Source organism: Amycolatopsis sp. lyj-112, assembly GCF_046549055.1.
In the GTDB taxonomy this organism is placed as follows: Bacteria; Actinomycetota; Actinomycetes; order Mycobacteriales; family Pseudonocardiaceae; genus Amycolatopsis.
The window spans coordinates 224,788-337,529 of the sequence record NZ_JAJPWS010000002.1 but is presented as its reverse complement, the minus strand read 5'-3'; the positions used below and the strand labels follow the sequence as shown (position 1 = coordinate 337,529).

The following is a 112,742-nucleotide window of genomic DNA, read 5'->3' as shown; positions in this document are numbered from 1 at the left end:
GCGGAGATGAACGACCCGGTGCCCGCGCGGGCAGGCGTGACCGTGGTCGAGTTCCCCTGAACCAGAGCTGGGCCGTGAAGGACTCCTTGAGGGACTCAGAGTCCCTCAAGGAGTCCTTCACGGACGTTGAGCGCCACGCGAAACGCGATCGCGGCGGTGATTCCCCGTGACCGGTCGTACGCGCTGCGGTCAACCGGCCGATCGGAGTAGGCCGGAAGATGGCTTATCGTCGCTCTTTGTGGCAGCGTCGCCGGTGTGACACTCAAGGACGCCCCGTCTCAAGAGCGTCGGGGCGGACGGCTCCGCCGCCTGTTGGCGTGGTTCGTCGCGTCCGATGTCATGGTGCGGGGCCACCGGATCATCGGCGCCCGCCCCCGCCGGTGACGTCTGGCAGACTCGGCTCGTGGATGCGCTGATCCTGCGGCCGCGGACCGAAATCGCGCCCGGTGCGGTGCACGTTCCCGACTGGCTCGATTTCGACGCGCAGCGGCGCCTGGTCGAGACCTGCCGCGGCTGGCGTGGTTACCGGCAGACCCGGCTGCCGAACGGCGGCGTGATGTCCGTGCGCACCGTGTGTCTCGGCTGGCATTGGCTTCCGTACCGGTATTCCCGCACGACCGACGACGGCTCCCCGGTGCTGGACTTCCCGTCCTGGCTCGGCGATCTCGGACGGCGCGGCGTCGCGGACGCGTACGGGACCCAGACGGATTACGAGCCCGACATCGCGCTGGTGAACTTCTACGACGCGGCCGCGAAAATGGGGATGCACCAGGACAAGGACGAGGCGAGCCTCGACCCCGTCGTGTCGCTGAGCCTCGGCGACGCCTGTGTCTTCCGGTTCGGCAACACGGAGAACCGCGGGCGGCCCTATACCGACGTCGATCTGCGGTCGGGAGACCTGTTCGTGTTCGGCGGGGAGTCCAGGCTGGCTTTCCACGGGGTTCCGCGCACGCTGCCGGGCACCGCTGATCCGGAGCTGGGATTGACCGGGCGGCTGAACATCACCTTGCGGGTTTCAGGCCTCGAATGAGAGTGGAAGAAGGCGTGACCACTCCTTCCATTATCAACTTATAGCGCACCCCGGGGCTTGCGGCAAGCCCCCTGTCATGCCGCAGAATCACCGGCCGAAGCCGGAACCTGCGGAAATAGGAGTTTCTGAGTGCGTGTGCTGTTGTCGACGTATGGGTCGCGTGGGGACGTCGAACCGATCATGGGGCTCGCGGTGCGATTGAGGGAGCTCGGGGCCGAGGTGCGGGTGTGCGCGCCGCCCGACTTCGCGGAACTGCTGGCCGGGATCGGGGTGCCGATGGTGCCGGTCGGGCCGTCGGCGAGCGCGCTGACGACCGCGGCTCGGCCGGCGGCTTCCCTGTCCGAGCGCGCGGCCGCCCTGATCGCCGACCAGTTCGAGGCGGTCACCAAGGCCGCCGAGGGCTGCGACGCGATGGTGGTGACCGGCATGATCCCCGCCGCGGCGGGTGCGCTGTCGGTGGCCGAAAAGCTGGGCATCAAGGCGGTGTCGGTGACCTTCCAGCAGATCACGCTGCCGTCGCCGCACCACGCGCCGCTGGCGTATCACGGCAAGCCGTTCCCGCCGGAGGTGACCGGCAACCGGGCGCTGTGGGATCTGGACGCGCAGAGCATCGAGGAGCTGTTCGGGGCGGCGCTCAACACGAGCCGGGTGGCGAACGGCCTTTCACCGGTGGAAGGCGTCCGCGATTACGTCATCGGCGGCCTGCCGTGGCTGGCGACGGATCCGGTCCTGGACCCGTGGCTGGAGCCGTCGTACTTCGACGTCGTCCAGACCGGCGCGTGGACCATGCCGGACGAACGACCGCTGCCCGCCGGCCTGACGGCGTTCCTGGACGACGGCCCGCCGCCGGTCTACGTGGGCTTCGGCAGCATGCCGATGCGCGCCGCGTCCGACGTCGCCCAGGTGGCCATCGAGGTGGTCCGCGCGCGGGGCCGCCGCATCGTCCTGGGCCGGGGCTGGGCCGACCTCGCCCTGATCGACGACAAGGACGATTGCTTCGTCGTCGGCGAGGTCAACCAGTTCGCGCTGTTCTCGCGGACGGCCGCCGTGGTGCATCACGGCGGCGCGGGCACGACGCTGACGGCCACCCGATCAGGTGCGCCGCAGGTGGTCGTCCCGCAGGCGACGGACCAGCCGTACTGGGCGGGCCGGGTGGCCGAGCTGGGGATCGGCGTGGCGCACGACGGTCCGGTGCCGACCACCGAATCCCTGTCCGCCGCGCTCGGGACGGCGCTGGCCGCCGAGACCGGCGAGCGGGCGCGTGCCGTGGCGGGCACGATCCGAACCGATGGCGCGACAGTGGCCGCCAAGCTGCTGCTCGACTTGTGAGGGGGCCTGTGTCCGAACAGGAGCAGTACGAAGAAGAACTGCGGTCCGAGCGGAGCTACGTGGCCGGGCTCTACACGCAGCTCGATGCCGAGCGCGCACGGGTGAAGGGGGAGTACGAGGCGGCCGTGAGGGGAACCGGCGGGACGCCCATGGAGCGCGACGTCCAGGTGCGCGCGTCGGCCAAGGAGGCCAAGCGGCTGTCCGTCGCCGACGACGGCTTGTGCTTCGGGCGGCTGGATTCGTTGTCGGGCGAGCAGTCCTACATCGGCCGGATCGGCCTCTTCGACGAGGAGAACGACTACGAACCGAGGCTGCTCGACTGGCGGGCACCGGCCGCGCGCCCGTTCTACGTCGCGACCGGCGCGAACCCGGAGAAGATGCGCCGTCGTCGCCAGTTCCACACGCACGGGCGTGAGGTGGCCGGCTTCACCGACGAGGTCCTGGGCCGACCGGACGATGAGGCGCAGGGCGACGCTGCTCTGCTCGCGGCGGTCAACGCTCCGCGCGGGACCGGGATGCGCGACATCGTGGCGACGATCCAGGCCGAGCAGGACGCGATCATCCGGCTCGATCACCAGGGCGTCGTGGTGATCGAAGGTGGTCCGGGCACCGGGAAGACCGTCGTGGCACTGCACCGCGTCGCGTATCTGCTCTACACCCAGCGGGAGCGGATGGAACGTCACGGCGTGCTCGTCGTCGGGCCCAACCCGGCGTTCCTGAACCACATCGGCCGTGTCCTGCCGTCGCTGGGCGAGACCGACGTGGTGTTCATGACCACCGGCGATCTCGTGCCCGGTAAGAAGGTCACCGCCGAGGACGAGCCGGAAGCCGCGCGGCTCAAGGGATCGCTGAAGATGCTCGACGTCCTCGCGGCGGCGATCGCCGATCGGCAACGGCTTCCCGAGCAGCCGTTGCCGATCGAACTGCGCGACGTCACGGTGCGGATCGACGCCGAGACCGCGGAATGGGCCAGGCAGGAGGCCCGCGACAGCGGACTGCCGCATAACGAGGCCCGCGCGGTGTTCACCGACATCGTCACGTACGTGCTCACCGAACGGGCGATCGCCCGGATCGGCAAGGGCTGGCTGAGCCGGTCGGACCGCGAAGAATGGGAGCAGCTGCGCAAAGATCTGCTCAAGGAACTCGCGGGTGAGACGAAGTTCGTCGCCGCACTCGACGAACTCTGGCCGATCCTGACGCCGGAAACCCTGCTGGCACCGCTGTTCTCGTCGGCCGGACGGCTGCGCGCGGCAGGTGGCGACTCGGCGTTGTCCCGGGCTGTCGGCGAAGCCTGGACGGTGTCGGACATCCCGCTGCTCGACGAACTGGTCGACCTGCTGGGCCGCGACAAAGCGGCGGACAAGGCCGCGGAGCAGGCGGCCGAGCGGGAACGGAAGGCCGAAGCCGAGTACGCCGAGGGCGTGATGGCGGGGATGAAGCTGGACCGCGAGGAAATGGACGAAGACGTCCTGCTGTCCGCCGACAACCTGCTCTTCGGCGGCGAACTGGCCGATCGTTTCGTCGAGCACGACACGCGCAGCCTCGTCGAACGGGCCGCCGCGGACCGGGACTGGACCTACCGGCACGTCGTGGTCGACGAGGCGCAGGAACTGTCCGAAATGGACTGGCGGGTGCTGATGCGGCGTTGTCCTGGCCGATCCTTCACGGTCGTGGGAGATCTCGCCCAGCGCCGGTCGGAGGCCGGGGCGAGGGCGTGGGGCGACATGCTGGAGCCGTACGTCCCCGGCCGCTGGCTCTACCGGTCGATGACGGTGAACTACCGGACCCCGGCGGAGATCATGGCCGTCGCCGCGGACGTGCTCGCCGATTTCGCACCCCAGGTCGAGCCGCCGGAATCGGTGCGTTCGTGCGGTGTCCAGCCGTGGTCCAAGCGCGTCACCGAGGACGAATTGTCCGCCGTCGTCGAGGAATTCGTGCGGGACGAAGCCGGGCGAGAGGGCACCAGCGTCGTGATCGGGCCGCCGGACGTGCCGGGTGCGGTGCCGGCGTCGGAGACGAAGGGCCTGGAGTTCGACGCCGTCCTGGTGGTGGACCCGGAACGGATCCTCGCCGACGGCCCGCGTGGCGCGGCCGAACTCTACGTCGCGCTCACCCGGGCGACCCAGCGCCTCGGCGTCCTGCACCGCGGCGAGTTGCCGCCGGTGCTGTCCGGGCTCACCGAAGTCAAGCCGGAGTAAGGGAACGCCGGAACCGCACCCGCTGGCCTGGGCGCACTTGCGCCGCCAGATCCAGATCGTCCTCGTCGACCACCGCGAGCACCGGATACCCGCCGGTGACCGGGTGGTCGGCGAGGAACAGGATCGGCTGCCCCGACGGCGGGATCTGCAACGCGCCGGGCACCGCGGCCTCCGGGGGAAGTTCGCCGGTGCGCGCCCGGGAAAGCACGGGGCCGCCGAGCCGCACGCCGACGCGGTCGACGTCGGCGGTGGCGGTGTATTCGCCGGTGACCAAAGTGGACAGTGCGTCGCCGGTGAACCAGTCCAGCCGCGGTCCGGGTGTCACGCGCAACACCGGCTCGTCCGGCAGATCCGGCCGGGGAGCGAGATCGACACCGGGATGCTCCAGAACCCGTTGTCCCACCGGCAAGGTCATCCCGGCCGACAGCGCGGGCGGACCCAGTTTGCCGAGGGTGTCGGTGGCGCGGGCGCCGAGGACGGGTGCGACGTCTACGCCGCCACGAACGGCGACGTAGCAGCGCAGGCCTTTGGTGGCCATCCCGAGGACGAGTTCCTCGCCGGGTCCTAAAAGGATCGGTGCATGGGGGCCGGCGGCCCGGCCCCCCGCGGTGATCGCGCAGGGCGCGCCGGTGACGGCGACCGTGGTGTGGGTGGAGAAGCGCAGCACGAGCCCGCCCAACGTCGCCTCGATGGCCGCGTTGTGTTCGGGGTTGCCCACCAGCCGGTTGGCCAGCCGCAGCGCGCCGCGGTCGGCGGCGCCGGACCGGCCGACCCCGATCGCTGCCAGCCCGGGGCGGCCGAGATCCTGGACGGTGGCGAAGATCCCGGGCCGGACGACTTCGATCTTCGCGGTCATCGGCCCGTTCCGGTGAACCGGATCCGGGTGCCCGGGGTGAGCAGGTTCGGCGGGTCCCGTTCGACGTCCCATACCGGCACGGTGGTCCGCCCGATCAGCTGCCAGCCGCCGGGCGAGGCGTGCGGGTACACCGCCGTGTACTCGCCGGCGATGGCGACCGAACCGGCCGGGACCCGCGTGCGCGGGCTCGACCGCCGGGGCAGGTGCAGTGCGGTGTCGAGTCCGGTCAGATAGGCGAAACCCGGTGCGAATCCACAGAAAGCCGAGACGTAGGTGCCGTCCTCGTGCCGCCGGACGACGGCCTCGGCCGACATCCCGGCGGCGGCCGCTACGTCGGCCAGATCCGGGCCGTCGTAGCGGACCGGGACGACGATCTCGGCGGTCTCCCGTGGCGCTAGGTCCACAGTGGACCGTCCGATGACGTCACCGGCGAGCCGGTCGTGGTGCGTCCGGCCCGGGTCGAACCGGATGAGCAGGGTCCGCGCTGCCGGCACGAGTTCGACGACGCCGTCCGGCGGATCCTGCTCCAGTGACGCGTGCAGCCCGAGCACCTCCGACGGCTCGTCGAAGTCGACCATGGCCGCACGCGCCCCGTAGGGCAGCACTCGCATCACGAAGCCTCGAGGAACGATCCGATGTGGACACCCGAATCACTGAGCCCCGCGCGGATCCGCTTCGCCAGCTCGACGGCGCCAGGGGTATCACCGTGCACGCACAGCGAATCCGGCTTGAGCGCCAGTTCGGTCCCGTCCTCGGCGACGACCTTGCCGGTGGTCGCCATCACGACCGCCCGGTCGGCCACCTCGTCGGCGTCGTGCAGGACCGCGCCGGGCAGTTTCCTCGACACCAGAAGGCCTTCCGGTGTGTACGCCCGGTCCGCGAACGCCTCGGCGTACGCGGGGAAACCGGCCTTTTCCGCTTGCTTGGCCATTTCCGAGCCGGGCGGGCACAGCAGCGCGAGCGCGGGATAGAACCGGCGGATCCCTTCGACCACCGCGCCCGCCTGCTCCGGATCCACGGAAGCGGTGTTGTACAAGGCCCCGTGCGGTTTGACGTACCGAACCCGCGTGCCGGCCGCCCGCGCGAACGCGTCGAGAGCACCGATCTGGTAGAGCACGTCGTCGGTCAGGTCGGCGGGGGCGACGTCCATCGCCCGCCGCCCGAACCCGGCCAGATCGCGGTAGGCCACGTGGGCGCCGACGACGACGCCCCGTTCCGCGGCGCGTTCGCAGACGCGCCGCATCACCGACGGGTCCCCGGCGTGGAACCCGCACGCGACGTTCGCGCTGGTGACGATGTCGAGCATGGCGTCGTCGTCGCCCATCTTCCAGGCGCCGAACCCCTCGCCCAGGTCACTGTTGAGATCCATCAGGCCACCCGGAATTCACTGTCGAGCTTGTCGGTCACGAACATGTAGCCCGGCGCGTGCGTGATCGCGAACGGCGGCCGCGAGGCCATCAGCGCCGCCTGCGGGGTCACCCCGCACGCCCAGAACACCGGCACGTCACCGGGTTCCGCGTCGACCGGATCCCCGAAATCGGGTTTGCCCAGATCGGTGATGCCGAGCGCGGCGGGGTCCCCGATATGCACGGGAGCACCGTGCACGGCGGGCATCCCGCGAGTGATGCGCACGGCTTCGTCGACGCGGTCTTCGGGGATCTGCCGCATCGAGACGACCATCGGCCCGTGGAGCCGTCCGGCGGGGACGCACTCCCGGTTCGTCAGGTACATCGCCACATTGCGGCCCTGATCGACGTGCCGCAGCGGGATCCCCGCCCCGGCCAGCGCCGATTCGAAGGTGAAACTGCAGCCGATCGAGAACGCGACCATGTCGCTGCGCCACAGCCCGCTCGCGTCCTTCAGTTCGCTGGACAGCGCGCCGTTGTGCCAGACGCGGTAGCGCGGCAGGTCGGTGCGCAGATCCGCGCCGGCCGCCAACCGGGTCGACGGGTCGCCCGGATCGCTGACGTCGAGCACCGGACAGGGCTGAGGGTTTCGCTGGCAGAACAGCAGGACGTCGTACGCCCAGTCCTCGGGGACGGCGATCAGATTGGTCTGGGTGAAACCGTTCGCCCAGCCGGTGGTCGGCCGCGCCGTGCCCGAGCGGAACAGGGCGCGGGCCTCTCCCGGGGTCATCGTCGCCGGTTCGTCGAAAGTGGTCATCGCGGTGCCTCCCGTTCCGATGGTCGTCACAGCAGTTCGCGGCCGCGAGTCTCGGGCAGGCCGAGCAGGGCCAGGATGGCGATGCCGTACCCGACCGCGCCGAACACCATCGCGCCGCCCGCGCCGAGGAAACCGACCACGGCGGGGAAGGTCGCGCCGATGGCCCGGCCGAGGTTGTAGGTGAAACCCTGCCCGGTGCCGCGCAGCGCCGAGGGGTACAGCTCGGCGAGGAAGGCGCCGAACCCGCTGAAGATCGCGGACATCGAGAACCCGAGCGGGAAGCCGAGGAACAACACGAGCGTGTTCGCGCCCGACGGGATCTGGGTGTACGCGATGATCAGGCCCGCCGACAGCACCGAGAAGAGCAAGAAGGTTTTCTTGCGCCCCAAGATATCCGTGAGATAGCCGCCGCACACGTACCCGATGAAGGCGCCGGAGATCAGGAAGGCGAGATAGCCGCCGGTGCCGATGACGGTGAGGCCGCGGGTGGTCTTCAGGTAGCTCGGCAGCCAGGTCGCGAGGGTGTAGTAACCGCCCTGGACACCGGTGGCGAGCAGTGCGGCGAAGAACGTGGTGCGCAGCAGGTCGGGCTTGAAGATGCCCTTGAACGAACCGCGGTTCTTCTTGGTGGCCCGCGCCGTCTCGGCGATGGGTGCGTCCTTGACGTTGCGTCGGACCCACAGCACGAACAGTGCCGGGATGACGCCGGTCCAGAACATGACGCGCCAGGCGACGTCCGGGCTGAACATGCTGAACACGACGGTGTAGACGACGACCGAAAGTGCCCAGCCGACCGCCCACGCGCTCTGCACGAAGGCGACCGTGCGGCCGCGGTAGCGAGACTGCGAGTACTCGGCCACCAGCGCGGCGCCGGCGGCCCACTCGCCGCCGAAGCCCAGACCCTGCAGGGCGCGGAAGACCAGGAGCATTTCGAAGTTCTGCGCGAACCCGCAGAGCACGGTGAAGATCGTGTACATCGCGATGGTGATCTGCAGGGTGCGCACGCGGCCGATGCGGTCGGCCAGGATGCCGGCGCCGATACCGCCGATCGCCGAGACCACCAGCGTCGTCGTGCCGAGCAGGCCCGCCTCGCCCCCGGACAGGCCGTAGTAGGCGGTGATCGCGGCCAGGCCCAGCGGCAGGGTCTGGTAGTCGAACGAATCGAGCCCATATCCGCCGAACGCGCCTACGAAAGCACGTTGACCGCGCTTACCGAGCGTGCGGAACCAAGCGAAGGGGCGTGTGTCTTCGGTGGTCGTGGTGGCTGACGCGTTCATCGGCACCTCCAGGGGTGTACCACATCGTGGCACGGGTCACATGGAAAGCCACTGTAGGTATTGTTCAACAATTCCACAAGAGGATCCTTGGCTTGACCTCATGTCGGTAGGTAGGATCGGTCACGTGACGTTCACGGAGGGTGGTCCTGCCTCGGTTCAGGGACTCGAAGCGGATCGCGGCATGATCAGCCGCACCAGCACCGCCGAGCGGGTCGCGGGCGTCCTGCGCACGCGGATCGCGGAAGGTTTCTTCCTGCCGGGGGTACGGCTCTCGGAACAGGACATCGGCTCGGCGCTCGGCGTCTCACGCAACACGCTGCGCGAGGCGTTCCGGCTGCTCACGCACGAGCGGCTGCTGGCGCACGAGCTCAATCGCGGTGTCTTCGTGCGGGTGCTCAGCGTCGAGGACGTCGTCGACCTCTACAAGGTGCGCAAGGTCGTCGAGTGCTCCGCCGTCCGTGCGGTGACGGAGAAGCCGGCGACGTTCGCGAAGCTCGCGCGGATGGTCGAGGACGGCAAGCTCGCCGAGCGCGGCGAGCGCTGGCAGGATCTCGGCACCGCGAATATCCGGTTCCACTCGGCGATCGCGGAACTCGGTGGCAGCGAACGGATCGACGAGCTGATGCGCGGCATCTTCGCCGAGCTGCGGCTGGTGTTCCACATGATGGCCGACCCGCGGCGCTTCCACGAGCCGTACCTCAAGCGCAACGCCGAGATCCTGGAGCGCATCGAGGCCGGTGACGGCGTCGGCGCCGAAGCGCTTCTCGCCCAGTACTTCGTCGACGCGGAGGCTCAGCTCGTCGAGGCCTACGCCGAACGCGCCCAAGCCCGCGATTAGTCCTCTAGTCGCTGTAGTTCGTGGTGCGAACCAGCGCAACTAGAGGACGAAACGCGGGAATGGGGAGGGGTCAGGGAGTGGTCCACTTTTGGTTGGCGGCGCCGGTGCAGGCCCAGATCTGCAGGCGAGTGCCGTTGGCCGAGGTGTTCCCGGTGGCGTCCAGGCACTTGCCCGAACCCGGGTTCACCAGGTCCCGTGCGGCGTTCGCCGCCCATCTCTGGTTCGCCCCGCCCGCGCAGTCCCAGAGCTGCAGCTGTGCGCCGTCCGCCGTGGACATCCCGGTGACGTCGAGGCATTTGCCCAGCGCCCGCGCCGTGCCGTCGGCCTCGAACGACCACTGCTGAGCGCTCGAACCGTTGCAGTCGTACAGCTGCACCGGAGTCCCGTTCGCGCTGCTCGATCCCGCGACGTCGACGCATTTGCCGCCGAGCCCGGTGATCGCCCCGGTGCGGGCGCCGCCGCCCGACTGCGTGCCGGACCAGGTGAAGGTCGCCGACGTCGACGCGGGCAGGGTGTAGCTGAACGACTGCCCACCCCAGTTGACCCGCACGTTCTGGCCGGTGCCGCTGGTGTTGTGCGCGATCAGCGCCTTCGAGCCGTCCGCGTTCTTCCACGCGACGTTCCGCACCGCGGAGTTGTCGTTGGAGGAGATCCGGTACGCCCCCGGCTTCACGAACTTCGTCAGGTGGCCCATCGTGTAGTACTCGACGGTGTAGTCGACCTGCCCGTGCCGTGAATCTCCATTGTGGACGGTGATCAGGCCGGTGCAGGTACCGCAGCCGCCGTTGTGCGGACCCATGTTCTGGTCCACCGCGAGGCTCCACTTGATGAAGCTCTTGCTCCAGTTCCGGGTGTAGTCGACGATGTTCGCCATATCCTCACCCTGCTGGTGACTCACCCACGTCCCGCCCGAATGCTCGGTGCTGTAGGCGTTCACGTTCGGGTACTGGTTGTGCACCGTCGTCTGCTGGGTGACGTCGCCGCCATAACCGTGCCACGCCATCCCGCCGAAGTTCGGGTCGTTGCGGATCGACGCGTCGTCCATCGTGGGCGCGGCGTATTCGGCGTACTTGTCCCAGTTCCAGTCGAGTGCGAGGACCTTTGTGGACAGTCCGGCGCCCTTCAGGGACGGCAGCAGGTTGGTCTTCGTGAAGTACTGGAGACCGCCGCCGTTCCAGTTCATCGACGGGTAGCTCGCGCAGCACGTCGGCTCGTTCTGCACGGACACGTAATGGATCGGGACGCCCTGCGCCTGATACGCCTGGATGTACTTCACGAAATACTGGGCGTACGCCGGGTAGTACTCGGACTTCAGCCAGCCGAGCTTGAAGTCGCCGTTGTCCTTCATCCACGGCGGCGCGCTCCACGGCGACGCCATCACCTTCGTGGCCGGGTTGATCTGCCGCGCCTGTTTGGTCAGCGGCAGGATGTCGTCGAGATCGTGCGCGATGGAGAACTTCGTCAGGTTCGGATCGGTCTGCCCGGCGGGAAGATCGTCGAACGAGTAACTGAACCGCGCGAGGTCCGAAGAACCCAGCGGGTTGCGGATGAAGTTCACGCCGATCCCCGAGACGGGGTCGAACAGCTTGCGCATGGTCTCGTCGCGAGTCGCCTGCGACAGCGCGCCACTGCCCTTCATCAGCCACGCCGCGGTGTCGGTGAACGACGCCCCGGCGCCCTCGAACTGTTGGTACGTGGTGTTTTCGTCGATCGTGATGGTCTGCTGACCCGTTCCCGCGCCGGCGGCGAAGTTGACGGGCGACTGCTGCTGCAGCCCTCGCGTGACTTTCACGCCGCGGGAGTCGTCGGTCGTGGTGAGCCAGATGTTGACGGCTTCACCGGCGGCCTGCGCCGGAGTGGCGACGAGGGTGGCCGCCGCGATCACCGCGGCGCCGAGAAGCGGCAGCTTTCTCACGGGGTCGTCCACTTCTGGTTGGCGCCACCGCCGCAGGTCCAGAGCTGGAGCCTGGTCCCGTTCGCGGAGGTGTTCCCGGTGGCGTCGAGACACTTGTTCGCCTGCGGGTTGACGATGTCCCGTGCGCCGCTCACCGTCCATCGCTGCGCGCCGGAACCGTTGCAGTCGTACAACTGGATGGCCGCGCCGTCCGCGGTGGACCCACCGGCGACGTCCAGGCACTTGCCCAGTGCGCGGATCGTGCCGTCACCGCCCATGGTCCAGTTCTGCGCGGCGTTGCCGTTGCAGTCGGTGATCTGGATCGGGGTGCCGTTGGAACTGTTCGCGGCGGCGACGTCGACGCATTTCCCGCCGATACCGGTGATCCGGCCGGTGTTCCCGGCCGTGTTGCTGGAGTTGACGTGCACGTAGTCGACGACGAGACGCTGCGGGAAGACGGTGCTGGAGTTCGGGTCACCCGGCCAGTACCCGCCGACGGCGAGGTTCAGGATCAGGTAGAAGGGGTGGTCGAAGACCCAGCGGTTTCCGTTGAGGTCGGCCGGGGTGCGCGTCTGGTACAGGTTCCCGTCGACGTACCACTTGATCTGGTTCGGGGCCCAGTCGACGGCGTAGGTGTGGAAGTCGTCGGAGAAATTCGGCCCGTTGTAGCCCGCGCCGATCCCGCCCGCGCCGGAGTAACCGGGGCCGTGCAGGGTGCCGTGCACGGTGTTCGGTTCGAAGCCGACGTTCTCCATGATGTCGATCTCGCCGCTGTTGGGCCAGCCGACGTTGCCGATGTCGGCGCCGAGCATCCAGAACGCGGGCCACATCCCTTGTCCGCGCGGCAGTTTCATGCGCGCTTCGAACCGGCCGTAGGTCTGGGTGAACTGCCCCTGGGTGGACAGCCGGGCCGACGTGTACTCGCAGCGGCCGTACCAGCAGTTGTAGTTGCCGGGGTTCTCTTTCTTCGCGGTGATGACCAGGTTGCCCTGGCCGTCGAGCGCCGCGTTGCTGGTTCCCGACGTGTACCACTGCCGTTCGTGGTTGTTGACGTTGTCGCCGGTTTCGAAGTGCCACTTGGACCCGTCGATACCGGCGCCCGCGGCGCCGTTGAAGTCGTCGGTGAAGGTGGCCGCCATGACCGCCGCGTCGGAAACCGGGGCGGCGGAGGCCGGAGCCTGGGCGGTGGCGGGGAGCGAGCCGAGCAGCACGCCGGCGGCGAGGAGAGCCGCGGTCCTTTGTATGACGCGGCGGAAGCGGGAGGAGATGGACATCGTTGTCGCCTCTCTGAGTTTCTGGGGTGAACCCGCGTCCGCGATCGACGTCGGCAGGGCGCAGCCTGGTCATTCACGTCACGGTGGTGGACAAGGCGCCCTGCCACCGCGATAGCGGGGCCTTCGGCCGGGGCGGGTTCACGCGTGCGGTCACCTGCCCGGGTACAACTCAGCTCCGCCAAAAGGTGCTTACCGTTGGGGACCCCGCGCGGGAGAACGGAAAGCGCGGGCCGTGCCAAGGCGGCAAGGGCCGGCGGAGAGCGCCGAGCGCTTCGTGTCCACTCCGTGCCCGTTTCCGGGGCGGAGGGACCGCAGGCGGGCGGCGAAAGTACTTTGTTGTGCCTGGCAACAAAGTATGCATGGTCCGTACCATCGCGGCAAGGCTCGAGGCCAGTATTTTTTAACCTCGAATTAAGGCTGTGCAGAAGTAACGGCGCCGCTCAGGCGGCGGTGCCCCGCTTCGTCCCGGCCGTCCTGGGGTCCGCGCCCTGGTCGAGCAGGTCGGCGACCGGCAGCGTGGCGGCTCCTATGGCGACGGCGTCCGGCCCGAGCTGTCCGAGCTCGATTTCGGTCTGGTCGAACACGTGCTTCAGCGCGTGTTCGCTCGCCGAGCGCCGGATCTCGGGCAGATACGCCTCGCCCAGCGCGAGCCCGGCCCAGCCGCCCAGCACGATCCGCTCCGGGTTGAACAGGTTGACCAGGTTGCCGATCCCGGCGCCGAGGTAGCCCGCAGTCTCTTCCAGTACCTTCGCCGCGGCTTTGGACTTGCCCGCAGACTCCAGCAGGGCGGCGAACTGCGTCTGCTCGTCCTCGCCCGCGGTGGGCTTTCCGCCACGCGCCTTGCGATAGCGCGCGAGGACGCCTTCCGCGCCGACGTACGACTCCAGGCAGCCGCGCGATCCGCAGCGGCATTCCTGTCCGCCGTAGACGATCGTCGTATGGCCCCATTCGCCGGCGCTGCTGGTGGAACCGCGGTAGGTGGTGCCGTCGGCGACCACGGCCGCGCCGACCCCGGAACCGATCAGGACGATCACCGCGTGCCGGGCCCCGCGGCCGGCGCCGAACCACATTTCGCCCTGGCCCTGCGTTTTCGCGCCGTTGTCGATGAACAGGGGCAGCCCGACACCCTCCGCGCGCAGCAGATCGGTCAGCGGGACCTCTTGCCAGCCGATGGTGGGCGCGTGCACCCGCAGCGCCTCGCCCTGCTCGACGGTGCCGGGAACGCCGACGCCGACGCCGAGCACGGTCGCTTCGTCGATGCCCGATTCCGCGATCACCTCACGGATTCCCGACGCCACCTGGGTGACGGCCGCCGCTGCGTCCGGGCGCGGGGACGCGAGCGGGTGTTCGACGGTGGCGAGCCGGTTCATCGTGAGGTCGAACAGTTCGACCTTGACCCCGGTTTCGCCGATGTCGACCCCGGCGACGTGGCCGTAAGCCGGGTCTACGCGGAGCAGGACGCGCGGCCTGCCGCCGTCGGATTCGACCAGCCCGGCCTCGGTGATGAGGTTTTCCTCGCTGAGCTCGGCGGTCACGTTGCTGACGGTCGCGGCGCTCAATCCGGTCAGACCGCTCAATTCGTGGCGGCTGAGCGGGCCGTCGAAGTAGAGTTTCGACAGCAGCAGGGAACGGTTGTGCCGCCGCAGGTCACGGACGGTGGTGCGCTTGGCAGGCATGCGGATACCCATCTTATGGCGGCGGACCTGTTCAGGATGCCCCACGACCTTAGCCTCCGCCATGTATTAACTGGTGAAATAAGGCTGACCGGCCATCGGGAAGCCGGTTTTCACCCTTGTGCAGCAGGCGTTAGCCTCGCTGGAGGAGGCGCCATGAACCCGGAGGACGAGCTCGTCGGCACGCTGCCGTCCGATTTCCGGTGGGGTGTCGGTACCTCGGCTTACCAGATCGAGGGCGCGGTCGCCGAAGATGGACGAACACCGTCCATTTGGGACACCTATGGTCAGTCGCCCTGGGCGATCGACAACGGTGACACCGGCGAGGTCGCCTGCGACCACTACCACCGGATGCCCGCCGACGTCGGCTTGGTGAAGGAACTCGGCGTCGACACCTACCGGTTCTCCGTGTCCTGGCCGAGGGTGCAGCCACGCGGGCGTGGCGCCGTCAACCCCGCCGGAATCGCCTTCTACGACCGGCTTGTCGACGAACTGCTCAACAACGGCATCGACCCGTGGCTGACGCTCTACCACTGGGATCTGCCGCAGGATCTCGAAGACGCGGGCGGCTGGCCCGCGCGGGACACCGCTGTCCGTTTTGCCGACTACGCGATGCTCGTGTTCGACAAGCTGAGTGACCGTGTGCGGTACTGGACCACGCTGAGCGAGCCGTGGTGCACGGCCATGCACGGCTACGTCCACGGGGTCATGGCGCCCGGCCGCCGCGATCCTCGGGCCGGGATGGCCGCGGCGCATCACCTGCTGCTCGGCCACGGCCTTGCCGTCCGGCGCATGCGGGAACTCGCGCCCCCGGACACGCATTTCGGCATCACGCTCAACTTGAGCACCGCCGATCCGGAGACACCCAGCGACGCCGACCGTGCGGCCGCCCGGTTCGAGGACGGGCTCGGGACCCGGTTCTACCTCGACGCCCTCGTGCGCGGGAGGTATCCGGAAGACGTCGTCGAAGACCTGGCGCGGCAGGGCATCCGGCTGCCGGTCGAGCCGTGGGATCCGTCGATCATCGCGGCACCGCTGGACTTCCTGGGCGTCGACTACTACTTCGGCTCGCGTTACTCGGGGGTGGAGGTGAACGGGAGCGCGGTGGAGCATTTCGGGATGCCCGCCTTCCGCAAGGTCCCGTTCGGCGCGCCGTCGACGGTGCTCGGCTGGGAGATCCTGCCGGGCAAACTCACCGAACTGCTCGTCCGGATCACCCGGGACTATCCCGGTCTGCCCCTTTACGTCACCGAAAACGGTGCCGCGTTCGCCGACGTCCCGGACGGCACCGGCTTCGTCCGCGACGACGACCGCGCCGCGTATCTGTCCGCGCACATCGCCGCCACCGCGGCCGCGCGGCAGGCGGGCGCGGACGTCCGCGGCTACTTCGCTTGGTCCCTTTTGGACAGTTTCGAATGGGCATACGGCTACGCCAAACGACTCGGTCTCGTACGGGTCGACCGCGAGACCCAGGAGCGGACCATCAAGCAGAGCGGGCTTTTCTACCGGGACCTCGTCCAGCGGGTCAGGAAGAAGTCAGCGACCGCGCGATGATCGTCCGCTGGACCTCCGACGCGCCTTCGTAGATCCGCGGCGCCCGGACCTCGCGGTAGAGGTGTTCGAGCAGATGCCCTCGCCGCAAGGCCCGCGCGCCGTGGATCTGCACGGCGGAGTCGACGACGTACTGCGCCGTCTCGGTGGCGAACAGCTTCGCCATCGCGGCGCGGCCGGCCAGATTCCGCTCACCCGCGTCGTAGGCGGCCGCGGCGGCATAGACGAGCAGGCGGGAGGCCTCGGTCCTGGTCGCCATTTCGGCGAGGGTGTGCGCCACGGTCTGCTGGCGCAGCAACGGTCCGCCGAACGCGACCCGGGTCTGGGCATGGGCGACGGCGGCGTCGAGAGCGGCCTGGGCCATCCCGACGGCGAACGCGCCGACACTCGGCCGGAACAGGTCCAGCGTCCGCATCGCGACGCCGAAACCGCGGTCCTGTTCGCCGAGCAGTTCCTCCCGCTCCACGCGGACGCCGTCGAAAACGAGGGTGCCGATGGGGTGCGGGCTCACGAGATCCAAGTGTTCGCCGGAAAGCCCCGTGCGGTCGGCCGGGACGACGAACGCGGAGACGCCGCGCGAGCCGGCTTCCGGGGTGGTGCGGGCGAAAACGCTGTAGAAGTCCGCTTCCGGGGCGTTGGAGATCCACATCTTCTCGCCGGTGAGCCGCCAGCCGTCGCCGTCCGGTTCGGCGGACAGTTCCAGCGCGGCGGCGTCCGAGCCCGCGTTCGGTTCGGTGAGTGCGAAAGCGGCGACGGCGTCGCCCGCGGCGACCGCGGGAACCCACTTCGAGACCTGCGACTCCTGCCCGGACTGCAGCACGGGGTACGTGCCCAGCCCCTGCAGGGCCAGCGCGGTCTCGGCCTCGGTGCTCTGGCTGGCGAGGGATTCCCGCAGGATGCAGAGATCCGTGGCGGCGGCCTCCCGGCTCGGGCTGCCGCCCTCGACGCCGGGGAACAGCCGGGAAAGCAGGCCGAGCGCGCCCATTTCCTTGAGCAGCGGCCGGTTCACCGCGCCTTCGGTACCGGATTCGGCCAGGGGGCGGAGTTTCTCGGCGCCGAGCCGGCGGACCTCGTCGGCGAAGGCGCGTTGCTCCGGGCTCAGTGCGAAGGCGGTCATCGGTCGCTCCCTGGTCGCCAGCGGGCGTGTGCCGTGCCGCGTTCCCCGGAGCGCAGCAGTTCCAGCCGTGGTTTCGGGCCGTCCGTGCGGCCGCCCTGCGGTTTCCGGCGCCCGGCCGCGTACTGCTTCGGCCAGGGCATCGGATAGTCCTGCTCCGCCGCGGCGTGCAGTGTCCACTGTGGATCGTAGAGGTGGGTCCGCCCGAGTGCGCACAGATCCGCGCGCCCGGCCAGGATGAGCGAGTTGACGTCGTCGTAGGAGGAGATCGCGCCGACGGCGATCACCGCGATCCCGTGCTCTCGCCCGATTTCGTTGCGGATCCGGTCGGCGTACGGGGTCTGGTAGCTCCGGCCGTACTGGGGCTTCTCCTCGCTGACCACCTGACCGGTCGAGACGTCGATCCCGTCCGCGCCGTGCTCGGCGAAGGCGCGGGCGATCTCGACGGCGTCGTCGACGTCGATCCCGCCCTCGTGCCAGTCGGTCGCGGAGATGCGGACCGTCATCGGCTTGCCGTCGGGCCACACCTCGCGGACGGCGTCGAAGACTTCCAGCGGGAACCGCAGCCGGTTCTCCAGCGAGCCGCCGTATTCGTCGGTGCGCCGGTTCGTCAGCGGGGAGAGGAACGACGACAGCAGATAGCCGTGCGCGCAGTGCAGTTCGAGGAGGTCGAATCCGGCGCGGGCCGCGGCGCGGGCGGAGTGCGCGAACTGTTCGCGGATCTCTTGCAGCTCAGGCACGGTGAGTTCGCGCGGGGTCTGGTTCGCCGCGCTGTACGGGATCGCGGACGGGCCGCAGGTCTCCCAGTTGCCTTCCGGCAGCGGCTGGTCGATCCCGTCCCACATCAGTTTCGTCGAACCCTTGCGCCCGGAATGGCCCAGCTGGACGCCGATCCGCGCGGGAGTGTTCTCGTGGACGAAACCGGTGACCCGGGCCCAGGCCCGCTCTTGTTCCTCGGTGTACAGCCCGCCACAGCCCGGGGTGATGCGGCCGATTTCGGAGACGCAGACCATCTCGGTCATCACCAGCCCGGCGCCGCCGAGTGCCTTGCTTCCCAGGTGTACCAAGTGAAAATCGGTCGAGACGCCGTCGTCGGCGGAGTACATGTCCATCGGCGAGACGACGACGCGGTTCGGCAGTTCGAGGTCCCCGATCCGGAACGGCTGGAACATCGGCGGCCGGACGTCACTGTCCAGAGTGGAGGCGAACCAGGAGTCCAGTTCGCCCGCGAACTCGGGATCGCGCAGGCGGAGGTTGTCGTAGGTGACGCGGCGGCTGCGCGTGAGGATGTTGAACGCGAACTGCGGCGGATCCTGGTGCGTGTACTGGCCCATGTTCTCGAACCACTCCAGGCTCGCCTGCGCGGCGCGCTGGGTCGAGGTGACCACGGGGCGGCGCTCGGCCTCGTAGGCCTTCAGTCCACTGTCCATATCGGACTGTTCGTGCAGGCAGGCGGCGAGCGCGAGCGCGTCCTCCATGGCGAGTTTCGTGCCGGAACCGATGGAGAAATGCGCCGTGTGCGCGGCGTCGCCGAGCAGGACGACGTTCTCGTGCCGCCAGCTCGCGCAGCGCACGGTGGCGAACGCGGTCCATTTCGAGTTGTTGGCGAAGACCTGGTGATCGCCGAGGACCTCCGCGCACAGTTCGCGGATGACCTCGACCGACTTCTCGTCGCTCTCGCCCGGAGCGAGCGAGGTCGCGGCGATGTCACCGAACGCGCGCTGCCAGACGTCCTCGTGCAGTTCGAGGATGAACGTGCTCGCGGTGTCGCTGTAGGGATAGCCGTGGATCTGCATGATCCCGCGCGGGGTTTCGAGCACGTGGAACTTGAAGGCGTCGAAGACGAGGTCCGTGCCGAGCCAGATGTAGCGGCAGCGGCGGGTCTGGATCTCGGGGCGGAAGCTCTCGGCCAGCGCCGTGCGGGTCGGCGAGTTGACGCCGTCCGCCGCGACGACGAGGTCGTACTCCGCGCTCGCCTCGGCCACGCTCGGCGCCATCGTGCGGAAACGCACGTCCACGCCGAGTTCGGCGCAGCGTTCCTGCAGGATGCCGAGCAGCCGTTTACGGCTCATCGCGGCGAATCCGTGCCCGCCGGAAGTGGTGACCGTGCCGCGGAAATGGACGTCGATGTCGTCCCAGCGCGCGAACTCCCGCCGCATCGCCGCGTGGATCACCGGATCGGCGTGCTCGATCCCGCCGAGCGTCTCGTCGGAGAACACCACCCCGAACCCGAAGGTGTCGTCGGGCGCGTTGCGCTCCCAGACGGTGATCTCATGATCGGGATGGAGCTGTTTCGCCAGCGCGGCGAAGTAGAGCCCCGCCGGGCCTGCGCCTAACACCGCGATACGCACGTCGCCCAGGGTATGTCGCGGTATGTACGACCGTCAACGATACGGGATATGCTGACCCGCATGGAGCGCATCAACCCGCCCGAACTCGGCCGCCCTTCCGGCTTCTCGCACGCTGTCGCGGCGAGTGGCAGGTTCGTCTTCCTCGCCGGTCAGACGGCCTTGGACGCGGAGAACCGGATCGCCGGTGACGGCGTGGTCGAGCAGTTCGAGCGCGCCTTGTCCAATCTGCTCACCGCGTTGCGCGCGGCCGGCGGGACTCCGGCGGACCTGTGCAGCGTGACGATCTACATCGTCGACATGGACGACTACCGCGCCCACGCGCGCGAGATCGGCGCGGTCTGGAAGCGGCTGGCCGGGAGCGAGTACCCCGCGATGGCGGGGATCGGCGTCAACCGGCTTTGGGACGTCGAGGCTTTGGTCGAGGTTCAGGGCTTCGCGGTGGTCGCGGAGTAGGTCCCGGTTGTGTCATGAAAGGGTCTTTCAGGACGAAAAATGTCCTGAAAGACCCTTTCATGACACGTCGGTGATGGTCCGCGACACGTGGGCGGCGGCGGCCTCGCCCAGTCGCGAGTGCAGCGTGAAGAACAGATCCGCGGCCCGGATCCCGGCCCACCCCGTCGGCAGCAGCTCCGCGGGCAGACCCGGGTCGAGGTAGGGCAGCCGCCGCCAGTCGGTCAGCACCCGGACGTAGTCGGCGAACGCGTCGGCCTCGTGCGCGGTCTTGCGCCGCTGCCAGCGCCGGAGCGCGGGCGTGTGCTCGTCGAGGAACGCGGTGTAGAGCGCTTCGAGCTGGTCGAGATCCCACCAGTCGCGGATCTTTTCGCGCACGTCACCGAAGGCGAGATGCTCCGCGTGGAACAGGTCCGCGTAGCCCTCGAGATCCAGCCGTCGCAGCATGTCGGCGGTCGCGTCGCGCAGGTGCGCGGGCGCGATCCAGACGCCGGACGACGCGGTCCCGAAGCCGAGCCGGGCCAGCTGCGTGCGAAGTATGTGCCGTTTGTGCCGTTCGGCTTCCGGGACCGAGAACACCGCGAGCAGCCAGCCGTCGCCGGGAGTGGCGCGCTCGCGGCGGAAGATCCGCTCGTCGCCCTCGCGCAGGATCGCCAGGGCGGTCTCGGAAAGCTCGTAGCCGGCCGCCCCGTTCCGGCGCACGGCGGAAAGGATCCCTCGCCGCTTCAGCCGGGAGATGGAAGACCGGACGGCGGGTTCTTCGATGTCCACGCCGGCCAGCAGGTCGATCAGGGAACGGACGGACAGCCAGCCGCCTTCGCCGCGCGAATAGAGGCCGTACACGGTCACGATCACCTGACGCGGTTGCGCCGTTCGCCCCGCGCCGTCGACTTCGGTTGTCTCCGACACGGCCGTCACCCGGTCACCATAACAACTGGTCACCCGCTCCGGCGCCCTGACGTTTCGGCCGTGACCGAAGCGTTCCGCACTTAGCGTTCCGGTATGGAGAACCCGCTGATCGAAGCCCCCGTCCCGCCGGTGCCCCAGGACGTCGAACCAGGTGGCGTCCGGTGGCTGCGCGCGACCGTCGCCCGGTTCAGTGGTCCTGGGGACCACCCGCGACGGCGTGCGCTCGTGCTCGCCGAACTGGCACCGATGGAGTCCTTGCGCGACAAGGCTTTCGCGCTCACGCGTGAACTGGACGGTGAGCCGGTGGAGCGGATCGCGTGGACGGTCCCGGTCGCGGTGCTGGCCCGCGAACTCGGCCTGCCGGACGTTTCGCGGGACATCGCGGCGGTTTCCGCCTGCTATCACCCGCACACCGAATCCGGTGCCGAGGCTGAGGACGCCATGCGGCGGCTGATCGAGACCCACGGTGGCGACGTCGACGAGCGGACGGCCGCGCGGATCGGGCTCCTGGTGCAGGCCTGCGACGCCACGGCCAAGCTGATCGGCAAGGCCGTGACTGCCCGCCTGTCCGGTGAGGACGCCGAGAGCCTGCTCGCCCGGGTCTTGCGCGAGGATCCGCCGGTCCGGATCACCCGGCGGTGGGTCGACGGCCGGATCGTGGAGGTCGACCTCTCGGAACATCCGTTCGGCGCGGGTCCGAAGGAGTGTCCCGGACGGGCACAGGCGCTCGAAGTGGCCGCGGGAATTCTCGACGCCCGCCGGTGCTATTAAGTAGCCTCGGCGCGGAGATCATTTCTGGAGGAAGGCGCCCGGATGTCCGACACGCTCGACTGGAACAAGAACATCATCAAGGAATTCCGCGAGAACGACGGGAAGGTGGGCGGCCCGTTCGAGAACGGTTCGCTCCTGCTGCTCACCACCACCGGCGCCAAGAGCGGTGAGCCGCGGACTTCGCCGCTCGTGTACGCGGAGGACGACGGCCAGTACGTCATCGCCGCTTCGTATGCCGGAAGCGACAAGAACCCGGCTTGGTACCACAACATCTCGGCGAACTCGAAGGTCACCGTCGAGGTCGGCACCGAGAAGTTCGAGGCCGTCGCGACCGTGGTCCTCGAAGACCGCGCCGAGCGCGACAGGCTCTACGCGAAGATGGTCAGCCTCATGCCCGGCTTCGCCGACTACGAGAAGAAGACCGAACGCGTGATCCCGATCGTCAAGCTCACCCGCTGACGCAATTAGTCCTCTACTTGCGGTAGTTGCACATGCAAGGACCGCAAGTAGAGGACTAACCGCGCGGGATCGGCGTGCGGGATCAGCGTGCGGCGCTGGGAGCCTCGACCGCGCTGGGTTCCTTCTTCAGCTCGGCCTCGGCCGCACGCAGGGCCTTGCGCTCCTGGCGGCGCGCGATCAGCTTCTTACCGGTGACGATCATCGGCTGCTCCACCCAGCGGTGGATCAAATCCGCGATCGCGAGCCCGATGGCGAACACGGTCAGCGCGCTGATCATCCGGTGCTCGCCCAGCGGCGGGATCGCCTCGACCATGGCGAAGTGCACCGGCCCCTGCAGCAGGTAGAGCGAGTAGGACCGCTCACCCACGAAGCGCATCGGCGCGCTCGCCAGCAGCCAGCGCAGCGGCCCGGGGGCGATCAGCACCACCAGCAACATCGCCGACAGCAGCCCGTAGGCCACCAGGAGGCCCAGGTTGCTGCCGGTCGACCACCACAGGCTCTCCATGTTGACGTGCAGCAGCGCGAAAGCGCCGAACACCGGGATCGCCGCGAGCGGGTGGGTCAGCGGTTTGATCACCGCGTAGGACCGGCGGTAGTGCATCGCGACCGCGAGCACACAGCCGATCAGCAGGATCGCGTAGTGGACCGTCGACCGGTAGATCGGCACCTGCGGCCCGTTGAGCACCCAGCCGCTGGTGACCTGCACCAGGCCGATCATCAGCGCGAACGCGGCGAACGCCAGCGCGAGCTTGCGCCACGCCGCGGCCAGCCCGACGGCGCCCGCGACCACCAGCAGGAACGGCCAGACCAGGTAGAACTTCTCCTCGATGCCCAGCGTCCACGAGCCGCTGAAGAAGTTGTCCGGACCGGTCGGGGAGCTGGCGGGGAAGAACTCGTTGAAGAACGTCAGGTAGTACTTCAGCGCGTGCGGGAACTCGCGTTCGAAGAACTCGCCGCGCAGCCAGACGAACACCACGATCCCGGCGAGGATCACCAGGTAGGGCGGCAGAATCCGGAACACCCGGCGCAGATAGAACGCCGAAAGCGAGATCCGTCCCGTCCGGTCCTGCTCACGCAGCAGCAGCGTGGTGATCAGGAAGCCCGACAGCACGAAGAAGATGTAGACACCGACCCAGCCGGACAGCCATTCCCACTTCGGACCCGCGAAGTGGAAGAGGATCACGATGGTGGCCGCGATCGCGCGCAGCCCGTCGAGCGCGGGGAATCGACGCATGGCGAGGAACTCGTCATGGTCCAAAGTGCGCACAGTGCCCCCTATCGGCGTATCGGCCCGGAAGTATACGGGGGCCCCGCGCACCCCCTTCGCCCCGGATCAAGGCCGTCTACCAGCTACTTTCGGGGGCGTCACTCAGTGTCACGGCCGGGCTGGACGTTGTGCGTCAACCGGAACCGGTTCCGCGGGTCGAAGGCGGCCTTGACCTCGCGAAGCCGTCGCAGATCCGCCGCGGAATACACCTTGGCCGCTTCCTCGTCCGGGCTGCTCTCGCCGTAGACGAAGGTCAGCAGCTTGCCGGTCGACCACGGGCTCAGCGCGTCGAACAGCTTCCCGTGCGCGGCGCGGATCTCGGTGAGCGCCGCGTCGTCCACCACGGACAGTGCTCGCACGGTGAAGCGCGCTTCGCGGTCCCAGCCGACACCAGGGTTGTCCGGAATGTCGGACAGCGCACCGCCGAGCAGGTCCAGCAGGATGACGGTCGGCACCGGTGCGCCCGGGCCGGCGTGTTCGAGGACCGCGTCGAGCATGGTGTCGTTCAATTCGGTCACCGTGACGTTGTCCGCGCGGTAGCCGTGCGGAAACGGGGGCTCGTTCGCGATCGACCCGGATTCGGTGAACGGGATCTCGGCGAGCGTGTCACCCAAGACGGGCGCGGCGGCGCGCAGCGGGGCGACGAGCCGCTCGCCCTCGGCCGCGTCACCCAGGTAGGCGATCCGGATCTGGGCGACGTGCTTGCCACGCAGGGGTTCGGGCACCATCGGGAGATCCGGCATCGGGACCATGGTCAGCGACGACGTCATCTCGCGCGGCATCTCCGCCGTCCAGTCGCGCCAAGCGCGCAGGACGGTGGGCAGCGACTCGGTGCCGAACTGCAGGCTGCCGCCATACAGGCGGGTGACCGGGACGAGCCGGAATTCGAGCGCGGTGACGATCCCGAAGTTGTCGCGGCCGCCTCGCAGCGCCCAGAACAGGTCCGGTTCGGTGACGGCGGTGACGTGCCGGAGTTCGCCGTCGGCGGTGACGACGTCGATCGCGGTCACCTGGTCGGCGGCGAGCCCGTACTTGCGGCCGAGCAGGCTGAACCCGCCGCCGAGGGTGTAGCCGACGACGCCGACGCCGGGGAACGAGCCGCTCAGCGGTGCGAGCCCGTGGACCGCGGCCGCTTCGATGACCGCTCCCCAGCGCACCCCCGCGTCGACGCGCGCGGTCGCGCTTTCCGCGTCGATCCGGATCCCGGTCATGCGCTGGGTGGTGACGAGAACGCCGCCTTCGAAGGGGACGGTCAGCCCGTGCCCGGTCGAGTGGACGGCGACCGGCAGGTCGTGCTCGCCGGCGTACCGGACCGCCCCGACGACGTCGGCGGCCGAGGTCGCGGCCACGATCACGTCGGGACGGCGGCGGACGGCGGTCTGGAAACCGGCGAGTTCGTCGTCGTAGCCGGAGTCGCCGGGGCGGAGCATGGTGGAGGTCATGTGTCCAGCCTGGTCTCGATCCGATCAGAAGTCCAAGATCTAGTTTGTCTGTCAACTAGAATCGATGCTTATGGAACTTCGCCAGCTCGAGTACTTCGTCGCCGTGGCCGAAGAGGCGAACTTCACCCGGGCCGCCGAGCGGCTGCACGTCGCGCAGCCCGGGGTCAGTGCCCAGATCCGGCGGCTCGAACGCGAGCTGGGCCAGCCGTTGCTCGATCGGTCAGCGCGGGCGGTCCGGCTCACCAACGTCGGCGAGGCCGCCTTGCCGCACGCGCGGGCCGCGCTCGCCGCCGTCGCCGGGGTCCGCCAGGCGGTCGACGAACTCACCGGTCTCGTCCGCGGCCAGGTCGCGATGGGCATGGTGTCCTCCCGCGGCCCGGTCAACCTGCCGGATCTGCTCGCGCGGTTCCACGAACGCCATCCCGCGGTGGACATCACGCTCGCCGAGGCGACCTCCGACGTCCTGCTCACGGGCGTCGCCGAAGGGCGTTTCGACATCGCCCTGATCGGGGTCTCCGGCGAACCGCCGCCGGGGATCGGCATGGAGGTCGTCCTCGACGAGCCCCTGGTCGCCATCTCCGCGCCGGACGACCCGCTCGCCGATCGCGCGACGATCACGTTGTCGGAACTGGAAAGCCGCTCGCTGGTGAGCCTGCCGAAGGGCACCGGCATGCGCGCGATCGTCGATGCCGCTTTCCTCGCCGACAGCGCGAAGCCGCGGGTGACGCTCGAAGCGGGCGACCCGAACGTCGTCGCCGAACTGGTCGGACGCGGGCTCGGCGTCGCCGTGGTGCCGATGTCGCTCGCGACGTACTACACGAAACTGCACGCCATGGAGATCACGCGGCCGGCCGGGCTGCGGGCGAAACTGGCGCTGGCCTGGCGGACGGAGGGGCCGGTGAGCCCCGCCGCCCGCGCGTTCATCAGTCAGGCACGGGCGCTGCTCGGCCTTTGAGCAGTTCTCAAACGCCACAACGACGTCACTTCGGCGGCTCTCGCGGCGTGCAGCGGGTCACTCGGGTCGGTGGCCCGGCGGTGCACCGGCCGCGTCTCCTCCCGGCCGACTACCTGGAGCCCGGACCGGGCGAACGCGGAGAGCAGGTGTTCGCGCGTGCGCAGCCCCAGCAGCTCGGCGAGGTCGGAGAGGATCAGCCACGCCTCCCCACCGGGTTCGAGGTGACGCGGCAGCCGGTCCAGGAACGCGTGCAGCATCCGGCTCCCCGGGTCGTAGACGGCCCGTTCGAGCGGGGTGCGCGCGCGGGCGGGCAGCCAGGGCGGATTGCAGACGACCAGAGGTGCCCGGCCGGGCGGGAACACGTCCGTCTCAACGGTTTCGATTCCTCGGAAGCCGAGCCGCTCGAAGTTCTCCCGTGCGCAGGCGAGCGCGCGAGGCTCGTTGTCCGTCGCCACCACCCGCTTGACGCCACGCCGGGCGAGCACCGCGGCGAGGACGCCGGTCCCCGTGCCGATGTCGAACGCCAGCTCCGTCGAGGGCAAAGGAGTTCGCGCCACCAGATCGACGTACTCGCCGCGGACGGGGGAGAAGACCCCGTGGTGCGGATGGATCTTCGAGCCGAGCGCCGGGATTTCGACGCCCTTGACCCGCCATTCGTGCGCGCCGACGACACCGAGCAGCTCACGCAACGACACCAGCGACGCGTCCTGCGAGGGGCCGTAAGCCTCGGTGCAGGCGACTCGGACGTCCGGCCCGCGGCGTAGCGGCAGGACGTGCCCGGCGTCCAGCGGAACCAGGAGCCTGCCGAGGATCCTCGCTCGGCGCGCCTGGTGTTTCCGCTGGTCCTGGAACGGTTTCCCGGCCGCCGAGCCGCTTTTCGAGTCATAGCGGCGCGACATCGCGCCGAGGAGGTTCCGGGCGTTCGGGAAGTCACCGTGCCAGGCGAGCGCGGTGCCGATCGTGGCGAGCCGGAACGCCTCGTCGGCGGTGATGCCGTCGTCGACGCTGAGCACGGTGCTCGGCGGATTCGTGCCGACGGTGGTCAGCCAGCGCCGACCACCGTCCTTTATGGACAGGGGGTTCATGGTTTCCGTTCCTGTTTCGCTCGCGGCGAAGAGACCCCGCGGGCGTTGGTCCTCGGGGGAGAAAGATCAGGAACGGCGGCTAACGGACCGCCGCGGCATGAACCGGTGTCGACACGAAGCCGAGTCTACTGGAAGTCGGCCGCGTGGTCGGCCGCCCAGACCTCGAAGTCCAGCGCCGGCCTGCCGGTGACGTCCTGGACGGTCGTGGTGACCTCGCTCGGTTCCTCCGTCAGGCCGCGCATCCCGGCGAGCATGGTGTCGACGATGAAGTCCGGCATCTTCGCGAGCAACGCCTCCCGCGCGGCTTCCAGCGGGATCTCCTCCCAGCGCGCCGGGCGGCCGGCGGCCTCGCCGATGATCCGCACCTGCTCGATCTGGGTGAGCGGCCGCGTGCCCGTGACGACGTACTTCGCCTCCGCGTGCCCGCTGCCGGTCAGCGCCTCGACGGCCACCGCGGCGATGTCCCGCTCATGGATCAGCGGCATCGAGGCCTCGCCGTATGCCCCGCGGACGACGCCGTCCGCGCGGATCGCCGGCGCCCAGCCCAGGGTGTTCGCCGCGAACCCGTGCGGCCGCAGGAAAGTCCACTCCACCCCCGCGGCTTCGATCGCCTCTTCGACGATCCGGTGCCAGGCGCCGATGGGGTTGTCCTGTTCCGGCAAGGAATCGTCGACAGCGCCCGAAGAAAGGAACACGACGCGTTTCACGTGCTCGCCGAGCAGCGAAACGGTGGGTACCAAGGCTTCGGCGGATCCGGCGAGCATCAGGAACGCCGTGTCGACGCCGTCGAGCGCCGGCGCGATCGTGTCCGGTCGCGCCAGATCACCGCGGACGCCGTCCGGCGGCGGGTTCCGGCTCAGCGCCCGGACCGGGATGTCCCGCGCCCGCAACTGGGTGACGACCTGCGCGCCCACGTTGCCGGTGGCACCGGCGACCAGGATCGGCTTCATGCCGCCACCGCCGAGGTGACCGGGCGGTACCGCTTGACCGACCCGCCCGCGGTCAGGCCCGGGTAGGTCTGCACCTTCTTCCACGCGTCCGTCGTGCCGATTCCGTCGGCGCCCGGGGCCGCCAGCGCGGCGATATGGGCTTCGGCGCTCGTCCATTCGGCGTAGTTCAACACCCGCTCGCCGTCGGAGCTCACGTGGAAGTACCCCGAGATCCCGCCGTCGGGTTGAGCGGGTTCCGAATCCAGTGCCTCGAAGACGAGGTCGATCCAGTCGCGTTGCCGTTGCTCGTCGGGACCCTCGAACTCGACCGAGACGACCACGAGCGCACCCGGGACGCCCTCGCCGGTATTTCCTCGGTAGAGGCGGTACACCGGAGCGCCGTCCAGATCCTGGATGGCGTCTTCGCTGGTCCACTGCTCGTAGGTGAACGCGCCGTCGTGGCCGATGCCCTCGTAGGCGGTGACGGAGACGAGGCCCTCGGCCCCCTTCGCCCGCGCCTCGAACGCCGTCCGCGCCGCGTCGGCGCTCGGGTGTTCCCGGGCCACCGCCACCAGGTCGGCCCGCGGTGTCGGCAGGGCGTCTAGTCCTTTGTGGATGGTCATTTTCGCGATCCCCTGTTCTGTCATGCCTCCAGCATGGAACTTAAACAAGGGTTTAAGTCAAGCTAGGATCGTGGACATGTCGGAACTGCCGTCGGAGATCACCATCGGAGAGCTGTCGCGGCGCAGCGGTGTCGCCGCCTCCGCCCTGCGTTTCTACGAGCGCCAGGGCCTCATCCAAAGCAAGCGGACCAGCGGGAACCAGCGCCGCTATCCCCGCAGCGCGCTCCGCCTGGTCGCGTTCATCCGGGCCTCGCATCACCTCGGCATCCCGCTGGAGGTGATCGGCTCCGTGCTCGACTTCCTGCCGGACGGCGCCGCGCCGGACCACGCGTTCTGGCAACGCGCCTCCGCCTGCTGGAGCGCCGAACTCAACAAGCGCATCGAGCAGCTTGAGTGCATGCGCGACCGGTTCACCGAATGCATCGGCTGCGGCTGCCTGTCCTTCGAGCAGTGCGTGCTGGTCAACCCCGGTGACGTCCTCGCCGAGAAAGGCCCCGGCCCGGCCCGGCTGGTCATGGACTGACGGCGGCCAGTTTCCATTCCAGCAGCCGCCGTTCGGCGCTGTTCCCGGCCTGCGCGATGGCCGTCTCGTACGCCTGCGCCGATTCCGCGGAACGGCCGAGCCGGTGCAGCAGATCGGCCCGGATGGCGTGGTAGAGATGGTATTTCTCCAGCCTCAGGCTATCGACGACGTCGAGCGCCGCGCCCGGGCCGTCGACCTCCGCCACCGCGACGGCCCGGTTGAGCGCGACGACCGGCGTCGGATTCATCGTCAGGAGCAGGTCGTACAGCTGGACGATCTGGGACCAGTCGGTGCCTTCCGCGTCGGCGGCGTCACTGTGGACGGCGTTGATCGCGGCCTGGATCTGATACGGCCCCGGCTGGTTCCGCCGCAGGCATCCGCGCACCAAAGCCTGCCCTTCGGCGACGAGCTCCCGGTTCCACCGCGTCCGGTCCTGCCCGGCCAGCAGGACGACCTCGCCGTTCTCGCCGGTGCGGGCGGCGCGGCGGGACTCGGTGAGCAGCATCAGCGCGAGCAGACCGGTGATCTCGGGTTCGTCGGGCATGAGTTCCGTCAGCAGCCTGCCGAGCCGGATCGCCTCCGCGCACAGGTCTTCCCGCACCAGCCGCTCGCCGGAACTGGCGGTGTAGCCCTCGTTGAACACGAGGTAGACCACGGCGAGCACCGAACGCAGCCTGTCCGGGAGGTCGGGGTCGTCCGGGACGCGGTACGGGATCTTCGCGTCCCGGATCTTGCCCTTGGCCCGCACGAGTCGTTGCGCCATCGTCGTTTCCGGGACGAAGAACGCGTGCGCGATCTCGCCGGTGGTCAGCCCGCCCAGCAGTTTCAGGGTCAGCGCGACCTGCGCCGTCACGGCCAGCGCCGGGTGACAGCAGGTGAAGATCAGCCGCAGGCGGTCGTCACGCACGGGTCCCTCCTCTGCTGGTCCGTCGCCGGTTCGGAGCAGCGCGGCTTGGGCCTGTTTGTCGTCGCGGGCGGACTCCCGGCGCAGCCGGTCGATGCCCTTGTTGCGGGCGGTCGTGATGATCCAGCCGGCCGGGCTCGGCGGCAGACCGGTGGACGGCCACCGGTCCACGGCCGCGGCGAAGGCGTCCTGGACCGCCTCTTCGGCGATATCGATACTGCCGAAGACGCGGACCAGGACCGCTACCGCGCGGCCGTACTCCTCGGTGAAGACACGGCCGATGTCTTCGGAGGTCAGGGAACGCACGAAGGGTCTTCCTCGCCCTGAAACGGCCGGACTTCGATCGGCAGGTAGGTGATCTCGGCGACCCGGCGGCCCCATTCCAGCGCGGCGTCCAGATCCGGCGCTTCGATGATGGTGAACCCGCCGAGGTGTTCCTTGCCCTCGACGTACGGGCCGTCGGTCATCACGATGTCGCCGCTCTCCTGGGCCCGCAGCACGGTCGCGGTGGTCGGCGGGTGCAGGCCGGCGGCGAACACCCAGGCGCCCGCGGCCTGCATCTCCTCGTTCAGCGCCTGGATCTTGCGCATCACCGGCTCCAGGAACTCGGGCGGCGGGGTGGGGCCGTCGGGCTGGTACAGGCTGATGAGGTACTGGGTCATGGCGTCCTCCTTCGTCGAAGCGGTCTGTCACCCCCTATACGAAGGGCGTCCCGCCGGTTCGACAGCGGCGGCGACATTTTCTCGACTTTTCCTTCGCGCGTACATCGTCGCAGGTCACGATGGTCGTGAGTGGCGTGATCAGGCACGGATCTCGCGTGATCAGAGGCGACACTCGTGTGATCAGAGACGGATCTCGGGTGAACGAGCTAGGTTGTAGTGCTATCTAGATAGTGCTGCTACATTGCTCGCGTGGATCAGGACCGGCGAGGCCAGTGGCTGCGGGGGGTGCTGGCGCCGTGTGTGCTCGCACTGGTCGCCGAGCGCGAGTCCTACGGGTACGAGCTGGCCCAGTCGCTCGACGCCGCCGGGCTCGGCCCCATCCAGGGCGGCACGCTCTATCCGGTGCTGCTGCGGTTGCAGCGGTTCGGCCTGGTCACCGCGAGCTGGCAGGACGGGACGGCCGGGCCCGCGCGCAAGTACTACCGGATCACCGCGGCAGGCCGGGAAACGCTGCGGCACGCCACCGCCGACTGGCAGGAGTTCTCCGCCGGGGTGGCCTCGATCTTGCGGGAGGGACGATGAACCACGACGGATGGCTTTCCGCGCTGGCGCACGAACTGCGCCGTCGCGGTGTCGGCGGGGACGCCGCACGGCAGGTGGTCGCGGAGGCGGCCGTGCACCTGCGTGACGGCGGTGGAGACCCGATGCGCGTCTTCGGGCCGCCCGCCGCCTACGCCACGGCGGTCGCGGACAGTGTCGGCCGTCCCCGGCGACGTCCGGGCGAGGTGCTGCTGGAAGCCCGTGGCATCACCAAGAAGTACGGCCGTCAGACAGTGTTGAACGGGGTGGACCTGACCGTGCGGTCGGGCGAGATCGCCGCGGTCGTCGGGGCGAACGGCTGCGGCAAGAGCACGTTCCTGAGCATCTGCGCCGGGCTGATCGGCGCGGACAAGGGCGAGGTCCGGGTGCGTGGCTCGCTCGGCTACTGCCCGCAGGACGGTGGCACGGCGGATTTCCTGGACGCCGGCGAGCATTTCGTCCTGATCGGAACGGGCCGGGGGATGAGCCGGGACGAAGCGGTCCGCGTCGGCGATGCTCGCGCTTCGGCTCTGGACTGGGAGCCCGGACGCGGCAAGCAGGCGCGGCACCTTTCCGGTGGAACCAGGCAGAAACTGAACCTGGTCCTGGCCGGGCTCGGCGAGCCGGACGTCCTCCTGCTCGACGAGCCCTACCAGGGTTTCGACCGGGGCACCTACCTCGACTTCTGGCACCAGGTCTGGGAATGGCGGGAAGCAGGTAAGGCGATCGTCGTGGTCACCCACCTGCTCAATCAGCTGGACCGGGTCGACACCGTGCTCGAACTCGTCCCGGCCCGGAAGGCGGTCGCGTGAAGAAGATCCTGACGGTCGCCGAAATGGCGCTGCGCGAACTGCTGCGACGCCGGTCCGTGCTGCTGATCCTGCTGGTACTGCCGCTGTTGTTCTACTTGAGCCGTCGCGGTGACCACCTCGGCCAGTCGATCCGGTTCGTCTGCCTGGGGCTCGGCTGGGCGCTGAGCACGGCGGCGCTGTTCGCGGGCAGCGCGGCACGCGGCATGGAATCGCGGCTCCGGCTCTCGGGTTATCGCGGGCATCACCTCTATCTCGGCCGGTTGAGTGCTTTGTGGACGGTCGGGCTGGTGTTGTCCGCGCCGTACTTCGTGCTGATCCTCGTCGACCAGCACGACGTCCGGTACGGCTCGGTCGCGCTGGTGATGGTGCTGATGGTCGCGGTGTCGGCGCCGTTCGGGCTCGCGCTCAGTTCCGTGCTGCCGCGCGACTTGGAAGGGACACTGGTCCTGCTGATGGTCATCGGCCTGCAGATGATGGCCGACCCGTCGAGCCTGGCCGCCCGGCTGCTGCCGTTCTGGTCCAGCCGTGAGATCGGCACCTACGCCATCGACCACACGGACACCGGTTACCTGATCCGAGGTATCGCGCACGGCGTGATCTCGACCGTGGTGCTGATCGCCGCGGTCGCCGTCGCGTCGGGATTCCGGCTGCGGCGCCGTTCGCACCTCAAGTTCATTTAGCGACTTTTTCCAAGAGCCGCTGGGTGGCTGTAGAGAGCCGCTCGGCTTCTTCGTGGTCGACGTCGTCGAGTTTGAGGCGCTTGCTCCGCATGTAGGCGCTCAAGGGCGTTTCCGGCCGGTTCTCGATGAGGTCGAGCATCGGCCGGATGGCCTTCTCCGGTGGCGTACCAAGGAGTTTCGCCATGACGCCGACCAACGCCCTCGACGTCTTACCCAGCGCGCCCTGGTGGCTCGTGCGGACGAAACCGGGGTTGTAGAGCACGTATCGGACGTGGTCGGACGCGAGCCGGCTCGCGGACAGCAGGCCCATCCGGCGGCTCTGGAGATTCGCCGTTTTCCAGGTATAGCCGCGTTCCAGCTGGAAGTCGTCCCAGTGGATCGCGTCTTTCGGCGCGCCCGGGACCGTGGTGTCGAGGATCAGCGGGCGCTCGGCGGCGGCCAGGACGTCCTGGAGTTCCGACGCGAAGATGTGGCGGCTCAGGTAGTACAGCGCGAAGTTGTGCTCGAACCCTTCTGTGGTCACCTCCCGGGTCCGGTGGACGTACGCGGCCCCGAGCACCAGCGTGTCGACGACGGGGAAGCGCGTGGCGATTTCCCTGGTGGCGCGGAGGTTCTCGGCGACTTCGCGGAGGTCGGCCTGGACGAAATGCGCATCGCCCGCCAGTTCCCGGAATTTCGCCTCGCTCCGGCCGACCACGACGACGGTGTGGCCCTCGCGCAGCCGTTCCGCCGCCAGTGCGCGGCCGAGTCCGTCGGTTCCCCCGGTGATCACGATCGTGGACATGTCTTCCTCCTGTTCCGGAACAGGTGTTCCGGAAACCACCGTAACCGAAACATGCGTTCCGGAACAGGTAGAGTTCCGGCATGACCACTTCGCGGCGTCAGCGCTGGGACGCGGCGCGGAACCGGACCCAGGTGCTGGACGCCGCGCGCGAGTCCTTCGCCGAACGCGGCCTCGCCACCGACGTCCGGGAGATCGCGCGACGGGCGGGCGTCGGCGTCGCCACCCTGTACCGGCACTTCCCGACGAAGGATGACCTGGTCAAAGCCGTGCTGGAGGATGACGTCGCCGAGTGGACGGCCGTCTCCGAGCGCGCGAAGGCGGCCGAAGACGCGTGGGAGGGGATCGGCCTGTTCGTCGAGCGAACCCTCGCGATGATGGCCCGGCATCGGGCGTTCCTGGACGGGCTCACCGTCACCGAAGGCGCGCTCGACGCCTGCCGGGCGCATCTCGCGGAGAGCCTCGACGACCTGGTCGAACGGGCGCACGCGCAGGGGCGGCTGCGGGCCGGGATCACCTCCGCGGACATCGGCCTGCAGATCCTCGCGCTCGGCCGGATCGTCGAACTGACGTCCGCGCAGGGCGACGACGTCTGGCGCAAGCACGCCGGCCTCGTCTTGAGTGCGCTCGAGGCCTGACTGGTACTGGCGAACCCAGGTTGAGCAGGCCGTGCCATCTCTCCGCGCGAGCCGGTTATCTGGACTCAGAAGGTGCTAACGAGTCCACTTAGGAGAGACATTCATGACCAACCCCCTGGCACGCCACGCGGGCAGGGTCGCCGTCGTCACCGGCGCGTCCAGCGGAATCGGCGAAGCGACCGCGCGGAGGCTCGCCGCCTCCGGTGCCGCGGTCGCGATCGTCGCCCGTCGCGCGGACCGGCTGGAAACGCTGGCCAAGGAGATCGAACAGGGCGGCGGCACGGCGCTCGTGCTCGCGGCCGACGTCGCCGACGCCGCAGCGATGCGGGCGGCGGCAGTCGAGGTCGAAGCGAAACTCGGTCGCGCCGACCTGCTGTTCAACAACGCCGGCGTGATGCTGGCCGCGCCGATCGACGAACTCGCGATCGATGACTGGCAGCGCATGATCGACGTCAACATGACGGGCCTCATGAACACGATCGGCGCGTTCCTGCCGCAGCTGGTCGCTTCGGCGGCCGAGAAGGGGCTCGCCGATCTGGTGAACACGTCTTCCATCGGCGCTCAGTACGTCTACCCGCACTTCGGTGTCTACGCCGCTACGAAGGCGTACGTCACGCATCTGTCGAAGAACCTTCGCGCCGACCTCGGCCCGAAGAACGTGCGGGTCGCGGCGCTGGAACCCGGCTTCGTCCGGACCGAACTGCAGGATCACGTCACCGATCCCACCGCGATCGAGTGGCTGGACGGTGCCCGCGAGGCGCTGACCTGGCTGGAACCGGACGACATCGCCGAGACGGTCGCCTTCCTGACCTCGCTCCCGGCGCGGGCGAACTTCCAGCAGGTCACGGTGATGCCCACCGGACAGGCCTCATAGCGCGGGAATCTCAGGCGGGTAACGGTCGCATATACCGACCGAGTACTTGGTCGGTCACCGTGGTCTCCTGGTTTCAGGAGGCCACGATGACCGCTATGGACGCACTCGACCTCGACGCGAAGGTCCGGCTGCTGACCGGGTCCGCGGCGCCGAGTTCGCCGGCGGCCGGGTCACGAGCTTGCTGCCCAACGCCACCCTGATCGCCCAGCACTGGGATCCGGCGGTGGCGGGCAGGGTCGGGGCGCTGCTCGCCGAAGAGGCGGGCGCGCAGGAGGTGCACGTCGTGCTCGGGCCGGCGATCAACCTGCACCGGAGCCCGTTGGGCGGCAGGCTTTTCGAGGCTTTCAGCGAAGACCCGCTGCTGACCGGCGTGCTCGCGACGGCGTATGTCCGCGGCCTGCAGGACAACGGGATCGGCGCCACTCCGAAGCACTACCTCGCCAACGAATCGGAGACCGACCGCACCACGGTCGATTCCGTCGTCGACGAAAAGACGCTGCGCGAGGTGTACCTGCTGCCGTTCGAAATGGTCGTGGCGGACGCGGAGCCGTGGGCGATCATGGCTTCCTACAACAAGATCAACGGTGTCACCGCGACCGAGCACGCCGAGCTGATCGACGGCGTCCTCAAGGGCGAGTGGGGTTACGACGGGCTGGTCATATCGGACTGGTTCGCCACCAAGTCCACCGCGGCGAGCGCGAACGGCGGTCTCGACCTGGTGATGCCCGGACCGGTCGGGCCTTGGGGGAAGGCGCTGGCGGAAGCGGTCCGCGCGGGCGAGGTCGCGGAGTCCACTGTGGACGACCACCTCGACAGGTTGCTCCGGCTCGCTGAACGCGTGGGTGCTTTAAGAACCGAGGCACTGGGAGCCGAGCGAAGCTGGCCGTCCGGCATCCCCGCGCCGGACAGTGCCGAGCGGCGCGACACCCTGCGGGAACTCGCGGCGGGCGGGATGACCGTGCTGGTCAACAAGAACGACACGCTGCCGCTCGCGGGTACCGGCACGGTCGCGCTCATCGGGCGGCACGCCACCGAGACGATCGCGCAGGGCGGCGGCTCCGCGGGCGTCCGGCCGCCGCATATCGTCAGCATCGCGGACGGCCTGTCCGAGGCCCTCGGCGACAGGCTGCGGGTGGCCGACGGCGTCGAGGTGCGGAACATCCCGGTCGCGCCCGCGCTCGGTTCCGTGCTCGACCCCGAAACCGGCGAACCCGGGATGCGCGCGATCGCCCTCGACGGCGACGGGAACGTCCTGGAGTCACGGCATTTCGGGGTCGCCGAAACGGTGATCGTCGACGGCGGCTGGCTCCATGAGGCGACGTCGGTCCGGCTTTCCGCACAGGTGGTCCTCGACGAGCCTTCCCGGCTGCAGATCGGTGTGCGCGGGCTCGGCGTGTGGGCGTTCGAGGTCGGCGAAGACAAGACGGACGTGCGGATCGAAGGCAGCGGCAGCCCGCACGAAGGCCTGCTCAGCCCGCCCGCCTGGACGACCGAACGCGACGTCGAACCAGGGACGACGATCACCGCGACGCTGGTGGAGAAGCTCGACCGGACGATCTTCGGGCTGGTGGTCCGGGCCGCTCCGCTCGCGCCCGCCGAGGCGATCAGCAAGGCCGCACACGCCGCTGAGCAGGCCGATGTCGCGGTGGTGGTCGTCGGGCTCACCCAGGAACGCGAGGCCGAAGGGTACGACAAGTCGACTTTGACCCTGCCGGGTGAGCAGGACGCGCTCGTCGCGGCCGTGGCGGCGGCCGCCCAGCGGACGGTGGTCGTGGTCAACGCCGCGACGCCGGTCCTCATGCCGTGGCTTTCGCAGGTCGACGCCGTGTTGTGGGCGGGCCTGCCGGGTCAGGAGGCGGGCGCCGCGGTGGCGTCGGCGCTGCTCGGCGAGGTGGAACCGGCGGGCAGGCTGGTCACGACCTTCCCGGCCAGGGACGGCGACGGTCCGGTCTGGTCGGTCACGCCGGTCGACGGTGCGTTGCCGTATGCCGAGGGCACGGCGGTCGGCTATCGCGGCTGGGAGTCCGAGCCGCTGTTCTGGTTCGGCCACGGCCTCGGCTACACCACTTGGGAGTACGGCGAAAGCTCGCTGACCGCCGAGGACGACGTCGTGCGGACGGTGTCGGTGGACGTGACGAACACCGGCGCGCGCCAGGGTCGCGAGGTCGTCCAGGTGTACCTGCGGCCGGGCGAGCCGGGTGAGCCGGTGCGGCTCATCGGCTGGGCGGGCATCTCGCTGGCGCCGGGCGAGACCGGACGCGTCGAGGTGACCTGCGACCCGCGGGTGCAGCGCGTCTGGGATAGGAAGAGCTGGCGGCCGCTCTCCGGGGAGGGCACGGTCGTGATCGCCCGTGGTCTCGGCGACGTCCGGGCTACCCTGCTCGGAAAAGGTCCTCGACAGGAAGTCTGAGCACGATGTCGTTTCCGCCCCGGTACCGCAAGGCGCGAGCCAAGTCGCGGGGAGAACTCGCGGGCGAGGAGTCGAGGGCGAAGGCGGTGCGGACCGCCATCGAACTGTTCGCCACATCGGGGTTCCGCGGCACGTCGATCGCCACCGTGGCCGCGCGGACCGGGTTGTCCCAATCCGGTCTGCTGCACCACTTCCCGAGCAAGGCGGCGCTGCTGGCCGCCGTGCTCGAGGAACGGGACCGCTCGGACGGGGAGTTCCTGGCCCGCGACGGCGCCGAGCCACCGCTCGGCTGGGCCGCCTTCGACGCGCTCGGCGCCCTCGTGGCCAGGAACTCCACCCGGCCGCAGCTGGTCGGGCTGTTCGTGCGGCTCGCCGCGGAGGCGACCGAGCCCGGCCACCCCGCGCACACCTGGCTGCGCGAGCACTACGAAGGCATCGAGAACTGGCTGACCGACGCGGTGCGCACCGGCGTCGAGCGCGGCGAGTTCAGCGCGGACACGCCTGTCGGCGTCGTCGTCCGCATGACCATCGCGATGCTGGACGGCCTGCAGCAGCAATGGCTGGTCGATCCGGAGCGGATGTCGATGGTCGCGGAGTTCTCCGGTTTCGTCGCCACGCTGAAGGCGCGCTGGGCGAGCACCGTCGTCGCGGGCTGATTCGACCGCGAACCACCGCGTTCAGGTCGTCGATTTCTTAACCGACGCCTCGATTCCCCTTACTCTGATACCGAGGGAAAATTGTCCTGCCGACAGGACGTCTTTTCACGAGAGGCGTTATGGAACTCGGTATTCACAGCTTCGGCGATCGCCATCCGGATCCCGTCACAGGGGAGCAGGTCTCGGTGGCGGACAAACTGGAGCAGACGTTGGAACGCATCCGGCTCGCCGACGAATTGGGCCTGTCCTTCTACGGACTCGGTGAGCATCATCTCGACAACTTCGCGATCTCCCACCCCGGGACGGTACTGGCCGCCGCCGCGAGTGTCACCAGGCAGATCACGCTCGGCACCGCCGTGACCGTGCTCAGCACCGAGGATCCGGTGCGGCTCTACCAGCAGTTCACCACGCTCGACCAGCTCAGTCGCGGCCGCGCGGAAATACTCGCCGGGCGCGGTTCGTTCACCGAATCGTTCCCGTTGTTCGGCGCGCATCTCTACGATTACGACGCGCTTTTCGAAGAGAAACTCGAATTGCTGCTCAGAATCGACCGCGAGGATCCGATCACGTGGTCCGGGCGGTTCCGGCCGGCGCTGGACAACGTGCGGGTGCTGCCGAGGCCGTACGGCCGGAAGCTGCGGGTCGCGCTGGGCAGCGGCGGCAGCCCGGATTCGTCGATCCGGGCGGGCAGGCTCGGTTTGCCGGTGGTCTACGCGGTCATCGACGGGGAACCCGAGCGTTTCGCGCCGCTCGTGGACCTCTACCGCCAAGCCGCCGACACCGCCGGCCACGACCCCGGCGAACTCCACGTCACCATGGGCGGCTGCGGGCTCATCGCGCGGAGATCGCAGGACGCCAGAGATTCCTTTTACCCGTACTGGCTTTCGATGATGCGGTATCTCACCGAGGAACGCGGCTGGTCGCCGCCGACGCGGTCGAAGTACGACGAGATCACCCGCGACGCGCAGGCGTTGCTGACCGGCAGCCCGGCGCAGGTCGCCGAGCGGATCATCTCGATCGGCAAACTCGTCGGCGCGGACCGGTATTCGCTGCACATGGACTGGTCCGGGGTCCCGCACGCGAAGGTGATGACGGCGATCGAACTGCTGGGCACCGAGGTACTGCCGCAGGTGCGCAAGGAGTTCGGCGACGTCGTCTAGGGCGGCGGCTCAGGGAAAGAGGATCCGGGCGATCGCGCGGGCGGCGGCGTCCGGGTTCTCGAGGTGCTCGGTGCGCAGCGCGCCGGTGAGCCACAAGTTCGCGAAGCCGTGCATCAGCGACCAGGCGGCGACACCGGCCATCCCGGCGTCGCTGACCGAGGCGGCCCCGTCGGCGAGCAGGTCGCCCGCGCGATCACGCGCGGCCGTCAGCGTCTCGTCGTCCCGGCGGTAGAGGTCGGGGCGGAACATCACCTCGAAGTGGGCGCGGTGCTCGATCGCGAACCGCACGTAGGCGACCCCGACCTCGACGAAGTCCCGCGTCTGCTCCTTTGCGTCGGCGAGGGTGTCCGCGAGCAGTTCGAACCCTTCGGCGGCGAGCGCGGTGAGCACCCCCGCCTTGTCGCCGAAGTGGTGCACCGGCCCCGCGTGGGAGACGCCCGCGCGCCGGGCGAGGTCGCGGAGGCTGATCCCGGCCGGGCCGTTTTCGGTGATGGCCACGACGGCGGCGTCGAGGACGGCGCGGCGGAGGTCGCCGTGGTGGTACGGACTCATGAGCTCCAATCTAGTCATTGACAAGATGACTCGCAATGACGCATCTTGTCAGTGACAAGTTCCGCTGCTCGGAGGGCTTTGGTCATGGATCCCGGTCTTGTACCCGTACTGATGCTGGTCGCCGTCTCGGCGACGTTGTTCCTGCTGGGAAGGGCCGGCGTCCGGCGGCTGAAGCCCTGGCCGGTGGCCGTGCGCGGCGGCGTCACGGCGCTGTTCGTCACGACCGGGCTCGCGCATTTCATCGGGATGAGGGAGGAACTCATCGCGATGGTGCCGTCCGCGCTGCCCGCGCCCGCGCTGCTCGTCACCGTCACCGGTGTCCTCGAACTGGCCGGGGCGGCGGGGATGCTGTGGTCCCGCACGGCCCCGTGGGCGGCCGCCGGATTGACCCTTCTGCTGCTGGGGATGTTCCCGGCGAACGTCTCCAAGGCGCTGAACGGGCCGGTCACGTCGGTCATGGACGAACTGGTCCCGCGGAGCCTGATGCAGGTGGTGTTCCTGGCCGCGACGGTCGCCATCGTGGTGCATCGCCTGCGTACGCCGAACGGACCCTTGGCCCAAAGGAGACCTTAAGTTTTTCCCAAGTCGGGGCTCGGTTAATGGCGCCAGGTCTACGATCCGAGAATGAAGATCTCATTGTGGATCGGATTCTGTGGGCTGTGCATCCTCGCCGGGCACATGCTTCTCGGCGCACTCGGCGTAGTACTGCTGATGGGCTGTCTCCCGGCGGGAAAAGATCACGAATCCGACGACCACGCAAGGAAAGCGCCCGCGCGACTGGCCTGAGGCACCGCGCGGGAAATACTTTTCGTCTGATGGGGGAAATGGTTCGATCCGGCTCGTGTCGGAATCCGCCGCACCGGGTACTCCCTGTAGCGGAGGTGATCGCATGCGTTCGCAGGTGTTTTCCGATCGTGAAGAGGCAGGGCGCTTTCTCGCGGACGAACTGGGCCACCGGGGCTGGACCGATCCGATCGTGCTCGGCCTGGCCCGTGGCGGTGTCCCGGTCGCCGACGTCGTCGCGAGACGGCTGGGCGCCCCGCTCGAAGTCGCGGTCGCGAGGAAGATCGGCGCCCCGGGCCGTCCCGAATTCGGCGTCGGTGCCGTCGCCGCGTCCGGGGCGGCGATCTACGACCAGGCGGGCCTGGATCACCTGGGGGTTTCCCAGGAGGATCTCGCCGAGACCGAAGCCACGGAGCGGGCCGAGGCCTGCCGCCGGATCTTCGAATACCGGGGCGAGCGGGAGGCCGCGTCCCTCCGTGGCCGGGACGTCATCCTGGTGGACGACGGGCTCGCCACCGGCGTCACCGCGACGGTGGTCCTGCGCGCACTGCGCAGGGAGGCTCCGCGCCGGCTGGTGTTCGCCGTTCCCGTCTGCGCTCCGAGAGCGGCGAACGCGCTGCGCTACGAAGCCGACGAATTCGTCTGCGTCAAGGCGCCGAAGCAGTTCCGGGCGGTGGGCCAGTGGTACGCCGACTTCCGGCAGGTGCAGGACGCCGAGGTCATCGGGTTGCTGGCCTGACGTCGTCTCAGCCTAGGGTGCTGACGTAGGCGAGAGCGCCCAGCGCCGGAATCGCGATCGCCGTCAGCAAGACCGTCCTGCGGCTCGGTTTCGGCCCTTCGAGGAGTGCGCCGATCCCGGCCGGGACCAGGGCGACGCAAAGGCCGACGGTGCCGATGATCGATAGCAGTTCCGTGCCCTTCAGCACGCCCAGCGGCAAGAGTCCCATCGTCGCGAGCCCGATCGCTTGCACGATGCCGAGCGCTTTGGCGCGGTAGGCCGCGAACGCGAGCACGTACCAGCCGAACATGATGGTGAAGGACAGGAAACTGAACAGGTGAATGTCCTGATAGGACTCACTGACCACGCTCTCGGCGAACCCTGGCCCGCGCCGCTCGGTGAGACCCCTTGCCGCCTGGTCGATCCCGGCGTGGAAAGTCCGTTCGAAGAGTCCGATGAGGACCAGTACGCCGCCCCATGCGGCCAGCGTCGGCCTGGTCTGGCCGATCCTCGTCGCGAGAGCCACGATGGCGGGCCACAGCAGGACGTTGCCGGCGAGGAAACAGGTGTAGGCGGCGGTCATCAGCCCGGGATGCTCGCTCATCGCCTTGAGCTGGTCGGGGAAGAAGAAGTTGACCTGGGAGCGCAGCAGCGTGCCGGTGACCAACAGGAGCGGGCCGAGGATCATCGAAATCCCGGCGACGCTTCGGCCGGGGAAGACGTAGTCGTTTCGCATACCCGGAAGCCTGTCGATCCAGGCGTCCTGGCGGATCGGCCCGCGGTCGGTTCTCGCGGTCAGACCGTGGGTGGAGGTCGTGAGTGATTTGGGTCGTTCTAACGACCCGAATCACTCACGACGCCCTAGTCGCGCGCGGGCAAGAGGTCGTGTCCGTTCCAAGTGAACCGAGCCGTGGTCACCGCGTCGTCGCCGTCACCACCGGTGATGAGCTGATGGATGCCGACGCCGCTGAGTTCGGCGTAGGTGCACCACTCGTGATCCGACGTGAGGATCAGGTCGAGGTCGAGTGCGGCCAGCAGGGCGAACACCTGGCCCCGGTTGGTGGTGTCGACGCCGACGAACACCTCGTCGAGAAGGATCACCCGTGGAGCTTCCGGCACGGCCTGATAGTGCGCGGCGACGGCGGCGAACAGCGGCAGGTGCAGGGCGATCGCCTTCTCCCCGCCGGAGAGCGCGCCGTGCAGTTTCTTGGTCAGCAGCTGCCAGCCGGCGCCGTTGGCCCGGTCGACCTTGACCACGAACCGGTGCCAGGACGTGTAGTCGAAGACCTGCGCGAGCTGCTGTTCCCAGCTGGTCGCGGTGTCGTCCGCCTTGGCCTGCTCGACGCGCTCGCGGAAGAACCGGTGCAGCGAAACGCGATCTTCGGCGGTGAGCTGATCCGGATCCTTCAGCAGCAGATCGCGCGCGGTCTTGGTGCCGGGCGGCAGATCCGGGGAGACCTGCCAGACCAGCCGGACGGCGACCTTGGACGCTGTCCGTACCCGCTCCAGGCGCGCGTTCATCCCGTCGACGAGGTCGTTGGCCTGCCGGATCCGGGACGCGAGGTGACGGCGGGTGTCACCGGTCAGCGTCTTGTCGAACAGCTCGCTTTCGCGGTCGGTGATCTCGTGCCTGCTCTGTTCCGCTTCCGCGTAAAGGATCTTCAGCAGTTCCGCCGCGCCGACCCGCAGCCCGTCGACGACGGCGGTGAAGATCTGGACGTCCTCGTCGGTCTCCAGATCGAGTTCGGCGCGCGAGCTGAGCGTGGTGCGGCAGGTATGCACGGCCTCGGACAGCCGGTGCAGCGCCTCGCCGAGGTTGCTCGACGCGTGCGGCACGGACGGCCACGCCGCGGCCACGAGCCGGGCCGCGTCGAGCGCGGCCTGCACTCCCTCGGTGGCGGAGAGGGTGGCCTGGAACTTCGCCAGGTCGTCGATCCCGCCGTCCGCGGGGAAGACGCCGGTGGCGAGCTTCCGGAACCGGTGCGCGGCGGCGTCCCGTTTGGCCGACGCGTCCTCGCGGGCGTGGGCGTCGGTCGTGCGCTGGACGCCGAGCGCGCCCAGCCGGACGGCGAGGTCCTTGGCGTCGGAGTTCGCGGCCCGTAGTTCGTCGCCGAGTCCGCGGAGTTTCGTGCGCAGGCCGTCGATTTCGGCGAGCACTTCGCGCTGGCCGGTGCCGATGGTGCCTTCGATCGCGCCGAGCATCGCGGTGAGCTTGGTGTGCCGCGTCCCCGCCTCGGATGCCTCCTCCTCGCGGCGGGCCGCGTTGTCCTCCGAACGCTTTCCCTGATCGGCCAGCATTTCGGCCCGCTGGCTCGCCGCCACCAGGATTCCGTGCTCGTGCAACCAGTTCTCGCCCTGGTCGGAGTAGGTGCGGATGGCCGTGGCGAGCGCGGTCAGCGGAGTGCGTTCGGTCGGCAGACCGCTTTCCGAAGCCCGGCTGGTCAGCTCGTGCAGGGCGTTCCTGGCCTCGTTCTCCAGCGCGGAAACCGTCGTCTCCCGCTGCCGGACGACGGCGGCCGCGGCGGTCAGATCGGCCTCGGTCCTGGTCAGTTCCTGTGACGCGGCAAGGAGATCTTCGTGATCGGGGCGGGCGGCGCGTTCGATCTTGATCAGCTCGCGCCTGCCGCGCAACGCGGCCAGCTCGCCTTCCAGCTTGGTGATCGTCTCGGCACGGCCGGAAATCTTGGTCCGCAGTTCGGCGATCCAGGCCTTCCGCGCGCGCAGACGCGCCGAGGAACCGATGTAGCCCGGGCTTTCCTTCGTCCAGCTTCCGGTCAGGCTGCCCATCCGCCAGCTGCCGTCCGCGCCGATCGCGGCCGGTCCCGAAGGCAGCTTGTCGTCGAAGGCGATCACTTCCAGGACCCGCCGGATCTTCGCCGGGGCGAGTTCCGCGTCCGGTTCGGGCACCAGGACATCTGCGAGGGAACGACCGGAAACCGCCGGCAGCGTCCCGGTTTCCGCCAGGACGTCGTGGCCGTCGACGACGCCGTGGGAGTTCACCCAGGCGTCCAGCAGACCCGCGCCTTCGAGCGCGGCTTCGATCCCGGCGTGCGTGCTTTCGCCTACCGAGCCGGCGAAATCGACCAGCCGCCACAGCGGCGCGCCGCTCATCTCGGCCCGGTCCGCGGTGCGGGTACGCGGCACCTCGGGCGGAAGGTCGTCCTGCACTTCGAGCAGCCCGACCTCGACGATGAGCTGGTCGTGCTCGGTGCGTGCGGTCGTCAGGGAAGAACCGGTCGCCGCCTCCTGCCGGATGATCTCTTCCAGCACGGTCTCGGCGGCCGAGTCGATCGCGCCCAGCAGCGTGACCTCGGCTTCGACGTTCCGCAGCAGCGCTTCCGGTTCGGGGAAGTCCAGCTCACGGCAGCCGATCGCCCATTCGGCAAGCCGGGTGCGCAGTTCGCTCAGCGCGAGTTCGCGGGTCGCCGTGGTGAGATCGAGTTTCTCTTGTGCCGCCGAGAAATCGGACTGGGCCTGGTCCAGATCCGTTTCGGTCTGGTGGCGCCGGTCCACGGCCCGCTCGTGAGTGTCGAGGGCACGGCTGACGGCTTCGATCTGCTCGCGCTTGCCGCGGACGGCGGCCTGCAGCAACGGCCGGAGCCGGGCCGGTTCGCCCAGCCCCGCGACGAGTTCGTCGTGCACCCCGGTCAGGTTCGCCCGGGTCGCCGCGTTGCGGACCTCGGCCTCCTGCGCGCGGACGAGGTCCGCCTGTCGCTTGTGGATCTGTTGGGCCGCCTGCGAACGCTCCTCGTCGGCGTCCGCTTCGGCACGAAGCCGGTCGGCGTCCGCACGCAGCGTCTCTGCCTGCTCCTTGGCGGCGAGAGTCTGCTGACGCAGCTTGTCGAGTTCCTGACCCTTTTGGTACGCCGCGCTTTCGGTCAGCCCGGAGACGCGGGCTTCGCCTTCTTCGAGGTCCTTTTCGAGTTTCGCCGCCCGCGCTTCCGCGGTTTCCTTGCTGGCGGCGACCTCGTCGTATTCCTCGGCCGAACGGCGGGCCACCTCGGCGAGTTCGTCGAGCTCACTGGCGGCCGCGATGACGTTCGCGGCGCCCGCGCGCAGCACGCGCTGGGCATAGGTCTTCTGCCGCGCCGCGAGCGCGCGGGTGGCGTCGACCTCGGTTTCCAGTGAGCCCAGCCGTTCGCGCTGCGCGTCGAGCCGCTCGAAACCTTCGGCGAGCTCGGCGATTTCCTGTTGCCCCAACGGAGGGAGCGCACGCGACAGCAGGTTGGACAGCAGGCTGGGGTCGAGCCGCTGCGACAGTTTGGGCATACGCAGCTGGAGAAGCGCGGTGATCAGCGCGTCGTACCGCTGCTCGCTCAAGGTGGGGAACAGTTTCGTGCGGATCTCGGTGCGGTACTCGGCCGCGCCGGCGTGCACGACACCGCGCTCGCCGAGGTATTCCTCCAGCGCGTTCCTGGTCAGCGGCTGGCCGGCGTCGTTGACCAGCGGCAGGCCGTCGCCCACCCGGAGCCCGGTGGTGAAGAAGTCGGCGTGGACCGTGCTGGTGTGCGTGCTCGCCTGCAGCCGCGCGCCGCAGGTGAACCACTTGTCCTCGGCCATGCGGAATTCGAGCCAGACATAACCGACGCGCGTGGCACCGGAAGCGCCTTCGCCCATCAGGTTCCAGTGCATGCTGCGTTCGCTGGTGCCGAAGGTCGACAGCCGGTTGGCGCGCAGGCTCGCGTCGAACAGGAACGGCAGCAGCAGTTCCAGCGCCTTCGACTTCCCGCTTCCGTTGGGGCCGCGCAGCAACAGGCGCCCGTCGTGGAACTCGAAGATCTCGTCGTAGTAGCGCCAGATGTTGAGGATGCCCGCGCGGGTCGGGATCCACCTCGTCGTGGTCACGACGCCTCCTCGTCTTGCGCGTTCTCGCGGTCGGTGTACCTCGCCGCCGCCGGAAGCGGCTGGACGATCTCTGCGTCGACGCGGACCAGGCCGAAGCCGGTCAGCACCGCGAGCGCGTCCACGGTCAGCCGTCGGACGCCGTCCTTGCCCCGGTAGGTCTTGGCCCAGCGCGGGAACCGTTTGAGCAGTTTCGCGGTGGCCTTCTGCAGGTATTCGACCGTCCGCGGCTCGTCCAGCACGTCCAGCAGCAGGAGCGCGGCGACCTTGGCGTTGCTCCCGTCGTCCGGGAACTTCTCGTCGGTGGCCAGCCCGTCGACGTCGACGAGCAGCACGCCCTCCGCGCGTTCCTCCAGGACGAACCCGCCCTGTTCGGCGGAACGGCGCAGCAACTGGCGTCCGGTCGGCGAACTGAGATAGGCGCGTTCCTCGGCGGTGAGATCGCCGAAGTACAGCACGGGATCGTCGACGAGACGGCGGAAGACCGAATGCCGGAGCCACAGGTTCCGCTGGACGTCGGACGCGCTCGGCGTGTCCTCGTGGCGGCCCGAAGACAGGCCGTAGCGCTGTTCGTGCGACACCGCCTCCAGCAGTTCCTCGAACCGCAGCGCGACGTCGTCGGCCGGAACGGCCAGCTGCGACGGACCCACGGGGGCCGCGAGCATCCGCAGCAGCAACGTCGCGTCGACCCGGAACAGCACCTTCGCCGTGGCGGAGTCCACAAAGGACTCCGGGTCGCCGTCGGCGGCATCGAGGACGCCGAAGGATTCGAGCAGCCGCAGGACGTCCACGAACGCGATGCGCTCGGCGCGGACGCTGACGTCGAACGTGGTCACGAGATCGTCGGCGGCACTCGCCCGGCCGACGCGGTCGGCGAGCAGGCCGATGGTGGTCACCGGCACCGTGAGCAGTTCGGCCGCGACCACGCACAGCAGGACGTAGCGCCGTCGGTCGAACGCGGCCCGGCCGGACCGCAGCCGTCGCGCCGGGCGGCTGGGGTCGGCGGCGGCGCGGACCTTGACCAGCCGGGCGTAGCCGAGCCGGGGCTCGACGGTCAGCGTCCAGCCGCAGTAGTAGTCGAACCACTGCCGGATGGGTTCGCGGCGGCGCCGGATGAGGTCGAAGGTCTCGGGCGAGCCGCGTTCACCGATCAGCGGGGTGGCCAGCAGCGCGCGGATGCCGCGCGCGACCTCCTCGCGTTCGGCGATGACCAGCTGGTTCGTGAGACTCACGCGCCGCCTCCGGCCGTGCTGATCTCGATTTCGTAGTCGGGACCCCGGAAAACGCCGCTCGTGGTGGTGAGCCGCGCGACCGCGCCGTTCTTCGCCTGACGCAGGACGATCTCGATCTGGCCGTCGGACGTCGTGCTCCGCCGGGTGCCGTCTTCGCCGGGACGGCTGCCCAGCGCCTGGCCCAGCAGGTCCAGAAGGCGTTCGAAAACCGTGTGGTCCAGCTTCTCGAAGGCCGAAAGCCGCACCACACCGCCGGTGTCGAGCATGTTCCACGCCGCTTCGAGTTCGGCCCGCTCGGCGATCGCCTGCCGGACTCGTGCGGCGCGGATCGCGGCGACGTCGCGGACCCTCCCGGTCCTGGTGAACCGCTCGGTGCGGCCGGCGGATCGCAGCAGCTGCGAGACCTCGACGGCCGGCGCGTCGAGCCACGACGCCGTCGTGCTGACCACTTCCGGGTCGGCGTGGGCGAGGTGCGCGTGCCGCGCGGAACTCAGCCCGAACATCGTCGACCACAGGCGATGCAGGTCTTCCTGGGCCGGGACGACGGTGAACCACCGCGCCAGCTCACGGAAATCCGCGACCGCGCTGCTCGCGCGCCGCCGAGACTCGGTGATCCGGTCCAGGACCTGCAGAAGTGTGAGGATCGCCCGCCGCGCGACCTGGTGCAGCTCCTCGACCCGCGGTTCCGTGCCGTCTTCGGGCAGGAACCACGTGCGGAGCCCGTCCCAGCGTGCTTTGCGCAGCTCCAGCCAGCGCGGCGCCGGATCGGTGCCGGTGAGCCGCGGCAGGGCGGCGCCGTTGAGCGCGCGCCGGTGCAGCTGCGCGACGCCGTGGACCTCGATCTCCTTGATGCGGGTGGCGATGGTGTGCGTGTGGTGCTCCAGATCGGTCAGGAACTCCTGCAGATACGCGACCGTCGAGGCCTTGACCTCGTGAAACGTCGCCAGATCAGCACCTTCGCCGTCGGCGCGCAGGAGGCGCTGGAGTTCGCCGTTGAAGCGTTTCGTGTTGTCCCGGAACGCCTCGACGTGGCTTTCGATTTCGGCCAACGTGCTGAACACGCGCCGATCGGTGCCCTCGTCCAGCTGCCGGACGAGCTCGCCCAGCCGGTCCCCGAGCGCGTCGAGCGCCGCCGTCTGAAGCGCTCCGGTGGAGGCCAGCACCTCCATCGCGTGCACCACGCCCGCGAAGGCCGCTTCCCCTTGCCTGGTCAGCGAGTACTGGAGGTTCCGGCGCTCGTACTCCGACGCCGTCCGGTAGTCGCCGGCATGGCTCTGGACGACGTCGAGAAGGTCGAAGCTCCGCAGCTGGTCCAGCGTCTTGACGAGCTCGTCGTCGTCCAGCGTCTCCAGCCAGCCGACGGACCGGAGCCTGGCGCGGACGTCGTCGATGCCGAGAGCCGTCTCCAGCCGCTCGTTCGCCTCCCCGAAGGCGTGCAGGATCGCCACGTGAAGCCCGGATTTGCTGCCGTCGGTGAAACGGAACATTTCGGGCGGTACACGGATGGGATCCATGCGGCCTCCGGCGGTGGTGCGTGGAGCTACACGTTAGGGGGTCACCCAGCCGAGTCCGAATGGCCCATCTTTTTCACGCTGCGTACTCACGTGGTGAAAAGACTGAGGTGAACCGTGGCGGGGTCACCCGGGTCGACGATGACCTTGCGAAAGACGCGGTGACCGTCGACGAGCTGGCTGTCCTCAGTGACGCCGGGAGCGAAGTTCGACGCCTTGAGCAGCTGCTGGACGTCCTTCGCCGGGATGCTGACGTCGACGCGGTACATCACGTCGATGCCCCGCTGGTAGTCCGTCTTGAGGACCTTGCCGCCGGCGGGAAGGCTGATGCCGCCGAACCGGAAGGCCTCTTCGGGCGGCGGGGTGTCGTCGACCCTGGGGGTCGAGCAGGCGGTCAGGAGAAGGGCCAGCACTGCGAGCAGGGTCTTCACCTACCGTGTGACGCGCCGCGGACGTAAGGGTTCCGTCACATCGGGACCGGGATGACAGGGACGGTCTCACGCGTTCTACTGGGTGTTCACCCCGAGCAGAGGAGATCAACTGTGACGGAAAAGGCTGTTCTCGCGGGCGGCTGCTTCTGGGGCATGCAGGACCTGTTCCGCCGGCACCCCGGAGTCGAATCCACCAGGGTCGGCTACAGCGGTGGCGACGTCCCGAACGCGACCTACCGCAACCACGGCTCGCACGCCGAAGCGATCGAGATCAACTTCGACCCGGCTCAGCTGTCCTACCGGCAGGTCCTGGAGTTCTTCTTCCAGATCCACGACCCGACGACGCGCGACCGGCAGGGCAACGACCTCGGTGCCAGCTACCGCTCGGCGATCTTCTACACCGACGACACGCAGAAGCAGGTCGCGGAAGCGACGATCGCCGCCGTCGACGCCTCCGGCAAGTGGCCGGGCAAGGTCGTCACCGAAGTGACCCAGGCCGGCGACTTCTGGGAAGCCGAGCCGGAGCACCAGGACTACCTGGAGCGCATCCCGAACGGCTACACCTGCCACTACGTGCGGCCGGAATGGCAGCTGGGCGAGCGCTGATCGTCGCGCTGCACGTTTCGAGCGTGCACGCGTTCGAGGGCCGTCCCAGTGACGGCCCTCGACCCGACCCTTCGCCGGTCTCGCGCGACCACGTCGTGGTGCGTGCGGGGCTGGGGCTGGTCGGGGATCGGTACTTCAACCATCCCGCGCATCGCGAGGCCGCGGTGACCCTGTTCTCGGCTTCCGTGCCGGGCGATCCGTTGCCGGCGCGGCGGAACATCGTGCTCGAAGGCTTCGACGTGGACTCTTTGGCGCGCCACGACGTTCTCTCGCTGGATTCCGGCGATGGCCCCGTGCGCTTCGAGATCCACCGGCCCGCGAATCCCTGCGCCTGGATGGACGTCGTCTACGAGCCCGGCACTTTTCGCGCTTTGCGGGGCCGCGGTGGGAAGCGATGCGTGCCTCTGGACGACGGCGTTCTACGCGTGGGGCCGGTAGAGATCTCCTAGCCCCTTTTTGACCTGGTCCGCTGTCATGCCGTTTTCCCGCTGGTAGACGTACTGTGCTGCCGCCAGCGGTGCCAGGAGGGCGTCCGCCCGGAAGTGCGCGTCGACGTCCGGCTCGATCTCGCTGATCAGCGAGACCAGGTGACTGTGGTGCAGCCGGTAGGCGCCCGTGACGAACCGTGCCATCGGCGTCTCGGTCTCGGCGACCATCAGCAGTTCGCCGTGCGTTTCGAGCCTGTCGACGTACGCGTCCATGAACGCCTTGAGTCTCGTCTCGGACGGCGCCCCCGGCCCGAGCGGTGGCGGGCCGCTGATGAACGTCGCCTGGAACTCACGCTCGTTCTCGTCCAGGAGTGCCTGCGCCAACGCGCCCTTGTCGGGAAAGCGCCGGTACACGGTGCCGATGCCGACGCCCGCCTCCGCCGCGACCTCGTCCAGCGCGAGCCCCCTGACCCCTTTCGCCGCGACGAGCTTGGCCGCGGCGCGGACGATCTTCTGCCGGTTGCGAGCCGCGTCGGCCCGCTCGACCGGTTCGGACCCTGCCATCGGAAGCACGTTCGCAGCCTAGTCGGTGGACAAGTGGAAACTTCTCCAGTTAACTAAGTGGAGGAACTTCCACTTAAGGAGACGCGGCATGACTGTGGAGAGCTTTACGAGCAAGGACGTCTCGACCTGGTTTCAGCGGCTGGACCAGCAGATCTTCCTTGCCGACGTCCTCGCGCAGGACAGTGGCGCGGCGATGTCGGTCGGCTTCGCTCGCTACGGCAAGGGGGAGAAGAACCCGTGGAAGATGACCTACGACGAGGCGCTGATCATCACTTCCGGGGCTTTCACGGTTGAGGGGCCTTCCGGCCCGGTGTCGGCGCGGGCCGGTGAGGTGATCTACCTGCAGGCCGGTACCGAGGTCGTCTATGTGGCCGATGAGGACACAGAGCTGGTCTACGTCACCTACCCGCACTGGCTCGCGGCAACGGAATCCTCCGAAGAAGCCCGCCGCCTCGACGACTTCCACGAGGCCGAGTAGAGGTGACGGCCTCGGGCTAACTCGTCATCTCTTCGAGGAATTCCTGGGTTTCAGGGTCCTCGGAGAAGATGGCGGTCCCGCGCATTCCACGAGTGAGCAGTACTTTGTAAGTGTTCTTGATCAGCGCGCCGAAATGTAGCTCGTCCGCTTTCCTGACTTCGGAGTCTTTGGAGTTCTCGCGCACCGGATTCCACATGCCGTCACGGCGGACGAGATCCTTACCGAAGATCACGCCTGACCAGTCGTACTCGAAACCCTGTGCGGTGTAGATGCAGCCCACCTGGTCGAAGCCGCGCTCGTCCGTCGCCCAGTAGCTGGACTCGGGGATGCCTGGGACCGATTTGTTGCCGTCGCCCTTCGCGTTCCAGGGGCGCTTCCACCCGCCGATTTGGACATCTTCCACCAGCCGACGGCCATCCGGAGTCTTGACGGGATCACTCCACGGCCAGCAGAACCCCGCGGTCAGCCGTCCGACCCCGCCGTGCTGCGATCGCTGTCGCAAGACCCAGGATTCGAGGGCCTCAGGTGACGCCGCGCTGCTCAAGGTAATGCCTTCGTCGAGCTGACCTGCGAGCTTGCTCCACGGAATCGGCGGCTCGCTGGTACCTAGGCCGAGAAGCCGTGCGACCCAAGTGTCATAGGAGACAGAACCGCCACAACGCAGTTGGTCGTGCAGCCGGACGATTTCGACTTGACAGCCGAGTGCCTCGGCAGCGGTGCTGATCTCCCTGAGTGAGCCCATTTCCCCAGGTCGCACGACCTGATGCTCGTCGAGGAGGAAGACCGGAACGGTCGCCACGTTGACGAGCTCGTTGACCTGGCGATCAGCCCGGTCTCGCTTCTCCTTCTTCGTGTACCTATCGGTGCCCTTCTCTCTGATGCGATGTGCTTCGTCGCAGATCAGGGCGTCCAGCTCACGAGGCTCACAGCCCACATAGGTGTTGAAGTACTTGAACAATCCTTGCACCCGAGTGCTGCCGCGGCCCGCGTATTTGCGCATGGTCATGGTGAAGGACCGCGAGCCGGTCGCGTGGTGCACGCCGAGACCTCGGCGAGCGAGTTCGCCGAGCAGGCTCAGCGCGATCACGCTTTTGCCGGATCCGGGGCCACCTTCGACGATCACCACTGTGCGCGTCTGGGCCGCCCGGGACCGCTCAACCGCCTGCAGTACCAGTTCGTACGCGACCTTTTGTTCGTCCAGGAGAACGAATTGTTCGCGATCCTTGATCTCGGCCGCAGCCAGGGTCAGCAGAGGTTTCGTCGGACGATGCGCGAAGCCACCGAACTCGTCGCCGACTTCCACGTTGGAGCGTCTGCTGGCCGCGGCGTCGAGGACTGCGTTGAGGTGCTCGCCCATCGCCGCCTTGTCGTCCATGGTGAACAACCGGCTGGTGGGACGGGGGTTGTCTTGAATGAGGCCGGCCACGTCCGCACGACGCGCGTTGTGCAGGTACGCCATGCCGTGCACCGCCTGCGGCCGATCCGCGAGTCCGGGTGTGTGGTCCACGAAGTATTGGCGATATCCGTGAACCTGCTCTGCAGGATGCAGGTGCCGTCCTGGGAGCCCGGGAATATTGATCACCTCGGACAGGTAGGACTCCGCCTTCGACCACTGCTTGAGTTCGACGAAGGCGAACGAGCTCTGTCCAGTACGAGGATGAACACCGCACAGCACGACATCGATCCGTTGCTTGCTGTGCGGCAGCCGATGCTCGAGGAGGACTTCGACATCACCGAGCCCGGCGTCCACGAGATCCGTCAACAGAATCGGCAGGCTTCTTTGCCAGGAGATCACCTCGCTGGTCCCCACCCTGCCGCCGAGTACGAATCCGGCCTGCTCCTTCAATCGGCTGTGCAAGTGTCCAGCGCGGGCTTCGATCAAGAGATCGGCCGCACTGCCTCGTGCAAGAGCCACTCGTCCCTCCCCTGGGCAAGGGTCGCTCAAATGCTTCCCAGCTGTCGATCATAACCCGCTAGAGTGACACTTGCCTTCACGCAAGAGTGTGGAAGGTCAAGTGACGGGATCGGCCCTGGGGAGGGTGGCTTGCCGGTCAGTATGACCGCGGATGACCTGCGAAGAGAACTTCAGCACGAACGCATTCTCTTGGAGCTCGCCAGACATACAGGAGTTACTTACAAGGCGTCCGAACAGCGTGGTGAAATCGGTTCGTGGAGGCGTAGCCTTCCGGCTCTCGCTGACACGTTGTGCGCCGCCGGCCTCGGACATGTGCAGGTTCTGCTCGAATACCGGCTTCCGTACAGTCCGAAGCGGGTGGATGCCATCATCTGCGGCGTTCATCCGGACACCAAGAGACCTTCTTACGTGCTCGTCGAGCTCAAGCAATGGAGCGATGCGAAGACGGTCGGCTCGAGCTTGGTGAGCGTCCCCGGCGGGAAGCGGCGGCAACCGTACTTGCACCCGGCCGAACAGGTCAGGCGATACTGTCGTCAACTGCTTGATTTCATTCCTGCCTTCGCGCGGATTCCCGGACAGGTCAAGGGAATCGCGTATATGCACAACGCCCTTCGAAGTTCGACTTGGACACTCGACGAGTTCGAGTTCGATGATTTCGGCCAGCTCTACACAGCTGATCTGCAGGGAGATCTGATCGCTGATCTCTGGTCGGTTCTCGATTCGGATCCCGGTTCGGCGGAGGCCGCGGTTGCGGCCGCCTACGAGCTGATCTCCGCGCCGCCGGCGCCGGCTCGCAATCTGCTCAAGACAGCGGCGGACGCTTTCGTCGCCCGGGACGACTTCGTTCTGCTCGATGAACAGCAGGTTGCTTACAAGACCGTGCTCGACGCGGTCGCCGACGCCGAGTCCGGCGGTGGGAACAGACGGAAGAAGGTCGTCGTCGTCAGTGGCGGTCCGGGCTCTGGCAAGAGTGCCATCGCGGTGACGCTCCTCGCCGCCTTTGCGCGGCAGAAGCGAAAGGCGCTTCATGCGACAGGTTCGCGAGCCTTCACTGAAACCTTGCGCGAAAAGGTGACTGGCGACGAGGACCGGTACGGCGAGATCTTCAAGTACTTCAACGAGTTCGGTTCCGCACCGGCGGACGCCCTGGACGTCCTGATCTGCGACGAGGCCCACCGTGTCCGGGGAATGCCGCCCCGGCTGCACGGGAAAGTGCGGAGCCAGATCGACGAGCTCATCGATGTCGCCAAGGTGCCGCTCTTCCTGTTGGACGAACACCAGGTGGTGCGTCCGGGGGAGATCGGGACCAAGAGCGACATTCTCGCCATCGCCGACATCAAGGGATGCGATGTAATCGAGATCAGTCTCGACGGCCAGTACCGGTGCGGCGGCTCGGCGAACTTCGACGAATGGGTAGTCCGCCTGCTGGGCCTCGGTTCTCGGCCACCGGTGGCGTGGTCGGAGTTGGTCGCGGGCAGCGAGGACGAGTACGTGGTCGATTCGGCTGGATCGCCACACGAACTGGAGACCTGGCTTCTCCGGCAGGCCAAGACCTTCTCGGGCACGGCGAGGATGGCGGCCGGCTTCTGCTGGGACTGGAGCGACCCCGTCGAGGTCGATGGGGGACTGCGGTTGGCCGAGGACGTCCAGATCGACGGATGGCGGCGTCCTTGGAACACCAAGCAGGGGTTCGAGGTCCCTGGCGTTCCGTCGGCCTCCTTGTGGGCTTCGGAGCCGGAGGGTTTCGGGCAGATCGGCTGTATATACACCGCCCAGGGCTTCGAGTACGACTGGGCGGGCGTCATCTTCGGTGACGATCTGGTCATCCGGGACGGAAAGTGGGTCGGGCGTCGCGACTTCTCTTGGGATCGTTCTGTGAAACGAGCTGAGCACGAGAGGTTCGATCGGTTGGTCCGGAACACGTACAAGGTGCTCATGACGCGAGGCATGCAAGGAGTCTGCGTCTATTCCACGGACGACGAAACGAGCCACTTCCTTCGGAAGTTCGCGAGGTAGCCGCGATGGCGGGGGCAAGGGGAGCCGAGCGCGTCAGGCTTCCGCGCGGGGGAGAGTTCCAGGCGCTGTGGCTCGGTGAAGCCATCAGCGTCGTCGGCGACCAGTTGGCGAAGGTCGCGGTCGCGATGTCGGTGTTCGACCGGACGGGTTCGGCGGCATGGACCGGCGCGGCGTACGCGGCGACGTTCCTGGCGCCACTGGTGGCAGGGCCACCACTGGCAGGACTGGCCGACCGGTTCGCGCGCAAGCCGCTGATGGTGACCTGCCTGCTGCTGCAGATGTTGTGCGTCTCGGTGATCGCGATTCCCTGGCTTCCGCTGGGGGGCGTCGTGGCGGGTGTGATCTTGGTGGCCGCTTTCCAGGTCCCGTACAAGGGAGCTCAGGGCGCGACCGTGCGTGTGCTACTGGCTGGCCGCCCGGACGGCAACGATCTGACCAAAGCGGGGCGAGCCCGCCTGACGCTGGTACGGGAACTCGGTCAGATCGCTGGCCTCGGGGGTGCGGCCGCCGTCGTGCTGGCCATCGGTTCCGGTGCGGCGCTCGCGGTCGACGCGGTCACGTTCCTGCTGGCCGCGATCCTGACTCAGACCGGATTGCGCGCTCGTCCGGCGCCGATGCGTCAGGGCGGCGAACTACGCCATCGGCCGATGGCCGAACTGCGACGGCAGTTGCGCGCTGACCCCCGGCTGCGCCGGATGTTCCTGTTGTTGGCGCTCATCGGGCTCACCGCAGCTCCCGACGCGGTCATGGTGCCTCTGGTCGCCGACATCGGTGCACCGGAATGGGTGGTCGGGCCGCTGTTGGCGGCTGACGCCGTCGGCGTCGCGCTGACCGCTGCCTGGCTCGAGCGGCAATCGGACGGCAAAGCAACCCGGCTGATCGTTCCTTTGGCCGTGCTGAGTATGGCGCCATTGGCCACTGTCGCGATCCTGCCGGCCCATCCCGCGGTGCTGGCGATCCTGCTGGTGATCTCCGGGATCGGCGGCGCTTACATCATTCCCGCGATCGGCGAGGCGACTCAGCGCGTCGACGACTCCATCGCCGGAACAACCGGCGGCCTGATCAGTACCGTCCTGCGGGCAAGCCAGGGCATCGGTGCGCTCGCGGCTGGGGCTCTCGCGCAAGGGTTCTCGCCCATCACGGCAGTGGCGATCACGGGCGGCGTCGGAATGGTGCTCACCGGAGCCTTCGGAATTCATTGGAGCCGTTACCCGTCACAGCGTCGAGCAGGGTGATCATCCGGTAGCCGCGGGCCGGCTCCGAAGAATTTGTCCCGCAATGTGCCGTCGGTGTACTCGCGTTGCATGAGCCCGTGTTGCTGCAGCACCGGGCAGACGTGGTCGACGAACTGGGTGAAACTGGTCGGCAGGACGACGTACTGCAGGTTGATACCGTCGACTCCCGCTTCCTGCCATGCCGCGACGTCGGCCGCGATCTGCTCCGGGGTGCCGGGGAACCTCCGGTTGCCGATCCTCAGGATCAGCTCTCCCAGCGTCTGGTCGTCCCGGTCTCCGGCATCGAGCAGAGCCCGCAATTCCTTGGGCAGGTTCGGCCGCCGCCGGAGCTCGCCGATGGGCGTCGCCGGGTCGTCTTCGGCGAAATCGCGATCGAGGAACACCGACATCCGGGCGAGGTTGCCCTCGATCGTCTGTCGTTCCAAGAGTTCGGTGTCTCGGCGGCGGGCCTCAGCCTCGGTACTCCCGACGACGTAAGTGCGTGGCACGAAAACCTTGATCGAGCCGGGATCTCGTCCTGCCGTACGCGCCGCATCACGGAAGCCGGCGACCAGCGACGCCGCGTTTCCCGGATCCTGCGAACCGATGAAGACCGCTTCGGCGTGTCGTCCGGCAAATTTCTGGCCCACCGCGGACTGTCCCGCCTGGAACAGCAGCGGCGTCCGCTGCGGCGAGGGCTCGCACAGATGCGGCCCGTCCACTGCGTAGTAGGGGCCGCGGTGCTTGATCTCGTGAACTTTCGCGGGGTCGGCGAACTGGCGCGTGACCCGGTTCTTCACGACGGCGTCGTCGTCCCAGCTCCACTCCCACAGTTTGCACGCGGCCCGCAGATAGTCCTGGGCTCGTTCGTAGAGCTCGTCATGGTCGGGAAGGCCGCCGTAGCCAAGATTCCGGCCGGCGCCGGGCAGGAACGAGTTCACCACGTTCCAGGCGACGCGCCCGCCGGACAGATGATCCAATGTGGACATTCGTCGTGCGAAGGCGTACGGCGGCTCTTGCAGAATGTTCTGGGTATAGGCGAAGCCCAGGTGCTCGGTGTGGTAGGCCAGCAAGGGGATCAGCGTGGAGAAGTCGAGCGTGGGGAATTGCATCCCCTCGTGGACCGTGGCGTCGCGTGATCCCTGATATCGCTCGTAAGGAGCGATCACGTCGGCGTTGAACAGGGCGTCGAACCGTCCGCGCTCGAGTAGCCGTGCGAGATCGATCCACATCTGCGGATCGGTGTATTCCAGCTGGCGGCTGTCCGGTTCCGCCCACAGCCCTTGGGCGTGGTGCGACACCGCCGCCATGGAGAAGGCGTTGAACAGCATTCGCGGGCGGTCAGTCACCGTGGCGGTCCTTCGCGGCGGTCATCAGTCCGGTGCCGAGAATGCCTTGGCAGACCTCGGCGGAGTAGGCCATCAAATGACCGGCCTGGGCGTCCCGGAACAGGCGTTCGATCGTGGTTCCCCGCAGGTAGGCGTGTCCGCCGCCGGCGTGCAGAGCCAGTCGCGCCGCATCCTCGGCGATGGCGTTGGTCAGCAGCTTCGCCCGCACGGTGGCGGCGAGGAACTCAGGTGAGCATTGGTCGGCGAGCCATTCCATATGCCGTGCGTACATCGTGGCGGCTTCGAGGCGGGTGTGGACGTCGGCCACCTCGCGTTGCAGCCAGTCCTGGTCGGCCAAGACCGTTTCCCCCGGTGGGATCCGGCGTCCAGCGGCGTAGGCCATCACTTCCCGCAGCAGAGCCTGGGCGACGCCGAGGCTGAGGCTCGAGATGCCCGCGGCGATATGATTCGGCCGGTCTCCCACGGAGGGCGGGCAACGTCGCTCGGCGCACAGTGGCGTTCGGGTGAATTCGAGCAGTTGACTGTCGCTGGCGCGAAGGCCCATCGCATCCCAGTTTCCGACGAACCCGATCGTGTCGTCCTTGGCGACTCCGAAGAAGGTGGGGACGTCGTCCACCAGTGCGTTGACCAGGAAGTGATCCGCGATCGTGGCACCGGAGGCGAAGCGCTTGGCCCCGGTCAGGACGTGTCCGCCGTCGGCGGCGGGTTCGGCGTGCTGCATCGGTACGAGGAACCGGTTGCCACCGCTGGGTTCGGACAGGGCGTTCGCGAACCTGGCGCCCGCGATCAGCTGATCCGCGTAGAACCGGGAGGCCTCCGGCCGAGACAGGTTCACCAGGCCGACCGACGCGCCGATGTGCATGACCCAGATGCACGCGGTCGAGGGACACGCCCCGCTGAGCAGACGGACGATCTCACCGAACGCCCGGTATCCCAGGCCTTCGCCGCCGGCCTCACGGGGGAGCAGAGCGGCATCGAGTCCACTGCCGTGCAGCTCGGTCAGATTCTGCAGCGGAACCTTCGCGCTCGCGTCGTGTTCGGCCGCGCGTTGGGCGAACTTCTCCGCCAGCTCGGCCGCGACCCGCACCCACTGCCGTTCGTTCGGCGGCGCCTCCAACGGGTGTGGGACGTCGTCGGTCATTTTTCACTCCTTCGAACCAGCGAATGCGCCTTGAGCATCGGCGTTCCTGGTCGCGGGCCAGGAACGCCGACGTGTCGCGGGTCTAGGACTCGCGGTAGCCCAGAAGGAAGGTTTCACGGTCACCAAGCAAGTATCTGGTCATGCTATTCGCCTCCACAGCAGAGCTGGACATGGCAGAGCTTAATTGAGGGACTTGCTGCATTCAGGTCTCACGGTCGCCGCGCATTGCTCACCTCCTGCTGTTTCAATGGGGTCTGCGTGAAGGGAATCCGTTGTGTGCAAGAAGAACCCCCGGTCCACCCGCCCCAGTCCAATCCGGCCGTGGACATACGTGGCCGGATGTCGCGAGCGTAATGCAGATCATCCTGCGGTGTCTCCCCGCAAATGGTTGATCTCGTGCAGAGCCTGTTCGGGCCTGCCGCATCGAACGCAGGACGCTGGTCCTAGACGAGGTCGGCACTTGGCTACCCCTGAGTAGTTATCCTCCAAGGATTCCGGCCGTCCTATGAGGTGCCGGTTCCGTCGGCCGGCTTGGCGACGACGACCACTGGCTGACCTCGGTCGGGTTGGACGAGCTGAAGAGGCTCGGATGCCCGAAAAGCCGCCCCTCCGACCGGGAATGTTGCGCCGTAGGGCGGATTCCGTGCCGCCGTTCGGTCTAATCGATCTTCCCTGTGCGTTAGATCACTCCCGGATGTTCGCAGGGCACTTGCTCGCGTGGCGGTGCCCGCGTAATCATTGCTTCGATAGTTCGTGGAACCTAAGACTATCGAAGCCTCGTTGGGGCGTGGCTTCACTGGGGAGTGGGGGAATTTTCAATGGTTGAAGCTGTGCCGCGTCTGCTCGATCGAGTGCCGACTACTGCCGAAAGCCAGGAATGGTTGGCGAAGGTCGAGAAGATCGCGCCTGTTATCGAGCAATTCAGAAATGACAACGAAGATCAGCGCGTGACGTCGGTCGATACTTTGAACGCCGTGCGCGAAGTCGGCCTCCATAGGATGTGGGTCTCTCGGGAATTCGGTGGCGGACAGGTCGGTATCGCGACCGGTTCGGCCGTGATTCAGGCACTGGCGCGTCTCGACGCGTCGGTGGCGTGGCAGGTCGGTGTCCAAGGTGCGATCGGCCGGCTCTCCGACTACCTTCCGGACGAGACGTCTCGGGAACTCTTTGCGGACAGCGATAAACTGGTTGTCGGAGGGGTCAATCCGTCCGGGGTCGCCGAGGCCGTCGAGGGCGGTTTCCGGCTCAGCGGGAAGTGGTCTTTCGCCAGTGGTTCGGCGCACGCCGACTGGCTGGTGTGTGCGGCCCGTGTCACCGACGATGGTCAGCCGCGTCAAGGGGAATCCGGACCGGCGATCCGGATGTTGTTCCTTCCGCGGTCGAGCGTCACGTTCGTCGATGACTGGCATACGCTCGGATTGCGGGCGACCGGTAGTGTCAGCTACACGGTCGATGACGTTTTCGTCGGCGACGACCACACCGTCGACGGTGTGGCCATGCACGCGGCACCGCTGCCGCGTCACTCCCGTGCTTATGGGATCAGTTACTACGATTTCGGTCCCTTCACTTCTTCGTCCACCGCGTTGGGAATCGCCCAAGACGCGTTGCGCACGTTCAAGGACGTCGCGCTGCGCAAGACGCCGACGGGCGGGTCGAGCACCCTCGCCGGAAGCCATGTGGTCCAGGACAGGCTGGCACGTATGGAGATGTCGGTGCACAGCAGCCGCATTCTCCTGGCGCACGCGGCCGAACAGGCGACCGAGCATGGTGCGGACGGCGGCGACGAGCTGACGTCGCTGATCCGGTTGACGGTGGCGACGGTCGCCGAAAACGCGTGTCAGGTGGTCGACGCCGCCCATCAGTTCGCGGGCACGGGTTCGTTGTACACGACCAGCAGGCTCGAGCGGTGCCTTCGGGACGTGCGCTCGGCGGTCAAGCACATCACGCTGTCGCATTCGCATTTCGAGATGGTGGGCCAGTATCTGCTGACCGGAAAACTGCTCATGCGTCGCTGACGTACGTCTTGGGGAAGACGTACGCGTTCAGGCTGTTCACTTGTACTTTTCTGAGGGGATCAATGATGACCACATCTGTGTCCAAGACGAAGAACCGTTCGGAAATTCCACTTCCGGCCACCATGAAGGCGTTTCACCTGACCGCGCCGAGGAAGACGGAACTGGCGACGGTGCCCGTGCCGGCCACCCCCGAGGATGGTCTGCTCCTGAAGACGCGGTGCGTCTCGATCTGCTCGACGGACATTTCGGTGTTCGAGGGGCACCTGTTCCCGCCGCAGTACCCGGTTGTTCTCGGTCACGAATACCTCGGGGAGGTCGTCGAGATCGGCTCGAACTTCGACCACGACAGCGTGGGCCTGGAGGTCGGGGACCGGGTCGTCTACTGGGGACAGACCGACTTCGAGGGCCTCGCCGAGTATCGCTCGGTCCGGCCGATCTTCTCCGGGCAGGTCAAGCGCGATGTCTTCTGGACCGACCGGAACTTCCTCGACGACCGCCGGGCCGCGGCGGTGAAGATCCCGAGCGAGATGAGTGACCTGGAGTGCTCGTTCATCGAGCCCACCACGGGTGCGTTACGTTCCATCCTCAGCAACCCGCCCCATATCGGGGACAAGATCCTGGTCCTCGGGACCGGACCCATCGGGGTCATCGCCGGGCGCATCATGAAGAGGCTTTTTGCTCCCAATTCGGTGGTCTCGGTCGATCTGAACCCGAACCGGAACGAGTTCGCCGAGCAGAACTTCTCCGACCAGGCGTATCTTCCGGACGAATTGAACGCCACGATCAACGAGGGCACCTTCGACTACGTTTTCGACACGCTGCCCACCATCAAGAACGTCGACGAAGAACACGATCCGCGCCGGATGGCGATGCGCAAGCTCAAGCCGCGGGGGCGCTATGTGCTGTACGGCGCGTCTCAGGAGATGCAGAAGTTCGACACGTGGTTGATGCTCGCCAAGGGCATCAACATCATGTCCGCACCGTTCGATGTGTCCAGTTTTCCGATGCACCACAGCGCCAACGTCATCTACTCGGCGATGCAGATTCTCATGAGCGGTGTCGTCGACGGCTCGCGCCTGTTGTCCTCGGTCTGCAGGTTCGACGACTACGACCGGTTGGTGTCGATTTTCGAGAACTACCGCAGCACCACCGATCTGAAGACCATTGTGGACTTCCGGGCGTAAGCCGTGGGAGGGGGACAACGGCGTCCCCCGCCTGCCGGGCTGGTTCTTGGTCGCTCTCACCAGGAGAGGTTCATGACCGATCGTTCGGAATTCGTGGTCGTCGCCAATCGCCTGCCAGCGAGCGTGCACCGCACTGGTACCGGGGCCGAGGTCTGGCGACGCAGTCCCGGAGGCCTGGTCAACACGCTGGAACCGTTGCTGCGTAAGCGGCACGGTGCCTGGGTCGGCTGGCCGGGCGTCGCGGGCACCGTATCGCCGCCGGTGTCCGATGGCGGGATCCGGCTGGCGCCCGTGCCGCTCGACGAACACGCCGTCTCCTCGTATTACGAGGGGTTCTCCAACTCCACGTTGTGGCCGTTGTACCACGATGTCGTGATGCCGCCCGCGTATCACCGCACTTGGTGGGACAGCTACGTGGAGGTCAACCAGTGCTTCGCCGAGGCCGCCGCGAAGGTCAGCGCACCTGGTGCCACCGTGTGGATCCACGACTATCAACTGCAGCTCGTTCCGGCGATGCTACGGGCCCTGCGCCCCGACGTCCGGATCGGATTCTTTCTGCACATACCGTTTCCTCCCGTCGAGCTGTTCATGCGGCTGCCTTGGCGGACCGAGATCATGCACGGTCTGCTGGGCGCCGACCTGATCGGTTTCCAGCGACCGGGCGGAGCCCAGAACTTCCTTTGGCTCAGCAAGATCTTGATAGGTGCGGCGCAGGCACCGAGGCAGATCGGCGCGGGCCCGCTGGGGGAGTGATCGACGTCGGCGGCCGGTCGGTGTCGGTCGGCTCGTTCCCGATTTCCGTCGATGTGGACGCGTGGGACTCGCTGGCCAGGGATCCAGCGGTGCAGGACCGCGCCGAGCAGATCCGGGCCACGCTGGGAAATCCTCGGAAGGTCCTGTTGGGGGTGGACCGTCTTGACTACACCAAGGGAATCGACGCTCGTCTCAACGCACTGGGAGAGTTGCTCCGCGAAGGTCGTCTCAACGCGCGCGACGCTGTCATGGTGCAGATCGCCACACCCAGCCGCGAGCGGGTCGAGCACTATCGCCGGATGCGACGTGAGGTGGAGCGCGAGGTGGGGAGGCTCAACGGCGAATTCGGTGCGGTGGGGCATCCGGCCGTGCATTACCTGCACTCCTCGATCGACCAGCGCGAGCTGGCGGCGTTCTATCGCGCCGCGGACGTGGCGGTGGTGACCCCGCTGCGGGACGGCATGAACCTGGTGTGCAAGGAATACGTCGCGGGCCGCCACGACCTGACCGGCGCGTTGGTGCTGAGCGAATTCGCCGGTGCGGCAGGGGAACTCACGGACGCGCTCCTGGTCAATCCCTACCACGTGGAAGAGCTCAAAAACGCGATCATGGAAGCCGTGACCATGCCGGCAGCTGACGCGCGGAGCCGGATGTGGCGGTTGCGAGACCACGTACTCGACCACGACATCGACCGTTGGGCGTCATCGTTTCTCGACGAACTCGCGACCGAGAGAATCAAGATCGCGTCGTGACCATCGAACAGCAACTGGGGGAGAAATGCCTGTTCTCGCGGAAGATTTCGCCCGCGCCATGACCCGCGTCCCAGGCCCGGTCACGGTGGTGACCACAACGGACGCGTCGGGGCGGCGCTGGGGATTCACCGGAACCTCGTTCAGTTCCCTGTCCCTGGACCCGCCGCTGGTGCTGGTGTGCCTGGGAAAGAAGGCCAGCACACATGCGGCGTTCACCACTTCGCCGAGATTCTTGATCAATGTGCTCGGCCGGTCCCAAGAAGACGTGGCGTCGCGCTTCGCGACCTCGGGTGTGGACCGCTTCAGCGCCGGCGACGCGGTGCCCGTCGAGCACGGACTGCCCGGGATGCCGCAAGCGGTCGCCCGGTTGTCGTGCTCCACTCATTCCATTCAGGACGGTGGGGATCACAGCATCCTCATCGGACTCGTCGACGCCGTGCACGTGGGTGATGGCGACCCCTTGGTGTACTGCGACCGGTCGTTCACCCGGCCGGAGCCGCGGTGACCGCGGTGCGGGTCGCGATCCTCGGGACCGCGCACCCGCACCTGGCGGACCATCGGAACGCGATCCGGCGCGATCCCCGCGCCGCCCTGGCCGCCGTCTTCGAGCCGGCCGCGTCCGACCTCGACGATGTGCTCACGCGCGCCGACGTCGTCATCATCGACTCGACGACCGCGGATCATCCGCGGTTGTTGCGTGCGGCGATCGGCGCCGGGAAACCCGTGCTGGTCGAGAAACCTCTTGCCGCGACAGTCGAAGCCACGGACGCGCTCATGTCGGTGATCGACGGGGCCGCCGCTCCCGTGACCACGGCCATGTTCCTCCGGTGTGCGCCCGCGTTGCGCGAGCTGCGCACCCTTCTCGCGGAGGACCGGTTCGGAGCGGTGACGTCGGTGCATGCCCGTTTCTCTCACCCGGGGCTGCTCGACGGATGGTTCCGCGGGCAGGCCTCGTGGATGCTGGACCCCCGCCAGAGCGGCGTCGGCGGCTTCGCTGACCTCGGGATCCATTTGCTGGATCTGTTGCTGTGGCTTCGACCTGGTGCTGAGCTTCGCGTTGTGGCCGCCAGCCAGGATCGGGCCGCGGGAGTGGCCCTTCTGGACTGGGGTGGTGTGCCGGTGACGCTCCACAGTGGATGGAGATCGCGTCCTGGCGGCTTGCATGTCCACGTCGACGGCGCCCACGGATCGTGCACGGTGAGCGGCGGGCGGCTCGAGATCAGCACCGGTACCGGGCGGCAGGTCGAGTCGTACCCGCCGCCCGACGCGGCCGCGGTCGTCTCCGCCTGGCTGGACCGGCTCCAGGGCATCGCGGCGTGGGAACCACCCACCACCGCCGACATCGTTAGGTGCGCGCGGCTTCTCCACACGATCGACGCGGTCGCGGGTGGCTGAGCGAATGTGGGGCCGCGGCGGCCCGGGACCGCCGCGACCCCCGAAGCGGCTACGGGACTCGTGCGGTCGCAGGCTCGCTCTCGCCGGTCTTCAAGCCGTCCCTGGGGGTGGACGGCTCGGAGGCCTTGGGGTGGACGAGAGTGATCAGCAATCCCAGCAGCATTCCCGCGGCCGCGAGCAGGACGGCGATGAAGCCACCGTCGGCCGAGGCGATCCGCGCTTCCTCACCGGACAGACCGCCGACTCCGGCGTTGGCGATGGCGATCAAGATGGCCAGGCCGATCGCGTAGCCCAGGTTCAGCGTCGTGGTGGCCATACCGTTGGCGACGCCCTGTTCTTCCGGTGCCACACCGGAAGACGCGGCGATGAACATCGCGGTCCACACGAGCCCTTGGCCCACACCGGACACGATCAGGCCGGGTACCGCGACCAGGTAGGAACTCTCGACGTCGAACCCGATGGCCAGCGCCGCGGTGCCGACGATGCCGATACCGAAGCCGATCCACAACGTCGGACGGACCCCCAGCCGGGTCGCGATCCGCCCACCGAGCTGGGTACCGGTCGCGATGGCCAGCGACGGGACCAGGAACGCCAGTCCGGTTTCCAGTGCGGAGAACCGGTGGACACCCTGGAAGAGCGTCGTCAGGAAGTACGGCAGCGCGCCGAAGGTCCCCATATAGATGAAGGTGACCGAGATACCCACTACGAGACTGCGGTTGTTGAACAGCCGCAGCGGCATCAGCGGGTCCGAACTGCGCGCCTCGATGACGGCGAAGGCGATCAGCAAGGCGACCGCCAGAACGGCCGAAATGATGATGCCGGGGGAACTCCAGCCGTCCTCGGGGCCCTGTACCAGGACATACACCAGCAGCGTCGCGCCCACGGTCACCGTCAGCGCGCCGGGGAAGTCGAACTTGCGGGATTCCGTCCGGCGCTCGTCGCGCGGAATGAAGTACAGCGCGGCGAGGGCCACGATCGCCGCGAGCGGGACGTTGACATAGAAGACGGCGGGCCAGCCGAACCCTTCGGTGAGCAGACCACCCAGCAGCGCTCCGACGGTGAGACCGCTCGCCCCGGCGCCACCCCAGACGGCGAGTGCCTTGTTCCGGCGAGGACCCTCTTCGAAAAGCGTGTTGATCAGGGACAACGTGGACGGCAGCAGCAGCGCGCCGCCGATGCCCTGGACCGCGCGGGCGACGATGATCATCTCCGGGTTGGTGGCCAGACCACCCGCGAGCGAAGACAGCGCATAGAGCGTCAACGCGATCACGAAGACCCGGCGGCGCCCGAACAGATCCGCTGCCCGGCCACCGAACAGCAGGAAACCCCCCGCGAAGACGGCATAGGCCCCGACGACCCACTGCAGGGTCTGACCGGAAAAGCCCAGGTCCGCGCCGATCTCGGGGAGCGCGACGAACACGATGTTGAGGTCGAGGGAAAAGATCAGCTGAGCCAGCGCGAGCAGCGCCAGGGTCCAGCCGAGCGAACGGTGGCCCGACGCTACGGACGTAGGTGGTGACGACATGGCACGCGACTCCAAGTTCAGGTCGACAGACGTACGACTGTACGAAACTTAACGTACTATCGGCCAAAGAGGAACCTGGACGCGTGATCGGTTCGTGAGTTGACGTACTGTAGTCGAGTGGCGACCGTACGATAGTGCGCGTTCGTCCGCACAATCGTCTACACTTTCGGCATGATCGCCCAGCACCCCGAACGTGACCAGATTCGACTGGAGAACGTCCTCGCCGCGCTGGGCAACCCCATCCGCCTCAACATCATTCGCATCCTCGCCCAGCGCGGCGAGCAAGCCTGCGGAACCGTCGGCGCGGATCTCGACGCCACGATGTCGAAATCGACCCTGACCCATCACTGGCGGGTACTCAGGGACTCCGGCGTGATCTGGCAACGCCCGGCGGGACGGGAAAACTTGCTCTCGCTTCGCACTGAAGACCTCGATGAGCGCTACCCGGGCCTGCTGGCCTCGATCCTCGGCTGACGGTCCGTGAAGGCCTCCTTGAGGGACTCAGAGTCCCTCAAGGAGGCCTTCACGGACCGATTCGCGGAGGGTGCGGAAGAGTTGCAGGCGCGCTTAGCTGTTGGGGTCGAGGACGTACACGAGGGAAGCTCGGGCCGCGGCGGAGGTGGCGCCGCCGGCGACGGTCAGGAGCGAGGCTCGCCAGGTCGCGGCCAGTATCTCCGCGGCGGGTGCCTTGTGTTTCGTCAGCAGCGGACGCAGCACGGTGGCGACCGGGTCTTCGCGTTCCACGGGTGGCTGCTCGCCCAGGATCCGGCACACGGTGAACCGGACGGCGGCGTCGAAGGCCACCAGGAGCGCGGCGTGCACCGCGGGGCGCCCTCGATTCCCCGCGGCCTCGGCGGCTCCTTCCATGCGTTCGACGATCCGCTTCTCCATGTCTTCGCGGACGGTCAGGTACAGGCCGAGCTTCGAGCCGAAATGGTGGTACAGCGCGCCGGTGGTGACGCTCGCTTTGCCTGCCAGGTCGACGACGTTGACGGCCTCGTAGCCGTCGAGTTCGAACTGATGGATGGCCGCCTCGATGAGCCGGGCCTTGACCGAGCCGGGGATCGGGATCCATTCGCGCATGGGGTCAGCATAACTGGTTGACGGCATCACATAATCGGTTTACGGTTTGTTCGCATGAAGCTGACATTCCTGTACCAGCCGGTAAAAGACCTCAAGGAGTCGGTCGCCTTCTATCGCGACACGCTCGGATTCGACGAGTCCTGGAGGGAGGGCGAGTCGACCGTCGCGTTCCAGCTCCCGGGTTCGGAGGTCGAGCTGATGCTCGATGTGCCGCCGGACACCGGGCCGCGATGGGGAGCCGGCGGTTTCTACGCCGTCGACAACGTGGATGCCTTCCGGCAGTCACACCCGGAACTCGACTGGCAGGGCGAGCTCGAGATGCCGGGCGGCAAGGGCGCGACCTTCCTGGACCCGGCCGGCAATCCTGTTCACCTGTTCGACCAGAGCACCACGGCATAATCGAGGAAGTCGGCCGGGTGTCCGCTGTGTCACGCTGACGCGAAACCGTTCGTGTGAAAGGACGCCCGATGATCCACATGTTCCAGCCGAGCGTCGGTGCCGAAGAGCTCGCGGCCGTGGGAGAGGTGTTCGACAGCAACTGGCTGGGGTACGGACAGCGGACAAAGGCATTCGAGAAGGAATTCGCCGAACATCTCGGCGTGCCGGCCGAGTCGGTGCTCTTCATCAATTCCGCCACGTCAGGTCTCCATCTGACGATGGAGTTGCTGGAGTGCGGGCCCGGTGACGAGGTCGTCCTGCCCTCGGTGAGTTTCGTGGCCAACGCGAATTCCATCGTCTCCAGCGGTGCCCGCCCCGTTTTCTTCGACGTCGACCCCCACACGATGAATCCTTCCGTCGCCGACATCGAGGCCGTGCTGACCCCGCGGACGAAGGCGGTGACCGTGCTGCACTACGGCGGCCATCCGGGCGACATCGTCGGTATCACCGAACTGTGCAGGGACCGCGGGATCACCTTGATCGAGGACGCCGCCTGTTCGATCGGCTCGAAGGTGGACGGCAAGGCCTGCGGATCCTTCGGTGACATCGCGGTCTGGAGTTTCGACTCGCGCAAGATCATCACCACCGGTGACGGCGGCATGATCTACGTGCGGGACCCCGAACTCGCGCGCAGGGCCCACCGCCTCGCCTACCACGGCATGGAGGATCGAGGCGCTTTCGCCACCATGTCGAAGGAACCGCACCGCTGGTGGGATCTGGACATCCATGATCTCGGACGGCGGCTGATCGGCAACGACGTCACCGCCGCCATCGGCCGCGTCCAGCTCCGCCGTCTGCCCGAGTTCATCGAGCGGCGCGGCGAGATCATCGCGATGTACGACCGGTTGCTCGCCGATACCGAGGGCATCGTGCTCCCGCCTCGGTTGCCGGACGGCCACGTCTCGACCAACTACTTCTACTGGGTGCGGCTCGACGCGGACATTCGCGATCTCGTGGCCGAGGACCTGCTGAGCCGCGGTATCTACACCACGTTCCGCTATCCGCCGCTGCACGAGGTGCCGATCTACGGTGTGGAGACCCACCTGCCGGGAACGGACGAGGCCGCGGCCACCCTGCTGCTTCTCCCGCTGCATCAAACGCTCACCGACGACGAGGTGCGCCAGGTGGCAGGGGAGCTCGTCGAAGCCGTCGGGCAGCGTACGCGCCGAAGCGCCGCCTGACACTCCAGACGGGACGTGAAGGCCTCCTTGCCTACCTTGAGGGTAGGGAAGGAGGCCTTCACTACTTCCTTTGCCTGACGCCACACGAACAGAATCGCGCCCGGCGACGATGTCGCCGGGCGCGATTCTGTTCGTGGGGTCAGGCGGCGAATTGCGGCACGGGCAGCGCCGCGTGGTCGAGCTCGCCGTCCGCCGTCAGCGGGATTTCGTCGACGATGACGACCTCGGCGGGAACCAGGTCGCCGGCGACCTGCTCGCCGACGAACCGGCGCACCTCGGCGGCCAAGAGCGACGCCTTCGGATAGTTCGCGTACCGGGACGACGGGCCCACCGGCTCCTGCGCCTCGTACACGTCGGTCAGCACGCGCTTGCCCGTGTCCGTCGCCGGAATGGCCTCAGGACCGAGGAAGACCGCGTCCATGCGGTCCGGCGTCGCCGACCAGGTCACCACGACGGTCAGGCCGAGACGCTCAGCGAGAAGGTGCAGATCTTCCGGAAGCCATCCCACGTCGGTCCGCTCGCCGCCGCCCGGCGCGGCCACGATCGGGACCGGATGCCCGCTCCGGATGCTCTGTGCCGCGGCGACTTCGGCGGCCAGGCCGCCGTGCGGGATGTCCGTGACGCGCAGGCTCGCGCCAGGCCGCCCACCCAGGATCCGCTCGAGGTGGCCGCCGAACTGCTCGAGGTCGCGAGCCGCCAGATCGGCGAACACGACGCGGGGCACGGCGGCGAGCGAGTGCGCCCGGGCCGGCGCCTTGTGCAGCACCACGTCGTAGCGGTACCTGGTCATCTCGTTGATCACGGTGGAACGCTTGAGCTGGATGTCGATCCCCGCGATATCGGGCAGTTCCTTCGCCGAAGCCAGGAAATACTCCGGGGAGAGCAGCAATTCCTGCTCGGCCGCCACCGCGCGGCGCACCCGTGTGCGCACCTTCGCCGCGTCCGCGGACGGGGTCCGCGCGAGCTGCACCGCGGTGCGGAACTCTTCGAGCAGGCTCAGGTTCCGGACGTCGCCGATGTAGAACGAGCCGCCCGGCGCCAGCACCCGCATCCCCTGCTCGATCACCCGGCGCATGTACGTGTGCCCCGGGAAGGCCTGCACCACCGAGTTGATGATCACCGTGTCGAAGTACTCATCGGGCATTCCGGTGGTATCGGTGCCTTCGGCCACCCGCAGGTGGACCCGGTCGCCCCAGGGCACATTCGCCTGCTTCACCCGGTCCCGCAGATTCGAGATGGTCACCGGCGACAAGTCCGTGCCCCGGTACTCTTCGCAGTCATCGGCCAGGTGCGACATCAGCAATCCCGAGCCGACACCGATCTCGAGCACCCGGGAAGGCTTCAGCGCCCGGATCCGGGCCACCGTGGACGCCCGCCACTGCCGCATGTCCTCGACGGGGATCTTCGTCCCGGTATAGCTGCTGTTCCAGCCGCTGAAGTCCGCTTCGAGCGCGCCGAAGTGGGTGTCGGGGACGAATTCCGTATCGGTGTACATGTCGTCGTACAACCGGCGCCATTGCGCGACCAGATCGCCGACCTTGGTGTTGTCGGCGGGCTCGGAATCATCTTGCGGCACATTGTCCGCCGGGACGACATAGCTCACCAGGCGGCGATTCCCGGCGCGGTCCTCGCGGGTGACCACCACCGCACTGTGCACCTGCGGATGCGAGGTGACGACGGCTTCGATCTCGTCGACCTGACCGGCGGACAACTGCGAAACGGATGATTTGTCTGTCATCTCTCACCAATCCATGATGCGGTGGACGCTGAATTGCGCTGTTTCCTGCGGAATTGCTCGTCCGCCTATGCGGCCGCGCGGGTGGCGAGGGCCTGCAGGTCCACCTTCGCGTTGGGGGTCAAGGGGAACGCGTCGCCGAGCGACCACAGCTCGGGCACCGACCAGGACGGCAGCGTTTCGCCGACCCAGGCCCGCAGTTCGGCGACGGACACGGACGGGTCGGTGACGATGACGCCGGCGAGCAGCCGCCGTTCGGTGCCGGTTCCGGTGCCGGTCACGACCACGTCGCGGACCTTCGGGTGCTCGTTCAGGCGCCGCGCCACCGCGGCCGGCTCGATCCGGAACCCGCTCACCTTGATCTGGTGGTCGCGCCTGCCGAGGAACGCCAGTCGCCCGCGCCCGTCCCACCGCACCAGATCCCCGGTGCGGTACAGGCGCTCACCGGTGTCCGGCGCGCGCCACCCGAACGCGCGGGCGGTCTCGTCGGGTGCGTCGAGGTAGCCGTCGGCGAGAGCGGGGCCGCCGACGCACAGTTCACCGGCCGCGCCCGGCGGAACCAGATTGCCGTCTTCGTCGAGCACGAACACCCGGGTGCCCGGGATCGGCTTGCCGATCGGCAGCGGGTCGCTCACCGCGGCCACCGAGTCCATGTGGTGGAACGTGGTGAACGCGGTGCACTCGGTCGGTCCGTACACGTTGCTGACCCGCAGCTCGGGGTATCGGTCGAGCAGTTGCCGTACCTGAGCCGACGGGACCACGTCGCCGCCGGTGAGCACCTGTCGTACGTACGCGAATCCCTCGGGCCGGTGCTCGGCCACGAGCCGGAACAGCCCGACGGTCAGGAACAGCACGCTCACCCGGCGGTCGACGAGGAACTGGGCCAGTTCGGTGGTACCGACCGGCCCGTCCGGGAAGACCTGGACGGCGGCGCCGGACAGCAGCGGCACGAACAGTTCCACCGTGGAGCCGTCGAACGCCAGCGGCGCGAGACGCAGGAGCCGCTCGCCCGGGCCGCGCCGGATGTATCCGGAGTCGCGGACCAGCCGCACGACCGCGCGATGCGACGCGATCACGCCCTTGGGCCGGCCGGTCGAGCCGGACGTGAAGGTGATGTACGCGGTCCTGTCCGGGTCGGCCGGAGCCGGTTTCGGTCCGGGGACCATCGGGTCGGCCGGTGTCCACAGTGGAACCAGCGGGCAGCCGGCCAGCTCGGCCACTTCGGGCGAGCCGATGACCAGGCGTGGGGAGACCTGCTGCAGGATCTCGGAGACGTATTCCTGCGGTGCGGCCGCGTCGACAGCGACGTACGCCGCACCACGGTGCAGAACCGCGAGCACGGCCACGACCTCGGCGACGCCGCGCGGCACGGAGAGGACGACCCGGTCACCCGGGCCGACATCGGTGAGCGCGGCCGCGTGGGTACGTACGGCGGCGAGCAGGTCGGCGTAGGTCAACGTCTCGACCGCGATCGCGTCCGGGTATCGCTCGGCCGTCTCCTGGAACGACTGCCACAGCCCGGCCTCGCAGTCGACGGCGGGCCCGTCGGACAGCGCGAGCAGCCGCTCCCGCTGACGCGGCGAGATGGCCAGCACCGACGACACCGGTGCCTCCGAGTCCGTGACGAGCCCTTCCAGTGCCGCCGTGAATCCCTCGACGATGTCGGCCGCCTCGCCGGGGCCGAACACCGCCGGCTGGTACTCCAGCCGCAGCACCGGCCGCTCGCCCCAAGCGGCAACGAAGAAGGTGGTCTCCATCATCGAGGCGCCGCAGTACCCCTCGTGCAGGGTCAGCTCCAGCTCGCCCGCCCGCACCGGCTCGCCCACGAGCTCGTCGTGTGCCTCGAACACGGCCTGGACCATCGGCAGCCCATCGGGGACGTAGTCCTCGCCGAGGTCCGGGATGATCTGCTCCAGCGGGAACTCGTCCCGTTCGGCGGCCTCGGCCCAGCCGGCGCCGGCGGCGCTCAGCAGCTCGTCGACGGTCTGGTCGTCGTCGAGCCGGCATCGGATCGGCACGATGCGCACGCACAGCCCGAGGACTTCGAGCATCTCCGCGGTCTGACGGCCGGACATGCCGACCCCGATGGCGAGGTCCTTGAGCCCGGTACGCCGCGCCACCACGACGGCCCAAGCGGTGAAGAGCACGACGGTGTGGGTCACCCCGAGCCGGCGCGCCGTCGTCATGACCTTGTCCCGCAGCTCGGAGCTGATCGAGAACGGCAGCCGTACCCCGGTGACGTCCTGGACCTCCGGTCGGACCCGGTCGACGGGCAGCTTGACGACGTCGGACAGGCCGGAGAGGTACTCGAGCACGGTGCCCTTCAGCTCGTTGAGCCTGCCGCTGTCGGTGAGCTCCTGGAACCGGGACCCGATCAGGTCCGGCGACAGACCGGGCTCGGTGGAGCCGTCGACGTACGCGCGGGCGAACAAATGCCAGAACCGGGCCAGCGCCCAGCCGTCGAGGAGCGCGTGATGCAGCACTATCGAAAGCAGGTCCGGTCCGCCGTCGACCTTGGTGTGCACGAACAGCACGGGCGGCTCGGTGAACGACGAGAGCAGGCCGGGGCTGGCCTCGCCGAGCTGGTTGTGCACGACCTCCACCGGGTTCATCCCGGGCGGCGGGCTGAGCCGCTGCTCCAGCAGCCGCGGCTCCCAGGAGTCCAGTACCCGCCTGGCGAAACCGGTGTCGGTGTTGGCGAAGAAGGTACGCAGTGCCTCGTGGTTCCGGGTCAGGTCGGCCAGCGCGGCCCGCAGCCGGTCGGGGTCGAACGGGGTGGAACTCTCGGCGGTGAACAGCACGTGCACACCGCGGCCGCCGAACAGGCCGTCGGCCATGAGCATGCCCTCTTGGCTGGGCAGCATCGGCCGGTACTCGGTGGTCGCCGACGCGCCGGTGAGCGTCGGCCGGTAGTCGGTCGCCTGAGCCATCGCCTGCGCGAGGGGTATCGACCCGCGCAGGGCACGCAGGGGCACTGAAATGCCCAGCTGGCGCTCGACCCTGGCCAGGAAATCGGCCGCACGCAACGAGGTGCCGCCCAGATCGATGAACGACTCTTCGTCAGCCTCGTCCCGGACGGTCTCGACCGAGCACCCGATCACCTCCGCAGCCAAGGCGATCCACTCTTCGCGCATCGTGTCCTCTTGACCGGGCGACACCGGCCGCGACGGCGACGTCGAGGGTGCGGTGGCCGGTGCGATCGGCCGGTATTCGGTCGCCTGGGCCATCGCCTGCGCGAGAGGTACCGGTCCGCGCAGGGCACGCAGGGGCACTGAAATGCCCAGCTGGCGCTCGACCCTGGCCAGGAAATCGGCCGCACGCAACGAGGTGCCACCCAGATCGATGAACGACTCTTCGTCAGCCTCGTCCCGGACGGTCTCGACCGAGCACCCGATCACCTCCGCAGCCAAGGCGATCCACACTTCGCGCATCGTGGCCTCCGGGCCGGGTACCGCGCGGTCGATCCCGTTCGTCGTCATCGTGTCTCCTGTCGATTCGCCTGTGGACGTCGGACGTCGGCCGTCGCGAGGCCGAATCGCGCTGCCGGGCACCTGTCGGATTTCATGCTGGTCGCCGCTGTCAGCGGTCGCATCTCCACGCTTGCGGCCGTCCCACATGCCGCACACAAGAACAGTCATGCCTCATTTCACGCGCGAGCAGGTTCTCTCCGGAAAGCGCTAAAGCGCTCGGTCGTCGACATTTACGAATTCCAGGTGCCGATTTCGTGGTGACCCATGATTCGTCGGAAGTGGCACCGAAACAGAACGAGAATCTGACGGTCGCCCTAGCGAAACTCGCCGCCGAGAGCAAGAGTGTCGCCCACTTGGGTGGGCTTTGAGCACAATGGAAGATGACGGTTCATCGAGCACCGTGCCAGCCTTCATCCCCTACGCGATTATCGCGTACTCTCACGCCCGCAGCCATGACTCGGAAAAAGGAGCAGCCGATGGATGGCAACGCCCAACTCGCCGCCGACCAGAGAGCCGGCCCGCGCAGCTGGCTGGGGCTGGCAGTGCTGGCCCTGCCCACTCTGCTGCTGTCAGTGGACATGACGGTCTTGATTCTCGCCCTGCCCAACCTGAGCGCGGATCTCGGCACCAGCAGCACCGAGCAGCTGTGGATCATCGACATCTACGGGTTCATGATCGCCGGCCTGCTGGTGACGATGGGCAGCCTCGGAGACCGCATCGGCCGGCGCAAGCTGCTGCTGATCGGCGGGGCCGCCTTCGGCCTGCTGTCCGTGCTGGTCGCCTTCTCGACGAGCCCCGAAATGCTGATCGTTTCAAGGGCTCTGCTCGGAATCGCCGGCGCGACCATCATGCCCTCGGCCTTCGCGCTCATCACGAACATGTTCCCCGACCCCAAACAGCAGGGCACCGCCATCGCGGTGTTCATCAGCTGCTTCATGGGCGGCGCCGCGCTCGGCCCCATCGTGGGTGGCGCGATGCTGACGAGCTTCTGGTGGGGTTCGGTGTTCCTGCTGAACGTCCCGGTCATGCTCCTGTTGGTGGTGACCGGGCCGATCCTGTTGCCCGAGTTCCGCGACCCGGACAGCGGCAAACTGGATCTGGTCAGCGTGGTGCTGTCGATGGCCGCCATCCTGCCGGTCATCTACGGCCTCAAGCAGCTGGCCAGCAACGGGTGGGAACTGGTGCCGGTGCTGGTGCTCGTCGCCGGGATCGTCTTCGGCGTGCTGTTCGTCCAGCGCCAACGCAATCGGCCCGACCCCTTGTTCGACCTGAAGTTGTTCAGCCGCCCAGCGTTCAGTGGCGCGATCGGGATCATGACCTTGGGTTCGGTCATGATGGCGGGGCTTTCCCTGTTCTTCACGCTGTTCCTGCAGATGGTCAAGGGGTACTCCCCCTGGGAGACCGGTCTGTGGATGGTGATTTCGGCCGTGGCGATGGTCGTCGGCAGCATGTCCGGACCGAGTATCGCGAAGACCGTGCGGCCCGCCCTCGTCCTCGCGGGTGGCCTGACGATCAGCGCGGTCGGGTTCCTCATGCTCACCACGACCAGCCCGGACTCCGGAATCGCGATCCCGATCATCGGTGTGGCCATCGTTTCGCTGGGTGCTGGCACCTTCGCGTCGCTGACCGCCGGGCTGGTGATGGGTGTCGTCCCGCCGGAGAAGGCCGGGTCCGCGGCAGGATTGTCGGAGACGGGCGGCGAACTCGGTGTCGCGCTGGGCATCGCCATCATCGGCAGCGTGGGCACTGCGGTGTACGCCGGCCTGCTGGAGGTTCCCGACGGCGTTCCCGCCGGGGCGGCGGAAACGGCAGCCGAGAACATCACCGGTGCCGTGGCCGCGGCCCAGGGGTTGCCCGCCGACATCGGAGGACAGCTGCTGGCGAACGCCCAGAGCGCCTTCACCACGGCCTTGAACTCGGTCGCCGGTGTGTCCGCGGCTATCGCCGTTCTCCTCGTGGGCGTCGCGCTGACGGTGCTGCGCAAGGTCCCGCCGACCGGTGCGGCCGAAGAGGAAGCACCGGAATCACCGGACGTCGCGGGTGAGGCTGGAGCACCGGGAACACCGGAGAAGGCCACCAGCGCCGTCGCCGAATAGGTCACCGCTACGAATTCACCCTGGCCCGGTGGTCGCGCATGACGCGCGACCACCGGGCTGTTTTCATTGGTGCCGTTGGGCTAACAGCGCACGAGTGAAGGTGATTTCAGGGGCGACCTGTGCCATCGTCGAATGTCAGGTATGCCAACAAGGACGAAAAAGGGGAACCCATGAGCGAGACCACAGCCGACCCGGTGGGCGACGCCACGATCCCGGGGTGGATCGCCGGCACCTGGACCGTCGATGCCTTCCACTCGGTTGTCGGCTTTTCCGTGCGTCATCTGATGAGCAAGGTGCGGGGCCGGTTCACCGAATTCACCGTGCAGATCGTGACGAAGGACGACCCCGCCCAGTCGTCCGTCACCGCCGCCATCGAAATGGCGTCGGTGGAGACCGGCGTCACCATGCGTGACGACCACCTGCGCTCGGCCGAAATCTTCAAGGCCGAAGAGAACCCGAACATGCGGTTCGCGTCCACCGGATTGCGGCGAGACGGCGAGAACTGGGTGCTCAGCGGCGATATCACCATCGCCGAGACCACCCGGCCGGTCGACATCGAACTCGAGTTCCTGGGCATCGACCCCACGGGCATCCAGGGCGAGACCCGCATCGGCTTCTCGGGCAAGGCCACGATCAAGCGCTCGGACTTCGGGATCAACTTCGGCCTCGCCGACGACGGCAAGATCGTCATCGGTGACAAGGTCGAGGTCTCCCTGGACATCGAAGGCTACCTCGACGCATAAAGAGCCCAAATACGCGAAGGCCTCCTTCCCTACTCTCAAAGTAGGGAAGGAGGCCTTCGCGGACTTTCGGGGTTATCGCGTCAGCCGGGTTCCGCCACGGGAGTCAAGGTGACCGCGACACCGTTGAAGACCGCGTTCCCCGAGGGGACATCGACGACTGTTTCGTCGGTGAGCGTATTGGCGTTGACCCCGGGATGTGCAGCCGCGACGGCCTGTTCGGAGCCGGCGTGGCCCCAACCGTGCGGCAGGCTCACGACGCCGGGCATGATCGTGTCCGTCGGCTCGACGGGAACGGTGAGCTCACCCGCGGCCGAAGAGACGATGACTTGGTCCCCGAGGCCGAATTCGGTCACATCGAGCGGATTGACCTGCAGGGTGCACCGGTTGCTCCCGCCGACGAGCGCGGGCACGTTGTGCGACCAGCTGTTGTTGGACCTGAGGTGCCTTCGTCCAATGAGGACGGTCTTGGGCGGCGGGTCGGCCATCCGCCGCCGCAACCGCTCGACGTCCTTGATCAGCGCGGCGGGCGCCAGTTCCACCCGGCCGGACTCGGTGGTGAGCAGTTCCTTCAACCGCGGCTCCAGCGGACCGAGGTCGATGCCGTGCGGCGCCGCTCGCAAATCCGCCAGCGAAAGGCCATAAGGACCGAGTTTGAGCAGCGCGTCCAGCAGCAGTTCGGGTCCGCTGTCACCTTCGAGGCCCGCCCGCATCTCGGCGACGTCGCGCCCCTCGAACGGCGAACCGGGCGCTTCGGTCGCCCCGCGCAGAATCTGGTCGAGGATCATGTCGTCTAGCATTTCGGGCGGAGCCTGGGCGCCGGCACCGGACGCGATCAGGATCAGCCGCGCCATGATCTCCGCCTCGGAGCGCTGATCCGGCTCCAGCGGCAGGATCTGCGGGGAGAACCTGGTGTAGTTGCGCACCATGATGATCTGCACCAGGAAGTCGTAGTGCGGCATCTGCAGCATGCGCGGCGGCGGCAGGATGACGTCGGCGTGCTTGGTCGTCTCGTTCAGATAAGGATCGACGCACACCATGAAGTCGAGCTCGCCCAAGGCCCGGTCCAGCCGGGGCCCGTTGGGTGCCGACAGCACAGGGTTGCCGGCCACCGTGACCAAGGCCCTGACCTGTCCTTCGCCCGGTGTCTCGATCTCGTCGGCCAGCGTCGCCACCGGAATCTCGCCGAGCGCCTCGGGAAGCCCGCGCACCCGGCTTCGCCAGTTCCCCTGCGTGTAGGGCTGTCCGGTACGGAAGATCTCGAGAGCGGCGGTCTTGGTGAACATCGCGCCGCCCGCGCTGTCGAAGTTGCCGGTGAGAATGTTGATCACGTCCACGAGCCACGAGCCCAGCGTGCCGAATTCGACCGTGCAGGTACCGATTCGGCCGTAGACGACGGCGGTGGGCGCGGCCGCGAGCTCACGCGCCAGGCGCTCGATCTGCTCGGCCGGGACTCCGCACACCCGCTCGACCGCGGCGGGCGTGAACTCCTCGGCGACGCTTCGCAGTTCCGCCAGACCTTCGACGTCGACGCCGATCGTGGTGAGGTTCTCGGCGAACAGCGTGTGGACGATGCCGAACAACAGGCAGACGTCGGTGCCGGGCCGGATGAACAGATGCTCGTCGGCGAGCGCGGCCGTCCTGGTCCGGCGCGGGTCGACGACGACCAGCTTCCCGCCACGGGCGCGTAAATCTTTGAGCCGCTTGGGGAAATCGGGGGCGACGCACAGGGAACCGTTGGACTCCACCGGGTTCGCGCCCAGCACCAGCAGATAGTCCGTGCGGTCGAGGTCGGGGACGGCGACCGCCATCGGGTCGCCGAACAGCATCCCGGACGAGACGTGCTTCGGCATCTGGTCGATGGTGGCGGCGGAGAACACGTTCCGGGTGCCCAGAGACTCGGTCAGCGGACGGCGATAGGCGAACCCGGCCATCGTGTGGAAGGTCGGGTTGCCGAAGTACACCGCGACCGCGTCCCGGCCATGGGCTTCGACGACCTTCTTGAAACCCTCGTCGACCAGCCGGAACGCCTCGTCCCAATCCGCGTCGCGCCACTGGCCGTTCTCACGGACTTTCGGAACGCGCAAGCGGTCCGGATCTTCGTCGAGCGCACCGAGAGTGGCGCCCTTGGGACACAGGAAACCCTGCGAGAACGGGTCCTTGTCGTCACCGCGGATGGACGAGACCAGCCCGGAATCGTCGAGCTCCAGCCGAAGACCGCAGGCGGCTTCACAAAGTGGACAAGTTCGGTGCGCTGTTCGCATGGACACTCCCCGAGTTCGCCGATCAAAGCCAGCATGTCGCGCCGCCCGGCGAAGCGGAATATCAGGAAATGCGCTTCTACCCAGTGTCTCGATTCAACCGCAAAGGGTAATGAGCACGCACTGAGATGCCCTCGGATAACACCGGTTACAGGATTTACGAGCCCTTGCGAAGTACGCAATGGCAATCAGTAAATCGCTGGCCGGTTCCGGGGGTATCTGGGGAACCGCAACCTTACCACAGATAGCGCACGCCGCGTCACCGTTCGCTTTCGCCGATTCGGCGCGCGCGAAGAATTGGGGAACTCCATGTTGAACAGACGTAAGGTATTGGCGGTCGGTGGCGGCATCCTCGGCGGAGCGCTGCTCTTACCCGCCTGCGGGACCAGGCAACCGGTGGCGATCCGCCCGGCGGGACACGCACAGGGCGCTTTGCTGACCCAGCACCATGCCACTCGCTACACCGGTGCCGGCGCGTCCGCCGGCGTCCCGTATTCGGTGGCGATGCCCGTGCCTCAGGTGCAGAACCCGGTGGAGAGCAAGGACAACATCGACTACTACCGGGTGCCCATCAAACAGGCGAACGTCGAGATCATGCCCGGTCTCACCACCACGGTGCTCGGCTTCGGCGGCCTGTTCGGCGGGCCGACCATCCGGACGAGGGTCGGCAGGCGCCTGTTCGTCACCTACCAGAACCAGTACAACAAGCCGGTCAACGTCCACCTGCACGGCGGTAACGTGCCCGCCGCCAGCGACGGCCACCCGATGGACCTGCTCCAGCCCGGCGCGTCACGGACCTACGAGTATCCGAACCGGCAGCAGGGTGCGACGTTGTGGTACCACGACCACAGCCACCACACCGAAGGCGAGCACGTCTACCGCGGCATGCACGGCTTCTATTTGATCGAGGATCCCGCGGAGGCGAAGCTCGGGCTGCCGAGCGGTGAATTCGACGTGCCGATCCTGCTCCGGGACGCCCAAATAGACGAGAAAGGCACGCTCGTCTACGGGTTTCCGGGGGATCGGAACATCATTCTCGCCAACGGAAAACCGCAACCGTATTTCCGGGTCGCTGCCCGAAAATACCGTTTTAGGATACTTAACGCCTCCAGTGAGCGGACCTTCCAGCTTCGGCTCGCCGGAGCGGAAGTGGTCCAGATCGGTTCGGACGGCGGTCTGCTGCCCGCACCGGTGACCCGGACCGCACTCGGGCTCGGGCCGGGCGAGCGGGTCGAGATCGTGGTGGACTTCGCCCGTAACAAGATCGGCGACAAGCTCGTGCTCTCCGACGAGACCGGGCCGGTGCTCAGGTTCGACGTGGCACGCCCCGTCGTCGACCGCAGCCGGGTGCCCGCCGTGCTCCGGCCGCTGCCCAAACTCCCGTCCACGAGGATCAACCGCGAGGTGTCGTTCAGTTTCGATCTGACGGGCGACCCGATCGGACTGGTGAACGGCCAGCCGTACGACCCGAACCGGAACGACTTCACGGTCAAGCGCGGCACCACGGAGATCTGGCGGATCACCAACGCCGACGCCGAGTTCGGGTTCCCGCACAACTTCCACATGCACCTCGTGCAGTTCCGGGTGCTCGACCGCGACGGCCAGCCGCCCACCCTCGACGACGCCGGCCTCAAGGACACCGTCCCGGTCCCGCCCGGCACGTCCGTGCGGGTACAGGCCACGTTCAACAGTGACTACCTGGGCCGGTACGTGTACCACTGCCACTTCCTGGAGCACTCCGGGCTCGGGATGATGGCCCAGATGGAAATCGTCGCCTAGCTTCGCTTTGGTCCGTGAAGGCCACCTTGAGGGACTCAGAGTCCCTCAAGGTGGCCTTCACGGACTTGGACCGCGGTGTGCGAAGCCGCACCGGAGGAGGTGCCGCCGGGATCGCGCGGTGAAAGGCTGGTGGACGAGGAAATTCCACGTGCGTGCTGTCGGCAGGAATGAGGGAGAACTCGTGACGGGCGAACAGGACACCCCCGCCGGAACGCGGCCGCTGACCGGTGACGAATACATCGAGAGCCTGCGTGACGATCGCGAGATCTACCTTTACGGGGACCGCGTCAAGGACGTGACGACCCATCCGGCGTTCTACAACCCCGTCCGGATGACGGCGCGGCTCTACGACGCCCTGCACGACCCCAAGACCAAGGACGTCCTCACCACCGCGACCGACACCGGCACCCCCGGCTACACCCACCGGTTCTTCACGACACCGCACACCGTCGACGATCTCGTCGCGGACCAGAAGGCCATCGCGCAGTGGGCGCGGATGAGCTACGGCTGGATGGGCCGGAGCCCGGACTACAAGGCCGCCTTCCTCGGCACGCTCGGGGCGAACGCCGAGTTCTACGCGCCGTTCGAGGACAACGCCCGGCGCTGGTACAAGGAGTCCCAGGAGAAGGTCCTGTACTGGAACCACGCGATCGTGCATCCCCCGGTCGACCGGAACCGGCCGCCGGACGAGGTCGCGGACGTCTTCATCAAGGTGGAGAAGGAAACCGACTCCGGTCTGGTGGTCAGTGGGGCCAAGGTCGTCGCGACCGGATCCGCGCTCACCCACTACAACTTCATCGCGCACTACGGGCTGCCGATCAAGAAGAAGGAATTCGCGTTGGTGGCCACCGTGCCGATGGACGCGTCGGGGGTCAAGCTGATCTGCCGCCCGTCCTATTCGGCGACCGCCGCGGTCATGGGCAGCCCGTTCGACTACCCGCTCTCCTCCCGGCTGGACGAGAACGACACCATCCTCGTGCTGGACAAGGTCCTTATCCCGTGGGAGAACGTGTTCATCTACGGGGACCTCGGCAAGGTGCAGATGTTCACCGCACGCTCGGGTTTCCCCGAGCGGTTCACCTTCCACGGCTGCACCCGGCTGGCGGTGAAGATCGAGTTCATCGCCGGGCTCCTGGCCAAGGCACTGGAGATGACCGGCACCCAGGACTTCCGTGGCGTGCAGACCAGACTCGGCGAGGTACTGGCCTGGCGCAACCTCTTCTGGGCGCTCTCCGACGCGTCCGCGCGGAATCCGATCGAATGGAACAACGGCGCGCTGCTGCCCAATCCGCAGTACGGGCTCGCCTACCGGTGGTTCATGCAGCTCGGTTATCCGAGGATCAAGGAGATCATCCAGCAGGACGTGGCCAGCGGGCTGATCTACGTCAATTCCAGCGCGGAGGACTTCAAGAACCCGGAGATCCGGCCGTATCTGGACAAGTACGTCCGCGGTTCGGGCGGGGCCACCGCCATCGAGCGGGTGAAGCTGATGAAGCTGGTGTGGGACGCCGTCGGCACCGAATTCGGCGGGCGGCACGAACTGTACGAACGGAACTACTCCGGCAACCACGAGAACACCCGGGTGGAGCTGCTGTTCTCCCAGATCGCCGGCGGCCAGGTCAACGGGTACAAGAAGTTCGTCGACCAATGCCTCGGCGAATACGACATCGACGGCTGGACCGTGCCGGATCTCTCCAGTTTCCCGGACTTGTCCCGGCTGCGGAACGACCTGCTCGGCGGCGACTTCGCGGCCTGACCGCAAACCGGGAGACGTGACCGCCGCCGGTTCTCAGGGATATTGGAACGAGAACCGTCGAGGCGAAGGACTCCACATGACTAACGAAGCGCGGCGAACCGATCTTTCCACCGCGGCCGAGCAGGTCAAGGAAATCTGGAAGAACGTGCTCAACGTACCGGAGATCACCGCCGACGACACCTTCTTCGCATTGCGGGGGCAATCGATTTCGGCGGTCCGGATCTTGGCGCGGATCGAGGACGAGCTCGGCGTCGAGATCGAAATGCGCGAGCTGTTCGAGGACCCCGACCTGGCGACCTTCACCGAGGTCGTGGTGGCGCAGCTCGCGACCCCGGAACGCCGGACGGCCTGACGCGGAAGCAGGCCGGCCGGACACCGAAGGGGCCTTTCCTTACCGGACACGGAAGGAGAGGCCCTTTCGTCGTGCCCGGGCAAGACGTGCAGGCCCCCTTCCTTGCGTCCAGCACAAGGAAGGGGGCCTGCACGCCGCTTCTGGGGTGTTTCAGCGCAGCGGAGCGTCGGGCTCGGTGACGACCTGACGCAGTACCTCGAAGAACTCGGCGGCCATCTCGCTCATCCTGCTGTCGCGGAACAGGCCCTTGGTGAACGCCAGATTGGCCAGGATGTCCTCCGTCGGACCGAGATGCAGGCACCACAGCATGCCGTCCGGTACGTAGCAGCCCACGTCCTGAGAGAGCTCTCGCCGCCAGATCGCGGTGTACTCCAGGTCGCCGACGAGTTCGGCCTCCAGTACCAGCGGCGGCTGCACGACCTGGAAGACCACGGGGGCCCGGTCGTCCTCCATCGCCGTCGCCATCAGCTCCGGTGCCTCCTGGAGGAGGTGGAGCAGCGGCAGCTCCCGCGAGTACGCCTCCATGCAGGTCTCCCGGACCCGCCCGATGACGTCGCGGAAGGTTTCGGCGCCGGACAGGTCCGTCCTCAGTGGAATGAAGTTGAAGAAGGAGCCCACCGTGTCCTGGAAACGCGCCTTCTCCCGCCCCGGCATGAACGTCGGAACGACGATGTCGTTCTCCCCGGTCATCTTGTGGAGCAGGACCGTGAAGGCCCCGAGCAGGATCATGAACTGCGAGCTGCGAGTGGCGACGGCGAGTTCCTCGGTCTTGGCCCGCAGTTCGGCATCGGTGACGAACCGGTACCACGACGTGTCGGCCCATTCTCCCGACGATTTCGGCAGATCCGTCGTCACCGTGGTGATCCGCGCGCCGCTCAGCTTGTTCCGCCAGTACTCACGGGCCTTCTGGACACGCTCGTTCCCGATGCCGGCGAGCTGTTCATCCACGAACTCCCGGTACTGGCGCGCCTCGGGCAGGTCGTGGCCGGGATACCCCTTCCGCGCGGCGTAGGCCGCGGCGAGGTCGCGGACGACCACCTGCATCGACCACGAGTCGACCGCGGCGTGGTGCCCGTCGAGGATCAGCACCGCGTCGTCGTCGTCGAACCTGCCCAGGAGCGCCCTCAGCAAAGGACTCTCGTCACTGCCGAAGGTGTCGGCCTCCAGTTCGTTGAGCAGATCCTGGAAGACGAGCTCGCGGGCATCGGGATCGACACCCGTGAGCTCACGCACCTCGAGCCGAGGCGAGGTCGCGGCCTGGATGACCTGGTACCGATCTTCGGTACCGCGGACGACCGTGGTACGGAGCGCCTCGTGCCGCACGACCACGTCGTGCAGCGCCGCACGCAGCGTGTCGATGTCGACTCGTCCCCGGATCCGCCAGGCTTCGACGTGGTGATAGCGGGGACCGTACGGGCCCACCTCGTTCCCCTTGTCGAACAGGCACAGGAATTCCTGTTGCAGGGAAAGCGGAGCGCGGTCCGTGGCGGCGGGCGCCGCGGTTTCGGTGATGCTCATGTCCCTCGACCGTCCTTGCGTCTCAAGCGTTTCTGGTTGAGCCTGCTCGACCCGTGCTGGTCGGCCGCGGTGAAATCGGGCCATGGACCAGCCTCACGCAGCGGTGTCACCCGTGCATCTCCTTGGCTGCTGTCGCGAGAACAGGCCTGAGCGCGTCCCCGCCACCCTGCGCAAACGAGAAGTCGTCACCTGGTCGGCGCGATGCGAATCTATGTACATGGCGGAATTCGAAGGTAAGACGGTACTGATCACCGGCGGTGGCAGTGGCATCGGCCTCGGCGCCGCCCGAAGACTGGTGGCCGACGGCGCCAATGTGGTACTCGCGAGTCGCAGCCGCGAAAGGCTCTCGTTGGCCGCGAAAGAGCTCGACGCGGGCGAGCGTGTCCTGACCGTCCCGGCGGATGTGTCGATCATCGAGGACATCGACAGCCTGATGTCCGAAGTGGACATTCGCTTCGGCGGTCTCGACGGCGTGTTCGCCAACGCGGGCGCCGCGGCTTCCGGCCGCGTCGCCGATATCACCGAGGCCGACTTCGACCGGGTGATCGGGGCGAACCTGAAGGGCACGTTCTTCACCGTCCAACGAGCACTGCCGCTGCTCAGCCGCGGCGGTTCCGTGGTGCTGAACGGATCATGGACGGTGCACCGTGGCATGGCACCGGCGTCGCTGTACGCGGCCAGCAAGGCGGCCGTGCTCAACCTGGCGCGGACCTTCGCCGCCGACCTGGCCGCGGACGGCATCCGGGTCAACGCGATCACCCCCGGCCACATCGTGACCGACATGTTCGAGGCCATGACCGGTGGCTCCGAGCAGGTGCAGGAGTACTTCCGCTCCCAGGTCGTGCTCGGCCGGCTCGGTCAGCCCGAGGACATCGGCGACGCGGTCGCGTTCTTGCTCTCGTCGAAGGCCGCTTACATCACTGGCCAGGAACTCGTGGTCGACGGCGGCCTGGTCGCCTCGGTCGCCGCCTGACACGGACGCGAAGGAATAAGGAGCAATGGCAAACACCGCTTCCGGACAGAACCATCCGTTGCCGCCCGAGCCGGGGCTGACCCCCGACGAGGTCGTCGCGCGAGCCGAAGCCATCGCGGCCACCCTGGTCGAGCGGCAGGCCGAGGTCGAAGAGCGCACGTACTACGCGCAGGACGTGCACGAGGCGTTCGCCGAGGCGGGCTTCTACCGGATCCTCGTGCCCCGGCGCTATGGCGGGTACGAGTTCGGGGTGGACACGTTCGTCCGGGTGACCATGGCGCTGACCCGAGGCTGCTCGTCGACCGGATGGATGTACTGCCTGGGCGCCGCGCACGCGCTGCTGGCCGCGACGCTGTTCGACGAGCGCGCGCAGGCGGAACTGTTCGCCGGTGGTGACTTCATCGCGCCGCTGCCACTCGCCCCCGGAGGCACCGCCGAGCGCACCGATGACGGGCACTGGGTGCTCAACGGCACCTGGAACTACTGCTCGGGTGCGCCGTACGCCACCCATCTCATGGCGCACGCGATGGTGTCCAAAGAGGACGGAGCACCGCCGGAGCCGCTGCTGTTCGTCATTCCGCGCAGCGAATGGGAGATGCTCGACAACTGGGGGAACCAGCTGGGCCTCAAGGGCAGCGGTTCCCACAGCATCACCATCCGCGACGGCCGGATTCCCGACCACTTCACCAAACCCCTGCACCTGAGCGAAGCCACCATGGCCGATGGCGAACCCGGCCTTCAGTTGCACGGAAACCCGCAGTACAGCGGGGCGCCACTCGGCTTCATGTCGCTGGAAGGCGCGGCCATCGCGGTCGGTATGGCCAAGGGCGCGCTCGACGCCTACGAAGAGCTGCTCCGTACGAAGACCACCATCACGCCACCGTTCGCCATCAGGTCCGAAGACCCGGACTACCAGCTGTGGTACGGCGAAGCCGCCGCGTTGATCGCGACCGGCGAAGCCGCGCTCCACAACGCGGTACAGCAGTGGGACGAACTCTGTGCCGGCGGGGCGGCGGCGTACACCCCGGACCGCGACCTGATGATCGCCCTGATCTGCCGCCAGGCCGCGACGATCGCCTGGCGAGGGGTCGAGACCCGCATCGTGCCCACCGCCGGTTCGAGCGCGATGCGGAACGGTGAGCGTCTCGAACGAGTGTGGCGCGATCTTTCCACCGGCCTCAGCCACGTCGGATTCGGGGTCGTCCTCGCCGGGGAAGGGCACCGCTCGTACACCCGTGCCCACGTCAACGGCGAGTGGTTCGCCGCCGGCGCGGCCTGAAGCGAGCTTCGCGACAGCCAACGAAGTCCTCCACAGTGGATAGTCCACTGTGGAGGGTTTTTGTCCATGCGACTGAAAGGTCGGCAAAACCCTCGGCCTCCTCTTGCGAAGAGGCCGAGGGCCTGGGTCGAGAATCCGCCTTCGGTGCGCTCAGCCGTTGGCCGGGCTGCTCTGGTGGGACAGTAGTGCCCACTCGCCGTCCCGCTCGGTGATGATCCAGGTGGCATTGATCCGGCGCTCCGGCGCGGTTTCCGTTTCGCCGTCGAGGATGATGCCGCCCTGGGTGATCACCATCGCGGTGTCGTCGGTCAGGAACGTCACCTGAAGCGGCCGGCCCTTCACGTGCGCGCCGCGGAGCCCGCCCTCGAAGCCGGCCCTCATGTACGCGCGGATCTGCTCGCGGCTGGTCAGCTGCTCGTCCTGCATGAGCAGGCTGCCGTCCTCGGCGAAGACCTCCGCGAACTCGTCCGCGTCGTTGGCCGCCCAGGCGTGCGTGATGCGCAGTGGCACCGTCAGCACCGAGCGGTCGCGGGGGTCGGTGAACTCGCTATAGAACGAGGCGTCTTCCTCGATTCCGTACGAGGCAAGGATTTCCGGCGCGCTCGTCGACTGAACGGACATAACAGGTACTCCTTCGTCCAGGAATCGGGGATTACCAGCGAAGAGTCGCGTCGCTGCCGCGCGGGCTGTTCTGGTAACCGGCCAGGTACCAGATGCCGTCGTCCTCCTTGACCAAGGTCCACGTGGAACGCACCGCGCGCTCCGCCGAGATCTCGGTCTCGCCCGGCGCGAGGATGCCACCGTGGGTGCGGATGAGCGCGACATACTTGTTCACGAACCGCAGATCCACCGGCTTGCCGGTGATCCTGGATCCCTCGAACGGGCCGGCGAAGGCCGCGGACAGGAACGCCCGGATCTCGTCGCGGCCGACCTTGTACACCCCGCCGGGGAGAATCAGTGTGCCGTCCTTGGTGAACACGTTCACCACAGCGTCCACATCGTTGCCCGCCCAGGCGGCGACCAGGCGCAGCGGCACGCCCAGCACCTCTTTCTCGCGCTCGCTGGTGAACTGACCGTAGTAGTCGTCCAGTGCGGATGCGTCGACTCCAGAGGACACGGGTGCCCCCTCCCTTCCGTCATCGGGTCGGTATCTTTTCGATCGTGGCAGCCGTTCCGAGCGCGCCGCGCCTTCTGCCTTGCCGGTGTGCGGCCGTCGGGAGGCCGGTCTACTTCTTGCCGTAAAGGGCCTGCCAGTAGTGGCTCCACGGCGGCGCCCACGCATTGGCGACGCAGGTCCAGCCGGAGCCGGGACGGTAGGCGTCGACGAAAGCCGGGCCGTGGGACTCGACGTCGTGGCTGTCGTGGATGTCGATGACGTCACGCAGCTTGCCCGCACTCAGCGCCATCTTGATGACTTCGGGCTGCTCGGTGTTCCCGTTGAGGCTGCCGTCGAGATATTTGCCGACGGCGTCCCGGATATAGAAGTAGCGGCTCCGCTGGTCGATCAGTTTCAGGTATTCGTCGACGGTCTCGGGCTTCATTTCCGAGAACGAGCTGATGTTGACCGTGAGATCGAATTCGGTGTCCGCGTACCGCTCGTCGACATCGGCGACCGAGGTGAAGCGGACCTTGGCGTACTGCTCGTCGTCGAGCACGGTGCGCAGGTACGCCTGGGAAAGCTTCAGGGACTGCGGCAGGTCGATGATGTGGTATTCGCGCAGGTCGTGGTTGGACAGCAGCGTGTGCCCGGTACGTCCGTACCCCGCGCCGATTTCCAGGACCCGCGCGCCGTCGAGTTCGACATCGCGCGCGATGAAGTCCAGTTCGAGCACCGAACGCAGGTAATCCATGCAGACGAGCTCGCCGTTGTAGGTGATCGTGAAGGGATCGCCGACAGTGCGGTTGCCGATCCGGCGCAGGCGCTTCCAGTTCTCGTCGCTCAAACCCGCGGCGAGATTGTAGATCAGCGTCTTCATGTACCGGAGCCCGTTCACCTCCGGGTCCCAGAACGCGATCTTGAAGTTGATCGAGCGCGATTTGAAGGACGAGAGCTCCGTCGTGGCCTCGTCGGTGACGGCGACCTCGTCGTGGCGCGCCCGCAGCAGGCTTGGGCCGTACTTGTCGTGCATCAGGCGTCCCATCCGTTCGGAGGCGAGGGCACCTCGCCTGGGTGAGCACCAGCGTGCCCCCGCGATGAGAACGAAATCGTCTCCCTCGTTGCGCGCCTGCGTGAATTCCGGGCGCGTGTGTTCGGCAACTCGTATTCGTGCTTTCTTCGACCGATGGGCAAACGTGGAGGAGACCGACGGTCCACCACGGAAATACGCTCATTCCATGACTGCCGAGGTGGTACACCAGCTCGTCCGGCAGCGCGGCGCCGAAGACGCCGCACTGCTCTGGGAATCCCAGGAATTCACCGGGCATGACCTCCAGGATCGGGCGTCCCGGATCGCCGGCGCGCTCGCCGGTCTGGCGGGTCGCCCGGTCGCCGTGCGGGTGCCGCCCGGCCCGGACCGCTACGCGGCGCTGCTCGGCGTGCTGAGTGCCGGCGCCCACCTGGTCTGGTTCGGCACCGGAGCGGCCGGTGAGCGCGGCCGGATGATCCTGGACGACGTCCGCCCGGCCGCCGTGCTGATCGCCGGCGAACCGGACGACCTTGTCGCCTGGTACACCGAGCACTCCGGGGTCATTCCCGTGGACGTGACGGACCTGCCCGCGGCGTCCGCCGCCGAACCGGAAGTCCGGCCGCACGACTGGGCCTACATCGCGCACACGTCCGGCTCCACCGGGCGGCCCAAGGGCGTGCCGCAGACCCACGCGGCGCTGGCCCAGTTCGGTCTCTGGTTCGCCGAGGCCTTCGGGCTGGCTGCGGGCGTACGGGTGGCGCAGTGGGTGCACCCCGAGCACGACCCGGCGATCTGCGAGACGTTCGCCGCCCTGATGTCCGGCGCGACGCTCTGCCCCGTCCCGTCGAAGATCCGGGCCCACCCGGGCTGGATGCTCGACTGGCTCGACGGCGAGCGGATCGACGTGTTCCAGACCGTGCCGAGCTTCGCGCGCGAACTGGTCCGCGAGAGCGACGGGCGGCCGCTGCCCCTGCGGCGGCTGGTGCTGATGGGCGAGGCGGTCCCCCCGGATCTCGTGGCGGCGCTGCACGCGACAAGCCCGGACACCGAGCTGTACAACCTTTACGGCCCCACCGAGACGGTGGCGGCGACCTGGCACCACATCCAGCGCGACGGATCCACGGCGATCCCGATCGGCCAGGCCATTCCCGGACGCGAGGTGCTGCTGCTCGACGACGCGGACGCCGAGGGTGACGAGGGCGAGATGGTGGTGCTCAGCCCGTACGTCACCCCGGGCTATCTGCTGGGCGGGCGCGACCATCCGGCGTTCCGTCCGGTCGCCGGGCGCGGCCCCGGCCCGTGGTACCGCACCGGCGATCTGGGCCGGCGGCGGCCGGACGGGCTGCTGGAGTTCCGCGGCCGCCGCGACCAGCAGGTGAAGATCCAGGGCCACCGGATCGAGCTGGCCGAGGTCGAGGCCTTGCTGGGCACGCACCCGTCGGTGGCCGAGTGCGCCGTGCTGGCCGCCCCCGCCGACGACGGCATCGTCAAGGCGCTCGTGGCCTACGTGGTGTCGCGGGAGGCGGAGCCGCCGCAGCGGCAGTGGCGGGCACACGTGCGGCAGCGGTTCGGCGACGTGCTGCTGCCGATGACGTTCAGGATCGTGCCGGACGCGCTGCCCCGCACCGCGACCGGCAAGGTCGACGGCCGCCGGCTGCAAGACCTGTCTTGAGCCGCGTTTAGTCCTCTAATTGCGTTTCCTGTGGGAGCCGAAGGACGCTTTCCCCGCATCGCATGCGGGGAAAGCGTCCTTTGTGGAATCCCCGCGGTGGCGCAGGCGGCGGTTTCGCGTGATTGGAGGGACGACACGCGTGTCCAGGCGGACGGCGAGCGTGTTCAGACGGACGACACGGGGTGGAGCCCGGCCGCGGGCGTGTCGTCCATCCAGTCACAGGTGTCGTCCGTCCAGTCACGACCACCTCAGGTCAACAGGTGTCCTTTGTGGACGGTTGCTCCACTCGAACGAATGCCGTGAAGGCCTCCTTGCCTACGCTCAAGGTAGGCAAGGAGGCCTTCACGGCATATTCGGCGCGGCGGGAGCTCAGCGCGACTCGGCGAGAGCCGGCTGCGGTGACCGGTCGGTGGGGGAGGTCCTGGCGAAGGCGCCGCGTAGCACGCGCCACAGGGTCGCCGGGCGCATCAGCGCCTGCGGGGTGTCCACCATGCCGGCGGCCCGGAGGTACGCCGTGGTGACCTTCGGGTCGCGGGTCGCCGCTACCTGCACGAGCCGCAGGTAGCGCTGGACCATGCGCATCTTCAGGGAACGGTGGCCGGGTACGTCCGGGAAGTTCAGGTCGACCGTCGTGGTCATCTCCCAGGGCGCGTCGATGGCGTCGCGGGCGAGGTCGCGGAAGTACGCGGTCGGATCGGGTTCGCCGTTCGGGCTCAGGTGCTGGCGCAGGGTGAGCGCGGAGACCGCGGCCACCGTCATGCCCTGCGCGTACACCGGGTTGAAGCTGGTGACCGCGTCCCCGGTGACGACCAGGCCGGCCGGCAGGCGGGACATCCGCTCGTAGCGACGGCGCAGCGTGACCGGGTAGTGGAAGGGGACGGGCTCGTCGACCGGACGGGCCGTCTTCAGCGCGTCGGCGATGTCCGGGATCGCCAGCGACCGGACGAAGTCGTAGAAGCCCTCCTGGTCGGTGGGAGGGTGGTCGCCGAGCAGGCCGTAGGTGGTGAGCTCGACCCGGCCGTGGTCGGTCTGGGTGAAGATCGCGCCGCGGGGCGAGGAGGGGAACGCCACCGGGATGATGGCCAGGTCGCCGCGCCACGGGTCGTCGTCCAGCTCGTAGTGCTGCGTGACGTACCCCAGGTTGATCTTGATGCGTTCCTCGGGAACCCGCTCGTAGCCGAACTTCTCCAGCATCGCCGGGGTCCGCGAGCCGCGGCCGGTGGCGTCGACGACCAGATCGGCCTCGATCAGCTCGTCCCGGTCGTTGTCCAGATCGCGCAGCCGGGCGCCGGTGATCCGCGAGCCGTCCGGCGTGGCCTCCAGCCCGGCGATGTCGTGGCGCTCGACGAACCGCACCTGGGGCAGCTGCTCGACGCGTTCCCGCAGGTGGCGTTCCATCAGCGGGGCCGTGGCCGGTACCGCGATGTAGCCGATGTCCTCGCGGAGCAGCGGCTTGCCGTTGAAGTACCAGCGGCACGAGCCGGCGTAGTCGCCGGTGGGGCAGCCGTCCGCGATGAGTTCGTCGATGAAGCCGGGGAACAGCTCCTCGGTCACCTGCAGGCCGCGGACGTGCATGGCGTTGATGTGCTTGCCCTGCGGGCGGCCGCGGCGCGGTCCCCGCTCCCCGACCAGCTTGTCGCGATCGACGATCAGGACCTCGTCGTACTGCTCGGTCAGCACTCGCGCGGCGAACAGGCCGGCGTAGCTGCCACCGAGCACCAGCGCCCTGCGTGCTTTCTTGCCCATCGGTGGGTCCACCCTTCCTTATGGCGGCTCAGATCCCGTCGGTGAACGCCGGGATCGCCCGGCCCGATTTCGCGGCCACCCCGGGACTTCCCTGGAATTCGTTCATGGGAATGAGCGTCGCATTCAGCCGAGTGGGCTTTCGTCTCCCCGTTTGCCCTCCTGGGGCACGAAAAGACCCTGGGCCGCGGCGAACGCTGCCCAGGGTCGGTTCAGTTTGGCGAAATAGGACCAGAACGGCCGGTCAGGCGCCGAGCCGGAGACGCTCCGCTTCCGTCTGGGGCATCTGCGGACCTTGGCCGGCACTGGCCGATTCCACCCGTTGCGAGTACTCCTCAAGGAGCTGCTGAGCCTGGTCGTTCGCCTGGCTGAAGCGCGCGGCCACCTCGGCGCCGTCGACCAGCACCTCGTGCATGGCCTGCACGCTCGCGCTTTGGATGGGCAGGTCGTTGCCCACCACCACGCCACGGGTGGCGGGGGAGTCGGGGCTGATGCGGATCTGATCGACGGCGGCCCGGAAGTGCGGATTCTTGTCGAACCAGCCCTCGCTTTCGAGCAGCCCGATCGACGACTCCGTAGTGGGGACGAACGTCCGGCCGTTGTCGTAGATCTGCGTGGCGTTGCGGGGGTTGTTCAGGAACTGCATGAGGGCCAGCGCGCCGTCACGGGTCGGTTCGTCCAGCCCGTCGCGCAGCCACAGCGACTCACCGGCGATGAGGTTCCCCGCGTAGCCTGCCTGCTCGTTGTAGGGCATCTGGCTTACCTGCACGCGGAACCCGGCCTTCTGGGCCGCCCGGACGATGGGCCCGGCCTCGACCGAGGTGCTCATCATCATCGCCGTTTCCCCGTTGGCGAACGCTTCCATGCAACCCCACCAGTCCGACGGCTTGCCGGTGTAGTGGTAGTGGCCCGCCCGGTGCAGGTCCTTCCACCAGTTCGCGTAGGCCAGCATCTCGGGCGACAGGTAGTTGATCTTCTCGCTCCGGCCCGACCTGCCGTTCTCGTGGTCGGCGATCAGCCCGCCCTGCTGAGCCACGGACTGCTGGAAGAACCAGCCGAAGTTGGGCCAGGTGATCCCGCCGCGGCGCGCGCCGTCCCGTCCTGCGACGGCGGCGCACGCGGCCTCCACCTCCGCCCAGGTGCGCGGTGGTTCGGCGATCCCGGCGGCGTTCAGCGCGTCGATGTTGGAGAAGAGCAGGATCGTGGAAGTGTTGCGCGGCATCGAGGTCAGTTCGCCGTCGATCGTGAAGAACGCCCGCATGTTGGGCACGATGTCGTCGACGACCACGGGCTCACCGAGGATCTCGTCCCGCCCGGCCACGGCCTTGGTCACCGAGGTGAACAACGGCTGCCCGTTCGCGTCCCGGACGTCCAGGGCCTCCCGGAAGTAGCAGTAGCTGTACGAGGCGAGATGCGGCGCTGTTCCTTCACGCGCGGTCCGCGCCACCTCACGGGGGAAGGCCCCCAGGCTGACGGCTTCGACGACTGCCCGGTACCGAGGGTGTCTGCGGTTGAACTCCTCCACCTGTGCCCGGATGGGGTCGACGAGCTGTTGCCACATCGGCCAACGACCGAGCCAGAGCTTGATTGTGAGCTTTTCGGCAGATTCGTCCATCAGTCTCGCCATCTCATGCCGGTACCGGGAGGGTCATCGGAATTTCATGCTCCCGCGCCGCCGTCGGCGGTCGCATCTCCGTGATTGCGCCGGGGCCTTACCCGGCCGGGTGGAACAGCCCAGCCACGTCCGATATCGCAGTTCAGAAGATGCGGCGCGGTGATCGCGGCTGCCAAAGTCGTTACCGAAACTGTTCGGACTCGAGGAGAGAGGGTCAATGGAAACAGTCACCATGCTGCCACGAGCCGAACTGCTGAGGCGTGCGGTCGAGCTCGGTCCGGTGCTGAAGGCCAATGCGCAGGCGTCGGAGCAGCGCAGGCGGCTCAGCGTCGACACGCTTGAAGCGCTGGGTGGCTCCGGTCTGTTGCGCTTGCGGGTACCGCGGCGCTATGGCGGCTACGAGTCCGATATGCGGACCGTCACCGACGTGCTGGCCGAGCTGGCGCGCGGCGACGGCTCCGCCGCCTGGACGATGTCGGTCTGGATGATCAGCAGCTGGCTGGTCGGCCTGTTCCCGGAGACCGTGCGCGACGAGGTGTTCGCCGATCCCGACGTGCGGATCAGCGGGATCCTCAGCCCCGGCGCGATGGCCGTGCCGACCGACGGCGGCTACCTGGTCAACGGCAAGTGGTCGTTCAACACCGGCGCCCAGCAGAGCGACTGGAACGTGAACGCCGCCGTCCGGCCCACCCCGGACGGGCAGCACGAGCCGGTCATGGTGCTGATCCCGATGAGTGACCTTCAGGTGATCGACGACTGGCACACCGTCGGCATGTGCGCCTCCGGCAGTGTCACGACGGTGGCCGAGAATGTCTTCGTTCCGGCCGAGCGGGTACTGCCGGTAGGCCCGGTGATCGGCGGCGTGCACCCGCTGCAGCAGGACGACGCCGCGCCGATGTGGCGGGCCCCGTTCATGCCGATCGCCTGCACGACCGTCGGCGCGACCGCGTACGGCCTCGCGATCGCCGCCCAGGACGCGTTCATGGAACGCCTGCCCAGCCGCAAGATCACCTACACCGATTACACCGAGCAGAGCGCCGCGCCGCTGACCCACCTGCAGGTGGCCGGCGCGACGATCGGGGTGGACGAGGCCGGGTTCCACATCCGGCGCACCGCCGACCTGATCGACGCCAAGGCCGCGTCCGGCGAGCCGTGGAGCCTTGAGGAACGCGCCCGTGCCCGGCTGGACCTGGGCGCCGTTTGCTTGCGCGCCAAGGAAGTCGTGGACACGCTGGCCGGCGCCAGCGGCGGCTCTTCGCTGTACACCAGCGTGCCGATCCAGCGCATCGAGCGCGACATCAAGGCGCTCAACCTGCACGCGATCATGCACCCCGACACCAACTTCGAGCTGTACGGACGCCTTACCTGCGGACTGCCTTCCAACACCCAGTACCTCTGATCTCGCCTGGAGGAGATTATGAGCACCGAGCATCAGTCGGCTCTCAGCACGACCGAAATCACCCAGCGTGTCACCGAGATCTGGACGGATGTCCTCGGCGAGGGCTCCGACCGGCCCGGCGCCACGTTCTTCGAACTCAACGGGCAGTCCATCGCCGCCGTGCGGATCGCCGCGGCGATCGAGGAGCAGCTGGGTGTCACCCTCGACATCGGCGACCTTTTCGAGGACCCGGACCTGGAGACCCTGACCCATGTCGTCCTCGCGGCGGCCCTCGATTCGGCCGCATGACCGTGGGGACCGAGAACGGGGCCGCGAAGCCCGAACTGATCCACGTGCGGCCGGATGCGGACCTCGACCATGTCGTCGAGATTCTCGACCGCGAGGGGGCCGTGGTCGTCGAGGACTTCGCTGACGCGACGACGCTCGCCGGGCTCCGGGAAGACCTCGGACCCGGCCTCGAGGAGTCCGGCTATAGCGAGAGCGGTTACGACGGGGTCAAGACCAAGCGGCTGTCCGGCCTGTTCAAACGGTCGACGCAGATGTCCTCCGTCGTGACCCAGCCCCTTTACCTCGGTTCGGCCCGGCGGCTGCTGCAAAAGCCGACGCACTGCTGGATCGGCAAGGTCCGGATGGAGGTGACGCCGAGTATCCAGGTCAGCTTCACCCAAGCGATCCGCATCGATCCCGGTCAGGGACGGCAGCCGTTGCACCGCGACGACGCGATGCATCTGTGGCGGCATCCGGGACCTCCGTGCCGGCTGCAACTGATGCTGGCCATGACCGACTTCACCAGTGCCAACGGCGCGACCTTGGTCATCCCTCGCAGTCATCACTGGGACGACGAGCGGCCCCCGACCTACGCCGAGACGATCCCGGCCGTCATGCCCGCGGGTTCCGCGCTGCTCTGGCAGGGCGGCGTCTACCACGGCGGGGGAGCCAACACCACGGACTCGCCTCGGTACAGCCTCTCCGTCGCGCTCGACCTGGGCAACCTGCGGCAGGAGGAGAACCAGTACCTCGCCGTTCCCCGTGAGACCGTGCAGACCCTGCCGGAGGAGGTGCAGCGGCTGCTCGGCTGGGACCGCTGCCCGCCCGGCCTCGGCCAGGTCGAGACGCAGGACCCGCACCTGCTGCTGGAACGGACACCGCAGGAGCTCGTCGGGATGCCACGTGGTGCGAATCCGTTGATGTAGCGCGCCTTCCCGCGGTCCCACCCTCCACAAAGGAGAGATCACCCCATGACCACCTTCCCCGAAACCCAGCAGGCACCCAAGGTGCTCGCACTCTCACTGCAGCAACAGTTCCTTTGCATGTTCGCCCAAGGCTTCGAATCCGGGCCGTTCGGGCCGCATTACGTGGAGGTCGGCGGGTGGCGGCTCACCGGTCGTGTCGACGTGGAGGCCTTGCGCCTGGCGCTGGCCGACGTGATCGACCGGCACGAGGCGCTGCGTACCGTGGTGAGCCTCGAGAACGGCACGCAGAGCGTGCTGCCCGTCGGGGCACCCGAGCTGCTGGTAGTCGAACTGGACGCGACGCCGGGCGAGGATCGGGAACGGCGCGCGGAAGAGCTGATGATCGAGGCGGAGACCCGGTCGTTCCCGATCCACGATGTCCCGCTGCTGCGGGCCGTGCTCGGCCGCTTCGACGAGCAGGACTCCGTGCTGGTGCTGAACGCCCACCACAGCGCCTCGGACGTCTGGTCGCTCCAGGTGATCATGCAGGACTTGGCGGACTGCTACGCGGCGCGCGCGGCTGGGGACGAGCCCCAGCTGGCCGAGGTGCTCCAGTACGGCGACTACATCGCGGTACAGCAGGAGGAGGCCACAGGGCCGTCGGTGGCTGCCTCGCGGGCCTACTGGCGTGAAGCGCTGCGCGGTGCCCGGCTCCATGTCGCGCCGACGCGCCGCAAGGAGGACGTGGCCCCGGGGACGAGCTATCACCGCTTCGGCACCGAGGCGGACCTGAGCGCGGAGGTGTCCCGGCTGGCCAGGGCGACGCGCAGCTCCCCGTTCATGGTGCTGCTCGCCGCGTTCGCCGTCTTCGTGAACCGGCGCACCGAGGCGACCGACATCGTGGTGCCCACTTTCGCGCCGGGCCGTCAGCGCCGCTTCCAGTCCACGGTCGGGTCGTTCTTCAACTTCGTCCCGCTCCGGGTGAATCTGGGCGACAGCCGGACTTTCCGCGATGTCGTCGCCGTCACCAGGACCGCCTGCATCGGCGCCTTCAAACATGAACTGCCGCTGCTGCACGTGCTCGCCGAGGCGCCCGAGCTGATGGCTTCGGTCGGCCCCGACGCGGTGCCGTGCCTGTTCCAGGCCGTCCAGCCGCCCTACACGCTGGAGGGCAAGAAGATCGGCGACCTCGAGTACACCGGGATCTGGAAGCGGGTCGTCCCGCAGCCGCTCGGCTCCGAGACTCCCGACGGGATCATCTGGTCGATGCACCTCGGCAACAACGAAGTGGCCGGCGGGCTCAGCTTCAGCCGTCACCTCTTCGATCAGGCCGACGTCGACGAGCAGGTGGCCGAGTTCCTCAGTGTGGTCGGCGAAATGGTGGCCGACCCGGATTCGGCGATCTGAGAGGTTTGACGATGACCGTCACCGCGAACGACGTGCAGAGCGCGGCCCTGCCCGCCGAGCCCGAAGTCACCCCCGCCGTGCTGATCGAGCGGGCCAAGGCCATCGCGTCGACTCTGGTTGCACGCCAGGCCGAGACCGAGAAGCGGACCTATTACGCCGAGGACACCCATCGGGCGTTCCAAGAGGCCGGCCTTTACCGCATCACGGTGCCCAAGCGCTACGGCGGCTACGAGTTCGGCTTCGAGACCTTCCTGCAGATCGTGACGATCCTGACCCGGGCCTGCGCGTCGACCGGTTGGATGTACTGCCTGGGGGCGGCGCACTCGCTGTTCGTCGGCAGCATGTTCGGGGAGAAGGCGCAGGCCGAGATCTTCAGCGGCGGCGACTTCATCGCACCCCTCGTCAACGCTCCGCAGGGGACGGCCAGACGCGCCGCGGACGGCGGCTGGATCCTCGACGGTGTCTGGCGGTACTGCTCCGGCGCGCCGTACGCGACCCACCTGATCGGCAATGCCGTGATCGCCGGGGACGACGGGGGCCCGTCACGCCCGCTGTTGTTCATCGCGCCGCGCGATCAGTGGGAGAGGCTCGACGACTGGGGCGGGCAGCTGGGCCTCAAGGGCAGCGGGTCGCACAGCATCCGGATCTCCGGCGGGCACATCCCCGACCACTTCGGTCTCGAGGTCCCGTTCGAGGAGATTTCGGTGACCGGCGGTACTCCGGGGCGCGACCTGCACGAGCACCCGCAGTACGGCGGCGCGCCGGCCAGCTCGATGGCCCTTGAGGGCGCGCACATCGCGCTCGGCATGTGCCAGGGCGCGCTGGACGCGTACACGGAATTGATGTTCTCCCGCACCACGATCCTCCCGCCGTTCCCGCCCAGGGTGGAGGACCCCGACTTTCAGCTCTGGTACGGGCAGGCGAGCAGCATGATCGACGCCGCCGAGACGCTCGTGTTCGCCACGGCGCGGCGCTGGCACGAGTTGTCCGAGCAACCGCTCGGAGCGTTCACCCCCGAGGAGGACCTGCGTATCGCATTGACCTGTCGAGAGGCCACCCAGCTGGCCTGGCGAGCCGTCGACGAGATCATCCAGCCGACGGCCGGTAGCACGAGCGTCCGTGAGGGGGAACGCCTCGAACGGGTCTGGCGGGATCTTTCCACCGGACGCACGCACGTCAGTTCCGCCGTGCTGCTCACGACCATGGCCAACCGTGCCTACACCCAGCTACGGCTGCAGAGCACCCGACCTTCCGAAACCAGCTGACGCCGGCTCAGCCGGTGTCAGACACCCCTTTATCGAACTTAGGAGGCCCACGATGTCCGTTACCACCACTGCCGCTCCCGCGAAGTCCCTGATCATCGGCGGCCTGATCGCTACGGCCATCGCCGCCGCGGCCACCACGGCCGTCGCAGCGGTGGGTTCAGCCACCGGAATCAGCCTCGTTGTCGGCGGCACCGAGATCCCGGTACCCGGCTTCACCGCGCTGACCGTCATCTTCTCCGTGCTGGGCCTGGTACTCGCCCTGGTGCTGGCCCGCACGGTCGGCCATCCGCGCGCGGTGTTCGTCCGCACCACGATCGTGCTCACCGCGTTGTCGCTGGTTCCGGATGTGCTCGCGGACGCGGCGGTGAACACGAAGATACTGCTGATGGTGGCGCACCTGGTCGCCGCCGCGATCGTGATCCCGGCCGTCGCCCGCCGCCTGTCCGCCTGATCGCGAGGACGGAACCGCTGTAGCCTGCAGCGCCCGGAAGCCCCGGACCCACCCGCCAGGTGGATCCGGGGCTTTCCCGATCGCGGGCGGCGTCACCGACCGGTGCGGCTCAACGGGTCCGGTAGTGCGCGTAGATCAGTCCGCAGCCGAAGACATGGTCCTTGACCAGTTCGAGATCGAGGCGCACGCCATCGGGGAAGAACCGTTTGCCGCCACCGACCACGCTCGTGGTGACGAAAAGGTGGTACTCGTCCACCAGTCCGGCCGCGATCGCCTGCCCCGCGAGGGTCGGGCCGTCGACGGTGAGGTCGTGCTCGGCCTCGGCCTTGAGCTTGCGCACCGCGTCCGGGTCGAAGGTCCGCTCGAGCGTGGTCTTCGTGCTGGACACCGATTCCAGCGTCGTGGAGTACACGATCTTCTCCGCGGCCTGCCAGTCACGGGCGTACTGCAGGATTTGCGGCGGCTGGTCGGGCACCGTGTGCGCGGTCTCCCAGTAGACCATCGTCTCGTACATCCGCCGGCCGTAGAGATACGTGCCGACGGACCGGAAGAGGTCGTTGACGAAGGTATGCACCTCCGGGTCGTCGGCCCCGGTGCCGATGCCGCCCTCCGACTCGGCGTAACCGTCGAGCGAGGTGAACATCGAGTAGATGAGTTTTGCCATGCGTCTCCTTCGAATACGAGCGGGTCAGCCGGTTCACTCTTCGAAGCCCGCCGGGTCGAACCAGACGATCTCCCACAGGTGGCCGTCCGGGTCGGCGAAGCTGCGGCTGTGCATGTCATGCGTGTCCGGCTGATCGACGAGAGATCCGCCTGAGGCGACCACCTTGTTCACGAGTTCGTCGACCTCTTCCGGGCTTTCCACGGACAGGGCGAGGATCGCCTCGGTGACCTTCGTTGCGTCGGCGACGTCGCGCTGCGTGTACTTACTGAAGATCTTCTCGGCCAGCAACATCACCTGGATCTCGTCGCTGATCACCACACAGGTCACGTCCTCTTCCGTGAAATCCGGGTTCATGGAGTAACCGAGCGCGGTGTAGAAGTTCTTGGCCTTCTCGGCATCCTTCGTCGGCAAGTTGATGATAATCTTCTTCGTCATTGTTATTCCTCTTTTCTTGTCGGGTGTCGAGCGGTCCGGACCGAGTCGCTTGAGTCGGCCGGCGAAATGACGAACGGGAGGATCCTCCATGCTGAAGCAGGTCGCGGAGGGCGTGCTGGTCCACCAGAGCGCGTTACTCGAGAACAATACCGTTGTCGTGCAGGGCAACGGCGGCGTGTTGCTCATCGATGCCGGGATAACCGGCGGTGAAATGACATGCCTGGCGAACGACCTTCGCGAGCTGGGCCAGCCCGTTATAGCAGGATTCTCGACGCATCCCGATTGGGATCACGTGCTCTGGCACGCAGAACTCGGCGAAGCGCCTCGTTACGGCACAGCCCGCTGCGCGGCCTATATGCGAGATCTGCGGTCGAAGGAGGACTGGAAGTCCCGCGTCGCCGAGGGGCTACCGCCGGAAATCGCCGGGGAAACACCGCTGGACCTGTTCGGCCTTATTGCCGGTCTGCCTGCTGAAACCGATCGGATTCCTTGGGATGGTCCCCTGGTCCGGATTATCGAGCATCCGGCCCATGCCGAGGGCCATGCCGCGCTGGTGATCGAAGAACGCGGGGTTCTCGTCGCCGGCGACATGCTCTCCGACGTCCTGGTTCCGATGCCTGACATGGACGCCGCGAATCCGATCGAGGACTACCTCGTCGGGCTGCGGCTGCTCGAAGACGTCGCGGACGATGTCGACGTCGTCGTCCCCGGTCACGGGTCCGTCGGCGGAGCCGATCAGATTCGCGCGAGGATCGAACTGGATCGAGCGTACGTGCACGCCCTGCGCGACGCGCAGGTTCCCAGCGACCTGCGGATCGGCCCCTCGGCCAAGCCCGGCTGGGAGTGGGTGGGCGACGAACTCGACTGGCAACTCCGGTGCCTCGCCCGAAAAGGTGTGCGCGACGGTCATGACGCCTTCGTGGCCGAGTGACGAGCGGTCAGCCGTTCGAGGGCGGGAACGATCTCGTTCGGGGTGGGCAGTTCGTCGGTGAGGTCACGCAGCCGGGCCGCATTGCGGGCGAAGTCGGGCTCCTTGAGCACTTGCTGGAGCTTCTCGCGTAGCACGTCGGCGGTCACGTGCCCGGACTCGCTCACATATAGGCCGGCGCCGTGGGACTCCAGCGCGTCGGCCTCGGCGGTGGGGCCCCAGAACTTGTCGTTGCCGAACTTGCCGGGCACCACGAGCTGAGGGACGCCGTGTTCGATGGCGGAGATAAAGGTGCCGTAGCCGCCGTGGTGCACGATCGCCGAGCAGGTCGGCAGCAGCGCCGTGAGCGGCACGAACTCGACCGGGCGCACGTTGCCGGGCAGCCGGGGAAGCGCGTCGAGCTGTTCGCGGCTGAGCGTGACCACGACCTCGGCGTCCAGGTCCGCGACCCCGTCGAGCAGGGTCGCGGTGGCGGCGCCCGCGTTGAGCTCGCGGTGGCTGAGGCCCAACGTGATGCAGACGCGGCGGCGGACAGGCTCGTCGAGCACCCAGTCGGGGACCGTGGCCGGGCCGTTGTACGGGATCGGCCGCAGCCACTGGTAGCGACGGCCCGGCGGCTGCCAGGTCCACGGCGGCATCGCGTTGATCGACCACTGGCCGTCGAGGGTGTCCTCGGCGTATTCCAGTCCGTAGCGCGCCAGGATGGGAAGGATCGCCTCCCGGACGGGATCCTGGTCACCGGCCGCGTCCCGCAGCTGGCTCAGCACGTCGGTGCCGAAGGTGAACCGGGCGTGCGCGGCCCCGGCCACCCGCGCGGCGATCGGCCCGGCGAAGGCCATCGTCATGCCGTCCCAGATCACCAGGTGGGGCCGCCACGCGCGGGCCAGCCGCACGGCGCCCTCGATGACCGAGGCGGAGTTGAACGTGCCGAAGTGCCAGTCGGCCAGCCCGGTCAGCTCGCTCACCGGGTCGTTGTCTTCGATGTACTGGTCCTGGGCCTGCCGCTGCGGCGTGGTGGGCGGGAGTTCGGGCAGGGCGTCGGCGAACAGGGCGCTCAGGTCGAGCTTGTCGCCGAGCTCCACCCCGGTCAGACCGGTGGCGATGAAGTCGCTCGTGGTGAACGACTCCGGGTCGATCTGGCTGGCCACGCGGACCTCGTGCCCGGCGGTCTGCAGCGCCCAGGCGAGCGGGGTGAACGCGTACAGGTGGGTCTTGCCCGGGCAGGTGACGAAGAGAACGCGCATGGCTACATGCTCGGCGGCGGCGGTCGGCGGCGCATCTTCCTCGATGCTGTTCACGAGCCGGCGGCGGAGCGCGGGGAAGCGTCATCTCCTTACGTGCCCGCAAAAACCACCAACGCAAGCGAGAAGGCGTGGCACCCCGTCCGGCGGTGATTGCATCGAGTCGCAACCAGGCGACCTGTCACCACACCTAATCGGGAGTTTCACATGACCATGGTGGGAACCGATGTCCCTATCGAGTTCGACGGCGAGACCCTCGACCTGTCGCAGGTGCGTCGGGTTGCCGAGGAGCATGTGCCCGTCGCCCTCGGGCCGAACGTCCTGAGCCGCGCCGCCGCCAGCCGGGAGCAGTTCGAGGAGACCGTCCGGCAGAACGTTCCCGTGTACGGGGTGACGACCGGTTACGGCGAGATGATCTACATGCTGGTCGACACCGCCAAGGAAACCGAGCTGCAGACCAACCTGGTCCGCAGCCACAGCGCCGGCGTCGGCCCGCTGTTCTCCGACTCGGAGGCCCGCGCCGTCGTCGCGGCCCGGCTGAACGCGTTGGCCAAGGGCCACTCCGCGGTCCGTCCCGCGGTGCTCGAGCGCCTCGCTCTCTACCTCAACGAGGGCCTCACCCCGGCCGTACCGGAGATCGGCTCGCTCGGCGCCAGCGGCGACTTGGCCCCGCTCGCGCATATCGCCAGCACACTGATCGGCGAGGGCTACCTGCTGCGTGACGGCGTGAAGACGCCGACCGGCCCGGTGCTGCGTTCGCTCGGCATCGAGCCGCTGAAGCTGCGCTTCAAGGAGGGCCTCGCGCTGATCAACGGCACCTCGGCGATGACCGGCGTGGGCGCCCTGCAGGCCGAGCACGCGCTGTCCCAGGCCAAGCACGCCGAGATCGTCGCGGCGCTGGTCGTCGAGACGCTGCAGGGTTCGATGAGCCCGTTCCAGCCGGAGGGCCACGACATCGCCCGCCCGCACGCCGGGCAGATCGCCAGCGCCGCCAACATGCGCGCGCTGATGACCGGCAGCAAGCTCACCGTCGAGCACGCCGACCTGCGCAAGGAGGTCGCCGCCAGCAAGGAGAACGGCGACGGCGGCGACGTCCACCGCTCCGAGGTCTATCTGCAGAAGGCGTACTCGCTGCGGGCCATCCCGCAGGTCATCGGCGCGGTGCGGGACACCCTTTCGCACACCCGGCTCAAGCTGCAGATCGAACTCAACTCGGCCAACGACAACCCGCTGTTCTTCCCGGGCCAGGAGATCTTCCACGGGGCGAACTTCCACGGCCAGCCGGTCGCCTTCGTGATGGACTTCCTGACCATCGCGCTGACCCAGCTCGGCGTGCTCTCCGAGCGGCGCAGCAACCGGCTGCTCAACCGGCACCTCAGCTACGGCCTGCCGGAGTTCCTGGTGAAGGGCGAGCCCGGCCTCAACAGCGGTTTCGCCGGCGCGCAGTACCCGGCCACCGCGCTGATCGCGGAGAACCGCACGATCAGCCCGGCCAGCATCCAGAGCGTCCCGTCCAACGGCGACAACCAGGACGTGGTCAGCATGGGCCTGATCGCCACCCGCAACTGCCGTCGGGTGCTGCAGAACAACAACATCATCCTGGCACTGGAGTTCCTCGCCGCGGCACAGGCCGTGGACGTCTCCGGCCGCCGTGACCGGCTCAGCCCGGCCGCCCGGGTCACCTACGACACCATCCGGTCGCTGGTGCCCACCCTCGACGACGACCGCTACATGGCCGACGACCTCGAACTGGTCGCGGCGGAGCTGGAGCGCGGCACCGTGCTCAGGGCTCTCGAGGACGCAGGCGTCAAACTGAACTGACGTTCGCGCAGATGTTTTGGTCCGTGAGGGCCACCTTGAGGGACTCAGAGTCCCTGAAGGTGGCCCTCACGGATTTTGAGGGCTGTCCGGTGTCACCGGGCAGCCCTTTTTCATGTGTGCGCTCGGATTTGTGTGCCCCCGGCAGGATTCGAACCTGCGACACCCGCTTTAGGAGAGCGGTGCTCTATCCCCTGAGCTACGAGGGCTTGTACTGCCCAGCCGCAGCTTACCGGGTGACCACGCCCGGGCGGGCGAGGAGGTCGGCATCGGACGGTCGCCCGGACGGCGGTTGTGTGGAGGGCCCGGGCCGCTACGCCGCCGAAGAGGGACGAAATCGCTGTCACTGGCTGTTCTGTGCCACTCGACCTGCGGATCCGCTCGCGAGCACGCACACTCACCCCAGCAGATCGGGGACTGAATCGAAGCCTAGATCGACACAGATGACCCGCGCGGGTCACTCGTACGTGTCTGGTTTCGAAACCCTGAACAACAGTAGGTAATCTTCGTTAACGGGACGCGGTACCCACGCTCCCCCGGCTGCCGGAGGGCTTCGTTGATCAAGCTCATGTTCGCCGACGACGAGGAACTGGTCCGTTCGGGCCTGCGCGCCATGATGTCCGGCGCCGCCGACATCGAAATCGTGGGCGAGGCGAGCGACGGGAGATCAGCGGTCGAGGTCGCCCGGCGGTACCACCCTGACGTCGCCTTGCTCGACATCAAGATGCGAGCCCCTGACGACGGTATTCGCGCGCTGCGGGCGATCCTCGCGCTGCCGGATCCGCCGTCCGTGGCCATGCTGACCACGTTCGACATCGACGAGTACGTCAGCCTCGCGCTTCGGCTCGGGGCCAATGGGTTTCTCCTGAAGGACATCGACCCGGCCGCGTTGCTGCGTGCTGTCCGCGACCTCTCGAGGGGTGGCGCGGTGCTGGACCCGGGGGTCGCGGCGCGCATGGTCCAGTCGCATCGGGACGAACAGCGGGCCGCGCAGCCGGCGCGCAAGCTGCTCGCTTCGCTGTCCGAACGGGAGCGTGAGGTCGTCGGCCTGATCGGGCAGGGACTGTCCAATGCGGAGATCGGCGGGCGTCTTCACCTGTCCGAGGCCACCGTCAAGGGCTACGTCTCGGCCGTCCTGTCCAAGATCGGCGCGGCGAACCGGGTGCAGGCCGCGCTGCTGGCCTACCGCGGTGGCCTGCTCGACCAGTAATGGTCCTCACCGCGCTCGAGTTCCTCGGCTTGATCGCGTTCGCCGCGTCGGGAGCGCTCGCGGCGGTGCGGTCCAGGTTGGACGTCTTCGGGGTGATCGTCGTCGGGCTGACCACCGCGCTCGGCGGCGGGATCATCCGTGACGTCCTCCTGGGGATCACCCCGCCGACGACGTTGCGGACCTGGCCGTACCTCGCGGTCTGCGGCGGGACGGCGCTGGCCGTCTTCGTCTTCCATCCGCAGATCGCGAAGCTGCGCCGCGGCGTTCTCCTGGCCGACGCGCTCGGGCTCGGCGTCTTCGCGACGGCCGGGACGACGATCGCGCTCAACGCGGGCGCCACTCCCTACGCGGCGTGCCTGATCGGGATGACGACGGGTATCGGCGGCGGCGCTGTGCGTGATCTGCTCCTGCGGGAAATCCCTCTCGTGCTGCGGAAGGAGATCTACGCGGTCGCCGCCCTCGCGGGGGCCGCGCTGGTCGTCATCGGTCACGCTCTGCGACTTCCGCCGGGACCGGTGACGGTCGTAGCAGCTGCCGTCGTGGTCGCGGTCCGCATGCTCGCTTTGTGGCGTAGATGGAATGCACCTGTTGCAAAAGCCCCGGAAACCGGCTGAATCGCCTTGTGGACTGCTGAATTCTCTTTGTTTGTTCTGTGTGTGTTCTTAGGCGAGTCTCAGCACGCTGCGTAAGACTGTCGCCATGCGCATCCTCGTAGTGGACGACGACAGGGCCGTCCGTGAATCACTCAGGCGATCCCTTGAGTTCAACGGCTACCAGGTGGAGATGGCCGGAGACGGTGCGCAGGCCCTCGAAGCGATCATCGCGAACCGGCCGGACGCGATGGTGCTCGACGTGATGATGCCGCGGCTCGACGGCCTGGAGGTCGCTCGACGGCTGCGCAGCACCGGCGACGACCTGCCGATTCTCGTGCTGACCGCCCGGGACACCGTTTCCGACCGCGTCTCGGGCCTCGACGCCGGAGCCGACGACTACCTTCCGAAGCCTTTCGCGCTCGAAGAACTCCTCGCTCGCCTTCGCGCGCTTCTGCGCCGGGCGATCCCGGATCCGCAGTCGGGACAGAACGCCGAGATCCTCTCGTTCGCCGACCTCACCCTCGACCCGGGTACGCGCGAGGTCCGCCGCGCCGATCGCGAAATCAGCCTCACCAGAACCGAGTTCGCGCTGCTGGAGCTGTTCCTGTCCTACCCGAAGCACGTTCTGACTCGCAGCCGCATCCTGGAGGAAGTATGGGGATACGACTTCCCGACGTCGGGCAACGCGCTGGAGGTCTACGTCGGCTACTTGCGCCGAAAGACCGAGGCGGGGAGCGAGCCGAGGCTGATCCACACGGTCCGGGGAGTGGGCTACGTCCTGCGGGAAACCCCGCCGTGACCGACACCGTCCCGGCCGTCGAAGTGTCCGAAAAGGACCCGCGTGGCGACCGCTGGGGCACGCGGCGCTTCTCGCTCCGCGGCCGGGTCACGCTTCTCGCGGCGGCTTCGGTGGCCGGCGCGGTGGCGCTGGTGTCCCTGGGCGCGTACCTCGTGGTGCGCGACAACCTCTACCAGCAGGTCGACGACAACCTGATCGCGCGGGCGCAGGCCGCGGTCGACTCACCCCTGGTGCAGACCGAACTCCAGCAGGTCCCCGGCGCCTTCCTGGCCAGCGCGGACCTGCAGATCGGCCAGCTGACGATCGGCGACAAGATCCGGCTGACCTATCCGCAGTCCGGTTCGCGCCCGCCGTACGACGAGCGTGAGATCGCGGTCGCCTCCGGGGACTCGCCGATCTCCTTGCGCACCGACCCGAAAACCGACAGCCGGGTCGTCGCGCTGCCCTCGGGATCCGGCCAGGCGATGGTGCTCGCCCAGTCGCTCGGCCCGACCAAACGCACCCTGAACGAGCTTTCCGTGGTCCTGTTCCTGATCGGCGGCGCCGGGATCCTGGTCGCCGCGGCGGCGGGAACGGCCGTGGCCCGAACGGGTCTGCGGCCGGTCGACAGGCTGACGTCGGCGGCGGCACGCGTCGCCACGACCGGCGATCTGCGGCCGATCCCGGTCAGCGGCGACGACGAGCTCGCCCGGCTCACCCAGAGCTTCAACACCATGCTCGGCACGGTCGCCGACTCGCAGGAACGGCAACGGCAGCTCGTCGCCGACGCCGGCCACGAACTCCGGACCCCGCTGACGTCGCTGCGCACGAACCTCGAGCTGCTCCTTTCCGCGAGCAGGCCGGGCGCCCGCGCGCTGTCCGAGGAGGACCGCGACGACATCGAGGCCGACATCCGCGGCCAGCTCGACGAGCTGACCCAGCTGATCGGCGACCTCGTCGAACTCGCGCGCCAGGACGAGCCGCGGGTCGAGTACGAGCGGGTCGACATGGCCGAAGTCGTCGAGCGCGCGCTCGACCGGGCCCGGCGCCGGGCGGGCGAGATCGAGTTCGACGTCTCGATCCAGCCGTGGGTGCTGACCGGCGACACCAGCGCTTTGGAGCGCGCGGTGTTGAACCTGCTGGACAACGCGGTGAAGTTCTCGCCCGTGGGGTCGACGGTCGGGGTCCGGCTGTACCCGGTCGGCGACGGCACCGCGGTGATCGAGGTCGCCGACGCGGGGCCGGGGATCGCCGACGAGGATCTGCCGAAGGTGTTCGACCGCTTCTACCGCTCTTCGGAGGCGCGGACGCTGCCCGGTTCGGGTCTCGGCCTGGCCATCGTCCAGCACGCGGCCCAGCGGCACGGCGGCGACGTCTACGCGGGGCGGGCTCCCGAAGGCGGCGCGCTGATGACCCTGCGGCTGCCGGGAGCGCCTGCCTGATGGGCGACCACGACAATCCCCGCCGCGCTCAACGCGCTCGGCGTCGCCCGTACTCTAACGAGTGATGAGCACTGAGAACGCGCCTGAGCTGCCACCCCGTCGTCTGCTGTGGACGCTGCTGGTGGCCGCGGTGCTGCTGGCCGCCGACCAGCTGACCAAATGGTGGGCGGTCGACGCCCTGACCGACCGGGCGCCGATCCCGGTGATCGGCGATTTCCTCCGCTTCCGGCTGCTCTACAACCCGGGCGCGGCGTTCTCCCTCGGCGCCGGTTCGACCTGGATCTTCGCGATCCTGGCCGCGGTCGCGGTGGTCGCGCTGCTGTGGATCTCGCGCAAGGTCCGGTCCGCGGGCTGGGCGATCTCGCTCGGGCTCCTGCTCGGTGGCGCGACGACGCACCTGGGGGACAGGCTGTTCCGCGACCCGGGGTTCGCGCGCGGCCACGTCGTCGACTTCATCGACTACAACGGCTGGTTCGTCGGGAACGTCGCCGACATCGCGCTGTTCTTCGGCGCGGTTTCGCTGTTCGTGCTCAGTTTCCGCGGCGTCCCGATCGACGGCGTCAAGCAGGCCGAAGAGACACCTGCCGAGTAACGAGACAGAACTCGTTGCCCTCAGGGTCGGCTAGAACGACGAGCCCGTCCTCGGGACACGCGAGCACCTTGGCGCCCAGCCCGACGAGGCGTTCGACGTCGTCACCGGTCAGATCCAGGTGGACGCGGTTCTTCGCGACCTTGCCCTCGGGGACGAGGTTGAAGAACAGCCGCGGTCCCGATCCGGCTTCCACGAGCACCGACGGATCGTCTTCGGGGCCGGAGAAGCCGAGGTTTCGAAGGCGCTCAAGCTCTTCCTCGTCGTAGGGTGCGACCTCGTAGCCATCGAGGGCGGCCGCCCAGAAGCGGGCGAGCGAAGCCGGGTGGTGGCAGTCGAACACGATGTCGCGAAGCCGGGCCATCGCCTCATGCTGGCAGGCCGCGCAGGTCGTCGCGCCATGTTTGATCGTGTAGGATTTTGTGTAGTTGATCCAGGGAGGGCACGTGCTCGCGCGGCAACGACAGGCGGTGATCCTCGAAGAGGCGCGCCGGACCGGAGCGGTCCGGGTCAGCGACCTCGTCACGAGGCTCGGCGTCTCCGACATGACGGTGCGCCGCGACCTCGACGTGCTCGCCGGCCGGGGGCTGGTCGAAAAGGTCTACGGCGGCGCCACCTCCATCGTCGGCAAGAGCACCGATGAGCCCGGTTTCGAGGCGAAATCCGTCCGCCAGCGCGCGCAGAAGGACGCCATCGCCGCCGTCGCGGCCGGTTTGGTCCGCCCGGGCACCGCGATCGGCATTTCCGCCGGTACCACCACTTGGACACTCGCCAGGGCGCTCGACGAGATCCCCGGCCTGACGATCGTCACCAACTCGATCCAGGTCGCCGACGTCCTGCGCGGCGCGAACCAGCCCGATCGCACGGTCGTGCTCACCGGCGGCGTCCGTACCCCGTCGGACGCGCTCGTCGGCCCGGTCGCCGTGCAGAGCCTGCGTTCCCTGCACCTGGACGTCGTCTTCCTCGGCGTGCACGGGATGGCCGACGGCCCTGGTTTCACCACGCCGAACCTCACCGAATCCGAGACCGACCGCGCCCTCGTCGAAGCCGGCCGCAAACTGGTCGTGCTGGCCGACCACACCAAGTGGGGTGTCGTCGGCATCTCCACCATCGCGGCTCTCGACGAGGCCGACGTCGTCGTCTCGGACGACGGATTGTCCGACCACGCAAGGGAAACGCTCACCGAACAATCGGGTGAGCTGATGATCGCCGAAACGGCGGAGACGGCTGAGGCTGAAGAAGCGTGAAGCGCACGGTAAGGCACCTGGCCGACGGCCGGGAGATCGTCTATTTCGACCGGTCCGGCTCACCCGAACGCACCGCCGAGGACACTCGCGACCTGCCGCGGGTGGCGGCCGCGTCGGAGATCCGGCGCGACCCGCTCACCGGCGAATGGGTGGCGATGGCCGCGCACCGGCAGACGCGGACCTACAAACCGCCCGCCGACCTGTGCCCGCTGTGCCCGACGAAACCCGGAAAGCCCAGCGAGATCCCGGAGCCGGACTACGACGTCGTCGTCTTCGAGAACCGGTTTCCCTCCTTCGCCCGCAATGTCGTCGGCGAATCGTCCACAGTGGATGGAGCCGGGCTGGTGCCGGTGGCGCCGGGCGTCGGCCGCTGCGAGGTCGTCTGCTTCACCAGCGACCACGACGGTTCCTTCGCCGACCTGACCGCCAAACAGGTTCGTGCCGTCGTCGACGCGTGGGCCGACCGCACCGCCGAACTGTCCGCAATGGACGGTGTCGAGCAGGTCTTCCCGTTCGAGAACCGCGGTGAAGAGATCGGCGTGACGCTGAACCACCCGCACGGCCAGATCTACGGCTACCCGTTCGTCACGCCGAAGACCGAGCGGATGCTCGAAGTCGCCCGCGCGTACGAGGCCGAGCACGGCCGCCCGGTGATGGGCGACGTCCTGGCCGCCGAGCGGGAATCCGGCGCCCGGGTCGTGGTCTCCGGCGAGCACTGGACGGCGTTCGTGCCGCCCGCCGCGCGCTGGCCGGTGCAGGTCCAGATCGTGCCGCATCGCCAGGTGCCCGACATCCCCGCGCTCACCGACGCCGAGCGTGACGAGTTCTCCGACGTCTACCTCGAAGTCCTCCGCCGCTGCGACGGGCTCTACGACCGCCCGCTGCCCTACATCGCGGCCTGGAACCAGGCGCCCGCGAAACGGGATCGCGAGCTGGGCTGGCTGTACCTGGAGGTGTTCTCGGTGCTGCGGTCCAAGGACAAGCTCAAGTATCTGGCGGGTTCGGAGTCCGGGATGGCCGTGTGGATCAACGACGCGACCCCGGAACAGATCGCGGACAGGCTGCGCGCGACCCCCTGAAGAGGTCATACTCATCAAGGATGCACAGCTTTGGCTCAGGAACTTCTCAGGACCATCCCGCAAGGTAGAGACATGACCGAGAACGACTCCAGCGGCCACAACGCCGAGCAGGCCCGGCCCGCCGGCGCTCAGCCGGACGCGGACCAGAGCGCGCAGGGAAGCTGGGCCGCACAGCCGGCCCCGCAGCAGCCCGACGCGACCGGCCTCGGCGGCCAGGCCACCCCTCATGGTGGACAGGCCTACACCCCGGAACAGCAGTACAACCCGTGGTCACCGCAGGCCCAGCAGGCCCCGGCCTCACAGCCTCAGCAGGCACAGCCTCAGCAGGTACCGCCGGTGCCGGAGCACCCCCAGACGCAGGGCCAGTACGCCCAGCCGCATCCGACGGGGACCCATCAGGCGCCCTATGTGCAGCAGACGCAGACCCACCCGGGTCCGGGTGTCTACGCGGTGCCGCAGCAGCGTCAGGCGTCCGGCAAGTCCGGCTCCGGCAAGGTACTCGCCGGTGTCGCGGCGATCGCGCTGGTCGTCGGCGGTGTCGCCGGTGGCACGGTCGGCTTCCTGACCTCGGACGCCGGCGGCAGCTCGGTGAGCGCGCTCGACGCGCCGAGGCCGGCCCAGCAGACGGGCAACGCGCCCGCCGGCTCGGTCGAAGCGGTGGCGCAGAAGCTTTCCCCGAGCGTCGT

102 protein-coding genes, 1 tRNA gene and 1 pseudogene (2 of these 104 only partly in view) are annotated in these 112,742 nt (G+C 68.0%); 59 read left to right on the top strand and 45 right to left on the bottom strand.

Annotation, left to right across the window (positions count from 1 at the left end; translation table 11 throughout):
* The 4 genes from ACLJRL_RS08370 to helR form a co-directional block, all read left to right on the top strand.
* Window positions 1-60, top strand: the 3' end of a protein-coding gene (locus ACLJRL_RS08370) for a zinc-binding dehydrogenase (RefSeq protein WP_410655498.1). 996 nt of this gene lie to the left of the window's left edge; the window shows 60 of its 1,056 coding nt (coding positions 997-1,056); its start codon lies beyond the left edge, outside the window; it ends in the stop codon at window positions 58-60.
* Window positions 61-403: 343 nt separating this feature from the next.
* Window positions 404-1,030, top strand: a complete 627-nt coding sequence (locus tag ACLJRL_RS08365; protein WP_410655497.1) for an alpha-ketoglutarate-dependent dioxygenase AlkB family protein — start codon at window positions 404-406, stop codon at window positions 1,028-1,030.
* Window positions 1,031-1,159: 129 nt separating this feature from the next.
* Complete coding sequence (locus ACLJRL_RS08360; RefSeq protein WP_410655496.1) at window positions 1,160-2,359, top strand: glycosyltransferase; 1,200 nt, start codon at window positions 1,160-1,162, stop codon at window positions 2,357-2,359.
* 8 nt (window positions 2,360-2,367) lie between these two features.
* Complete coding sequence (gene helR / locus ACLJRL_RS08355) at window positions 2,368-4,557, top strand: RNA polymerase recycling motor ATPase HelR (RefSeq protein WP_410655495.1); 2,190 nt, start codon at window positions 2,368-2,370, stop codon at window positions 4,555-4,557.
* Here helR and ACLJRL_RS08350 read toward each other — a convergent pair.
* Genes ACLJRL_RS08350 through ACLJRL_RS08330 form a run of 5 tightly spaced genes read right to left on the bottom strand, consistent with a single transcriptional unit; the run spans window position 4,544 to window position 8,853 of the window.
* Window positions 4,544-5,413: a biotin-dependent carboxyltransferase family protein gene (locus ACLJRL_RS08350; protein WP_410655494.1), complete on the bottom strand. Its 870-nt coding sequence runs from the start codon at window positions 5,411-5,413 to the stop codon at window positions 4,544-4,546. The two genes, helR and ACLJRL_RS08350, sit on opposite strands and share 14 nt — an antisense overlap.
* On the bottom strand, window positions 5,410-6,024 hold the full coding sequence (locus tag ACLJRL_RS08345; protein WP_410655493.1) for a 5-oxoprolinase subunit B family protein: 615 nt from the start codon (window positions 6,022-6,024) through the stop codon (window positions 5,410-5,412). The genes ACLJRL_RS08350 and ACLJRL_RS08345 overlap by 4 nt, the downstream gene beginning before the upstream one ends.
* Complete coding sequence (locus ACLJRL_RS08340; RefSeq protein WP_410655492.1) at window positions 6,024-6,782, bottom strand: LamB/YcsF family protein; 759 nt, start codon at window positions 6,780-6,782, stop codon at window positions 6,024-6,026. Before ACLJRL_RS08340 ends, ACLJRL_RS08345 begins: the two co-directional genes overlap by 1 nt.
* Complete coding sequence (locus ACLJRL_RS08335; RefSeq protein ID WP_410655491.1) at window positions 6,782-7,576, bottom strand: putative hydro-lyase; 795 nt, start codon at window positions 7,574-7,576, stop codon at window positions 6,782-6,784. Before ACLJRL_RS08335 ends, ACLJRL_RS08340 begins: the two co-directional genes overlap by 1 nt.
* Window positions 7,577-7,602: 26 nt before the next feature.
* Window positions 7,603-8,853 (bottom strand): MFS transporter, encoded by a 1,251-nt coding sequence (locus ACLJRL_RS08330; RefSeq protein ID WP_410655490.1) that lies wholly within the window; start codon window positions 8,851-8,853, stop codon window positions 7,603-7,605.
* A 181-nt stretch (window positions 8,854-9,034) separates the two neighbouring features.
* Here ACLJRL_RS08330 and ACLJRL_RS08325 point away from each other — a divergent pair, with 181 nt between their 5' ends.
* Complete coding sequence (locus tag ACLJRL_RS08325; RefSeq protein WP_410656150.1) at window positions 9,035-9,691, top strand: GntR family transcriptional regulator; 657 nt, start codon at window positions 9,035-9,037, stop codon at window positions 9,689-9,691.
* 70 nt (window positions 9,692-9,761) lie between these two features.
* On the opposite strand, the gene ACLJRL_RS08320 is transcribed toward ACLJRL_RS08325, so the two are convergent.
* From ACLJRL_RS08320 to ACLJRL_RS08310, 3 genes are all read right to left on the bottom strand, one after another.
* The gene (locus tag ACLJRL_RS08320) at window positions 9,762-11,606 is read right to left on the bottom strand and encodes a ricin-type beta-trefoil lectin domain protein (RefSeq protein ID WP_410655489.1); all 1,845 of its coding nucleotides are present in this window, start codon (window positions 11,604-11,606) and stop codon (window positions 9,762-9,764) included.
* Window positions 11,603-12,859 (bottom strand): RICIN domain-containing protein, encoded by a 1,257-nt coding sequence (locus tag ACLJRL_RS08315; protein WP_410655488.1) that lies wholly within the window; start codon window positions 12,857-12,859, stop codon window positions 11,603-11,605. The genes ACLJRL_RS08320 and ACLJRL_RS08315 overlap by 4 nt, the downstream gene beginning before the upstream one ends.
* A gap of 440 nt (window positions 12,860-13,299) precedes the next feature.
* Window positions 13,300-14,547 (bottom strand): ROK family protein, encoded by a 1,248-nt coding sequence (locus ACLJRL_RS08310; RefSeq protein WP_410655487.1) that lies wholly within the window; start codon window positions 14,545-14,547, stop codon window positions 13,300-13,302.
* A gap of 141 nt (window positions 14,548-14,688) precedes the next feature.
* Here ACLJRL_RS08310 and ACLJRL_RS08305 point away from each other — a divergent pair, with 141 nt between their 5' ends.
* Window positions 14,689-16,086: a GH1 family beta-glucosidase gene (locus tag ACLJRL_RS08305; protein ID WP_410655486.1), complete on the top strand. Its 1,398-nt coding sequence runs from the start codon at window positions 14,689-14,691 to the stop codon at window positions 16,084-16,086.
* On the opposite strand, the gene ACLJRL_RS08300 is transcribed toward ACLJRL_RS08305, so the two are convergent.
* Together ACLJRL_RS08300 and ACLJRL_RS08295 are read right to left on the bottom strand one after the other, a co-directional pair.
* Complete coding sequence (locus tag ACLJRL_RS08300; protein WP_410655485.1) at window positions 16,058-17,200, bottom strand: acyl-CoA dehydrogenase family protein; 1,143 nt, start codon at window positions 17,198-17,200, stop codon at window positions 16,058-16,060. The genes ACLJRL_RS08305 and ACLJRL_RS08300 overlap by 29 nt on opposite strands.
* Complete coding sequence (locus tag ACLJRL_RS08295) at window positions 17,197-19,548, bottom strand: bifunctional salicylyl-CoA 5-hydroxylase/oxidoreductase (protein WP_410655484.1); 2,352 nt, start codon at window positions 19,546-19,548, stop codon at window positions 17,197-17,199. The genes ACLJRL_RS08300 and ACLJRL_RS08295 overlap by 4 nt, the downstream gene beginning before the upstream one ends.
* 48 nt (window positions 19,549-19,596) lie before the next feature.
* On the opposite strand from ACLJRL_RS08295, the gene ACLJRL_RS08290 reads away from it, so the two are divergent.
* Window positions 19,597-20,001 (top strand): RidA family protein, encoded by a 405-nt coding sequence (locus tag ACLJRL_RS08290; RefSeq protein WP_410655483.1) that lies wholly within the window; start codon window positions 19,597-19,599, stop codon window positions 19,999-20,001.
* A 57-nt stretch (window positions 20,002-20,058) separates the two neighbouring features.
* On the opposite strand, the gene ACLJRL_RS08285 is transcribed toward ACLJRL_RS08290, so the two are convergent.
* Window positions 20,059-20,916: a PaaX family transcriptional regulator C-terminal domain-containing protein gene (locus tag ACLJRL_RS08285; protein WP_410655482.1), complete on the bottom strand. Its 858-nt coding sequence runs from the start codon at window positions 20,914-20,916 to the stop codon at window positions 20,059-20,061.
* Window positions 20,917-21,000: 84 nt separating this feature from the next.
* Here ACLJRL_RS08285 and ACLJRL_RS08280 point away from each other — a divergent pair, with 84 nt between their 5' ends.
* Both ACLJRL_RS08280 and ACLJRL_RS08275 read left to right on the top strand, forming a co-directional pair.
* Window positions 21,001-21,678: an oxidoreductase gene (locus ACLJRL_RS08280; protein WP_410655481.1), complete on the top strand. Its 678-nt coding sequence runs from the start codon at window positions 21,001-21,003 to the stop codon at window positions 21,676-21,678.
* Window positions 21,679-21,720: 42 nt separating this feature from the next.
* Complete coding sequence (locus ACLJRL_RS08275) at window positions 21,721-22,137, top strand: nitroreductase family deazaflavin-dependent oxidoreductase (protein ID WP_410655480.1); 417 nt, start codon at window positions 21,721-21,723, stop codon at window positions 22,135-22,137.
* Between the two features lie 82 nt (window positions 22,138-22,219).
* Here the strand turns inward: ACLJRL_RS08275 and ACLJRL_RS08270 are convergent, their stop codons facing one another.
* Both ACLJRL_RS08270 and ACLJRL_RS08265 read right to left on the bottom strand, forming a co-directional pair.
* Window positions 22,220-23,404 (bottom strand): acyltransferase family protein, encoded by a 1,185-nt coding sequence (locus tag ACLJRL_RS08270; RefSeq protein WP_410655479.1) that lies wholly within the window; start codon window positions 23,402-23,404, stop codon window positions 22,220-22,222.
* A gap of 98 nt (window positions 23,405-23,502) precedes the next feature.
* A complete protein-coding gene (locus ACLJRL_RS08265; protein WP_410655478.1) occupies window positions 23,503-24,846 on the bottom strand; it encodes an FAD-binding oxidoreductase in 1,344 nt (447 codons plus the stop codon).
* Between the two features lie 70 nt (window positions 24,847-24,916).
* Between ACLJRL_RS08265 and ACLJRL_RS08260 the strand changes: the two genes are divergently transcribed.
* Complete coding sequence (locus ACLJRL_RS08260) at window positions 24,917-25,801, top strand: LysR family transcriptional regulator (protein WP_410655477.1); 885 nt, start codon at window positions 24,917-24,919, stop codon at window positions 25,799-25,801.
* Here ACLJRL_RS08260 and ACLJRL_RS08255 read toward each other — a convergent pair.
* From ACLJRL_RS08255 to ACLJRL_RS08245, 3 genes are all read right to left on the bottom strand, one after another.
* Entirely contained in the window at window positions 25,774-26,886 is a 1,113-nt protein-coding gene (locus tag ACLJRL_RS08255) for a methyltransferase (RefSeq protein WP_410655476.1), read from the bottom strand. The two genes, ACLJRL_RS08260 and ACLJRL_RS08255, sit on opposite strands and share 28 nt — an antisense overlap.
* 125 nt (window positions 26,887-27,011) lie before the next feature.
* Complete coding sequence (locus ACLJRL_RS08250; RefSeq protein WP_410655475.1) at window positions 27,012-27,836, bottom strand: NAD(P)H-binding protein; 825 nt, start codon at window positions 27,834-27,836, stop codon at window positions 27,012-27,014.
* Complete coding sequence (locus tag ACLJRL_RS08245) at window positions 27,833-28,462, bottom strand: hypothetical protein (protein ID WP_410655474.1); 630 nt, start codon at window positions 28,460-28,462, stop codon at window positions 27,833-27,835. The genes ACLJRL_RS08250 and ACLJRL_RS08245 overlap by 4 nt, the downstream gene beginning before the upstream one ends.
* Window positions 28,463-28,514: 52 nt before the next feature.
* Here ACLJRL_RS08245 and soxR point away from each other — a divergent pair, with 52 nt between their 5' ends.
* Window positions 28,515-28,961: a redox-sensitive transcriptional activator SoxR gene (gene soxR, locus ACLJRL_RS08240; protein WP_410655473.1), complete on the top strand. Its 447-nt coding sequence runs from the start codon at window positions 28,515-28,517 to the stop codon at window positions 28,959-28,961.
* On the opposite strand, the gene ACLJRL_RS08235 is transcribed toward soxR, so the two are convergent.
* Both ACLJRL_RS08235 and ACLJRL_RS08230 read right to left on the bottom strand, forming a co-directional pair.
* Window positions 28,951-30,171 (bottom strand): RNA polymerase sigma factor, encoded by a 1,221-nt coding sequence (locus ACLJRL_RS08235; RefSeq protein WP_410655472.1) that lies wholly within the window; start codon window positions 30,169-30,171, stop codon window positions 28,951-28,953. The genes soxR and ACLJRL_RS08235 overlap by 11 nt on opposite strands.
* Complete coding sequence (locus ACLJRL_RS08230; protein ID WP_410655471.1) at window positions 30,159-30,527, bottom strand: YciI family protein; 369 nt, start codon at window positions 30,525-30,527, stop codon at window positions 30,159-30,161. The genes ACLJRL_RS08235 and ACLJRL_RS08230 overlap by 13 nt, the downstream gene beginning before the upstream one ends.
* 249 nt (window positions 30,528-30,776) lie before the next feature.
* On the opposite strand from ACLJRL_RS08230, the gene ACLJRL_RS08225 reads away from it, so the two are divergent.
* The 3 genes from ACLJRL_RS08225 to ACLJRL_RS08215 are packed head-to-tail and all read left to right on the top strand — an operon-like array spanning window position 30,777 to window position 32,598.
* On the top strand, window positions 30,777-31,109 hold the full coding sequence (locus tag ACLJRL_RS08225) for a PadR family transcriptional regulator (RefSeq protein WP_364034104.1): 333 nt from the start codon (window positions 30,777-30,779) through the stop codon (window positions 31,107-31,109).
* On the top strand, window positions 31,106-31,918 hold the full coding sequence (locus ACLJRL_RS08220) for an ATP-binding cassette domain-containing protein (protein ID WP_410655470.1): 813 nt from the start codon (window positions 31,106-31,108) through the stop codon (window positions 31,916-31,918). The genes ACLJRL_RS08225 and ACLJRL_RS08220 overlap by 4 nt, the downstream gene beginning before the upstream one ends.
* Window positions 31,915-32,598: a hypothetical protein gene (locus ACLJRL_RS08215; RefSeq protein ID WP_410655469.1), complete on the top strand. Its 684-nt coding sequence runs from the start codon at window positions 31,915-31,917 to the stop codon at window positions 32,596-32,598. The genes ACLJRL_RS08220 and ACLJRL_RS08215 overlap by 4 nt, the downstream gene beginning before the upstream one ends.
* Here ACLJRL_RS08215 and ACLJRL_RS08210 read toward each other — a convergent pair.
* Window positions 32,591-33,382: an SDR family NAD(P)-dependent oxidoreductase gene (locus ACLJRL_RS08210; protein ID WP_410655468.1), complete on the bottom strand. Its 792-nt coding sequence runs from the start codon at window positions 33,380-33,382 to the stop codon at window positions 32,591-32,593. The genes ACLJRL_RS08215 and ACLJRL_RS08210 overlap by 8 nt on opposite strands.
* Window positions 33,383-33,462: 80 nt before the next feature.
* Between ACLJRL_RS08210 and ACLJRL_RS08205 the strand changes: the two genes are divergently transcribed.
* The 5 genes from ACLJRL_RS08205 (at window position 33,463) to ACLJRL_RS08185 (ending at window position 39,117) form a co-directional block, all read left to right on the top strand.
* Entirely contained in the window at window positions 33,463-34,017 is a 555-nt protein-coding gene (locus ACLJRL_RS08205) for a TetR/AcrR family transcriptional regulator (protein ID WP_410655467.1), read from the top strand.
* Window positions 34,018-34,120: 103 nt separating this feature from the next.
* On the top strand, window positions 34,121-34,891 hold the full coding sequence (locus ACLJRL_RS08200) for an SDR family oxidoreductase (protein ID WP_410655466.1): 771 nt from the start codon (window positions 34,121-34,123) through the stop codon (window positions 34,889-34,891).
* A gap of 46 nt (window positions 34,892-34,937) precedes the next feature.
* The gene (locus ACLJRL_RS08195; RefSeq protein WP_410655465.1) at window positions 34,938-37,301 is read left to right on the top strand and encodes a beta-glucosidase family protein; all 2,364 of its coding nucleotides are present in this window, start codon (window positions 34,938-34,940) and stop codon (window positions 37,299-37,301) included.
* A 5-nt stretch (window positions 37,302-37,306) separates the two neighbouring features.
* Entirely contained in the window at window positions 37,307-37,957 is a 651-nt protein-coding gene (locus tag ACLJRL_RS08190; RefSeq protein WP_410655464.1) for a TetR/AcrR family transcriptional regulator, read from the top strand.
* Window positions 37,958-38,076: 119 nt separating this feature from the next.
* A complete protein-coding gene (locus tag ACLJRL_RS08185) occupies window positions 38,077-39,117 on the top strand; it encodes an LLM class flavin-dependent oxidoreductase (RefSeq protein WP_410655463.1) in 1,041 nt (346 codons plus the stop codon).
* Between the two features lie 9 nt (window positions 39,118-39,126).
* On the opposite strand, the gene ACLJRL_RS08180 is transcribed toward ACLJRL_RS08185, so the two are convergent.
* On the bottom strand, window positions 39,127-39,669 hold the full coding sequence (locus ACLJRL_RS08180; RefSeq protein ID WP_410655462.1) for a TetR/AcrR family transcriptional regulator: 543 nt from the start codon (window positions 39,667-39,669) through the stop codon (window positions 39,127-39,129).
* Between the two features lie 84 nt (window positions 39,670-39,753).
* Here ACLJRL_RS08180 and ACLJRL_RS08175 point away from each other — a divergent pair, with 84 nt between their 5' ends.
* From ACLJRL_RS08175 to ACLJRL_RS08165, 3 genes are all read left to right on the top strand, one after another.
* Entirely contained in the window at window positions 39,754-40,242 is a 489-nt protein-coding gene (locus ACLJRL_RS08175; protein WP_410655461.1) for a DoxX family protein, read from the top strand.
* A 51-nt stretch (window positions 40,243-40,293) separates the two neighbouring features.
* On the top strand, window positions 40,294-40,455 hold the full coding sequence (locus ACLJRL_RS08170; protein WP_410655460.1) for a hypothetical protein: 162 nt from the start codon (window positions 40,294-40,296) through the stop codon (window positions 40,453-40,455).
* A 103-nt stretch (window positions 40,456-40,558) separates the two neighbouring features.
* Window positions 40,559-41,191 carry a phosphoribosyltransferase gene (locus ACLJRL_RS08165; RefSeq protein WP_410655459.1) on the top strand — a complete coding sequence of 211 codons (633 nt, stop codon included), beginning with the start codon at window positions 40,559-40,561 and terminating at the stop codon, window positions 41,189-41,191.
* 7 nt (window positions 41,192-41,198) lie between these two features.
* Here ACLJRL_RS08165 and ACLJRL_RS08160 read toward each other — a convergent pair whose 3' ends face one another.
* From ACLJRL_RS08160 to ACLJRL_RS08140, 5 genes are all read right to left on the bottom strand, one after another.
* Entirely contained in the window at window positions 41,199-41,906 is a 708-nt protein-coding gene (locus ACLJRL_RS08160) for a hypothetical protein (protein ID WP_410655458.1), read from the bottom strand.
* A 125-nt stretch (window positions 41,907-42,031) separates the two neighbouring features.
* Window positions 42,032-46,015 carry a TIGR02680 family protein gene (locus tag ACLJRL_RS08155; protein WP_410655457.1) on the bottom strand — a complete coding sequence of 1,328 codons (3,984 nt, stop codon included), beginning with the start codon at window positions 46,013-46,015 and terminating at the stop codon, window positions 42,032-42,034.
* Window positions 46,012-47,244, bottom strand: a complete 1,233-nt coding sequence (locus tag ACLJRL_RS08150) for a TIGR02678 family protein (protein ID WP_410655456.1) — start codon at window positions 47,242-47,244, stop codon at window positions 46,012-46,014. Before ACLJRL_RS08150 ends, ACLJRL_RS08155 begins: the two co-directional genes overlap by 4 nt.
* On the bottom strand, window positions 47,241-48,758 hold the full coding sequence (locus ACLJRL_RS08145) for a TIGR02677 family protein (RefSeq protein ID WP_410655455.1): 1,518 nt from the start codon (window positions 48,756-48,758) through the stop codon (window positions 47,241-47,243). The genes ACLJRL_RS08150 and ACLJRL_RS08145 overlap by 4 nt, the downstream gene beginning before the upstream one ends.
* An 86-nt stretch (window positions 48,759-48,844) precedes the next feature.
* Window positions 48,845-49,168, bottom strand: a complete 324-nt coding sequence (locus ACLJRL_RS08140; protein ID WP_410655454.1) for a hypothetical protein — start codon at window positions 49,166-49,168, stop codon at window positions 48,845-48,847.
* Window positions 49,169-49,297: 129 nt separating this feature from the next.
* Here ACLJRL_RS08140 and msrA point away from each other — a divergent pair, with 129 nt between their 5' ends.
* Both msrA and ACLJRL_RS08130 read left to right on the top strand, forming a co-directional pair.
* Window positions 49,298-49,792 carry a peptide-methionine (S)-S-oxide reductase MsrA gene (gene msrA / locus ACLJRL_RS08135; RefSeq protein ID WP_410655453.1) on the top strand — a complete coding sequence of 165 codons (495 nt, stop codon included), beginning with the start codon at window positions 49,298-49,300 and terminating at the stop codon, window positions 49,790-49,792.
* Complete coding sequence (locus tag ACLJRL_RS08130; RefSeq protein ID WP_410655452.1) at window positions 49,771-50,241, top strand: molybdenum cofactor biosysynthesis protein; 471 nt, start codon at window positions 49,771-49,773, stop codon at window positions 50,239-50,241. Before msrA ends, ACLJRL_RS08130 begins: the two co-directional genes overlap by 22 nt.
* Here the strand turns inward: ACLJRL_RS08130 and ACLJRL_RS08125 are convergent.
* Window positions 50,212-50,793 carry a TetR/AcrR family transcriptional regulator gene (locus tag ACLJRL_RS08125; protein ID WP_410655451.1) on the bottom strand — a complete coding sequence of 194 codons (582 nt, stop codon included), beginning with the start codon at window positions 50,791-50,793 and terminating at the stop codon, window positions 50,212-50,214. The genes ACLJRL_RS08130 and ACLJRL_RS08125 overlap by 30 nt on opposite strands.
* A gap of 79 nt (window positions 50,794-50,872) precedes the next feature.
* On the opposite strand from ACLJRL_RS08125, the gene ACLJRL_RS08120 reads away from it, so the two are divergent.
* Window positions 50,873-51,262, top strand: coding sequence for a cupin (locus ACLJRL_RS08120; protein WP_410655450.1), 390 nt, complete (start codon window positions 50,873-50,875; stop codon window positions 51,260-51,262).
* A gap of 16 nt (window positions 51,263-51,278) precedes the next feature.
* Here the strand turns inward: ACLJRL_RS08120 and ACLJRL_RS08115 are convergent, their stop codons facing one another.
* Window positions 51,279-53,177: a DNA/RNA helicase domain-containing protein gene (locus tag ACLJRL_RS08115; protein WP_410655449.1), complete on the bottom strand. Its 1,899-nt coding sequence runs from the start codon at window positions 53,175-53,177 to the stop codon at window positions 51,279-51,281.
* Between the two features lie 141 nt (window positions 53,178-53,318).
* Between ACLJRL_RS08115 and ACLJRL_RS08110 the strand changes: the two genes are divergently transcribed.
* Window positions 53,319-55,193, top strand: a complete 1,875-nt coding sequence (locus tag ACLJRL_RS08110) for a DNA/RNA helicase domain-containing protein (protein WP_410655448.1) — start codon at window positions 53,319-53,321, stop codon at window positions 55,191-55,193.
* A gap of 5 nt (window positions 55,194-55,198) precedes the next feature.
* On the top strand, window positions 55,199-56,428 hold the full coding sequence (locus ACLJRL_RS08105) for an MFS transporter (RefSeq protein WP_410655447.1): 1,230 nt from the start codon (window positions 55,199-55,201) through the stop codon (window positions 56,426-56,428).
* On the opposite strand, the gene ACLJRL_RS08100 is transcribed toward ACLJRL_RS08105, so the two are convergent.
* Entirely contained in the window at window positions 56,401-57,756 is a 1,356-nt protein-coding gene (locus ACLJRL_RS08100) for an NtaA/DmoA family FMN-dependent monooxygenase (RefSeq protein WP_410655446.1), read from the bottom strand. The genes ACLJRL_RS08105 and ACLJRL_RS08100 overlap by 28 nt on opposite strands.
* On the bottom strand, window positions 57,749-58,897 hold the full coding sequence (locus tag ACLJRL_RS08095; RefSeq protein WP_410655445.1) for an acyl-CoA dehydrogenase family protein: 1,149 nt from the start codon (window positions 58,895-58,897) through the stop codon (window positions 57,749-57,751). Before ACLJRL_RS08095 ends, ACLJRL_RS08100 begins: the two co-directional genes overlap by 8 nt.
* Before the next feature lie 818 nt (window positions 58,898-59,715).
* Between ACLJRL_RS08095 and ACLJRL_RS08090 the strand changes: the two genes are divergently transcribed.
* From ACLJRL_RS08090 to ACLJRL_RS08070, 5 genes and pseudogenes are all read left to right on the top strand, one after another.
* The gene (locus ACLJRL_RS08090) at window positions 59,716-60,912 is read left to right on the top strand and encodes an acyl-CoA dehydrogenase family protein (protein WP_410655444.1); all 1,197 of its coding nucleotides are present in this window, start codon (window positions 59,716-59,718) and stop codon (window positions 60,910-60,912) included.
* 65 nt (window positions 60,913-60,977) lie between these two features.
* Complete coding sequence (locus tag ACLJRL_RS08085) at window positions 60,978-62,096, top strand: zinc-dependent alcohol dehydrogenase (protein ID WP_410655443.1); 1,119 nt, start codon at window positions 60,978-60,980, stop codon at window positions 62,094-62,096.
* 72 nt (window positions 62,097-62,168) lie between these two features.
* A pseudogene (locus ACLJRL_RS08080) lies at window positions 62,169-63,601 on the top strand (trehalose-6-phosphate synthase).
* A 25-nt stretch (window positions 63,602-63,626) separates the two neighbouring features.
* Complete coding sequence (locus ACLJRL_RS08075) at window positions 63,627-64,106, top strand: flavin reductase family protein (protein ID WP_410655442.1); 480 nt, start codon at window positions 63,627-63,629, stop codon at window positions 64,104-64,106.
* Window positions 64,103-64,996 (top strand): Gfo/Idh/MocA family protein, encoded by an 894-nt coding sequence (locus ACLJRL_RS08070; RefSeq protein ID WP_410655441.1) that lies wholly within the window; start codon window positions 64,103-64,105, stop codon window positions 64,994-64,996. The genes ACLJRL_RS08075 and ACLJRL_RS08070 overlap by 4 nt, the downstream gene beginning before the upstream one ends.
* A gap of 49 nt (window positions 64,997-65,045) precedes the next feature.
* Here ACLJRL_RS08070 and ACLJRL_RS08065 read toward each other — a convergent pair whose 3' ends face one another.
* Window positions 65,046-66,521, bottom strand: coding sequence for an MFS transporter (locus ACLJRL_RS08065; RefSeq protein ID WP_410655440.1), 1,476 nt, complete (start codon window positions 66,519-66,521; stop codon window positions 65,046-65,048).
* A gap of 171 nt (window positions 66,522-66,692) precedes the next feature.
* Here ACLJRL_RS08065 and ACLJRL_RS08060 point away from each other — a divergent pair, with 171 nt between their 5' ends.
* Window positions 66,693-66,995 (top strand): ArsR/SmtB family transcription factor, encoded by a 303-nt coding sequence (locus ACLJRL_RS08060; protein ID WP_410655439.1) that lies wholly within the window; start codon window positions 66,693-66,695, stop codon window positions 66,993-66,995.
* Between the two features lie 93 nt (window positions 66,996-67,088).
* Here the strand turns inward: ACLJRL_RS08060 and ACLJRL_RS08055 are convergent, their stop codons facing one another.
* Window positions 67,089-67,604, bottom strand: a complete 516-nt coding sequence (locus ACLJRL_RS08055; protein WP_410655438.1) for a TetR/AcrR family transcriptional regulator — start codon at window positions 67,602-67,604, stop codon at window positions 67,089-67,091.
* 54 nt (window positions 67,605-67,658) lie between these two features.
* Between ACLJRL_RS08055 and ACLJRL_RS08050 the strand changes: the two genes are divergently transcribed.
* Window positions 67,659-68,003, top strand: a complete 345-nt coding sequence (locus tag ACLJRL_RS08050) for a VOC family protein (protein ID WP_410655437.1) — start codon at window positions 67,659-67,661, stop codon at window positions 68,001-68,003.
* A 68-nt stretch (window positions 68,004-68,071) separates the two neighbouring features.
* Window positions 68,072-69,223, top strand: a complete 1,152-nt coding sequence (locus ACLJRL_RS08045) for a DegT/DnrJ/EryC1/StrS family aminotransferase (protein WP_410655436.1) — start codon at window positions 68,072-68,074, stop codon at window positions 69,221-69,223.
* Between the two features lie 139 nt (window positions 69,224-69,362).
* On the opposite strand, the gene ACLJRL_RS08040 is transcribed toward ACLJRL_RS08045, so the two are convergent.
* Together ACLJRL_RS08040 and ACLJRL_RS08035 are read right to left on the bottom strand one after the other, a co-directional pair.
* Window positions 69,363-70,961: a methyltransferase domain-containing protein gene (locus ACLJRL_RS08040; RefSeq protein ID WP_410655435.1), complete on the bottom strand. Its 1,599-nt coding sequence runs from the start codon at window positions 70,959-70,961 to the stop codon at window positions 69,363-69,365.
* Between the two features lie 65 nt (window positions 70,962-71,026).
* Complete coding sequence (locus ACLJRL_RS08035; RefSeq protein ID WP_410655434.1) at window positions 71,027-74,437, bottom strand: amino acid adenylation domain-containing protein; 3,411 nt, start codon at window positions 74,435-74,437, stop codon at window positions 71,027-71,029.
* A gap of 467 nt (window positions 74,438-74,904) precedes the next feature.
* Between ACLJRL_RS08035 and ACLJRL_RS08030 the strand changes: the two genes are divergently transcribed.
* Window positions 74,905-76,524 carry an MFS transporter gene (locus tag ACLJRL_RS08030; RefSeq protein WP_410655433.1) on the top strand — a complete coding sequence of 540 codons (1,620 nt, stop codon included), beginning with the start codon at window positions 74,905-74,907 and terminating at the stop codon, window positions 76,522-76,524.
* Between the two features lie 170 nt (window positions 76,525-76,694).
* Window positions 76,695-77,267 (top strand): YceI family protein, encoded by a 573-nt coding sequence (locus ACLJRL_RS08025; RefSeq protein WP_410655432.1) that lies wholly within the window; start codon window positions 76,695-76,697, stop codon window positions 77,265-77,267.
* An 80-nt stretch (window positions 77,268-77,347) separates the two neighbouring features.
* On the opposite strand, the gene ACLJRL_RS08020 is transcribed toward ACLJRL_RS08025, so the two are convergent.
* Window positions 77,348-79,528: a molybdopterin-dependent oxidoreductase gene (locus ACLJRL_RS08020; RefSeq protein WP_410655431.1), complete on the bottom strand. Its 2,181-nt coding sequence runs from the start codon at window positions 79,526-79,528 to the stop codon at window positions 77,348-77,350.
* Window positions 79,529-79,834: 306 nt separating this feature from the next.
* On the opposite strand from ACLJRL_RS08020, the gene ACLJRL_RS08015 reads away from it, so the two are divergent.
* From ACLJRL_RS08015 to ACLJRL_RS08005, 3 genes are all read left to right on the top strand, one after another.
* Entirely contained in the window at window positions 79,835-81,304 is a 1,470-nt protein-coding gene (locus ACLJRL_RS08015) for a multicopper oxidase family protein (protein ID WP_410655430.1), read from the top strand.
* Between the two features lie 181 nt (window positions 81,305-81,485).
* Window positions 81,486-83,060 (top strand): 4-hydroxyphenylacetate 3-hydroxylase family protein, encoded by a 1,575-nt coding sequence (locus ACLJRL_RS08010; RefSeq protein ID WP_410655429.1) that lies wholly within the window; start codon window positions 81,486-81,488, stop codon window positions 83,058-83,060.
* A gap of 76 nt (window positions 83,061-83,136) precedes the next feature.
* The gene (locus ACLJRL_RS08005; RefSeq protein ID WP_410655428.1) at window positions 83,137-83,412 is read left to right on the top strand and encodes a phosphopantetheine-binding protein; all 276 of its coding nucleotides are present in this window, start codon (window positions 83,137-83,139) and stop codon (window positions 83,410-83,412) included.
* Between the two features lie 150 nt (window positions 83,413-83,562).
* On the opposite strand, the gene ACLJRL_RS08000 is transcribed toward ACLJRL_RS08005, so the two are convergent.
* On the bottom strand, window positions 83,563-84,930 hold the full coding sequence (locus tag ACLJRL_RS08000; protein ID WP_410655427.1) for a condensation domain-containing protein: 1,368 nt from the start codon (window positions 84,928-84,930) through the stop codon (window positions 83,563-83,565).
* A 217-nt stretch (window positions 84,931-85,147) separates the two neighbouring features.
* Here ACLJRL_RS08000 and ACLJRL_RS07995 point away from each other — a divergent pair, with 217 nt between their 5' ends.
* Window positions 85,148-85,903: an SDR family NAD(P)-dependent oxidoreductase gene (locus tag ACLJRL_RS07995; RefSeq protein ID WP_410655426.1), complete on the top strand. Its 756-nt coding sequence runs from the start codon at window positions 85,148-85,150 to the stop codon at window positions 85,901-85,903.
* A 25-nt stretch (window positions 85,904-85,928) separates the two neighbouring features.
* A complete protein-coding gene (locus ACLJRL_RS07990) occupies window positions 85,929-87,182 on the top strand; it encodes an acyl-CoA dehydrogenase family protein (protein WP_410655425.1) in 1,254 nt (417 codons plus the stop codon).
* Between the two features lie 150 nt (window positions 87,183-87,332).
* Here the strand turns inward: ACLJRL_RS07990 and ACLJRL_RS07985 are convergent, their stop codons facing one another.
* The 3 genes from ACLJRL_RS07985 to ACLJRL_RS07975 form a co-directional block, all read right to left on the bottom strand.
* Window positions 87,333-87,803: an SgcJ/EcaC family oxidoreductase gene (locus ACLJRL_RS07985; RefSeq protein ID WP_410655424.1), complete on the bottom strand. Its 471-nt coding sequence runs from the start codon at window positions 87,801-87,803 to the stop codon at window positions 87,333-87,335.
* A gap of 31 nt (window positions 87,804-87,834) precedes the next feature.
* The gene (locus tag ACLJRL_RS07980; RefSeq protein ID WP_410655423.1) at window positions 87,835-88,299 is read right to left on the bottom strand and encodes an SgcJ/EcaC family oxidoreductase; all 465 of its coding nucleotides are present in this window, start codon (window positions 88,297-88,299) and stop codon (window positions 87,835-87,837) included.
* A 109-nt stretch (window positions 88,300-88,408) separates the two neighbouring features.
* A complete protein-coding gene (locus ACLJRL_RS07975; protein ID WP_410655422.1) occupies window positions 88,409-89,323 on the bottom strand; it encodes a putative sugar O-methyltransferase in 915 nt (304 codons plus the stop codon).
* Window positions 89,324-89,516: 193 nt separating this feature from the next.
* On the opposite strand from ACLJRL_RS07975, the gene ACLJRL_RS07970 reads away from it, so the two are divergent.
* Entirely contained in the window at window positions 89,517-90,980 is a 1,464-nt protein-coding gene (locus ACLJRL_RS07970; RefSeq protein ID WP_410655421.1) for an amino acid adenylation domain-containing protein, read from the top strand.
* A gap of 369 nt (window positions 90,981-91,349) precedes the next feature.
* On the opposite strand, the gene ACLJRL_RS07965 is transcribed toward ACLJRL_RS07970, so the two are convergent.
* Together ACLJRL_RS07965 and ACLJRL_RS07960 are read right to left on the bottom strand one after the other, a co-directional pair.
* Window positions 91,350-92,726, bottom strand: coding sequence for an FAD-dependent oxidoreductase (locus ACLJRL_RS07965; protein ID WP_410655420.1), 1,377 nt, complete (start codon window positions 92,724-92,726; stop codon window positions 91,350-91,352).
* 241 nt (window positions 92,727-92,967) lie between these two features.
* Entirely contained in the window at window positions 92,968-94,338 is a 1,371-nt protein-coding gene (locus tag ACLJRL_RS07960; RefSeq protein ID WP_410655419.1) for an extracellular solute-binding protein, read from the bottom strand.
* A gap of 217 nt (window positions 94,339-94,555) precedes the next feature.
* On the opposite strand from ACLJRL_RS07960, the gene ACLJRL_RS07955 reads away from it, so the two are divergent.
* Genes ACLJRL_RS07955 through ACLJRL_RS07930 form a run of 6 tightly spaced genes read left to right on the top strand, consistent with a single transcriptional unit; the run spans window position 94,556 to window position 100,032 of the window.
* A complete protein-coding gene (locus tag ACLJRL_RS07955; RefSeq protein WP_410655418.1) occupies window positions 94,556-95,737 on the top strand; it encodes an acyl-CoA dehydrogenase family protein in 1,182 nt (393 codons plus the stop codon).
* 18 nt (window positions 95,738-95,755) lie between these two features.
* Window positions 95,756-96,025: a phosphopantetheine-binding protein gene (locus ACLJRL_RS07950; RefSeq protein ID WP_410655417.1), complete on the top strand. Its 270-nt coding sequence runs from the start codon at window positions 95,756-95,758 to the stop codon at window positions 96,023-96,025.
* Window positions 96,022-96,930, top strand: coding sequence for a phytanoyl-CoA dioxygenase family protein (locus ACLJRL_RS07945; RefSeq protein ID WP_410655416.1), 909 nt, complete (start codon window positions 96,022-96,024; stop codon window positions 96,928-96,930). Before ACLJRL_RS07950 ends, ACLJRL_RS07945 begins: the two co-directional genes overlap by 4 nt.
* A gap of 45 nt (window positions 96,931-96,975) precedes the next feature.
* Window positions 96,976-98,316, top strand: a complete 1,341-nt coding sequence (locus tag ACLJRL_RS07940) for a condensation domain-containing protein (protein ID WP_410655415.1) — start codon at window positions 96,976-96,978, stop codon at window positions 98,314-98,316.
* An 11-nt stretch (window positions 98,317-98,327) separates the two neighbouring features.
* Window positions 98,328-99,581, top strand: a complete 1,254-nt coding sequence (locus tag ACLJRL_RS07935) for an acyl-CoA dehydrogenase family protein (RefSeq protein WP_410655414.1) — start codon at window positions 98,328-98,330, stop codon at window positions 99,579-99,581.
* Window positions 99,582-99,633: 52 nt separating this feature from the next.
* Entirely contained in the window at window positions 99,634-100,032 is a 399-nt protein-coding gene (locus ACLJRL_RS07930; RefSeq protein ID WP_410655413.1) for a DUF6069 family protein, read from the top strand.
* Between the two features lie 109 nt (window positions 100,033-100,141).
* Here ACLJRL_RS07930 and ACLJRL_RS07925 read toward each other — a convergent pair whose 3' ends face one another.
* Complete coding sequence (locus ACLJRL_RS07925; RefSeq protein ID WP_410655412.1) at window positions 100,142-100,696, bottom strand: dihydrofolate reductase family protein; 555 nt, start codon at window positions 100,694-100,696, stop codon at window positions 100,142-100,144.
* Between the two features lie 33 nt (window positions 100,697-100,729).
* The gene (locus tag ACLJRL_RS07920; protein ID WP_410655411.1) at window positions 100,730-101,131 is read right to left on the bottom strand and encodes a VOC family protein; all 402 of its coding nucleotides are present in this window, start codon (window positions 101,129-101,131) and stop codon (window positions 100,730-100,732) included.
* A gap of 88 nt (window positions 101,132-101,219) precedes the next feature.
* On the opposite strand from ACLJRL_RS07920, the gene ACLJRL_RS07915 reads away from it, so the two are divergent.
* The gene (locus ACLJRL_RS07915; protein ID WP_410655410.1) at window positions 101,220-102,062 is read left to right on the top strand and encodes an MBL fold metallo-hydrolase; all 843 of its coding nucleotides are present in this window, start codon (window positions 101,220-101,222) and stop codon (window positions 102,060-102,062) included.
* On the opposite strand, the gene ACLJRL_RS07910 is transcribed toward ACLJRL_RS07915, so the two are convergent.
* A complete protein-coding gene (locus ACLJRL_RS07910) occupies window positions 102,038-103,303 on the bottom strand; it encodes a nucleotide disphospho-sugar-binding domain-containing protein (protein WP_410655409.1) in 1,266 nt (421 codons plus the stop codon). The two genes, ACLJRL_RS07915 and ACLJRL_RS07910, sit on opposite strands and share 25 nt — an antisense overlap.
* Before the next feature lie 204 nt (window positions 103,304-103,507).
* Between ACLJRL_RS07910 and cmdF the strand changes: the two genes are divergently transcribed.
* A complete protein-coding gene (cmdF, locus tag ACLJRL_RS07905; protein WP_410655408.1) occupies window positions 103,508-105,121 on the top strand; it encodes a tyrosine 2,3-aminomutase in 1,614 nt (537 codons plus the stop codon).
* 133 nt (window positions 105,122-105,254) lie between these two features.
* Here cmdF and ACLJRL_RS07900 read toward each other — a convergent pair.
* Window positions 105,255-105,327, bottom strand: a tRNA-Arg gene (locus tag ACLJRL_RS07900).
* 347 nt (window positions 105,328-105,674) lie between these two features.
* Here ACLJRL_RS07900 and ACLJRL_RS07895 point away from each other — a divergent pair.
* From ACLJRL_RS07895 to lspA, 5 genes are all read left to right on the top strand, one after another.
* Window positions 105,675-106,328 (top strand): response regulator, encoded by a 654-nt coding sequence (locus ACLJRL_RS07895; protein WP_410655407.1) that lies wholly within the window; start codon window positions 105,675-105,677, stop codon window positions 106,326-106,328.
* On the top strand, window positions 106,328-106,942 hold the full coding sequence (locus tag ACLJRL_RS07890; RefSeq protein ID WP_410655406.1) for a trimeric intracellular cation channel family protein: 615 nt from the start codon (window positions 106,328-106,330) through the stop codon (window positions 106,940-106,942). Before ACLJRL_RS07895 ends, ACLJRL_RS07890 begins: the two co-directional genes overlap by 1 nt.
* Before the next feature lie 85 nt (window positions 106,943-107,027).
* Window positions 107,028-107,720, top strand: coding sequence for a response regulator transcription factor (locus tag ACLJRL_RS07885; protein WP_410655405.1), 693 nt, complete (start codon window positions 107,028-107,030; stop codon window positions 107,718-107,720).
* Window positions 107,717-109,141 carry an ATP-binding protein gene (locus ACLJRL_RS07880; RefSeq protein ID WP_410655404.1) on the top strand — a complete coding sequence of 475 codons (1,425 nt, stop codon included), beginning with the start codon at window positions 107,717-107,719 and terminating at the stop codon, window positions 109,139-109,141. Before ACLJRL_RS07885 ends, ACLJRL_RS07880 begins: the two co-directional genes overlap by 4 nt.
* 64 nt (window positions 109,142-109,205) lie before the next feature.
* Window positions 109,206-109,733, top strand: coding sequence for a signal peptidase II (lspA, locus tag ACLJRL_RS07875; protein WP_410655403.1), 528 nt, complete (start codon window positions 109,206-109,208; stop codon window positions 109,731-109,733).
* Here the strand turns inward: lspA and ACLJRL_RS07870 are convergent.
* Entirely contained in the window at window positions 109,702-110,094 is a 393-nt protein-coding gene (locus ACLJRL_RS07870) for a VOC family protein (protein ID WP_410655402.1), read from the bottom strand. The two genes, lspA and ACLJRL_RS07870, sit on opposite strands and share 32 nt — an antisense overlap.
* A gap of 82 nt (window positions 110,095-110,176) precedes the next feature.
* Here ACLJRL_RS07870 and ACLJRL_RS07865 point away from each other — a divergent pair, with 82 nt between their 5' ends.
* The 3 genes from ACLJRL_RS07865 to ACLJRL_RS07855 all read left to right on the top strand — a co-directional run.
* The gene (locus ACLJRL_RS07865; protein ID WP_410656149.1) at window positions 110,177-110,977 is read left to right on the top strand and encodes a DeoR/GlpR family DNA-binding transcription regulator; all 801 of its coding nucleotides are present in this window, start codon (window positions 110,177-110,179) and stop codon (window positions 110,975-110,977) included.
* Entirely contained in the window at window positions 110,974-112,056 is a 1,083-nt protein-coding gene (galT, locus tag ACLJRL_RS07860; RefSeq protein WP_410655401.1) for a galactose-1-phosphate uridylyltransferase, read from the top strand. Before ACLJRL_RS07865 ends, galT begins: the two co-directional genes overlap by 4 nt.
* Before the next feature lie 72 nt (window positions 112,057-112,128).
* Window positions 112,129-112,742, top strand: the 5' end (the start) of a protein-coding gene (locus ACLJRL_RS07855; protein ID WP_410655400.1) for a S1C family serine protease. It continues 874 nt past the right edge of the window; 614 of the gene's 1,488 nt are visible here — the first part of the coding sequence; the start codon lies at window positions 112,129-112,131; its stop codon lies beyond the right edge, outside the window.

Coding starts and splice junctions, on each gene's coding strand:
- ACLJRL_RS08280 (WP_410655481.1), top strand. CDS start 21,001: ATGGAGAACCCGCTGATCGAAGCCCCCGTCCCGCCGGTGCCCCAGGAC.
- ACLJRL_RS07995 (WP_410655426.1), top strand. CDS start 85,148: ATGGCGGAATTCGAAGGTAAGACGGTACTGATCACCGGCGGTGGCAGT.
- cmdF (WP_410655408.1), top strand. CDS start 103,508: ATGACCATGGTGGGAACCGATGTCCCTATCGAGTTCGACGGCGAGACC.
- ACLJRL_RS08300 (WP_410655485.1), bottom strand. CDS start 17,200: ATGACCGCCTTCGCACTGAGCCCGGAGCAACGCGCCTTCGCCGACGAG.
- lspA (WP_410655403.1), top strand. CDS start 109,206: ATGAGCACTGAGAACGCGCCTGAGCTGCCACCCCGTCGTCTGCTGTGG.
- ACLJRL_RS07945 (WP_410655416.1), top strand. CDS start 96,022: ATGACCGTGGGGACCGAGAACGGGGCCGCGAAGCCCGAACTGATCCAC.
- ACLJRL_RS07950 (WP_410655417.1), top strand. CDS start 95,756: ATGAGCACCGAGCATCAGTCGGCTCTCAGCACGACCGAAATCACCCAG.
- ACLJRL_RS08060 (WP_410655439.1), top strand. CDS start 66,693: ATGATCGCCCAGCACCCCGAACGTGACCAGATTCGACTGGAGAACGTC.
- ACLJRL_RS07965 (WP_410655420.1), bottom strand. CDS start 92,726: ATGGGCAAGAAAGCACGCAGGGCGCTGGTGCTCGGTGGCAGCTACGCC.
- ACLJRL_RS08310 (WP_410655487.1), bottom strand. CDS start 14,547: ATGGGTATCCGCATGCCTGCCAAGCGCACCACCGTCCGTGACCTGCGG.
- ACLJRL_RS08340 (WP_410655492.1), bottom strand. CDS start 6,782: ATGGATCTCAACAGTGACCTGGGCGAGGGGTTCGGCGCCTGGAAGATG.
- ACLJRL_RS07920 (WP_410655411.1), bottom strand. CDS start 101,131: ATGACGAAGAAGATTATCATCAACTTGCCGACGAAGGATGCCGAGAAG.
- ACLJRL_RS08145 (WP_410655455.1), bottom strand. CDS start 48,758: ATGGATCCCATCCGTGTACCGCCCGAAATGTTCCGTTTCACCGACGGC.
- ACLJRL_RS08015 (WP_410655430.1), top strand. CDS start 79,835: ATGTTGAACAGACGTAAGGTATTGGCGGTCGGTGGCGGCATCCTCGGC.
- ACLJRL_RS08065 (WP_410655440.1), bottom strand. CDS start 66,521: ATGTCGTCACCACCTACGTCCGTAGCGTCGGGCCACCGTTCGCTCGGC.
- ACLJRL_RS07985 (WP_410655424.1), bottom strand. CDS start 87,803: ATGTCCGTTCAGTCGACGAGCGCGCCGGAAATCCTTGCCTCGTACGGA.
- ACLJRL_RS08250 (WP_410655475.1), bottom strand. CDS start 27,836: ATGAAGCCGATCCTGGTCGCCGGTGCCACCGGCAACGTGGGCGCGCAG.
- ACLJRL_RS08090 (WP_410655444.1), top strand. CDS start 59,716: ATGGTTGAAGCTGTGCCGCGTCTGCTCGATCGAGTGCCGACTACTGCC.
- soxR (WP_410655473.1), top strand. CDS start 28,515: ATGTCGGAACTGCCGTCGGAGATCACCATCGGAGAGCTGTCGCGGCGC.
- ACLJRL_RS08105 (WP_410655447.1), top strand. CDS start 55,199: ATGGCGGGGGCAAGGGGAGCCGAGCGCGTCAGGCTTCCGCGCGGGGGA.
- ACLJRL_RS08110 (WP_410655448.1), top strand. CDS start 53,319: ATGACCGCGGATGACCTGCGAAGAGAACTTCAGCACGAACGCATTCTC.
- ACLJRL_RS08315 (WP_410655488.1), bottom strand. CDS start 12,859: ATGTCCATCTCCTCCCGCTTCCGCCGCGTCATACAAAGGACCGCGGCT.
- ACLJRL_RS08330 (WP_410655490.1), bottom strand. CDS start 8,853: ATGAACGCGTCAGCCACCACGACCACCGAAGACACACGCCCCTTCGCT.
- ACLJRL_RS08005 (WP_410655428.1), top strand. CDS start 83,137: ATGACTAACGAAGCGCGGCGAACCGATCTTTCCACCGCGGCCGAGCAG.
- ACLJRL_RS08335 (WP_410655491.1), bottom strand. CDS start 7,576: ATGACCACTTTCGACGAACCGGCGACGATGACCCCGGGAGAGGCCCGC.
- ACLJRL_RS08020 (WP_410655431.1), bottom strand. CDS start 79,528: ATGCGAACAGCGCACCGAACTTGTCCACTTTGTGAAGCCGCCTGCGGT.
- ACLJRL_RS08245 (WP_410655474.1), bottom strand. CDS start 28,462: ATGACAGAACAGGGGATCGCGAAAATGACCATCCACAAAGGACTAGAC.
- ACLJRL_RS08050 (WP_410655437.1), top strand. CDS start 67,659: ATGAAGCTGACATTCCTGTACCAGCCGGTAAAAGACCTCAAGGAGTCG.
- ACLJRL_RS07975 (WP_410655422.1), bottom strand. CDS start 89,323: ATGGGACGCCTGATGCACGACAAGTACGGCCCAAGCCTGCTGCGGGCG.
- ACLJRL_RS07915 (WP_410655410.1), top strand. CDS start 101,220: ATGCTGAAGCAGGTCGCGGAGGGCGTGCTGGTCCACCAGAGCGCGTTA.
- ACLJRL_RS08260 (WP_410655477.1), top strand. CDS start 24,917: ATGGAACTTCGCCAGCTCGAGTACTTCGTCGCCGTGGCCGAAGAGGCG.
- ACLJRL_RS07910 (WP_410655409.1), bottom strand. CDS start 103,303: ATGCGCGTTCTCTTCGTCACCTGCCCGGGCAAGACCCACCTGTACGCG.
- ACLJRL_RS08045 (WP_410655436.1), top strand. CDS start 68,072: ATGATCCACATGTTCCAGCCGAGCGTCGGTGCCGAAGAGCTCGCGGCC.
- ACLJRL_RS07990 (WP_410655425.1), top strand. CDS start 85,929: ATGGCAAACACCGCTTCCGGACAGAACCATCCGTTGCCGCCCGAGCCG.
- ACLJRL_RS08085 (WP_410655443.1), top strand. CDS start 60,978: ATGACCACATCTGTGTCCAAGACGAAGAACCGTTCGGAAATTCCACTT.
- ACLJRL_RS08095 (WP_410655445.1), bottom strand. CDS start 58,897: ATGACCGACGACGTCCCACACCCGTTGGAGGCGCCGCCGAACGAACGG.
- ACLJRL_RS08040 (WP_410655435.1), bottom strand. CDS start 70,961: ATGACAGACAAATCATCCGTTTCGCAGTTGTCCGCCGGTCAGGTCGAC.
- ACLJRL_RS07890 (WP_410655406.1), top strand. CDS start 106,328: ATGGTCCTCACCGCGCTCGAGTTCCTCGGCTTGATCGCGTTCGCCGCG.
- ACLJRL_RS08265 (WP_410655478.1), bottom strand. CDS start 24,846: ATGACCTCCACCATGCTCCGCCCCGGCGACTCCGGCTACGACGACGAA.
- ACLJRL_RS08035 (WP_410655434.1), bottom strand. CDS start 74,437: ATGACGACGAACGGGATCGACCGCGCGGTACCCGGCCCGGAGGCCACG.
- ACLJRL_RS08255 (WP_410655476.1), bottom strand. CDS start 26,886: ATGAACCCCCTGTCCATAAAGGACGGTGGTCGGCGCTGGCTGACCACC.
- ACLJRL_RS08190 (WP_410655464.1), top strand. CDS start 37,307: ATGTCGTTTCCGCCCCGGTACCGCAAGGCGCGAGCCAAGTCGCGGGGA.
- ACLJRL_RS08130 (WP_410655452.1), top strand. CDS start 49,771: ATGGCAGCTGGGCGAGCGCTGATCGTCGCGCTGCACGTTTCGAGCGTG.
- ACLJRL_RS07925 (WP_410655412.1), bottom strand. CDS start 100,696: ATGGCAAAACTCATCTACTCGATGTTCACCTCGCTCGACGGTTACGCC.
- ACLJRL_RS07935 (WP_410655414.1), top strand. CDS start 98,328: ATGACCGTCACCGCGAACGACGTGCAGAGCGCGGCCCTGCCCGCCGAG.
- ACLJRL_RS08175 (WP_410655461.1), top strand. CDS start 39,754: ATGGATCCCGGTCTTGTACCCGTACTGATGCTGGTCGCCGTCTCGGCG.
- ACLJRL_RS08170 (WP_410655460.1), top strand. CDS start 40,294: ATGAAGATCTCATTGTGGATCGGATTCTGTGGGCTGTGCATCCTCGCC.
- ACLJRL_RS08290 (WP_410655483.1), top strand. CDS start 19,597: ATGCTGACCCGCATGGAGCGCATCAACCCGCCCGAACTCGGCCGCCCT.
- ACLJRL_RS07960 (WP_410655419.1), bottom strand. CDS start 94,338: ATGGACGAATCTGCCGAAAAGCTCACAATCAAGCTCTGGCTCGGTCGT.
- ACLJRL_RS08305 (WP_410655486.1), top strand. CDS start 14,689: ATGAACCCGGAGGACGAGCTCGTCGGCACGCTGCCGTCCGATTTCCGG.
- ACLJRL_RS08185 (WP_410655463.1), top strand. CDS start 38,077: ATGGAACTCGGTATTCACAGCTTCGGCGATCGCCATCCGGATCCCGTC.
- ACLJRL_RS08345 (WP_410655493.1), bottom strand. CDS start 6,024: ATGCGAGTGCTGCCCTACGGGGCGCGTGCGGCCATGGTCGACTTCGAC.
- ACLJRL_RS07940 (WP_410655415.1), top strand. CDS start 96,976: ATGACCACCTTCCCCGAAACCCAGCAGGCACCCAAGGTGCTCGCACTC.
- ACLJRL_RS07955 (WP_410655418.1), top strand. CDS start 94,556: ATGGAAACAGTCACCATGCTGCCACGAGCCGAACTGCTGAGGCGTGCG.
- ACLJRL_RS08210 (WP_410655468.1), bottom strand. CDS start 33,382: ATGTCCACGATCGTGATCACCGGGGGAACCGACGGACTCGGCCGCGCA.
- ACLJRL_RS08230 (WP_410655471.1), bottom strand. CDS start 30,527: ATGACCCAGTACCTCATCAGCCTGTACCAGCCCGACGGCCCCACCCCG.
- ACLJRL_RS07930 (WP_410655413.1), top strand. CDS start 99,634: ATGTCCGTTACCACCACTGCCGCTCCCGCGAAGTCCCTGATCATCGGC.
- ACLJRL_RS07870 (WP_410655402.1), bottom strand. CDS start 110,094: ATGGCCCGGCTTCGCGACATCGTGTTCGACTGCCACCACCCGGCTTCG.
- ACLJRL_RS08350 (WP_410655494.1), bottom strand. CDS start 5,413: ATGACCGCGAAGATCGAAGTCGTCCGGCCCGGGATCTTCGCCACCGTC.
- ACLJRL_RS08180 (WP_410655462.1), bottom strand. CDS start 39,669: ATGAGTCCGTACCACCACGGCGACCTCCGCCGCGCCGTCCTCGACGCC.
- ACLJRL_RS08160 (WP_410655458.1), bottom strand. CDS start 41,906: ATGCGAAACGACTACGTCTTCCCCGGCCGAAGCGTCGCCGGGATTTCG.
- ACLJRL_RS07970 (WP_410655421.1), top strand. CDS start 89,517: ATGACTGCCGAGGTGGTACACCAGCTCGTCCGGCAGCGCGGCGCCGAA.
- ACLJRL_RS08325 (WP_410656150.1), top strand. CDS start 9,035: ATGATCAGCCGCACCAGCACCGCCGAGCGGGTCGCGGGCGTCCTGCGC.
- ACLJRL_RS08025 (WP_410655432.1), top strand. CDS start 76,695: ATGAGCGAGACCACAGCCGACCCGGTGGGCGACGCCACGATCCCGGGG.
- ACLJRL_RS08075 (WP_410655442.1), top strand. CDS start 63,627: ATGCCTGTTCTCGCGGAAGATTTCGCCCGCGCCATGACCCGCGTCCCA.
- ACLJRL_RS08120 (WP_410655450.1), top strand. CDS start 50,873: ATGACTGTGGAGAGCTTTACGAGCAAGGACGTCTCGACCTGGTTTCAG.
- ACLJRL_RS08275 (WP_410655480.1), top strand. CDS start 21,721: ATGTCCGACACGCTCGACTGGAACAAGAACATCATCAAGGAATTCCGC.
- ACLJRL_RS08055 (WP_410655438.1), bottom strand. CDS start 67,604: ATGCGCGAATGGATCCCGATCCCCGGCTCGGTCAAGGCCCGGCTCATC.
- ACLJRL_RS08220 (WP_410655470.1), top strand. CDS start 31,106: ATGAACCACGACGGATGGCTTTCCGCGCTGGCGCACGAACTGCGCCGT.
- ACLJRL_RS08165 (WP_410655459.1), top strand. CDS start 40,559: ATGCGTTCGCAGGTGTTTTCCGATCGTGAAGAGGCAGGGCGCTTTCTC.
- ACLJRL_RS08205 (WP_410655467.1), top strand. CDS start 33,463: ATGACCACTTCGCGGCGTCAGCGCTGGGACGCGGCGCGGAACCGGACC.
- ACLJRL_RS08000 (WP_410655427.1), bottom strand. CDS start 84,930: ATGAGCATCACCGAAACCGCGGCGCCCGCCGCCACGGACCGCGCTCCG.
- ACLJRL_RS07885 (WP_410655405.1), top strand. CDS start 107,028: ATGCGCATCCTCGTAGTGGACGACGACAGGGCCGTCCGTGAATCACTC.
- ACLJRL_RS08030 (WP_410655433.1), top strand. CDS start 74,905: ATGGATGGCAACGCCCAACTCGCCGCCGACCAGAGAGCCGGCCCGCGC.
- ACLJRL_RS08200 (WP_410655466.1), top strand. CDS start 34,121: ATGACCAACCCCCTGGCACGCCACGCGGGCAGGGTCGCCGTCGTCACC.